Source organism: Modestobacter lapidis (assembly GCF_054780755.1).
This window is the reverse complement of sequence record NZ_BAAGVS010000015.1, coordinates 1-85,352: the sequence shown is the minus strand read 5'-3', so window position 1 is coordinate 85,352 and position 85,352 is coordinate 1. Positions and strand designations below refer to the sequence as shown.

Genomic DNA, 85,352 nt, shown 5'->3' with positions numbered 1-85,352 from the left:
GCCCGTCGCGCCGCCGCCGCGGCGGCTCCGGCCGGACCTGCGCCCGGTCGCCGTGCCGGCGGCCGGCCTGCTCGTGGTGGGCGCGGCCGTCCGGCTGGGGCTGCCCTGGTGGGCGCCCGCGGTGGCCGAGGTCCTGCTGCTGGCCGCGCTCTCGGCCGTCCTGGCGGCGAGCGCCTGGTCGGTCGTGGCGCACGCCGGTCGGCACCACTACGGGCTGGTGCCGGGGTCCGCGGCGCGGCAGGCCCGCGGGCCGTGGGGCCGGGTGGCCGGCGTGCCGGCACCCACGGTCGAGCGGCCGCTGGTGCCGTGGCTGTCCGGAACGCTGAGCGAACTGGCCGGCCTGCCGGCGACCACGGTGCTGCGTTTCGGCCACCTGTGGTGGGGCGTCGGCCGGTACGTGCCGGGACAGCCGCCCGGCGACGTGACGGACGTGGCCCGGGACCCCCGGCGGCGCCGGGTCGACCTCCAGCTGATGACGTCGGAGCTGGTGCAGCAGCGTGCGCACCGGTTCCCGCTGCTGCCCGCCGACCCCGCCGACCCCGGCGACGGCCCGTCCACCGGCCAGGAGCAGCTGTACCTGCGGCTGTCCGACCTGACCCGGCCCGGGCGGGAGGTGTTCCCCGCCGAGGTGGTGGCGGCGCTGGTCGGGGACCGCCGCACGATCGTCGGCCGGGACGTCGGCGCCCGGGGGGAGAGGGTCGAGCTCTGCCCGCTGCCACCACCGGACGAGCTCCCGGTCGTGTTCGCGACCCGGCTCAGCCTGTCCCTGCCCGGGCTGTTCGAGGCGGTCCGGCTGTACCGCCGGGTGCAGCCGGCCACGGCCCGGGACGAGTTCGGGCGGCCCCTGCTGCGCGACGGCGACCCGCTGGTGCACCCCGGGCCGGCGGCCGCGATGTGGGTGCAGGAGCTGTGGTTCACCGACGGCGGTGTGACGTCGAACTTCCCGATCCACTTCTTCGACTCGGTGCTGCCGCTGTGGCCCACCTTCGGCATCAACCTGCAGCCCCATCCGCCCGGCTCCGCGCACCAGGACGTCGAGCTGCCGCCGGACTGGCACGACCCGGGACGGGCGGGCGGCCCGCTCGGGCCGGGCCTCGTCGCGTTCCTCACCTCGATCGTCTCGACGGCCCGGGGCTGGCGGGACACCGCGCAGACCGCGATGCCCGGGTACCGCGGCCGGGTGGCCGCGGTACGGCAGCGTCCGGGCGAGGGCGGGGTCGACCTGTTCGTGCCGCCGGAGACGATCGCGGCCCTGGCGCTGCGCGGCGCGCTGGCCGGCGCCCGGCTGGCCCGCCGGTTCCGGGCCGACGAGTGGTGGCGCCGGCACCAGTGGCTCCGGCTCCGGACATCGCTGGAGGACCTCGAGCAGCTGCGGGGCACGGTGACCGCCGGAGCCCGGGAGCCGGCCTACCGGGCCCTGCTGGACGGCGACGGCGCGGCGGCGCTGCAGGCGCTGGCCGGAACCGACTTCCGGGGCGACGCGCGCACGCCGCCGGCCTGGTCCTGGTACGCCCCGCGCGACCCCGGCGGCTACTTCGCCGCCGCCGAGGACGTGCGGGAGGCGTTCACCGGCCTGGCCCCGGAGCCCGCCCTCGCCGACGGCGTGCCGCAGCCGGCGCCGGAGCTGCGGCAGGTGCCACCGGAGTGACCGGCCCGGCCGATCAGCCTCAGGCCCTGATCGTCATCCGCCGGATCAGCGGCCCGTCCAGCTCGACGGTGACCGTGGTCGGGCCGTTGTAGCGCTGCCCGCTGACGGTCAGCGCGACGGTGCACGTCGTTCCGTCGACGGTGACCTGCTGGACCAGGTAGTGGGCGCGGGCGCCGATGTTCTCCGCGTCGTTCCAGGCGGCGATCTTCGCCGTGCCGGTGAACGTGCGGCCCCAGTCGTCGACGACGCCGTCGGGGGTGAAGGCGGCCAGGAAGGCGGCGCGGTCGCTGTTGTTGGTGGCGTCGATCATCTGCCGGACGCCGTCGGGGAGCGGTGCCGAGGCGGTCATGGCGGTGATCTCAGCACCACGCCGGGCCCGGCGACAGGGTCCCGGCCCGGCGTCAGGCGTCGGCCCGGTGCGCCTGCCACTCGGCGGAGGCCCGCCCCAGCGCGACGGCGTGGGTGAACCGCAGGCTGCCCACCAGCCAGAGCAGCACGTCGTGCAGCCGCAGCCGGGTCAGCGGCGCGCGCCCGGCCGGGGTGCCGAGCAGCGCGGCGACCGTCGTCTCCAGGGGCGCGAAGCCCGCGGCGTTGGCGCGCAGCTCGCGGTGCACCACGGCCTCCACGCCGCTGTCGCCCTCGCGCAGGTGCGGCCACAGCTGGCGACGGGTGGTCGGGCTGACGTGCGGGAACAGCGCGGGGTGCCGGCGGTGCAGCGCCGCGGAGACGTGCTCGGGGCGCACCCCGTCGGTGTCGGCGCAGGACGTCCAGATCCGGCGCAGCGCGGCGCCGACCGTGCCGGGTTCGTCGAGCACGCAGAACTCGGCGTCCGGGAGCGTCCAGAACGCGCGCCCGGCGGCGCGGACCACCGCGGCGTCGGCGAGCGGGCGGACGTCGTCCAGGGCGCGGCGGACGGCGGACCACCCGGCCGGGTCGAGGCGGCCGTGCAGCCCCTCGGCGACGAGGACGTCGCCGTCCCCGGGGTCGCCGCTGGTGATCTGCTGGGCGTCGAACCGCTCGAAGCCGAACGCCAGCACCTGGTACCAGCGGCCCTCGGGGTGGTCGGGGGAGCGGAAGCGCAGCGGGCGCCGGCCACGGGCGTAGCCCAGCACCGCGGCCAGCGCGTCATTCCAGGGGAGGGCGTCGGGGCCGGCGCTGGGCAGGTCCAACGCCGGCCCGGCCGCCGTGCCGTCGGTCGCGCCCCGATCGAGCCGTGTCGCCGCCGCCTCGCCCATGACGTCCCCCATCGTGTGCCGGCCCCGTCGTCCGCAGCGGAGATGTTCCTCCGGTGCCCGCCCCGCCGTGCGGTGGAACGCCGCGGGCGGGACGGGCGGGGCGGGGCGGGCTCAGATCGCGACGGTGAGCGCCCCCCGCTGGAACGCCTGGGTGACCAGCTGCCCGGAGGTGGTGGCGCCTCCGGTCGGGTAACCCAGGCCCCACTCCCAGCCGCGCGCGGCCCACTGGTCGCGGAGGGCGCCGGAGACGGCGTGCGCGCCGGTCGCGGGGGACCAGTACACCGACCCGTACTGGAAGTGCTGGCCGCACCCGCCGTCGCGCAGGCCGCAGAAGGCGTCGGTGGTCGGGTAGCCCAGGCCCCACTCCCAGCCCTGCGCCGCCCACCGGGCCGCGATCGGGCCGGCGACCGTGCGGGCACCCGAGGCCGGTGACCAGTAGACCGATCCGCCGCGGAAGTGCTGGCCGCAGCCGCCGTCGCGCAGACCGCAGAAGGCGTCCGTGATCGGGTAGCCGAGCGCGCCGCCCTCCCAGCCCTGCGCCGCCCAGGCGTTGCGGAGGACGCCGGAGACGATCCGGGCCCCGCCGGCCGCACTGGTGTAGATCGAGCCACCGGCGAAGTGCTGGCCGCAGCCGCCGTCGCGCAGGCCGCAGAAGGCGTCCGTGGTCGGGTAGCCGAGCGCGCCGCCTTCCCAGCCCTGCGCGGCCCACCGGTCGCGGATCGTTCCGGTGACGGCACGGACGCCGGTGGCCGGGGAGGAGTAGATGCCGCCGCCGGCGAACGGCTGGAAGCAGCCGCCGGCCCGCAGGCCGCAGACCTCACTGCCGGTGGGGTAGCCCAGCGGGCTGCCCTCCCAGCCGCGGACGGCCCACGCGTTCCGCATCGCGCCGCGGACCACCTGGGCGCCGGTGGCCGGCGAGGAGTAGATCGAGCCACCGGCGAAGTGCTGGCCGCAGCCGCCGTCGCGCAGGCCGCAGAACGCCTCGCCGGCCGGATACCCCAGGCCCCACTCCCAGCCGGCCGCGCCCCAGCGGTCGCGGATCGTCGTCGGGATCGCGTACCCGACGCCGTAGCCGGCCGCGTAGACCGAGCCGCCCTGGAAGTGCTGGCCGCAGCCGCCATCGCGCAGGCCGCAGAAGGCGTCGGTCGTCGGGTAGCCGAGGAAGCCGCGCACGGCGTCGTTCTCCTGCCAGCTCCAGCTCAGCCGGTTGGCGACCTCGTGCACGCCGGTGGCCGGGGACCAGGCAACGGTCGAGCCACTGCCGAACCACTGCGTGCAGCCGCCGCCGGGCAGGTCGCAGTCGGGGTTGCTCATCGGGTAGCCCAGCGCGCCGTTCTCCCAGCCGCGGGCGGCCCAGAAGTCACGGATCGCGCCGTGCACGGCGCTGGCGCCGTACGGACCGTCGTAGACTGATCCGCCCTGGAAGTGCTGACCGCAGCCGCCGTCGCGCAGCCCGCAGAACGGCTGCCCGACGGGGTAGCCGAGCGGGCCGGCGGCATCGCCGGCGTCCTCCCACGCCCAGCGCGTCCCGGCGGCGAGCACGTGCGTGCCGGTCGCCGCGGACGTCACGACCAGCTGGTTGCCGGCGAAAGACTGGGTGCAGCCACCGCCCGGCAGGCCGCAGGTCGGGTCGCCCGCCGGGTAGCCCAGTGGCCCGTTCTCGAAGCCCGCGGCGGCCCAGTGCGCGCCGATGGCGTTGTCCAGCACCATCGCGGTGCCGGAGGAGGGGGTCCGGTAGAGCGCCCCGCGCTGGAACCGCTGGGTGCAGCCGCCGTCGCGCAGCCCGCAGACGACGTCGCCGGTCGGGTAACCCAGGGCGCCGGTCTCCGCGCCGTGGCCCTCCCACGAGAAGCGGAAGAACGTGTAGGCGCTCCCGGCCCGGTTGCTCACGGTGCGCACGCCGCCGGCCGCCGTCCAGTAGACGGGGTCACTCGCGGAGAAGGTCTGCCGGCAGGCGGTGCCGGCCGGGTCGCAGGCGACGTCGCTGGTGGGGTAGCCGAACGAGCTGCCCTCCGCTCCGGCGGCCAGCCAGGCGGTGGTGATCGGGCCCGGCGCCATGACGAACGCGCCGCTCCACTCGTACAGGGTGCCGCGCTGGAACGTCTGCTTGCAGCCGCCGTTGACCAGGCCGCAGACCGCATCCGCGGTCGGGTAGCCCAGGGTTCCGCCCTCGGCGCCGAGGGCGGTCCACCGGGTCGCGATCGGGTCGCCGGCGGCCACCATGTGCACGCCGGTCGCCGTCGTCGACCACAGGGTGCCGTGGGCGAAGGTCTGCTTGCAGCCGCCGCCGGCCAGGCCGCAGCTGGCATCGCCGGTCGGGGAGCCGAGCACGCCGGACTCCCCGCCCCGGTCGGCCCAGGCGGTGTCGAACGGCGCCGCGACGACGTAGGAGCCCGCGGTCGCGGTGTTGATGGACCCGCGCTCGAACGTCTGGGTGCACCGCTGCTGCCAGTCGCAGCTGGTGTCGGTGGTCGGGTAGCCCAGCGTGCCGGTGACGCCGCCGGTGGCGGTCCAGCGGGCGAGCACCGTCGGGTCGGAGATCAGGTGCGCGCCGGTGGCGGCGGACCAGTACATCGCGCCGCCGGCGAACGGCTGGGTGCAGCCGGCACCGGCGAGGCCGCAGGTCTCGGCGTCGGTGGCCAGGCCGAGCGGGCCGTTGATCGCGCCGGAGGCCTCGTAGGCCTGCTGGACGGCCGTCGCGGCCGGCGCCGCCGCGGTGGTCCGGGTGGCGATCCACAGGGTCGCCGCCGCGGCGGTGGTGTTCTGCACGGTGACGGTGAAGGCGCCGCCGCCGAAGCTGGTGCCCGTGCCGACGGGAAAGGCGTACTCGTAGTCGTAGGGCCAGTCCGGGTCCCGGGGCAGCGGAGTGGGATCGAGCAGGATCGAGGACGGCGAGGTGCCGGCCTTGCGCAACAGCACCCCGGACTGGGCGCCGTAGGGGGACTCGTTGTTCTCCGACCGGTCGGCCAGCCAGGAGTCGGCGCCGCCGGCGATGCGGTACTCCAGCCAGTAGACGGCGCCGGAGGCGTCGGTGAGCTTGATCCCGCGGATGCCGCTCGCCCCGGACACCGGGGCCAGCGTGTACGCGCCGCCGGTCGCCGACGAGGCGAGGGCCTGCTGCTGCGCGGGGGGCAGCAGGCCGATGCGCGCGGCCTGGACGACGTTGAGCGTGCCGTCGTGGTAGTTGCCCATGACGTCGTAGTCGTCGCCGTACTCGACGGTGGAGCAGGTGCCGGACTCGATGGCGTCGCCGCAATCGGTGCGCCCGGAATGCCAGAGGCCGAAGTTGTGCCCGAACTCGTGCTCGGTGGCCAGCGCGTGGATGCCCCGCACGTACGAGCGGCCACCCGACGCCGGGCCCGACCCGACGCTGCCCAGCCCCAGGCCGCCGCAGCCGGGGGTGTCCGCCGGCAGGTAGGTGAACAGGTGCTTGCCCGCGCCCGGCGTCCAGCCGATCCGCGAGGCGACCTCGGTCCACATGCTGGTCGCGTCGGCGCAGGTCGCGCTGGAGGTCATCCAGTCGTGGGTGGCGGTGACGGCGAGCCGGATGGTGCCGTTGCTCTGGGTCGACCACCAGGGGGCCACCGTGTCGGTGAACAGGTCCACGACGTCGGCCAGCGACGTGGCGTCCTGGGTGGCGCCGGCCGGGACGACCATCGCGATGGTCACCGCGTTGGTCGGGGTGGCGGCCGGGGTGGCGGGCGCCGCGGCCAGTACCTCGACCTGCTGGAGCTCGTGGACCGGCGGCGTCCCTGCCGGGAGCCCGGCCGGCTGCGCGACCGGCTCGCCGACGGTCGCCTGCACGGTCGCCTGCACCGCGATACCGGACAGCTCGGCGTCGGGTACGTGCACCGTCTCGCCGGCCGCGGTCTCGATCCAGGTCAGCAGGTGGGCGCCGTGGCGGTGGGCGGTGTCGAAGTCGTCGGCATAGGCCCGCTGCACGGTGCCGGTGACGGTGTCGCCCGCCTCGATCGGGTTCCCGGTCGGCTCGGGCGCCATGGCCGGATCACTGACGGCCGGGTCACTGACGGCCGGATCGGTGGTGGTCGGCGTCGGCTCGGTCGCGGGCGCCGGGTCGGTGGCCGGCGCCGGTTCGGGAGCGGGTGTGGTGGCCGGCTCACGGGGGGAGGGCTCGATCGGCGCGGCGTCGGGTGCGTCGCCGTTCGTCGCCGGCTCGGCGGTGGCGGTGGGGGCCGGCTCGGCGGTGGCGGTCGTCGGAGGCCCGACCGGGTCGGCCAGCGCCGTGGACGGGGCGCCGGCCAGGACGGCGACGGCGACGACGCAGGTCGCCAGGAGGCGCGACGCCAGTCGCGGCCGGGAGAACACGTGCACGGGGGGACCTCCGGATCGACGGACTTCTCCGTCTCCGTCGGCCCCCGGGCCTCCCGGCTGCAGCGTCAGGGCGCAGGGCCACCCGAAGGGGGGACGGGTCCTGCCCGCCCCGCGACCGGCGGACCGCGCTGGGCGCGTCGGTCCGCCGGTCGGTGGTCAGCCGGCCGCGCCACCACCGGGGCCGACGTCCTCGACGTCGAAGCTGGTCATCGTCGCTCCGCCGGTGGCGAAGGTGGCCACGTCGGCGCCCGCCGCGGCGCCGGCCGCGGAGCTCATGCCCGCGCCCATCGCCTCGGCGGACTCGAAGTCCAGTTCCGCGATCAGGTAGGCCGACGGCGTGCCGCCGCCCAGCGACCGGGCGTGCCCGATCGTGTACCGCTGCAGCCCGGGGATGGCCTGCGCCAACCCGATGTGGACGTCCCGGTAGTGCCGGTCGAACGCGGCCGGGTCGGTCGGCTGCCCGTACTCCACGACCAGTCTGTGCACCACTGCGTGCCTCCGTTCCGCCGCGGACTCCGCTGTCCGCGGCCGTCGACCGAGCCAACCAGCCCCCGGCCGGGTCCGCGCCCCCGCGGTCGGCCGGCCGGGGTTCAGCCCGCGGCGGCGTCCCGCGCCAGGGCCCGCGTGGCCAGCTCGGCGTGCAGCAGCACGCCGTCGGCCAGCACGTCGTCGCTGAACTGCGCCCGTGGGCTGTGGTTGTTGGGCGCGTCCGCGTAGTCCTCACCCGTCGCGGCGCCGAGGAACAGGTAGCAGCCCGGGACCTCCTCCAGCACCCGGGAGAAGTCCTCCGACCCCGACTGCGGGAACACCTTCGGTGCGTACCGCTCCGCGCCGAACACCTCCTCCGCCACCGCGGCGGCGAACGCCGCGTGCTCGGGGGTGTTGACGGTCACCGGGTACTCCTCGAGGTACAGCGCCTCGGCCGTCAGGCCGTAGCCGGCGGCGACCGACTCGCACAGCCGGACCGAGGCCTCCCGCATCCGGTCCCGGGCCTCGGCGGAGAACGTGCGGACGGTGGCCTGGAAGGTGGCCTCGTCCGGGATGATGTTGCGCTTGGTGCCGGCCTGGAACAGGCCCACGGTCAGGATCACCGGGTCGAAGACGTCGAAGGTGCGGGTCACCATCGTCTGCAGGTCGCCGACCAGCTGCGCGGCCACCGACACCGGGTCCTTCGCCAGGTGCGGCGCCGAGCCGTGGCCACCGGCACCGCGCACCGTCACCCGGAGCTCGTCGCTGGCGGCCATCAACGTGCCGGGCCGGGTGGTGAACTGCCCCCGCGGGTTCATCGACGACATGACGTGCATCCCGTAGGCCGACGACACCCGCTGGCCGGCCGCGTCCAGCACGCCCTCGGCGAGCATGTGGCCGGCGCCGTCCCAGCCCTCCTCGCCGGGCTGGAACATGAACACCACGTCCCCGGCGAGGCCGTCGCGGTGGGCGTGCAGCAGGCGCGCCGCTCCCACCAGCATCGCGGTGTGCAGGTCGTGCCCGCAGGCGTGCATCACGCCGTCGACCTCGCTGCTGAAGTCCAGCCCGGTCTCCTCCTGCACCGGCAGCGCGTCCATGTCCCCGCGCAGCAGCACGGCCGGACCCGGCCGCCCGCCGCGCAGCACCGCGGTCACCGACGTCGTCGAGGTGCCGGTCGACACCTCGAGCCCCAGGCCGTCCAGCGCCGCGAGCACCGTCTCCTGGGTGCGGGGCAGCTGCAGCCCCACCTCGGGACGACGGTGCAGCTGGTGCCGCAACTCCACCAGCTCACCCTGCAGCGCGCGTGCGTCCTCGCGCAGTGCCTCTGACCGGACCACGTGTCCTCCTCCTGCTCGACCGGCCCGGACGTTAGGAGGTGTCAACGTTCTTCGACAGGATTTGCAGGCATCCGTCATGGGAAGCTCCGTGGATGCCGCGATCGGTTGCCCTGGACGAGGATGACTTGGCGCTGGTCGAGGCCCTCCAGCGCGATCCCCGGGCGCCGTGGACCACGGTGGCCGACGTGGTGGGCACCAACGCCGTCACCGCCTCCCGGCGCTGGGAGCGGCTGCGGGCCACGGGGGCCGCCTGGGTCACCGGCACCCCCGGGCCGGGGTCGTACCACGCGCAGGTGCTCGCCTACGTCGAGGTCACCTGCCTGCCCAGTGAGAAGACCCGGGTCGCCCAGGAGCTGGCCGGCGACGCGCACGCGCTGTCGGTCGACATCACCGCCGGCGGCCGTGACCTGCTGCTGACCGTGGCCGCCGTCGACCTGCCCACCCTCGGTCAGTACCTGCTCGAGCGGCTGGACCGGGTGCCGGGCGTGACCGGGACGCGCGCCCGGATCGCCACCCGGCTCTACACCGAGGGCAGTCTCTGGCGGCTGGGCGTGCTGCCCGCGAGCGGGGGAACGGGAGGGCCGCTGCCGGTGACCCGCCCCGCCGTGCTGGACGAGGTGGACCGGGAGCTGATGTCGGCGCTGGGGGAGGACGGCCGGGCCTCCTACGCCGCGCTCGCCGCGGTGACCGGCATCAGCCAGCCCACCGCCCGCCGCCGGGTGGACCGGCTGATCAGCTCCGGGGCGGTGCTGCTGCGCACCGAGGTGGCCGCGCCGCTGGCCGGCCTGCCGGTGATGGTGGTGATCTCCGCCGACGCCCCGGCCGGCCGGCTGGACGACGTCGCGACGCGGTTGGGGCGGCTGCGTCAGGTCCGGCTGTCGGTGACGCTGGCCGGCACGCCCAGCCTGCTGATGGTCGCCTGGCTCCCGTCGCTGGAGGAGGTGCACCGCTTCGAGCAGGACCTGGTGCACCAGATCCCCGAGGTGGCCGTGGTCGACCGGCTGGTCGTGCTGCGCGCGGTGAAGCGGATGGGCCACCTGCTCGACCTCGAGGGGCGGTGCACGGCGACGGTCCGGATGGACGTCTGGCGCGACCCGGTGCCGTCCGGGGAGCCGCCGGCCGGCGCCCCGGTACGGGTCCAGATGCCCGTGGATGTGATCGGGCACACAGATGGTGAGCTAGGTTCGACTCAGCGTCAGGACTCACCGCCGTTATCCGGACGACACCCAGCGGGCGCCGATCTGTCCTAGTTTTCAGCAACGGATCGGTCAAGGAGTCGATGTTTGTGAGCAGTCCCGTTCTCTCCGTACGGGGGTTGACGACGGAATTCGTCACCCCGGCCGGAGTCGTGAAAGCCGTCAACGACGTCAGCTGGGATTTGCACCCCGGCGAGACGCTCGGCGTGGTCGGCGAGTCCGGGTCCGGGAAGAGCGTCACGGCCATGTCGATCCTCGGGCTCATCCAGAGCCCGCCGGGACGCATCGTGTCCGGCGAGATCCTCTTCGACGGCCGCGACCTGCTGACGATGTCGGCCAAGGAGCTGCGGCGGCTGCGCGGCAGCGAGATCGGCATGATCTTCCAGGACCCGATGACCAGCCTGAACCCGGTGCTGACGGTCGGGCAGCAGATCTCCGAGGCGCTCCGGCTGCACGACCGCAAGCTGAGCCGGGAGAAGGCGCGGGCCCGGGCCATCGAGCTCCTCACGATGGTCGGCGTCCCGAACCCGGAGGGGCGCTTCGACCAGTACCCGCACGAGCACTCCGGTGGCATGCGGCAGCGCGCGATGATCGCGATGGCCATCGCCAACGACCCGAAGGTGCTCATCGCCGACGAGCCGACCACCGCGCTGGACGTGACCATCCAGGCCCAGGTCCTCGACGTGCTGCGCACCGCGCAGGAACGGACCAACGCGGCCACCATCCTGATCACCCACGACCTGGGTCTGATCGCCGAGCACGCCGACCGGGTGGTCGTCATGTACGGCGGCAAGGTCGTGGAGGTCGCGGACGTCTTCTCGATCTTCGCCGCGCCGCGGCACCCCTACACGCTGGGCCTGATGAGCAGCCTGCCGCGGCTGGACCTCGACCTCCAGCGGCTCGACCCGATCCCCGGCTCGCCGCCGAACCTGATCGACCTGCCGACGGGCTGCTCGTTCCACCCCCGCTGCCGGGTCTCCAAGGGCCGGGAGCTCTGCCGGACCACCGTGCCACCGCTGTACGACGTCGGCGACGGCAAGCGCGCCGCCTGCCACTTCTCCGAGGAGGTCCCCGCCGAGATGGCCGTGGTGTCACGCGAGATGGGTGCTCGGCTCGGTGGGAGCGGCGCATGAGCTCCCTGGACGCATCCCCCACCGCCGCCCCGTCGCAGGACCTGCACCAGCGCGCCGCGCACGGCGAGGAGATCCTGCGGGTCGAGGACCTCAAGACGCACTTCCCCATCCGCGGTGGGGTCACCCGGCGCCAGGTCGGCACCGTCTACGCGGTCGACGGCGTGAGCTTCACGCTGACCGCCGGCGAGACCCTCGGTCTGGTGGGTGAGTCCGGCTGCGGCAAGACCACCACCGGCCGCACGCTGGTCAAGCTGCTGGAGCCCACCTCCGGCACGGTGGTCTTCAAGGGCCACGACATCACCGACTTCAACCGGAAACAGATGAAGGCGGTCCGCCGGGAGATGCAGTTCGTCTTCCAGGACCCCTACACCTCGCTGAACCCGCGGATGACGGTGCGCGGCATCGTCAGCGAGCCGTACCAGATCCACGGGCTGGTCTCCGGCAGCGAGCTGCGTGCCCGGGTCGACGACCTGCTGGAGTCCGTCGGGCTGAGCGTCGAGCAGGCCGACCGGTACCCGCACGAGTTCTCCGGCGGGCAGCGTCAGCGGATCGGCATCGCCCGCGCGCTGGCCCTGGATCCGCAGGTGCTGGTCCTCGACGAGCCGGTCTCGGCGCTGGACGTGTCGATCCAGGCGCAGGTGGTCAACCTGCTGCAGGAACTGCAGGCCCGCCTCGGCCTGGCGTTCGTGTTCATCGCCCACGACCTCTCGGTCGTGCGGCACATCTCCGCGCGGGTCGCGGTCATGTACCTGGGCAAGATCGTGGAGATCGGTGACCGGGCGGACATCTACGCCCGCCCCACGCACCCCTACACCCAGGCGCTGCTGTCGGCGGTCCCGATCCCCGACCCCACCAAGCGGGGCAGCCGGGAACGGATCATCCTGTCCGGCGACGTGCCGAGCCCGGCCAACCCGCCCTCGGGCTGCAACTTCCGCACCCGCTGCCCCAAGGCCCAGCAGATCTGCGCCGAGGAGGAGCCGGCCCTCGTCGACCGCTTCGGGCACGGCCATCCCAGCGCCTGCCACTTCGCCGAGGTCAAACCGGTGATCACCTGACCGGCCAGCCGTCCCCGTCCCCGTCGTCGCCGACGACGCCGTCCCACCGTCCCTGAACCGTCCAGTTCCATGTCACTCCGTCAGAGCGGGAGCCCATGAACACGACCACGACAGCACGCCGCCGCCCGTCCCGGACCAGGTCGCTCGCCGCCGCCGCGGCGCTCGCCCTGCTCCTGGGTGCCTGCAGCGTCAGCGACCCCGAGGCCCCCGCGGCAGAGGGTGGCGGCGACGGCGGGGGAACTTTCTCCATCGCCGTCGGCATCGACCCGGACACTTTCGACCCGGCCGGCCAGACCACGACCACCGTGCAGAACATGGTCGACTACGTGGTCGAGACCCTCGTCGTGTTCGACGAGGAGGGCGAGCTCGTCGGCAACCTCGCCGAGAGCTTCGAGACTTCCGAGGACGGGCTCACGGTCACCCTGGAGCTCAAGGAGGACGTGGTCTTCCACGACGGGGAGCCGTTCAACGCCGAGGCGGTCAAGTTCAACCTGGAACGGATCATCGACCCCGAGCTGACCGTTCCGCTGGGCTCGCCCTTCGAGGTCATCGAGTCGGTCACCGCCGTCGACGAGAACACCGTCGAGGTGGCGCTCAGCCGGCCCTCACCGGGCTTCGTCAGCGCGTTGTCGGTGACGACGGCGGGCATCATCTCGCCGGCGTCGGTCGACGCCGAGGGGAACACCAACCTCAACTACCAGCGGCCGGTCGGCACTGGGCCCTACACGTTCGGCGAGTACACCGCCGGTGAGAACTTCACCGTCAACAAGTTCGCCGACTACTGGGGCGAGGAGCCGTACTACGACACCGTCGTCTTCCGGGTCGTGCCCGAGGCGGCCACCCGGGAGAGCCTGCTGCTCTCCGACCAGGTCGACATGATCATCCTCCCGCCGGTGTCCGACATCGAGGCGCTGCAGGCCAACGAGGACGTCGAGGTGCTGCTGGCGGAGAGCGACCGGACGATCTTCATCGCGCTGGACACCAACGACCAGCTGCTGTCCAACCCCCAGGTCCGGCAGGCGCTGAACTACGCCGTCGACAAGCAGGCCATCGTCGAGAACGTGCTCTTCGGCGCGGCCGAGGTGCTGGACGCCCCGATGGCGCCCAGCCTGTTCGGCTACTGCGAGACCGGCGACTACAACTACGACCCCGAGCGGGCGCGGCAGATGCTGGAGGAGGCCGGCGCGGTCGGTGCCAGCCTGGACCTGCTCACCCCGAGCGGTCGCTACGTGCAGGACCAGCAGGCCGCCGAGGCCATCGCCGGCTACCTGCGCGAGGTGGGGCTGGACGTCGGCGTCACCACGAGCGACTTCCCGTCGTTCCTGGCCCGGGTGAACGCTCCGCCGTCGGCGGACACCGTGGACATGCACCTGCTGGGCTGGGCGCCGCCGTACCTGGACGCCGACTTCCAGATGCAGATGTTCCGGCAGGCGACCCACCCGCCGGCGGGCCTGGCGACGTCGTTCTACACCAACCCCGAGGTCGAGGAACTGCTCGCCCAGGCCGACGTCGAGACCGACCAGGACACCCGTGAGCAGCTCTACTGCGACGCCTCGCAGATCATCTGGGACGACGCGCCGTGGATCTTCCTGTGGACGCAGTCCTTCCCGATCGTCTGGTCCGACGACGTGACGGGCATCAGCTCCACGCCCACGGAGAAGTTCTCGGCCATCTACGCACGGCCGGCCAGCTGATCACCACCATCGAGCCGCCCCTGCCCCCGGGCAGGGGCGGCTCCCGGCCCCGGGGCTTGGGAGGCCGCTCGTGAAGGGCACCACCGCGCACATCGTGCGCACGCTCCTGCTGTCGCTGATCACCCTGTTCGGGGTGTCGGTCCTGATCTTCCTGATGCTCCGGGTGCTCCCCGGTGACCCGGCCCGTGTCCTGGCCGGGCTGAACGCCAGCGAGGAGCAGGTCAGCCGGCTCCGCGACCAGCTCGGGCTGGACGACTCGCTGCTGAGCCAGTACTGGTCGTTCATCACCAACCTGCTGCAGGGCGACCTCGGGCAGTCGGCCCGGACCTCGCGGCCGGTGGTCGACGAGATCGCCGTGCGGCTCCCGGCGACGCTGATCCTCGCGGTGGTCGCCACGGTCATCGGCTCGATCGTCGGGGTGGCGGCGGGGGTCATCGCCGCGGTGCGGCGCAACTCGATCCTCGACCACACGATCTCCAGCGTGGCGATGATGGGTGTGTCCATGCCGGTCTACTGGCTGGGCCTGCTGCTCATCCTGCTGTTCGCCGTGACGCTCGGCTGGCTGCCCGCCGCCGGCAGCGGTGAGCCGCTGAGCATCGTGCTGCCGGCGGTGACGCTGGCGGCCTTCTCCACGGCGCTGATCTCCCGGATGACCCGGGCCAGCATGCTCGAGGTGATGGGGCAGGACTACATCCGCACGGCGGAGGCCAAGGGCGCGCCGCCGAAGACGGTGATCATCCGGCACGGGCTGCGCAACGCGTTCATCCCGATCCTGACGGTCATCAGCCTGCAGTTCGGCGCCCTGCTGGGCGGTGCGGTGCTCACCGAGACCGTCTTCGGCTGGCCCGGCATCGGGCGGCTGCTCGTCGACTCGATCGGTGCCCGCGACTTCGCCGTCGTCCAGGGGATCGTGCTGGTCTACGCGGCGGCGTTCATCCTGCTCAACGTGATCGTCGACGTGCTCTACGTCGTGGTCGACCCGCGGATCCGGTACTGACATGACGCGTACTGACATGGTGAGGGGAACCCGATGAGGGCATGGCGGCGCTTCCGTCACCACCCGCCGGCGATGATCGGCCTGGGGATCATCGTGACGTTCGTGGCGCTGGCGATCCTGGCGCCGCTCATCTCGCCGTACGACCCGAATCAACAGAACCTGGTCGCGGCGATCCAGGGTCCCTCGGCGGAGCACTGGCTGGGCACCGACCAGCTGGGCCGCGACATCGCCACCCGGCTGATGTACGGGGCCCGGATCTCACTGATGATCGGCGTCCTCGCCGTGCTCATCGGCTTGGTGATCGGCGTGCCGCTGGGGATGATCGCCGGCTACTACGGCGGCTGGGCCGACCTGGCGATCTCCCGGTTCGCCGACATGATGTTCGCCTTCACGTCCATCCTGCTGGCCCTCACCCTGGTCGCGGTCCTCGGCGTGAACCTGCAGAACGTGATCATCGCGGTCGGGATCAGCGTGATCCCGGTGATCATCCGGCTGGTGCGCTCCTCGGTGCTGAGCCTGCGCGAGGAGCCCTACGTGGAGGCTGCGCGGGCCCTGGGCGCGAGCAACCTGCGGATCATCACCCGGCACGTCTTCCGCAACTCGCTGACCCCGGTGCTCGTGCACGGCACGCTGAGCATCGGGGTGAGCATCCTGCTCGCCGCTGGGCTCGGCTTCCTCGGCCTGGGCGTCCAGTCACCCACCGCCGAATGGGGCACGATGCTGGGGGAGGGCCGGCAGTTCATCTTCAGCGCCCCGCACCTGACGACGTTCCCCGGGATCGCGATCTTCCTGGCCATCCTCGCCTTCAACCTGCTCGGCGACGGTCTGCGGGACGCGCTGGACCCGCGGATGCGGACCGTCGACCAGCCGGCCGGATGACCGGCACCGGCACCGCCGCGGACGTGCGCGGCGACCTGGTCACGATCGACGACGTCCGCCGCGCCGCGGACCGGATCGCCGGGCGGGTGCACCGCACCCCCGTGCACCGCTCGACCAGCCTGGGCGAGCAGTGCGGCGTGCGGCTGGACCTCAAGGCGGAGGTCTTCCAGCGCACCGGCAGCTTCAAGGCGCGCGGGGCGCTGAACAAGGTGCTCTCGCTGTCGGCGGCCGACCGCGCCCGCGGGGTGATCACCGTGTCGGCCGGCAACGCCGGCGCCGCGGTCGCGTTCGCCGCCGCCAGCGTGGGCGTGCCCGGCACGGTGGTCATGCCCGCGACCGCGGTGCCGGGGAAGATCGCGGCCTGCCGGGCCTACGGCGCCGACGTCGTGCTCACCGACGGCGACCTGGTCCAGTGCTACCTCGACACCATGGCCGAGACCGGCCGGGTCGCCGTGCACCCCTTCGACGACCCGGCGGTGGTCGCCGGCACCGGAACAGTCGGGCTGGAGATCGCCGAGGACGTGCCCGACGCCGAGGTGGTCCTGGTGCCGGTCGGCGGCGGCGGGTTGATCTCCGGCGTGGCCACCGCGCTGGCGGCCCTCGCCCCCGGCGTCCGGGTGATCGGGGTCGAACCGGAGACCGCCGACGTGATGACCCGCAGCCTGCAGGCCGGGGAGCCGGTGCGGCTGCCGACGGCCCGCAGCGTCGCCGACGGGCTGGCCGCGCCGATGAGCGGCGAGGTGACCGTGGCCCACGTGCAGGCCTTCGTCGACCGGGTGGTCCGGGTCAGCGACGAGGACATCCTGCGCGCGCTGGCGCTCACCGTGCAGCGCACCAAGCTGCTGCTCGAACCGGCGGCCGCCGCGCCGCTGGCCGCGCTGATGACCGGCGTCCTGGACCTGCCCCCGGGCACCCGGGTGGTCTCCGTCGCCAGCGGCGGCAACGTCGACCTGGCCCTGTTCGGCCGCCTTCCCACTCCTTCCTGAGAGGTCCCATGAGCACCGCGAGCTTCCTGCTCCGCAATGTCACGGTCGTCGACGGCACGGGCGCCGAGCCCGTCCCCGGGCAGGCGGTGGTCGTCGAGGGGCGGCGGATCGCCTGGATCGGGCCGGACGGGCAGGCGCCCAGCACCGCGCCGGAGTCCGTCGTCGACGGCGGCGGGCGCACCGTGCTGCCCGGCCTGATCAACTGCCACGTGCACCTCACCGCCGACGGCGCGCCGGACCTGTTCGCCCAGGTGGCCGGTGACACCGTCCCGGTGGCCACCCTGCGGGCGGCGCGCAGCGCCGTGGTCACCCTCCAGTCGGGCGTGACCACCGTGCGCGACTGCGGCGCCGCCGACGACATCGTGGTCGAACTGGCCAAGGAGATCGCCCGGGGCGCGGTCCCCGGACCCCGGGTGCAGGCGGCCGGCCGGGTCATCACCATGACCGGCGGGCACGGGCACTTCATCGGCCGCGAGGCCGACGGCCCGGACGAGGTGCGCAAGGCCACCCGCGCGGAGATCAAGTCCGGTGCCGCGGTGATCAAGGTGATGGCCACCGGTGGGGTGCTGACACCCGGGGTCTCGCCCACCCAGACCGCGCTGCTGCCCGAGGAGCTCGCGGTCGTGGCCCAGGAGGCGCACAACTCCGGTCGCCGGGTGACCACCCACGCCATCGGCCGGGCCGGTATCGCCAACGCGCTGAGCGCCGGCATCGACTCGGTGGAGCACGGCTTCTACCTCGACGACGAACTGCTCGACCTGGCCGTCGACCAGGGCACCTTCCTGGTGCCGACCATGCTCGCCGTCGACGGGATCATCCGGAACGGCCTGGCGCGGGGCATCCCGGCGTGGGTCGTCGACAAGGCCGAGCGGGAGGCCCAGCAGCAGCGGACCAGCTTCGCCGCGGCGGTCGCCTCGGGCATGCGGATCGCCGCCGGCACCGACGCCGGAACGCCGTTCAACGCCCACGGCGACCTGGCCCAGGAGCTCGCCCTGATGGTCGAGCACGGGCTGACCGCGATGCAGGCCCTCGTCGCCGCCACGTCCAGTGCCGCGGAGAACCTGGGCATGGCCACCGAGATCGGCACCCTGGAGGTCGGCAAGCTCGCCGACCTCATCGTGGTCGACGGCGACCCGGTCACCGACATCACCGCGACCGGCCGCGTCGTGCTGGTGGTCAAGGACGGCGTCGTCCACCGGGACGGGCTGGCCGGCACGGGCGCCGCCGTCCCCACCGCCTGATCGACCCCGGGGGGCCAAAGTCGCGACTTTGGCCCCCCGGGGGTCAGGTGAAGGCGAGCCGGTGCAGCGCGGTGGCCAGCACGGAGGCGCCGCGGACGCAGTCCTCCGGCGAGGTGTACTCGGCGGGGGTGTGCGAGCGCCCCTCCACGCTGGGCACGAACACCATCGCCGTCGGCACCCGGGAGGCCATCAGCTGGCTGTCGTGGCCGGCTCCGCTGGGCATCCGCCGCCAGCTCGCGCCACACCGCTCGGCGGCTTCCCGGCAGACGTCGAGCAGCCCCCCGTCCATCGTCGCGGGCTCCTCGTCCTTGTCCCGCACCACGTCGACCTCGACGCCGTGCCGGGCGGCCACCGAGCTGCAGATCCGGTGCACCCCGTCGAGCAGCCGGTCGCGGACGGCGAGGTCGGGGTGCCGCAGGTCCAGCGAGAACCGGGCCAATCCGGGGACGACGCTGGGCTGCCCGGGCTCGACGGTCCAGCGCCCGGTGGTGGCCACCGCGGGCCGGCCCTCCTGCTCGACCAGCACGGTGATCTCCCGGGCCATCTGCGCGGCGGCCTGCAGGGCATCCTTCCGCAGGTCCATCGGGGTGGCGCCGGCGTGGTCCTGCCGGCCGTGCACGGTGATCGTCTCCCACGCGATGCCCGGGATGACCTCCACCAGGCCGACGTCCAGGCCCTCGTCGGCCAGCACCCGGCCCTGCTCGATGTGCAGCTCCAGGAACGCGCGCAGGTCGTGCCGCTCGGCGTCCGGCACCGCGGCCGGGTCCAGACCGGCCCGGCGCATGGCCTCGGCCAACGTCATGCCGTCCCGGTCCAGCAGCCGCTCGGGCTCGTCCGGGGCGACCAGCCCGAGCATGGCCCGGGTGCCGAGGAAGTTGGCCGGGAAGCGGCTGCTCTCCTCCTCGCACAGGGCCACGACCTCCAGGGTGGTGGTCGGGGTGCCGTGCGCGCGCAGCGCCGCCAGGGCGGCGAGGCCGCCGACCACGCCCAGCGCGCCGTCGTACTTGCCGCCGGAGGGCACGGTGTCCACGTGCGAGCCGGTGAGGATCACGCCGTCCCCGGAGCCCGGCAGCCGCCCGAACACGTTGCCCACGGCGTCGACCCGGCCCTCCAGGCCGGCCTCGTCGATCCATCCGAGCAGGGTGTCCCGGGCCCGCTGCCAGGCATCGTCATACACGAACCGGTACATGCCGTCCGGGGTCTCCCCGATGGCGCCGAGCTCGGTGACGTAGCTGCCGAGCAGCTCCTGGTCGACGGTGATCGGGTCGGTGGTCATGCGGTGCCTCCGGTGGTCGGGGTGGTGGTGGGCCGGTCCACCTGCCGGCCGGCGAGGACCACTGCCCGCACGTCGGTGAGCGCGGCCACGTCGTCGAGCGGGTTGCCCGCGGTGACGACGACGTGTCCCGGCGCGCCGACCGACAGGTGCCCGAGGTCCGGCCGCAGGAGGCACCGGGCAGCCGTGGCGGTGACCGCCCGCAGCGCCTGCGTCGTCGTCAGCCCGATGTCGGCCACCAGCAGCGCCGCCTCCTCGGCGACGCCGCCGTGCGGGTTGAACGGGGTTCCGGCGTCGGTGGCCCCGGCGATCGGGATGCCGGCCCGTGCCGCGCGCCGCAGCGACTCGACGGCCACGCCGTGGATCTCCTCGGCCCTGGCCACCACGGCCGGGTCGACCAGGTGGCGGTTGCGCAGCATCCGGGCCACCGCGACCTGGGTGGTCACCAGCACCGCTCCCGTCGTGGCCATCAGCCCGACGGTCTCGTCGTCGAGGAGGTAGCCGTGCTCGACGCTGGTCGCCCCGGCACGCAACGCCCGCCGGGTGCCCTCGTTTCCGATGGCGTGGGCGGCGACCCACCGGCCCTGGTCGCGGGCCGCGGCGGCCGCGGCGGCCAGCTCGTCCTCGGCGAAGGGCGCGTTGCCGAGGGCGGCCCCGGGGGTCAGCACGCCGCCGGTCGCGACCAGCTTGATCCCGCCGGCGCCGCGGGCGAGCTCCTCGCGGGCCGCCGCGGCCATCGCCTCCTCGCCCAGGACCTCGACGCCGAGGTAGGGGATGTGCCCGCCGGGCGCGGTGATCGCCCGGCCGGCCGCCGACACCCCGGCCCCCGGCAGGCGGCCGGCGGCGATCTCCCGGCCGACGTCGATCGCGATGCCTCCCGGCGCGCCCAGGTCGCGCACCGCGACCGTGCCGGCCTGCAGCGCGCGCAGCGCGTTGGCCGCCGAGACGGCGGCCAACGCCGCGGGCGTCGAGCCGACCACCGAGCCCATGAAGTCGGGAGCGCCGTCGGCGACCAGGTGCACGTGGGCGTCGATCATCCCGGGCAGGACCGTGCCCCCGCCGACGTCCACCTCGGTCGCGGTCGCGGCCACGTGCGGGCCGCGGCCGGCCGGGCCGACGTAGCTGATCCGGCCGTCCTCGACCACCACCAGGCCGTCGGCCAGCGGGGCGCCGGCGACGGGCAGCACGTGTCCGCGCAGCACGAGGATCCCGCCCACCGGTCAGACCCCCGTCCCGGGCAGGACCGACCAGGACGCGGGGTCCAGGTTGGCGCCGCAGACGACGGCACCCACCGCTGCCCCGGCGGGTGCGGCGTACGCACCGCACAGCAGGGCGGCGAGCGCCGTCGCCCCGCCGGGTTCGGCGAGCACCCGCAGCTCCTCCCACAGCACCCGCTGCGCCTGCCGGATCGCGTCGTCGGGCACCAGGACCGCCTCGTCCACGTACCGGCCGGTCAGGTCGGCGGCGATGGTGCCCAGCCGCCGGGCACCGAGGGCGTCGGCGGCGATGCCGCCGACCTCCACGTCGACCGGCTCGCCGGCCAGCCGCGCGGCCTGCAGCGTCGGTGCCCCCTCGGGCTCCACCGCGACCAGGGTGAGGCTGTCGGTGTACCAGGCGGCGCACCCGGCGATGAGCCCGCCGCCACCGACCGCGACGAGGACGACGTCCAGGTCGGGGCGCTGCTGGCCCAGCTCGACCGCGACCGTGCCCTGGCCGGCGACGACCGCGGGCTGGTCGTAGGCGTGCACCCGCAGCGCGCCGGAGCGGTCGGCGTGCTCGACGCTGGCCTGGTAGGCCTCGGCGTAGTCCGCGCCGACGGCGGTGACCTGGGCGCCGTACCGCCGGATCCGCTCCTGCTTGGCCGCCGGCGCGGTGGAGGGCACGAAGACCTCCGCCCGGTGCCCGAGCGCCGAGGCGGCGTAGGCCACCGCGGCGCCGTGGTTGCCGCCGGACGCCGCGATCACCCCGGCGGCCGGCACCTCCGCCGCGAGCAGGGCGTTGAAGGCGCCGCGCACCTTGAAGGACCCGGAGTGCTGCATCGTCTCGAGCTTGAGGGCGACGTCGTGCGGCAGGCCGACCCGGTCGCCGTCCAGGACGGCGACGGGGGTGCGCCGGGCGACGGGGGCGATCCGGACGGCGGCCCGCCGCACGTCCGCGCGGAGCACGGTCACCGGCCGGTCCCGCCGGCGCCGTGGCCTGCCGGCACCTCCTCCCCGGGGGCGACCGGCCCGGGCGGGGTGCCGTCGCCGAACGGGGAGCCGCCCAGCTCCTCGCGGCCGTGCGCGGTGAGCCAGTTCGACGTGTCCGGCCCCAGCGGGACGATCTGCGTCGGGTTGATGTCGGCGTGCACGACGTAGTAGTGCTGCTTGATCGACGGGAAGTCGGTGGTGTCGCCGAAGCCGGGGGTCTGGAAGAGGTCGCGCGCGTAGGCCCACAGCACCGGCATCTCGCTGAGCTTCTGGCGGTTGCACTTGAAGTGGCCGTGGTACACGGCGTCGAAGCGGGCGAGCGTGGTGAACAGCCGGACGTCGGCCTCGGTGATCGACCCACCCATCAGGTACCGGCGGCCGCGAAGCCGGTCGGAGAGCTGGTCGAGGGCGGTGAACAGCCGCTCGTAGGCCGTGTCGTAGGACCGTTGCGAGCCGGCGAAGCCGCACCGGTACACGCCGTTGTTGACCTCGGTGAAGACGTGCTCGATGACCTCGCTCATCTCGTCGCGCAGCGCCTCGGGCCACAGGTCGGGAGCGCCCTCGCGGTGGTGCGCCGTCCACTCGGTGGAGAGGTCCAGCGTGATCTGCTTGAAGTCGTTGGTCACGACGGCCCCGCTGGGGACGTCGACCATCGCCGGCACGGTGATGCCGCGGCTGTACGCGGGGTCGCGGGCCAGGAACGCCTCCTGCAGCCGCTCGTAGCCCAGCACCGGGTCGCGGCCGCCGGGGTCCTCGTCGAAGGTCCAGCTGCGCTCGTCGTGGGTCGGACCGCAGATGCCCATCGAGATCACCGGTTCCAGGCCCAGCAGCCGGCGGACGATCACGGCACGGTTGGCCCACGGGCACGCCCGGGCCACGACCAGCCGGTACCGGCCGGCCTCGACCGGCCAGCCGCCGGCCCCGTCGGCGGTGATCCGGTCGGTGATGTAGTTCTGGTCGCGCTGGTAGTCCTGGCCGGGGGCGACGTAGCCGGAGCCGCTGGTGTCGTTGCTCACCCGGCCAGCCTCCCCGACCCGGCGTCGGGGCGCACTCGCGGGGGGAGTGGTCAGCCGGCCTCGGCGAGCTCCTCGGGCACGGGCAGGCCGAGCAGGTCCAGCAGCCGGACGACGGTGTCCTCGACGACGTCGTCGTCGGGCTTGCCGCTGCCGTCCTCGGCGACCAGCGGGCGCAGCTCGTCGGGCTGCGGGGCGCGGCCCAGCGTCTGCGCCGCCCAGCCGAGGAAGGCATCGACCTCCGCCGGCACGTCGACGGGCTGGCTGGCGTCGGGGTCGGCGAAGAAGTCGCGCGGCTGGGCGCCGAGGTAGAAGCGGCCGAGCCCGGGCGGGGCCGGCCGGTAGTCGATGGTGGCGATGTCGCTGTCGTGCACGTCGACCACCAGCTCGGGGCCGGTGCCGCTGCGCTGCTGCCACTGTCCGTCGCGGAAGATGAAGGTGCCGAAGTAGCCCACCCGCCCAGCCTCCCCTGCGAACAACCGTCCGGGGGACAGGCGCGCGCGTGGTCAGACCATCTCGGGCACCCGCAGGTGGGCGACGACGAGGTCGAACTCGGCGACCTCGAGCACCCGCACCCCGGTCATCTGCGTGTACTCCTCGCGCATGGCCGCGATCTGCCCGGTCGAGCGGTCCATGGTGGATCGCCCGGCGTAGCAGACCGCCGTCGCGCTGCGTCCGGTGTGCCGGTCGACGAACTGGCTGACGCTGCAGAAGCCGGGGACGTCCTCGAGCTCGGGGACCATGCTGTAGGTGTAGACGTCCAGGTCGCGGTCGAGCTGCTCGGGCCGGCTCTGCCCCACGGTGAGCCGCACGCAAGCGCCGTCGCCGGCCGGCCGCACCCGGTGCAGCCGGGCGATCTCCCATTCAGCGATCTCGGGCTCGCCGCCGAGCACCCGGGCGGCATCGGTGCGCAGCGCGCCGGCGCTCTCGCCGTGGCGCCGCATCGCCTCCTCGCGGTCCCAGGCGGTGGTGACGATGCACCGGCCGGACCCGCGGTCGGCCAGCATGGACAGCCCGATGCAGCCCTCCAGGTCCTGCAGCGTGGGCCAGGCGTGGTCGCGGACGCGGGTGATGCCGTCGGCCACGGCGTGCGGGGCGCCCCGGACGGTGGTGCTCCTGGCGTGCATGCGCGCTCCTCCCCGGCAGGGCGACGCCCCGGCAGCGCCGCCGCGTCGGACCACTGTGCGCGTCGGGCCGGCCGGCAGCAACCCCTCGGGCCGGTGCCGCGGGTCAGCCGCGCTCGGCGGGCTCGGCCTGCTCCGCGGCCTCGTTCTCGCCGGGGTCGTCCTTGAGGAAGAGGTACCAGTAGGAGGTCGAGACGAAGACGACGGCGCCGACGAGGTTGCCGGCACCGGCGAGCAGCCAGTTCAGGAGTGTGTCGCCCCAGCCGAGATCCGGGACGCCGGCGAAGATCGCGGCCGGCAGGAAGAACATGTTGGCGACGACGTGGTCGAACCCCATCGCCACGAACGCCATGATCGGGAAGAAGATCGCCAGGACCTTCCCCGACACGGTGGTGGCGGCCAGCGACATCCAGACCGCGAGGCAGACCAGCCAGTTGCAGCCGACGCCGCGCAGGAACGTCTCCCAGGCGGTGTGCCCGGTCGCCTTGCCCTGGGCGATCTCGGTGAGCCGCTCGTAGGCCAGGCCCGCGCCGCTGTCGGCGGCGGACCCGGCGTCGCCGATGACGCCGGTCTGCACGGCGAGGAAGAACGCGACGACGAGTGCCCCGACCAGGTTGCCCAGCAGAACCAGGGTGAGGTTCTTGACCACGTCGCCGCCGGAGATCTTGCCGCGCATGGCGCTGAGCGGGACCAGCATCATGTTCCCCGTCGCAAGGTCGGAGCCCGCGATGAGGACGAGTACCAGCCCGAGGGTGAAGGCCGCGCCGGTGAAGAGCGTCGGCAGGGTGCCCCAGGTCCCCGGGTCCAGCCCGGCCGAGACGATGATGGCGACCAGCGCCCCGAACCCGATGTAGGCGCCGGCGAGGAACGCGCTGACCAGCACTCGGTCCCAGGTGCGGGTGGTCTTCTTGGCCCCGGTCGCGGCGGCGGCCTGGGCCATGTCCTTCGGTTCGCGAGCGGTCATGGGGGCTCCCGGTGCGTCACGGTGGGGGATGCGGGCAGTCTGCTCTCGACACGGTGGTGCCCGCAGCTCAGGACGGCGACCCGACCGTGGCTGGACGGCGGTCGACGGCACCGCATCGGCACCGCATCGGCGACGAGGAGGACCGGCATGGCGGACTACGACGTGATCGTGGTGGGGCTGGGCGGGATGGGCAGCGCGGCGGCGGCGCACCTGGCCGCCCGGGGGCAGCGGGTGCTCGGGCTGGAGCGCTACGGGCCGGCGCACGACCGGGGCTCGAGCCACGGGGGGTCGCGGATCATCCGGCAGTCCTACTTCGAGGACCCGGCGTACGTGCCGCTGCTGCTGCGCTCGTACGAGCTGTGGGAGCAGCTGCGCGTCGACTCGGGGGAGGACGTCATCCAGCTGACCGGGGGCCTGTACTTCGGGCCGCCGGACAGCGGCCTGGTGACCGGCAGCCTGCGGGCGGCGCGGGAGTGGGACCTGCCGCACGAGCTGCTGGACGCCGGGGAGGTGCACCGCCGTTTCCCGACGCTCACGGCGGGGCCGGACGAGGTGGGGCTGTACGAGGCGGCGGCCGGGTTCGTCCGCCCCGAGGTAACGGTGGCCGCGCACCTGGGCCTGGCCGAGGCGCGGGGAGCCGAGCTGCACTTCGACGAGCCGGTGCTCACGTGGATGGCGACGCCGGGCGGTGGGGTGTCGGTGACGACCGCGACCGGCTCGTACTCCGCCGGCCGGCTGGTGATTTGCCCGGGGGCGTGGGCGCCGGAGCTGCTGGCGCAGCTGGGGCTGCCGCTGACGGTGGAACGGCAGGTCATGTACTGGTTCCAGCCACTGCGCGGGGTGCTGCCCTACCTGCCGGCGCGGCAGCCGGTGTACATCCACGAGGACGCCACGGGAACCCAGCTCTACGGCTTCCCGGCGATCGACGGCCCCGAGGGCGGGGCGAAGGTGGCGTTCTTCCGCCGCGGGACCCCGTGCACCCCCGAGACGCTCGACCGGGAGGTGCACCCGCCCGAGGTCACCGTGATGGCCGAGCACCTCGCCGACGTGCTGCCCACGCTGCCGGGCCGCTTCCTGTCGGCGGCGGCGTGCATGTACACGACCACGCCCGACCAGCACTTCGTGATCGCGCCGCACCCGCAGGCCGACCAGGTGATCGTGGCGTGCGGATTCTCCGGGCACGGCTTCAAGTTCGTCCCGGTGGTGGGGGAGATCCTGGCCGACCTGGCCACCACCGGCACGACGGCGCACCCGATCGGGCTGTTCGACCCGAACCGGCCGGCACTCGGCCGCTGACCGACGCATCGGGGACGGCGGACGGGCGGGTCAGTCGCTGCCGCGCCCGTTCCCGTTGCCGTTGCCCCGGCCGTTGCCGTTCCCGTTGCCCCGGTCGTTCCCGTTGTCGCCGTCCTCCTCGTCGGACCAGTCGCGGTTCTCCCACCAGTCCCCGTCGTCCCGGTTCCTGTCCCCGTCGTCCTGATCGGGCTCCTCGGTGACGACGACGGTCTCCGTGGCGGGCGCCGGCGCCGGCGCCGGGGGCGGGGCGGGCTCGGGTGCCGGCGGCGGCGCGACCGCGTGCGTGACGGTGACCGGGCTGCCCGGGGTCAGCTCGCCGACCGGGTCGACCGCGATCACCGAGCCGTCGGCCACATCGGCGGTGGTCAGCGGGCGGAGCGTGACCACGAGCCCGAACAGCGCGAGCTCGGCCTCCACCTCGGCGACCGGCCGGCCGACGTAGTCGGCCGAGGCGACCAGCAGCCGCGGCGTCGTGGTCGTGGGCGCCGCGGTGGTCGTCGTCGCCGGGGCCGTGCCGGCCGCCTCGGAGGAGTCGGCGGCGCCGAAGGTCCGGGCGATGCCGAACGTGATCGCGGCGACCGCGAGCAGCGCGATCAGCGGTACGAGCAGCCGGCGGCGGCGCGCCGGCGGGGCGTCGCCGGGCTCGTCGCCGAGGAACTGCGCGGGCAGGACCTGGGTGTCGAACAACTGGGTGGGTGGCTGGGCCGTGGCCCCGGCGGCGGTGGCGCCCGGGTGGGCGGCTGCCGGGCCGGTGGACGGAGGGACGAGGGCGCGTCCGGCCCGGGTGTCCTCGACCGCGGCGCGGAAGGCGGCGCCGTCGGGGAATCGCTGGGCCGGGTCCTTGGCCAGGGCCCGATCGACCAGCTGCCGCACGCGCTCGGGGACGTCGTCGGGCAACGGCTGGGGGGTCTCGTGGATCTGCTTGAGCGCGATCTGCACCGAGCTCTCGCCGGTGAACGCGCGGCGGCCGGTCAGGCACTCGTAGGCGACGACGCCGAGGGAGTAGACGTCGCTGGCGGCCGTGGCCCGGATGCCCCGGGCCTGCTCGGGGGAGAGGTACTGCGCCGTCCCGATGACCTGGCCGACCTGGGTGAGCGGCACGCTGGACGCCGACGAGGCGGCGCCGAAGTCGGTGATCTTGACCTCGCCGGCCCGGGCCATCAGCAGGTTCCCCGGCTTGATGTCGCGGTGCACGATGCCGAGGGCGTGCGCGGCGGCGAGCCCGGCGGCGGCCTGCTCGAGCACGTCGAGCGTGCGGCCGGGGCTGAGCCGCTGCTCCCCGGCGAGCAACGTGGACAGTGGCTCGCCGTCCACCAGCTCCATCACCAGGTAGGCGAGGTGCTCGTCGGCGTCGGACCCGGGCGGGCCGGGGAGGACCTCGCCGTAGTCGAACAGCGTCGCGACGTTCGGGTGGTGCAGGCGTGCGGTGTGCTGCGCCTCGGCGCGGAAGCGCGCCAGGAAGTCGGCGTTGCCGGTGTACTCGCTGCGCAGCACCTTGACGGCGACGTCGCGGTCCAGCCGGGTGTCGCGCGCCCGCCAGACCTGGCCCATGCCGCCGGTGGCGATCAGGGACACCAGTTCGTAGCGGTCACCGAAGGTGCGGCCCCTCGGCGTCACGACATCCCCCTGACCTTCCGTCGGCGACCTCGCCGACCCGTTCCCCCACCATCCCATCAAGCGGACGGCGGTGCGGCCGGGGTGTCCTCCGGGCAGGGGTGGCCCGATCGGGTCAGGCAGCGACCTGGACGGGGATCTCGGCGGTGGCGGCCTCGGCGAACAGCACGCGCACCTGCAGCCCGTCCTCGTCCGGGGTGTCGATCAGCTCGGTGCGCGACTCGGCGGCGGGCAGTTCGACGGCGGGCAGTTCGACGGCGGGCAGTTCGACGGCGGGCAGTTCGACGGCGGTCTGGGCGTCGGCGGACACCTCGGCCGGGGCGTCGGCGGCCGCGGCCGGCATCGGCATCGGCAGCATCGCCGGCTCCTCGGCCAGCACGAACGGCTCGGCAGCGACGGCCGGCTCGGCCGTGCCGGCCGGCTCGGTCGTGCCGGCCGGCTCGGTCGTGCCGGCCGGCTCGGTCGTCAGCAGGGCCATCACCGGCGGGGCGGGCACGGACGGCGCCGGCGGCGCCTCCCATAGCCGGGCCAGGAAGGCGAGGTGGGCCATGCCCTCCTCGTAGGTCTGCGCGATGGCGGTGAGGCACTCGGCCGCCCGGTCCTGGACCGAGACGTCCCCGTCGACTCCGAGAATGGTCACGGCCCACTCATCGGCAGGTCGTCGCGAGCACGTGACCACGTGCGGCCGCCAATGTCGGGTCTTCTTTTCGGTGCCGCTCGGGTGCTCGGCGTGCGCGCTGCGGCCGAGGGTCACCAGCGGTGCCGACCCGCGTCCCCCGGCGTCGCAGCCGCCGGGCGGCAGATCAGGCCGGGCGGGCGCTGCGCCGTGCGGCGACGGCGCAACCCGCGGCCGCGGCGAACGCCAGGCCGCCGAGCGCGTAGGGCAGCGCGTCGCTGCCGCCGGTGCTGCCATCGCCGGCGGCCACGCTCCCGGCCGGCTGCTCGGCGACCTGGGGGGTGGTGCCCGCGGCCGCGCCGGCGAACGCGTGCTCCTCGCAGGCGGTGCCGTTGTCGTTGCCGTCGAGGCCGTTCGGGTCGCTGGGGTCGGCGACGAGCACGGCCTGCGCCTGCGCCTGCGTCGGGAAGTCGGCGCAGTCGACGTCCGCTGCCAGCGCCGTCCCGGTCATCGGCACGGACACGGCGGCGAACACGACGGCGACGGCGACGCTGGTGCGGAGACGCATGCTTGCTCCTTCGACGAACAGGTTGGTCGCGGCAAGTCAGCCAGATCAGCACTGTGCGTGACCAGGGGTCGACGGCGTGTCCCGGCTGGCGCGCCGAGCACTGTTATCGCAGCGTGATCAGCGCCCGAACGGAGCTCCGGCCGGCGCCGGCGGAGGCGCCGGCCGGAACCGGTTCAGGCCATCTCCGGCACGCGCAGGTGCGCCACGGCCACCTCGAATTCGGCGACGTCGGTGACCTGCGCACCCATGGCCGAGACGAACTGATCGCGCATCGCCGTGCCCATGGCGCGGGACTGCGCCAGGGCGTCCCGGCTCTCGTAGGTGATCGCCACCGAACCCTTCCCGGTGTTCCGGTCGGCCATCAGGCTCACGCTGCAGAAACCGGGGAGGTTCTCCAGGCGCGGCAGCAGGCCCGTCCGGAAGGCGTCGATCATCCCGTCGGCCCCGGCGGGCTCGACGGCGGTCCAGATGACCCGGGTGCACGCGCCGTCCCCGGCCGGATGCACCCGGTGGAGGGCGGCGATCTCCCATTCCTGGACGTCGACCGCGTCGGCCCGCAGCACCTCTGCGGCCCGGCTGCGGATCTCGTGCACACTCGCGGCACTGGCCTGCAGCGCCTCGTCGGTCGCCCAGGCGGCGGTCACGATGCACCGGCCTCCGGCGCGGTCGGCCAGCATCGACATCCCGACGCAGCCGCTCATGTCCTGGAGCCGCGGCCAGACCGTGTTCCGGACGTACTCGATGCCCTCGTCGACGGAGCGCGGGTCGCCGCGCACGGTGGTGGTTCTGGCGTACATGCCAGTTCTCCTCCCTGGCGGCGCCCCGGCGGCGTCGCCGCGAGGGCGACTGTCCTCGTCGGGTACGGGCCGGACGGCGCTGCTGATCGTCGTGCCCGGTGCGGCGGCGCGTTCGGACGGGGTGGAGGCGGCCGGCCACGCTGCGCCGCTCGGGTCGGCCCGGATCGTCGGTGAGCGGGGAGACGCGGGGCCACCCGCGGCGGGCTTCCGGTACAGAAGCCCGCTGCCGGCCGACCGGGCTCAGGCGGTGGCGACCAGGGTGGCGAAGACGATCACGTTTTCCCGGTAGTCGCCGGTGTCCTCGTCGAAGCTGCCGCCGCAGGTGATCAGCCGTAGCCCGGCGGTGTCGATGTCGCCGTAGACGGCGTCGCCGGGGAACTCGTCCTTGTCGTGCTCCTCGACCCGGTCGACCCGGAAGATCGCGAGGGTGCCGTCGGCGCGGTGCACGACCACCTCGTCGCCGGGGAGGAGCTCGCGCAGGCCGTAGAAGGCCCCGGGCTTCCCGTCCCAGTCGACGTGGCCGGCCAGCACGGCCGGGCCGAGCTGCCCGGGGGTCGGGCTGCGGTCGTACCAGCCGACCGGGTAGGCGCCGGGCGGCACCTCCATCGAGCCGTCGCGCGCCAGGCCGAGCGGCATCACGTCCGAGGTGACGCCGAGGGCCGGGAGCTGGACCCGGACCGGCTCGCTGGCCGGGAGCGGGAGCACCAGGGCCGGCGCGGTGGCAGCCGCGGCCACCGGTGTCGCCGCGGGAACGGTGGCCGGCGCGGCCACCACCACGACCGGGACGTCGAGGCGGCTGGGGCGCGGTGGGCCGGCGGGCAGCACGACGACGGCGGCCACCCCGGCGGCGGCGAGAACGACCGACGTCCCGGCCCACAGGCGCGCGGCGACCGGCCGGGGCGCCCGGTGCCGGGTGCGCCGCTGCGATGGATGCCGGGTGCGGTCGTAGCGGGTGATCCGCGGGGAGTCCGGGGACGGCACGCCGGGCGGCCGAGGTGGCGCCGACGGGAGCAACGGCGGGGGATAGGCGCCCCGGATGCGCACGGGATCACCCGCCGGGGTTCCGGGAACACCCGGGCGGGGCGCGCTGGGTGGGCGGTCGGGCACGGCCGGACGGTCAGGCCGCAGCGCGGGAGCTGCGCCGGGCGGCGACCGCGGCGCCGGCGGCCCCGGCGGCCCCGGCGAAGGCCAGCCCGCCGAGGGCGTAGCGGAGCGCGCCGCCCTCGACCTCGGTGCTGCCGTCGCCGGCGGCGACCGGGCCGGCCGGGCGGGTGGCCACTTGCGCCGTTCCGAACGCGGTGCTGTCCTCGGCGACCGCCGGCGCGCCGGCGGCGGCGGGGAGGGTCTCGCAGGCGGAGCCGTCGTCGTCGGTGTCCAGGCCGTTCGGGTCGTCCGGTGCGGCGATGAGCGCCGCCTGCGCCTCGGCCTGGGTGGCGAAGTCGCTGCAGTCGAGGTCGGCGGCGCCCGCCGTGCCGGGGAAGCCGAGGGACAGTGCCGCGGCGACGAGGACGCCGGCGGCTGCGGTGGTGCGACGACGCATGAGGGGCTCCTGGGACGGGGGTGGCGCGTGGGACCACTGTGACGCCGGCGCCGTCCGATCGCGGGGTGCGACGACCAGCGTGTCGTGCTCACCCGGCGGGCGGGCGGTTGGCAGGTTCTGTGCCGGCCACGGTCGGGCGCCGGCGGTGGTACCGATTCGGCGGCGGGCGACCGATAGCTGGGCTGACCGACCCAGCGAGAGGAAGTCCTTCATGAGCGCCCGCAAGCGTTCCTCCGGCGATCGGCTGGCGGTGCTCGCCGGTGCCAGGCTCGACCTCCTCGCGGTCGCCCCCGGCGCGCGCAGCAAGTTCGTCGCCCTCGGTGGCGTGCTGCTGAGCACCGGTGCCCTGGCCGCGCTGTCGGCCGCGTTCGCCGTCCACATGGCCCTGGGTGCGCCGTGGGCGGTGGCCGTGCTGATCGGCCTCGGCTGGGGCCTGGTGATCATCAACCTCGACCGGATGCTGCTGGTCGGCATGGGGCACGACTCGTCGTGGGTGCGGAACATCGGGCTGGCGGTGCCGCGGATCGCGCTGGCCGCCGTCCTCGGCACGGTCATCTCGACCCCGCTGACGCTGCAGGTCTTCGACAAGGAGATCGAGGCGACGATGGTGACCCTGCAGGCCGAGGCCGCGCAGGAGTTCACCACCGAGCTGAACGCCGACGCCCGGTACGCGCAGATCCCCACGCTGCAGCAGCGGGTCGCCGACGAGCAGGCCGTGATCGCCAGCGGCGGCATGACCGACCCGAACGCCGACCCCCGGGTCGGGACGGCGCAGGCCGAGCGGGACGCCCGGCAGGCCGCCTACGCGGCGGCCCAGGCGCGGGCGGCCGAACTGAACGCCAAGGCCCAGTGCGAGCTCGACGGCACCTGCGGCTCCGGCGAGGCCGGCACCGGGGACGCCTACCTCGCGGCCGCGGCGGCGGCATCGCAGCAGGCGACGGTCACGGCGGCCGCCAAGGCCGACCTGGACGCCGCCGACGCCGAGCTGCGCGCGGCCCGCACCGAGGCCGGCGCGGCCGCCGAGGCCGCCGACCGGCGCAGCGTCGCCCAGGCCGAGGCCGACATCGTCACCGACCAGGCCGAGCTCGCCCGGCTGACGGACGCGCGCAACGCCGAGCAGGCCGCCTTCGAGGCGGAGAACGGCGAGAGCAACGGCATCCTGGCCCGGCTGGAGGCGATGGACCGGCTGGCGGAGGACCGGCCGACGCTGGGCACCGCGCACCTGATGCTGTTCCTGCTGTTCCTGAGCATCGAGATCCTGCCGGTGCTGATGAAGGTGATGCTGAACTTCTCCCCGCCGACCGGCTACGACCGGATGGTCACCCTGCGGGAGGACGAGGAGGTCGAGGCCGAGGAGATCCGGCGCGAGGGCCGGCGGCGGGCGCAGCAGGCCCGGGCCGACCTCGTCGTCGCCGCCGAGACCGATCGGATGGCGCGGGAGATCCTGGACCGGGAGATGGCCGCCCGCGACGAGGCGGCGCGCATCGCGGCCCGCCGGGCGCAGGCCGGCCCGCTCAGCCGGATGGCCCGCGGGCTGCGGGCCTGGACGATGGACGCGCTGCGCCCGTCCCGGGGAACCGGGCCGGAGCAGCCGGCCGAGGAGCTGGACCTGCGGGTGGACACCGGCGAGCTGGAGCGCCTGATGGCCGACGACCTCGGCCGGTTCGACGCCGCGGTCCGGCGGTCGGGCCGCCCCGAGGTCCCGGCCCCGCGGTCGACGCGCGAGGACGTGCTCGTCGAGGGCTGACCTCTCCACCGCTGCAGACCCGCCCCCTCCCGCCTCGTGCGGGAGGGGGCGTTCTGCGTTCGGCGCCCGCCGTGGCGCCGCGGTCGGGTCAGGCCTGTGTGTCGACGACATCCAGCCCCTCGGCTCGCCAGGCGGCGAGCAGGGTGCGGTCGCCGCTCACCGCGACGGTTCCCGGGCCGGCGAAGCTCAGCGCCGCGGCGCAGTGCACGGCGTCGAACCCCCGTAGCCGAAGCCGGCGGGCCAGTCCTGCCGCTCGATGGACCAACTCCTCGCCGATCTCGACGACGTCGAACTGCGGCCAGATCTCGTCGAGACCGAGCGCGGCGCGGTCATGGGCTGCCTCCGTCAGGCGACCCATTCGCTCTGCTCTCGCCAGCGCGGCGGCTACCTCGACGTACAGGAGTCGGGAGGTCACGACGGCGTCTGCCAGCGACCACGCCCGCCGGCAGATCCCGACCCCTGGCTCATCGTCTACGAGCAGCGGGACCACCGCGGACGTGTCGAAGTAAGCGATCAACCACGTTGCTCGGCGATCAACTCGGTCACCGAGCCGGAAGCGCGTACCGGTTCGGGCAGCGTCCGCTTCGTGCGTGTCGCCGGTTGAACGACGCCTTCGGCGATGAGCCGTTCGAGCGGGCTGGGTTGGTCGATGGGAACGATCCGGGCCACCGGTCGACCGTGATCGGTGACGGTCACCGTTCGACCGGCGCGGACGGTGGCCAGGTAGCGGCTCAAGCCGTCGCGCAGTTCGCGGACTCCTACCGATTCCATTGCGGACGCTCCCTCATGTAGCCATGTTCGCTACAATCATCGTAGCCAGTTTACGGGGCCGTTGCTGCCGGGCTCGGGTGGTGCGCTTCCGGGCGCGACCTCCTAGTGTTGCGTGATGCGCAACGACGAGGGCGGCGTCCAGCCGGTGCAGTCGGTGGACCGGGCGGTCGGGATCCTGGAGTTCCTGGCCCGGCGCGGGGACGCCGGGGTCACCGAGATCGGCGTGGAACTGGGCGTGCACAAGTCCACCGCCTCGCGGCTGCTGGCGACGCTGGAGGCCCGGGGCCTGGTCGAGCAGTCGGGGGCGCGGGGCGCCTACCGGCTGGGCGCCGGGCTGATCCGGCTGGCCGGCGCCGGCGCCGCGCAGCTGGACGTCGCCCAGGCCGCCCGGGAGGTGTCCGCGGAACTGGCCGCCGAGCTGGGCGAGACGGTCAACATGGCCGTGCTGGACGAGGACGCGGCGATGAACGTGAGCCAGGCCCGGGGCAGCGCGGCGGTCGCCGTGCAGAACTGGGTCGGCCGGCGCACCCCGCTGCACGCCAGCTCCAGCGGCAAGGTGCTGCTGGCGTTCGCGCCGGACGCCGTCCGCCGGCGGGTCCTCGCGCGGCCGCTGGCGCGCTGCACCCCGGCCACGATCACCGACCGCCGGGTGCTCGACCGTGAGCTGGCCGAGGTCCGGGCACGCGGCTGGGCCGCGACGCAGGGCGAGCTGGAGGTCGGGCTGAACGGGGTGGCCGCTCCGGTGGTCACCGCGGGCGGGGAGCTGGTCGGCGCCATCAGCGTCTCCGGGCCGGCGTACCGGCTGGACGCCGCCCGCTTCGCCGCCGTGGCCGAGCGGGTGGTCGCCGCGGCCGGGAGCGCAGGCGCCGTGCTCGGCTGAACCGGGTGGCCGGTGAACACGGTCTTTAGACCCTTGTCCCCTGCTCCTTCCGAGTCCAGGCTGTTGCGTATACCGCTCAGCGTTGCGTTATCCGCAACAACGTCTGTTCTTCGGAGGAACGCCATGGGCCCTCGCGTGGTCGTCATCGGCGCCGGGATCGTCGGCTGCTCGCTGGCCGACGAGCTCACCGCACGCGGCTGGACCGATGTGACCGTCCTGGACCGGGGCCCGCTGTACGCCGCCGGCGGATCGAGCTCGCACGCGCCGGGGCTGGTCTTCCAGACCAACCCGTCGAAGACGCTGGCCGAGTTCGCGTCCTACACCGTCGGCAAGTTCGCCGACCTGACGCAGGACGGCGAACCGTGCTTCCGGCAGGTCGGCGGACTCGAGGTGGCGACGACGCCCGAGCGCTCCGCGGAACTCGCCCGCCGGCACGGCTTCGCCACCTCGTGGGGCATCGACGCCCGGCTCGTCGATCCGGCCGAGTGCGCCCGGCTGCACCCGTTGCTCGACCCCGACGTCGTCCTCGGCGGGCTGCACGTGCCCACCGACGGGCTGGCGCACGCGGTCCGGGCGGGGGAGGCGCAGGCCCGGCGGGCCATCGAGCGGGGCGCGAGGTTCCTCGCCCGGCACACCGTCACCGGGATCGCGCAGGCCGGCGGGCGGGTGAGCGGCGTGCACACCGACCAGGGGCTCGTTCCCGCCGACGTCGTGGTCTGCGCCGCCGGCTTCTGGGGCCCGGCGATCGGCGCGCTGGCCGGCCTGACCGTGCCGCTGCAGCCGCTGGCCCACCAGTACGCCACCACCGCGCCGGTGCCGGCGCTGGCCGGCGCGATCGCCGAGGCGACGCATCCGATCCTGCGGCACCAGGACCAGGACCTGTACTACCGCGAGCACGGCGACCGGCTGGGCATCGGGTCCTACGGCCACCGGCCGATGCCGGTGACGACCGCCGACGCCGAGGCGCACGAGAACAGCTGCCTGCCCTTCACGCCCGACGACTTCGCCGAGGCGTGGAAGCAGAGCCTCGCGCTGCTGCCCGGCCTCGCCGACACCACCGTGGACGCCGGCATCAACGGCGTCTTCTCCTTCACCCCCGACGGCATGCCGCTGCTGGGCGAGCACCGGGAGCTGCCGGGCTTCTGGCTGGCCGAGGCGGTCTGGGTGACCCACTCGGCCGGCGTGGCGAAGGCGATGGCGGAGTGGCTGGTGGAGGGGCAGCCGCGCACCGACGTGCACGAGTGCGACCTGCACCGGTTCGAGGAGTTCCAGCTCGCGCCCGACTACGTGGCCGAGCGGGGCGCGCAGCAGTTCATCGAGGTCTACGACATCGTCCACCCGCTGCAGCCGATGGAGCGGCCGCGGCCGCTGCGCACCAGCCCCTTCCACTCCCGGCAGCAGGAACTCGACGCGGTGTTCCTGGAGGCCGGCGGCTGGGAGCGGCCGCACTGGTTCGGGGCGAACGCCGCGCTGGCCGCGGCGGAGCAGCTGCCGGAACGGGACGCCTGGTCGGCGCGGTACTGGTCGCCGATCGCGGCCGCGGAGGCGCGGGCCACCCGCGAGCGGGTCGCGATGTACGACATGACGCCGCTGACCCGGATCGAGGTCAGCGGGCCGGGCGCCGGTGACTTCCTGCAGCGGCTGACCACCAACGACGTCGGCAGGCCGGTCGGGAAGGTGACCTACACGCTGCTGCTCGCCGCCGACGGCGGGATCCGCAGCGACCTCACCGTGGCCCGGCTGGGGGAGCAGCGGTTCCAGGTCGGCGCCAACGGGCCGCTGGACCTGGACTGGCTGCGGCAGCACGCGCCGGGCGACGGCTCGGTGCAGCTACGGGACACCACCGCGGGCACCTGCGGCATCGGGTTGTGGGGGCCGCGGGCACGCGAGGTGCTCGGCTCGCTGACCGGCACCGACGTCTCGCACGAGGCGTTCGGCTACTTCACCGCCCGCCGGCTGTTCGTCGGCGAGGTGCCGGTGACCGCGCTGCGGGTCAGCTACGTCGGCGAGCTCGGTTGGGAGTTCTACACCGACGCGGCCACCGGGCTGCGGCTCTGGGACCTGCTCTGGGACGCCGGTCAGCAGCACGGGGTGGTCGCGGCGGGGCGCAGCGCGTTCAACAGCCTGCGGCTGGAAAAGGGCTACCGGGCCTGGGGCGCGGACATGACGACCGAGCACGATCCGTTCGAGGCCGGCCTGGGCTTCGCCGTCCGGATGGGGAAGGGCGACTTCGTCGGCCGGGAGGCGCTGGAACGCCGTCCGCACGGCCGGAAGCTGACCTGCCTCACCCTCGACGACCCGGCCACGATGGTGCTGGGCCGGGAGCCGGTGCGGCTCGGCGGAACGCCGGTCGGCCACGTGACCAGCGCGGCCTTCGGCTACACGATCGGCCGGCCGATCGCCTACGCCTGGCTGCCGGCCGCGCTCGCCGTGCCGGGGACGGCGGTGACCATCGACTACTTCGCGCGGCCGGTGGCCGCCACCGTGGCCGAGGAACCGCTGGTCGACCCGGGCATGAGCCGGATCAGGCGCTGAGGGGGCACGGACATGACGACCTTCGCCTCCGCTGCGACGCCGGCGCCTGCGGCCAGCCTGATCCGCACGCTGCCGGGGCGGTACTACACCGACCCCGACGTCTTCGCCCGCGAGCAGACCCGGGTGTTCGAGGAGATGTGGTGCTGCGCCGTCCGCAGTGACGACGTCGCCGATCCCGGGGCCTTCCGCCGGGTGCAGGTGGGCCGGGAGAGCGTGCTGGTGGTGCGCGGCCGGGACGGGCAGCTGCGGGCCTTCCTCAACGTCTGCCGGCACCGCGGGGCGCTGCTGTGCACCGAGGAGTCCGGGCAGGCGAAGCGGACGCTGAGCTGCCCGTACCACGCGTGGTCCTACGGGCTGGACGGAACGCTGGCGGGGGCGCCGAACCTGCGCAACATGCCGGACGTCGACCGGGTGGCCAACGGGCTGGTGCCGGTGCACCTGCGGGAGTGGCTCGGCTACGCCTGGCTGTGCCTGGCCGACGTGCCGCCGTCCTTCGAGCGCGACGTGCAGGGCGCGGTGACCGAGCGGCTGGGCGACCCGGCGGCGATCGAGGGCTACGGCGTCGAGCGGCTCGCGCTGGGACGGCGGATCCGGTACGACGTGCACGCCAACTGGAAGCTCGTCGTCGAGAACTTCATGGAGTGCTACCACTGCGCGACGATCCACCCCGAGCTCACCGGCGTGGTGCCGGAGTTCGCCCGGGGGTACGCGGCGCAGTCGTTCGTCGGGCACGGGGCGGAGTTCGCCCCCGGCGCGCAGGGCTTCACCGTCGACGGGAGCGCGGGCTTCCCGGCGCTGCCGGGCGTGCGCGCCGATCAGGACCGCCGGTACTACGCGGCCACGATCAAGCCGACGGTGTTCCTCAACCTGGTGCCCGACCACGTGATCGTGTTGCGGATGACGCCGCAGGCCGTCGACCGCACGCAGGTGGAGTGCGACTGGCTGTACGCGCCGGAGGTGGTTCTCTCCGGTGCGGACGTCGCCCGCTCGGTCGAGCTGTTCCACCGGGTCAACCAGCAGGACTTCGCCGCCTGCGAGCGCACCCAGCCGGGGATGAGCTCACGGGCGTACGCGAACGGTGGCGTGCTGGTGCCGGCCGAGCACCACCTGGGCGCCTTCCACGGCTGGGTGCGGGAGCGGATCGACTGAGGAGGCGGGCTCACACGAGGAGAACGCGGAGGTCGCTGATCTCCGCCAGCGCGGTGTGGTCGGAATCCTGGCTCACCAGCGGAACGCCGTGCGCCAGCGCCGTGGCCGCAATCCAGGTGTCGTTGACGTTCACCCGTCGGCCGGCGCGCGCCAGCTCGAGACGGAGGTGCGCCCAGTGATCGGCGACGGCGGCATCGATCGGTAGGGGATTGAGGTCGACGACGGCTTGCAGCGTGGTCAGGCGACGGGAGCGCACCGCGATGTCGGATGCGGCGAGCACCCCCGCGCGGAGCTCGGCGTAGCTGATGATCGAGACCGCGACCTCGTCCGGGAGCGCGGCGGCATTGAGCCCGCGGCCCTCCCGGGCGATGAAGACGCTGGTGTCCAGCAGCCCACGGGTCACCGCAGTGGACCGAGCTCGGATGTGTCGCCGGCCAGCGCCCGCAGTTCGGCCGCCAGGGCCGTATCCGCCTGGATCTCTGGGAGCCGCGACAGCAGCACCGCCTTGGGTGTCCAGTGCGAGCGCCGCGTACGGAGTGGACCGAGCTCGGCGACCGCCTCTCCGTTCACCGTGATCTCCAGCGCCTCCCCGGCGGCCGCCCGGCGCAGCACGCCGGCGGTGTCGTTGCGCAGGTCCCTGGACGCCACTCTCATGACTACGACTGTAGCAATGTTGTAGCAGTCCGGGGTTCGCGCGACGGTCCGGTAACTCACGACCGGACGAACCGACAGGCGGGCGCGGTGCCCGGCGCGCGCGTCAGTGGCGCTGCGTGTCGTTTCCGTCGCGCACCTGACTTGTATATGAGAAGGCACTTTCCTTCATCGAATACATATCAGAGGAGGCGCTTTCCAGTATTGGACACACCGGCGGCGTCCCACCACGCTTCGGGGATGGACGTCTTCCAGAGGTGCGGCGTCGCCGGACGAGTGTCGGAGGTCTGGTGGCTGCCCTGACCGGAGCGCCCACCCGGGTCCGTGCCCGCCGTCGACGGGGGCCGGCGTGGGCCATCGCGGTCCTGTGCGCGGTCGCTGCAGCGCTGGCCTGCCTGCTGGTGGACGCGTCGCCGGCCCTGGCTGCCGGGGAGGTCGTCCAGGGCCGGCTCGTCGACGCCGAGGACCAGCCGGTCCCGGACGTGGAGGTCACGCTCAGCCAGGACGGCGACGAGGTCGCCTCCGTGACCAGCGGTGCGGACGGGCGCTGGGAGATCCCGGTGCCGGCTCCCGGCACCTACGAGGTGAGCCTCGACGAAGAGTCGCTGCCGGACGGGATCAGCCTCCGGGAGGGCGCCGAGGCCAGCCGGGAGGTGACCGTCGACCCGGGCGGCCTCCGCAACGTCCTGTTCCCACTGGGCCAGGTGGAGACCTCGGGATCCGGCCTCGGCGCCGCACTGGCCCAGGCGACGCTGGACGGCCTGCTGCTCGGTGCGCTCATCGGAATCACCGCGATCGGCCTCTCGCTCATCTTCGGCACGACCGGCTTGATCAACTTCGCGCACGGCGAGCTGGTCACCGTGGGGGCGGTGGTCGCCTTCGGGTTGAACGCCGCCGGGCTGCACATCGTGCTGGCCGCCCTGGTGGCCATCCCGGTCGTCGCCGCGCTGGCCGGCGGCAGCGAGTTGGTGCTGTGGCGCCCGATGCGGCGGCGGCGGGCCAGCCAGGTCTCGATGTTCATCGCGACGATCGGGCTCGCCCTGCTGCTGCGCCAGGTCGTCCTGGTCGTCTACGGGGGCAACCCGCGGTCCTACGAGCAGTACGGGCTGCAGCAGGTCTGGGAGTGGGGTCCGCTGAGCATCACCCCGCGGGACGCATCGATCCTGGGCATCGCGCTGCTGGTGCTGGTGCTGGTCGGGCTGACGCTCACCCGCAGCCGACTGGGCACGGCCGTCCGGTCGGTCTCGGACAACCGCGCGCTCGCGGGGTGCTCGGGGATCAACGTGGACCGCGTGGTGTTCCAGGTGTGGCTCGCCGGCGGTGGGCTGGCCGCGCTCGGCGGTGTGCTCTACGGCCTGAGCCAGGCGGTGACCTGGAACATGGGCTTCAACCTGCTGCTGCTGATGTTCGCCGGGGTCATCCTCGGCGGATTGGGCACCGCGTTCGGTGCCGTGGTGGGGAGCCTCGTCGTCGGCCTGCTCGCCCAGCTGAGCACCGTCTTCTTCGACAGCGAGCTGCAGACCGTGTGGGCGCTGCTGCTGCTGATCCTGGTCCTGCTCGTGCGGCCCCAGGGGCTGCTCGGTCTGCGCGAGAGGGTGGGCTGATGGACCTCATCGCCGTGCTGGCGGACGCCGTCCGGGCGGCCGTCGGACCTCAGGCGGCGGTCTTCGCGCTGGCCGCCGTGGGGCTCAACCTGCAGTTCGGCTACGCCGGCCTGATGAACTTCGGCCAGGCCGGGTTCATGCTCGTCGGCGGCTACGGCATGACCGTGAGCGTCACCCGCTACGGCGCCCCGCTGTGGCTGGGCGTGCTCGTCGGGCTGCTCATGGGGTTCCTGCTGGCCCTGCTGCTGGGGGTTCCGACCCTGCGGCTGCGCGGCGACTACCTCGCCATCGCCACGATCGCCGCCGCGGAGATCCTGCGCCTGCTGTTCCGATCGGAAGCCGCGGCTCCACTCACCTACGGCGTGTTCGGCGTCCAGCAGTTCGCCTCCGACTTCTACGACCTCAACCCCTTCGGCGGGGGCAGCTACGGGATCGGCCGGTTCTCCCTCTCCGGCGGGCAGCTGTGGATCGCCCTGGTCGGCTGGCTGCTGGTGGCAGCGGCGGTCGCCCTCACGGCGCTGCTGGTGAGCAGCCCCTGGGGGAGGGTCATCCGAGCGATCCGTAACGACGAGGAGGTGGTCCGGGCGCTGGGCAAGAACACCTACGCCTACAAGCTCCAGGCGCTCGCGCTCGGCGGGCTCATGGCCTCCGTTGCGGGGATGGTGCTGGCCCTGGCATCCCAGGCCATCACCCCGGACACCTACACCGCCGACCTGTCGTTCTACGCGTTCGCCGTTCTCCTGCTCGGCGGCGTCGGGCGCGTGCTGGGCCCGGTCGTCGGCGCCGTCCTGTTCTGGCTGCTGCTCGCGGCGAGCGATTCGCTGCTCCGGCAGGCCATCACCAGCGGCGTCATCAGCGACGAGGTGCTGTCCACGTCCGACGTCGGGCCGATCCGGCTGGCCCTCGTCGGCATCGCGCTCATCCTGTTCATGTACTTCCGCGCGGGCGGGCTGTTGTCCCGGCGGACGCCGAAGACCGCAGCAACGGCGAAGGCGGAGGTGGCGGCATGACGAGCAGTCCGAGCGGTCACGAGACGACCCGGCCGATCCTCAGTGCCCAGGGGGTGCAGCGCCGCTTCGGTGGCCTCACCGCCGTCGACGTCGACGAGTTCGCCGTGCGCGGCGGGACGATCACGGCCCTCATCGGACCCAACGGGGCCGGCAAGTCGACCTTCTTCAACGTCCTCACCGGGTTCGACCGGGCCGACGCCGGCGCCTGGCAGCTGGAGGGACGCGAGGTCACCGGGCTGCCGGCCTACCGGCTCGCCCGGCAGGGGATGGTGCGGACCTTCCAGCTCACCCGCAGCCTCGCGGACCTCACGCTGGAGGAGAACGTCCTGCTCGCGGCCCCGGGGCAGCGCGGTGAAGGCATCGGGGGAGCCCTGTTCGGCCGGCGGAGCTGGCGGCGTCAGGAGGCGGACAACACCGAACGGGCGCGGGAGCTGCTCGCCCGGTTCGGGCTCGAGCAGATGGCCGGCCAGCCTGCCGGCGTGCTCTCGGGTGGTCAGCGCAAGCTGCTGGAGATGGCCCGCGCCCTGATGAGCGAGCCGCGGTTGCTCCTTCTCGACGAGCCCATGGCCGGCGTCAACCCGCGGCTGGTCGAGACGCTGCTCGACCACATCCGGCAGGTACGCGCGGAGGGGACGACGATCCTCTTCGTCGAGCACGACATGGACGTCGTCGCCGACATCAGTGACGACGTGGTGTGCATGGCCTTCGGAAGGGTGCTGGCCACCGGGACCCCGGCCGAGGTCATGCGGGATCCCGAGGTCATCGACGCCTACCTGGGATCGGACGAGGCCGACGACGACGATCCCGCGCACCTCGCGGGGAAGGGCCGGCAGCCATGAGCACCGGAGCCCATCGGGCGACGAGCAGCCCTCCCGGGGCGGAGCTGCCCGCGGACACCGTCCTCGAGGTCAGCGGCGTCACCGCCGGCTACACGCCCGGCGTCCCGATCCTGCAGGACGTGTCCCTGCACGTCGGCGGCCGGGAGCTCGTGGGCATCTTCGGCCCCAACGGCGCCGGCAAGTCGACGCTGCTCAAGGCCGTCTTCGGGCTCGTCTCGGTGAGTGCGGGCACGGTGCGCTTCGACGGGACCGACATCACCGGCGCGCCGTCCCACGAGCTGGTGGGCCGGGGGGTGGGTTTCGTGCCGCAGCTGGACAACGTCTTCCCCCGGCTGACCGTGCGGGACAACCTGCGCATGGGCTCCTTCCTGCGGCCGAAGGAGTTCGCCGGCCGCTGGAAGGCGCTCGCCGAGCTCTTCCCCCGCCTGGTCGAACGGATGCAGGCGCGGGCCGGCTCACTCTCGGGTGGTGAGCGGCAGATGCTGGCCATGGCACGGGCGCTGATGCCGGCGCCACGGCTGCTCTGCCTGGACGAGCCGTCGGCGGGGCTCTCCCCGCGGGCCCAGACCGAGGTGTTCGCCCTGATCTCCCGGATCAACGAGACGGGCACCGCGGTGCTGATCGTCGAGCAGAACGCGCGGCGCTGCCTGGCCATCTGCGACCGGGGCTACATCCTCGACCAGGGGCACAACGCGGTCACCGGAACGGGGCGCGAGCTGCTCGACGACCCCGCCGTCGTGGAGCTCTATTTGGGCAGACTCGGTGCGGCGACGCGAGCGGACGCTAATCACCCGGAAACTGACGAGCGGCGCCCGCCGTCCGACGAGCCTGGACGGTGACGATCTCCAGCACGCGCTCGAGGGCGGGGAACGAACGGCGCGGGTCCCAGGCCAGCGCCAGGGGCAGGCGCGGCGTCGGCGCAGCGATCCGCTCGTAACGCACCCCCGTCAGATCGAGACGGCGGACCGCCTGCGGGACGAGGGACACCCCCATGCCCGAGGCCACCAGGCCGACCATGGTGTGCACGTGCTCGGCGTTGAACACGATGTTCGGCGAGAAGCCCGCCTGGCCGCAGGCCTGCACCACCACCTGCCAGAAGCCCTCCCCGTGCTCCCGGGTGAAGAGCACGAACGGCTCCTCCGCCAGGTCGGCGAGGGCGACCGGCCGCCCCACCGGGAGGGGATGGTCCTCCGGCAGCGCGGCGACGAGCTCCTCCTCCTCGATCACCTGCACCGCGAGCGACGGCGTGGAGGCCGGCGGCCTGAGCACGCCCAGGTCCAGCGTGTCCTCGATGAGCCCGGCCAGCTGCGGGCCGGACTCCAGCTCGACGGCGGACAGCGTGACCTGGGGGGCCTGCTGCCGCACCGCACGCAGCAGTGCGGGCAGCTGCCCGTAGAGCGACGAACCGACGAACCCCACGCGGACCCGGCCGAACCCACCCGTCCGCACGTCCGCTGCGACGTCGAGGAGCCGGTCGGCCTGCGCCAGGGTGCGTCGCGCCTCCACCTGCAGCACCTCCCCGGCGGGGGTGAGCCGCACGTGCCGCCGGTCCCGCTCGAACAGCTTGAGGCCCAGCTCCCGCTCCAGTCGCTGGATCTGCTGGCTCAACGGCGGCTGGGCGATGTGCAGGCGTGCGGCGGCACGCCCGAAGTGCAGCTCCTCGGCGACCGCGAGGAAGTAGCGCAGATGGCGGAGGTCCACAAGGCATTGATACAGCGCCCATATCACAAGGGCGTCACTCGGTATTGGACGGTTTCACACCGGCCGGTGAACGCTGGGCCCGGACCACTCCGGTCCCGCTGACGTTCCAGGAGGCCTCGTGAGGACTCGCACGTTCCCGATCACCGTGCTGGCGGGGGCGCTCGCCCTGAGCGTCACCGCGTGTTCCGGCGGCTCCGACCCCGCCGAGGACGAGGGCTCCGGCACCGCCGCTCCCAGCGCGTCGAGCGACGGCCCCGCCCCCGAGGTCGAGTCCTCCCGGCCTGGGGACGGTCAACTCGACCTGGGCTACGTCCTCGCCGAGACCGGCCCGCTCTCCGGCCTCGGCGTCGGGGTCATCGCGGCGACCCAGCTGGCCGTGGAGGACGTCAATGCGGCCGGCGGTGTCCTCGGCCAACCGGTGACGCTGTCCGGCGGCGACGAGGCCGGGGACCCGACCGTGGCCGGGCAGACCGTCGACCGGCTGCTCGGCGAGGGCGTCGACGCCATCATCGGCCCGGTCTCCTCCGCGATCTCGCTCTCGGTGCTCGACCGGATCACCGGCGCCGGAGCTGTGCAGTGCGCCGGGGCCAACACGAGCGCCACCTTCACCGGCTACCCGGACAAGGGCCTCTACTTCCGGACCATCCCGGCGAACACCCGGCAGGGCCCGGTGCTCGCCCAGGCCGTCATCGGCGAAGGTGCATCCCGGGTCGCAGTGGTCGTCCGCAACGACGACTACGGCCAGAGCCTCTCCCAGTCGGTGATCGAGCAGCTGGAGAACGAGGGGGCCGAGGTCGTGGCCAACGTGCCGTACGACCCGGCGGCCACCACGTTCTCCGCCGAGGTGGCCGAGGTGGCCGCCGCCGAACCCGACGCCGTCGTGGTGATCGCCTTCCAGGAGGGCACCACGCTGCTGCGCAGCCTCATCGAGAACGGCTTGGGGCCCGCCGACGTGCGGGTCTTCGGCACCGACGGCATGTCGCTGGGCTCCCTCGGCTCGGCGGTCAGCGAGTCCGACCCCGGGGTGCTGGAGGGCATGCAGGCCACCCAGGCCTCCTCGCAGAACGACCCCGCCTTCCTGGACCGGCTGGTGGCGAGCAAGCCGCAGGTGTCGATCACCAACTTCACGCCGTACCACTACGACTGCGTGATCACCATCGCCCTGTCCGCGCTGCAGGCCGGCAGCGACGCCCCGGGCGACATCGCCCGGGCGATGCAGTCGGTGACCCGGGACGGGGAGGAGTGCGGGACGTTCGCCGACTGCGCCGAGCTGATCGCCGCCGGCACCGACATCGACTACAACGGGGTCTCCGGACCACTGGACTTCACCGACGTCGGTGAGCCGGAGATCGGTCTGTTCGACGTCGTCCGGTTCGACGAGACCGGGACGCCGCAGATCGTCCGTACCGTGGAGTCGCGGTGACGGCGCGGCCCGGGGCGACCACCCCGGTGCGTGCGCAGATCCTCGACGACATCCGGCGCCGCTGCCACGAGCTGGGGGTGGACGCCTACCTCGCGTACACCCCGTCCAACGTGCACTACACGAGCGGCTTCCAGAGCTACTTCCTCTCCGAGTGGCCCTGGCGCATGCTCGGCACGGTGCTGGTCCTCGTGCCGGCCGACCCGGCGCTCGAGCCGGCGATGATCATCAGCGACTTCGAGGCCGAGCAGGCTCGGCGCGTCTCCGGTATCGCCGACGTCCGCCCGTTCCGGGTCTGGGTCGAGCTGCGCAGCGCGGCCGACCTGCAGGTGGGTGCGGGGCCGGACGCCGACGTCCCGCGGCCGGCGCAGTTCTCCGAGGACGAGCAGGACGCGATGCTGCGCAGCGCCCTCGCCGACCGGGGTCTGCTCGGTGCCCGCATCGGTACGGACATGCGGTACGTGCTGCAGGACACGGTGCGACGGATCGCCGGTTTCGCGCCCGACGTCGACCTGGTCGACATGACCGAGGACGTCTACGAGCTCCGGAGCATCAAGCACGACTTCGAGATCGAGGCGCTGCGCCGGGCGACGGAGCTCTCCGAGGCCGGTATGACGTTCGCCGCGAACGCCGCGCAGCCCGGCATGACGGCACTGGACATGCGGCACCGCTACGCCCTGGGGGTCACCCAGGCGGCCATGGGGACCGACCGGTACGCCGGCTTCACCGACCACTGGGTGCTGCCCGCGGTCGGTGCCACCACGGCCATCGGGGTGGACTCCGAGCAGGGCGTCGGGCTCGTCCCGGGCGACCTGATCAAGTTCGACTGCGGCACGACCGTGGACGGCTACCGGGGGGACGGCGGTCGCACGTTCAGCTTCCGGGAGATCCGGCCGGCCGCCCAGCGGCTCTACCGCGTGCTGCTCGAGGCACACGAGCTGGCCAGGGAGCGTCTCCGGCCGGGCGAGCCGGTGCGGGCGGTCTTCGAGGCCGCTCAGTCACACATCCGGCTCAACGGATTCCCGCGCTTCACCCGCGGGCACTACGGGCACTCGGTCGGCCTGGACACCTTCCACGAGGAGCCGCCGTTCCTGAGCCGGACCGAGGAGCGGCTCATCGAGCCGGGCATGGTCTTCGCGGTCGAGACCCCGGCGTACTCCTCCGACACCGGCGCGGTCATGATCGAGGACCTCGTGGTCATCACCGCGACGGGCCACGAGGTGCTGCACCGGCTGCCGCACGAGCTGGTGGTGGTGGGGTGAATGTCGCCGAGCAGTAGTGCTCGGGGGGTGCGTGCGGCCGCACAAGCACCGCCGTCCCGGTGCTACCGCAATAGCATCGCCGCGTGAGGCTGTGTATCAGCTTGCCCGACGAGGACGTGGCGGTGCTGGACGAGTACGCCCGGACCTCGGGGCTGACGAGCCGGTCGGCAGTAATCCGGCGCGCCCTTCAGCTGCTGCGGCAGCCAGAGCTGGAGCAGGACTACGCCGCGGCCCGGGACGAGTGGGAGACCTCGGGTGAGCAGACCGCGTGGGAGGGCACCGCTGCGGACGGGCTCAGCGATGCGCCGCAGTGAAGTCGGCTGATCGACCTGTCCGAGCGGCCGAGCCGCGAAGCCCGACGGCCACCAGGGCGCGACCCGTCGGGCGGCCGCGCACACGAGGGTGGCGTCCGGTGCGACGATTCCGCGCGTGACCGATCCCGTGCGCCCCGACGAGCTGCGGGTGTCCGACGCCGAGCGGGCCGCCGTGCAGGAGCGGTTGCGCCTGGCAGTGGGCGACGGGCAGCTGAACCTGCACGAGTTCGATGCCCGGGTGCAGTCGGTGTGGGCGTCGCGCACCCGCGGCGAGCTGGTCCGGGTCACCGCCGACCTTCCGGAACCGCCGCCTCCGCCGGGCCGCCGTCCGGTGTTCTCCGACGGGGACGCGGGAACGGCGATGCGCGTCCTGACGATCATCTGGGCCTGCGCCGTCGCCATCAACGTGGTGGTCTGGGGCACCGTCTCGCTCGCCACCGGCGACGTCCTGCACCCGTGGTGGCTCTACGTGGCCGGTCCACCCGGGGCCGTGCTGGCCGTGCTCTATGCCAGCGGGATCGGCCGGCCGCGGTCGTGACCTGCGCCCCGGTCGGGGAGGCGTCGTCGGCCGGCGGGCGCGCATCGGTTAGACAGGGCACATGACCGAGGCGACGACGGCGACCGACCATGGCTGGCTCTCCCGTGAGGAGATGGACGCCGCGCGCGAGCGGCTGCCGATCCTCTACGTCGACGCGGTGCCGGTGCGGGTGGACGAGCAGGGCACCGTCACCAAGGTCGGCCTGCTGCTGCGCATCGGTGAGGACGGGCAGGTGAAACGGTCCCTGGTGTCGGGGCGGGTGCGCTACCACGAGCGGGTTCGGTCGGCGCTGCTGCGGCACCTGGAGAAGGACCTCGGCCCGCTCGCGCTGCCCCGGGTTCCGCCCGCGCCGCAGCCGTTCACCATCGCCGAGTACTTCCCGACGCCGGGGGTGACGCCGTTCCACGACCCGCGGCAGCACGCGGTGTCGCTGGCTTACGTGGTGCCGGTCGAGGGGGACTGCGCTCCGCAGCAGGACGCGCTGCAGCTGACCTGGTTCACACCCGACGAGGCCCGGGAGCCCGCCGTGCTCGCCGAGCTGGCGAACGGGCAGAGCGCGCTGCTGCTGCAGGCGCTGGCGCACCTGGGGGTCTGACCGGCTCGGGGGAGCCCTGGGCGGGTTCGGGGATGATCAGCGCATGCCGCTGCCTGGGGAACCGCTGGAGAAGCTGGGCTTCCTGACCATCGGACTGTTCGACGAGGGCGACCCGCGCGCCGGGCACGAGGCGACGCTGCAGATCATCGAGCTGGGGGAGCGGCTGGGGTTCGCCAGCGCCTGGGTGCGCAACCGGCACCTGCAGTACGGGATCAGCTCGCCGGTGGCGGTGCTGGCGGCGGCGACGCAGCGGACGTCGCGGATCGAGCTGGGGACGGCGGTGATCCCGCTGGCGTGGGAGAACCCGCTGCGGCTGGCCGAGGACCTGGCGACGGTGGACGTGCTGAGCGGCGGGCGGCTGAACCCGGGGGTGTCGGTGGGGCCGCCGATGCACTGGGAGGACGTGCGGGCGGCGCTGTACCCGGACACGGCCGACGTCGAGGACTTCTCCTACGAGCGGGTGGCCCGGCTGCTGCGGCTGGTCGAGGGGGCGCCGGCGTCGACGTTCCGCGGGATGGAGGGCGTGGTGGAGGAGTGGTCGGACCGGGTGCAGCCGCACTCGCCCGGGCTGCGCTCGCGCATCTGGTACGGGGGCGGGTCGGAGCGCTCGGCGCGCTGGGCGGGGGAGCAGGGGATGAACCTGCTGACCTCCAGCGTGGTGAAGGCCGAGGGGAACTCGGTGGACTTCGCCGCGATCCAGGCGGCGCAGATCCGGGCGTTCCGGGTGGCGCACCCCGCGGGGGAGGCGGCCCGGGCGTCGCAGGGGCTGGTGGTGATCCCGACCGACTCGGCGTCGACCGAGCAGCGGGAGAGGTACGCGGCGTACGTCGATGCCCGCACGCCGCGGACGCGGTCGCCGCAGGGCCCGGCGCGGCTGCTGTTCGCCCGCGACCTGATCGGGACGTCGGAGGAGATCGCCGCGCAGCTGCACGCGGACGCCGCGTTCCGCGAGGTGCGCGAGGTGGTGTTCGCGCTGCCGTTCAGCTTCGCGGCCGACGACTACGAGCAGCTCCTCACCGACATCGCCACGAAACTCGGCCCGGCGCTGGGCTGGGCGCCGACGGCCTGACGGGTCGACGGACCGCTGAGCCGGCTCGGGGCCACCCGATGGAGGGAAACCGCGGCGGTTCCCGGTGGGTCCGCTGCAGTGCGGGCGCCCGGCGTTCGATGTCCTGGGTATGCGGATCAGCTGGACGGCGCCGGAGGTGGCCACCCCGCGGGTGATCGCCCGGACCGCCGGACTGCTCACCGCGCTGGGTGGCCTGGCGGCAGTGGTGCTGGTTCTCGGCTCGCCGGGTGGGCTGGCCGCCGTCCATCCGGGGGTGGTCGCGATCGCGCCGGTCACGATGGGGCTGGGCGTGGCGATCATGCGCTGGGGCGACCGTGTTCCGCGCGGCTTCTTCCACGCGCTGATCGCCTCCGGCCTGGTTGGTATCGGGTTGTTCGCCCTGATCGCGCCGACCATCGACGGCGCGGTGGCGGTGCTGGCGCTGACGGCGTTCGCCTCGATGAACTCCTTCCTCTTCTTCGCCCCGGTGTGGGCCGCGGGTTACCTGGTCGAGCTGCTGGTCATCGGCGCCGTCGTCGTGGTGCTGCGGGGTGACGTGGCGATCGGGCCGGCCGTCGTCCTCGGGATCCTGGTGCTGGGGGTGGCCGGCGTCGTGGGCGTCCTGGCCCGCCGGGCCGCCAGCGCCAGTGAGGACGCGCTCACCGGCCTGATGAACCGGCGCGGCTTCGACGAGGCGCTCGACGTCGCGGTGCGGACGGCAGTGCGCACCGGTGAACCGCTGTCGGCGGCGCTGGTCGACCTCGACCACTTCAAGATGGTCAACGACACCCGTGGGCACGCGGCGGGTGACGAGATGCTCCGCGCGGTGGCCCGCACCTGGACGCCGCTGCTGCCGCCCGGCGCGGTCCTCGCCCGGCACGGCGGCGACGAGTTCTCGCTGCTGCTGCCCGGGCTGGACGGCGGGCAGGCGCTGGCGTCGGTCGAGCAGCTGCGGGCGGCGCTGCCGGGAATCGGCACCTCGGTGGGCGTGGCCGAGCTGGAGTCCGGTGACTCGGCGGCGCAGCTGATGCGGCGGGCGGACTCGGCGCTGTACCGGGTCAAGTCGCTGGGGCGTGGCCGGAGCGAGCTTGATGCGGGGGGCTACAGCCCGCTGGCCCGCGACCTGGTCGCGGCGCTGGCGGGCGGGCCGGGGTCGGGCCTGGCCGTGCACTTCCAGCCGGTCGTCACCCTGGCGGACGGCGAGGTGGCCGGGGTCGAGGCCCTGGTGCGCTGGACTCATCCCGACCGGGGGCCGGTGCCGCCGGGAGAGTTCGTCGCGATCGCCGAGCAGGAGGGGCTGATCGGTGCGCTGGGCGCGTTCGTCTGGGCGGTGGCGTGCCGGGATGCCCGGTCGCTGTGCGAGGCGACCGGGCGGGAGCTGTTCCTGACGGTCAACGTGTCGGGGCTGGAGCTGGACGACGCCGACTTCCCGGAGCGGGTGCTCGCCGTCCTCGCCGAGACGGGCTGGCCGGCCGAGCGGACCGTGGTGGAGGTGACCGAGAGCCTCGTGGAGGCCGAGTCGACCCGCTCGGTGCGGGCGCTGCACGCGCTGCGGGAGCACGGCCTGCAGGTGGCGATCGACGACTTCGGCACCGGCTACTCGGCGCTGTCCCGGCTGGACACGCTGCCCACCGACTACCTGAAGCTGGACAACTCGTTCGTCTCGACGATCACCACGTCCAGCCGGCGGGCCCGGCTGCTGCGCAGCGTGATGGCGCTGGCCGACGCGCTGGACCTGACCCTGATCGCCGAGGGCGTGGAGACCGGGGAGCAGGCCCGCACGCTGACCGCGCTGGGCTGCCCGATGGCGCAGGGCTACCTGTTCGGCCGGCCGCAGCCGGTGGATGAGCTGGTGGCGTCGCTGACCGCGCTGCCGGCGGCCGCCGGTCTCTGACGAGTGCGCCCGGCGTGACTACGCGGTGCGCTGCACCGGCTGGTGGCCGGGGTGGTCGGCCGGCGAGGCGCAGCAGGCCGGGCGGACCTCGTTGGCCGGGATGCGCTCGGCGTCCAGCCGCTTGCGGAGCCGGCGCACGGTGGTCTCGCCGCCGGTCAGGTCGTGCAGCCAGCCCTCGAGGTCACCGGTGGCCGGTGGCACGTCGTCCTGGCTGGGGCGGCCCTTTCGCGTCCACATGATCCGGTTCTCGGCAGTCCGCCCGGGCAGCGTGACCGGCTTCCCGGTGGTGGCCCGTCAGCGGGCTCGGACGAGCAGCGGCTGGGACACCTCGCCGATCGATCCGCGGGCGTCGGCGAGCGTGCCGTGGCACAGGCCGATGCCGTCGGCGGCGATCTGGGTGCGGGCGGCCAGGTGCACCCATTCGCCGTCGGGCTCGCGGGTCAGGTGGGTGGTCATGCCCGGTGGGATGGACCACCAGCTGTCGATCGGGAGCTCGGCGGAGATGCCGTTGGCTGCGTCGGCGGCGATGAGGGTGCGGTCGAGTCCGGTGAGCGGCCGGCCGGCGATGAGCGGGACGCGGACGTGGGTCCACACGTCGGCCGCGCCGGGCTGGTGCGGGGAGCCGGCGGTGTAGCGCCAGTCGAGGGCCTGCCCGAAGCCCCAGTCGGTGAGGTCGGGCAGCACCTGGGCGGACTCCTCGGGGACCGGGGGCGGCGGCGTCAGCTCGGTGACGACCGGCGGCGTCGGCCCGACGGACAGCGACCAGACCCGGGCGACGGCGACGGTGCGGCCCTCGACGGTCATCACCGCCTCGGTGAGGTCGATCCGGCGACCCGGCCGGACGGGGGAGACCTCGACGGTGAGCTCGCGGCGGGGGATCGCGCCGAAGAAGTCGACGCTGATCCGCGCCGCGCGGTGGCCTGCACCGGTTGCCCGGGCGGCGTCGGCGGCGAGGTGGGCGAGCAGTGCCGACGGCGGTCCGCCGTGCTGGGCGCTGTGGTCCCAGGGGCTCTCGGTGGCCCGGGTCGGGGTGAAGCGGTTGTCGCCGAGCGGGAGGTAGAAGGCCTCGAGGTCCATGGTGGGCAGTCTGGCCGAGCGGCGTCGGCCGGCTGACCGCGGACCGGCTCAGGCGCCGATCGTGGCCTCGACGGTGCCCAGACCCTCGGCGCTCACCTCGAGGTGCGCACCCGGTCGTACCCGGATCAGCCCGAGCGGCGTGCCGGTGAGGATCAGCTGGCCGGGGCGCAGGGAGAGGCCGGAGTCGGCCAGCTGCCGCGCCAGCCAGCGCACCGACCCGGCCGGCCCGCCGGGGACGCCGTCCATCGGCCCCTCCTCGACGCGGGCCCCGTCGATCCGGACGGTCAGCCGCCCGGTCAACGGCTCGTCGTCGTGCCACGGCAGCTCTGCCGCCGGGGGTGGGAGCACCACGCCGGCATGGATGCCGTTGTTGGCCACCAGCTCCTGCAGCGTCGGCGGCTGACCGCGGAAGACGTAGTTGTGCAGCTCGATCACGGGGAGGACCCGGGCGATCCGGCCGTCGTCGCCCAGGCGCACGGCCAGCTCGCCCTCGATCGCCAGCCCGTCGTGGGCGGCGGAGGAGATCTCGCTGCCGGTGGGGTGCAGCTCGGTGTCGTACAGGAAACCGCGGATCGGTCCGTCCAGGCCGAACTGCGCGCGGGTGCCCGGCCCGGTGCACCCGACCTTGTAGCCGACCACCTGCTCCTCCGGAGCGCGCAGCGCCGCCACCTCGCCCTGCACCCGGTAGGCCTCGTCGAGGCTGAGCGGGGGCCGGCCGGGGTCGGCGAAGAACGTGCCCGGCGTGCCGGCCCGGTAGTCGGCGAGCTGCCGGGCGGCCAAGGCGTGGACGAAGTCGGTCATGCCCGCACCGTTCCCCGGACCGGGCACCTGGCAATCAGGTGTCCAGCCACTCCCGGACGGCGGCGCGCAGGAAGGCGAGGTCGGCCGGGTTGGTGCTGGGGTTGCCGGCGCGGTGCCCCCACACGCTGGGGATGGGGCGCAGCTCGGCCGCGGCCAGGTGCGGGAGCTCGGCGGCGTTGTCGGCGACCCGGAAGTACAGGTCGGTCTCGCTCGGGAGCAGCAGCACGCGGGCGCGGATGGCCTGCAGTGCGCCGGTCAGGTCGCCGCCGGCGCTGATGTCGGCGTGCAGCCACGTCTGCAGCTCGGCGTACAGATCGGCCGCGGCGAGGGTGAACCGCCCCTCCCAGTCGGTGCGCAGGAACGCCTCCAGGTCGGGGGCGCCCAGCGCGGTGCGGTAGAGGCCCTGCCGGTAGAAGTCCTGGCTCAGCCCCCAGCCGGCGTAGACGTGGGCGAAGGCGCGCAGGGTGGCCTGCGGCTCGGCGGAGAAGCGGCCGCCGCCCCGGTGCTCGGGGGCGGCCTCCAGGACGCGCAGCAGGCCGGACAGGAACACCTTGTTGTGGTCGGCGGTGCGGGCGCTGCCGCAGACGACGATCGCCCGCTGCACCTCCTCGGGGTAGAGCGCGGCCCAGTGGTAGGCCTGGATCCCGCCCATCGAGAAGCCGTAGACGGCGGCGACGGTGGAGGCACCGATGTGCTCGGTGACCAGCCGGTGCTGCGCGCGCACGTTGTCGGCCGGCGTCACGACCGCCGGGTAGTCGTCGTCCTGCGAGGCGCTGCTGGATCGGCCGTTGGAGAACAGATCCGGGACGACGACGAACCAGCGCGTCGGGTCGAGCACGCCGTCGGGGCCGATCAGCCAGGCGAGGTCGTCCGACGTCGCGCCGAAGCTGCACGGGTAGACGATCACGTTGTCCCGGGCGGCGTTGAGCGTTCCGTGGGCCTGCCAGGACAGCCGGGCGTCGCGGATCGTGCCGCCCCGCTCGACCGGCAGGTCGCCCAGTTCCAGCACGCCACGGTCCATCGGCCAGGAGGTCATGGCCGGACGCTATCGGCGTCCTGCGACGTTCGGGTCAGCGGCAGCGTTCCCGGGAGGCCCGCGGTCGTTACCGGCCGGTCCGGTACCCGGCCGGACGGATCGGGATCGGCCCGACCACTGCGCCCGCCGGGTCCAGCGCGGTGACCCGGGGCGGCCGCCGCGTCCAGACGACGACCGCGCAGCCGTGCGCGGCCACCGGCACCAGCCGGTCGTCGACGCGCAGGACGGCGGCCTCCTCGGCCACGCGCAGCTCCGCCCACCAGACCCAGCGGGCCGGGCGCCGGAGCCGGCCGGTCGAGGTCCGCGCGGTGCCACCGCCGCCGTAGCCCACCGCCGGGCTGCCCAGGTCGGCCAGCCGTGGACGGGCCTCGGTCGCCTGGTGGCCGGGGCCACCGCCGCCGCCGAGCGGCCGCCAGCCGCCGTCGGTCCGCTCCAGGCTGTGCGTCTCGAGCAGCGGGACGCCGCTGACACCCCGGCGCAGAAACATCGTGACGGCGACGTCGCCGTCCCGGTCCACGGCCAGCGGCAGGTGCCGGACCCGCCGGCTCAGCCTTGTGTGGCTGGCCGGCGGCGCGCCTCCGAGCAGCCGGACGCTCTCGGCCAGGGCGTCGTAGCTCACGGCGCCGACGCTACGGGCGCGGTTCCTCCTCGCGGAAGGCGTCGGGAGCGCGCTGCTTCCGCTCGTCCTGGGCGCGCCGCCAGCGCAGAGATTTCAGTGGCTCGGCGAGCAGGCCGGCCCGGTGGTGGTCAGTCGTCGGGGGAGGACACGGCGCGGGCCCAGTGGGCGGCGACCTCGTTCAGTGCCACGGCCGCACCGACTTCGATGCGTCCCTGATGAGCCAGGGCGGCGAGCCACTCGCCCTCCGTGGGAGGACGCGAGAACATCCACGGCCGGACGTCCCCCGCGCACGCGGATGTGGATCGAGTCCCCGACCACCAGCACGCTGGAATCGGCGCCCCGGGTGTCGGCGAGGGCGGGCGCCCAGGCCACGCTCCCGTGCGTGCGCCGCAGACCGGCGGCCACCGCGCTCTCGATGCTCCGGCCGACGTCCCTGCGCGGGGCGGACGTGATCAGGTCGATGTCCTCGCTGAGGCGCAGGTGCGGCAGGAAGGTGCGGGAGAGTGCGGTGCCGCCGATGAACACCAGGTCGTCGACGAGGTCCGCGCGGGACAGGGCCGCCAGCACATGGCTGACGGCGTGGTCGCGGAGCACCTGCTCGTCAGCGACGCCGAACTGCTCTCGGACGTGCCGTAGCTCGGCAGGATCGAGGCTTCGCCGGGCCGGACGGCCCCGGGTCATGGCTCCAGCTCCGGTTGCGGGTGGTCGGTGCGCAGCCGCTGCAACGTCCGCACCATGCGCTGGTTTCGCGCCAGTTGGTCCAGGCGCTCCGGTGCGCACCGCGGGAGCAGGGTGCGCACGGCGGCCTGGGCTTCGCCGGGCATGTCGCCGAGGGTGGGCCGCTTGGTCAGGTCCAGCACGGTCTGCTCCGGGGTGGTGACGAGCGCCGGGCCCAGATCGGTGCGCACGAGCGTCGCATCGAGAGCGTCGACGTCCCGGGTCACGAACGTAATCACGCCGGCCGGGCGGTCGAGCACCCGAAGCGGGCGGTGCTGGGCGGGGACGGCGACCATCGCCCGGGTGATCGCGCGGGGCAGGGCGCCGTGCAACCGGGCCGCGGTCAGGTGCATGAGGACGGGGACCCGCTCGCCGTACAGGGCGGTTGCTGTGCCCGCGGCCAGTGCTTCGAGGGTGGGCAGCCAGGCAGTGTCCTGGTCGTCGGGTAGGGCGTAGTAGATGCCGGGGGCGGCTCGGCGGACCCGTCCCTGTCGGGTCAGCCGGGCCAGCTGGACGTTGGGTTGCGTGTAGACGGTCGCGAGGTCCTGCGGCCGGACGGTGCGCAGCGGCGCGCGCGTCATCGCCTCGGGCAGCTCGGCCATGATTCCTCCAACGGTCTGCAGAAGCTTATCCGTCAGATAAGGTATCGGCTAGTGACGAGCTGGCCTTGAGTGCCGCTGGGCCGTGGGCGAGCGTCGGGACGCCTGGTCCCGGGATGTCGTCGTCAGGCGTCAGCCCAGGAACCCCAGTGGCTCGGTGACCGGGATGCCGGCGAGCGCCTGCAGGGTGAGCAGCGCCAGCAGGGCGGCGTAGCCCCCCGACACGACGGCGACGACGCGGAACCGGGTGCCCGGATCGGCCAGTGCGGGCAGCCGGCGGGCCAGCGCCTCCAGCGCGAGCGTCAGCAGTGGTAGGGCCTGCAGGGCGTGCATGCCGACGAAGTGCGGCACGCGCAGGTCGCCGCCGGTGGTGCTCCAGCCCAGCAGGGGCAGGCCCGGGCCGTCGTCCGGAACGCCGACGGCGTGTGCGCCGGCCACCCCGGCGAAGCCGTCGAGCTGCTCGGGCGTCGGCGTCGTCATGAGGAAGGCCACCGCCATGCCGGCCAGTCCGAGCACCAGACCGGCCCGGATGGCGAGCTGCCGGGCGGCGTCGTCCGGACTGCGCCACAGCAGCGCCGCGAGGACCAGGGTGACCAGCCACACGACCGCGATCGCCGTCCCCATGGTGGCCCACAGCGTGGTGGCCAGCGGGGAGGAGACGTTGAAGTGGCTGGTGGTGCCGGCGGCGACCGCGCCGGTGATGATCACGATCTCGACGACCAGTGCCGCGGTGATCACCCCGGCGACGATCCGGCCGGCCCGCTGGCGGCGCTCGGGCAGCCGGTCGAGCAGCCAGGCGATGGTGACGGCGTAGATGCCGATGGAGATGGCGAACTTCAGCGGTTTGAGCCAGCCGTTGCGCCCCACGATCTGCACCGGGTCGACGACCGCGAGGACGGCGGTGACCACGGCTGTGACGGCCATCAGCGCGGCGAGGGCCAGTAGGGGGCGGTTCGCCGGCCGGGTGAACGGCGCGGGGGTGGCGGTCGGTCGGTGGTCGAGGACGGTCACGACGGGCTCCCGGGGGTGGGTCCGAACCGGCGGTGGGACTCGCTGGCCTGGGCCATCCGGCGCAGTCCGGCGAGCAGTGCGTCACCGAGCACGGTGCCGACGACGACGGTCTGGGCCGCCGTCGCTGGGCCTGCGTCGATGTTCTTGGTGATGCAGTCCAGGTCGGCGGCGGCGACGAGTTCCGCGGACTGGAGGTAGCCCGGCAGTGCGGCGGTGAGGTCCTCGCGGCCCAGTGCGCGATAGCGGTCGAGCACGGCGGCGGCCGCCGGGAGGCCGGGGTTGTCGTCGAAGACCTCCCACCCCTGTGCCCAGGCGGCATCCTTCACCTGCTGCAGCGACTCCGCCGTCGGTGGGGTGGTCGAGCGGGGGAGCGAGGCCTGCGCGATGCCCAGGGTGTCGCCGAAGGGGTGGGCCGGGTCGTCGGCGGCGGACAGCACGTCGCGCGCGGCGGCGACGCTGAGCCCGCCCACCTCGATCAGTGACCGGATCAGCTGCAGGCGGGCCAGGTGCTCCTCGCCGTACTTGGTCTGGTTGTAGCCGGTGCGCTCGCCGGCCGGCAGTAGACCTTCGCGGGCGTACCACTTGATGGACGCCGCGCTGACGCCGCTGCGGGTGGCGAGCTCCGATATGCGCACGGCGATAGTTTCGCTATCGATAGTGGGGCTGTCAATAGCCGATGTCGTCAGCCCACCGATCGCCGCCCGGCCCGGGTGGCGAAGGCGTCCAGCGCGTCGAGCACCTCCCTTGCCTGCCACATCCGGTTCCGCTTCTGGCCGGTGAACTCGGTGAGGACGCCGGCCTCGATCAGCGGTGCCAGGACGCGCACGGCGTTCTGCGGTGGTGCGCCCAGCTCGCGGCCGACGAGCGGGGAATCGAGTACGGGTTGCCGCAGCAGGAGGTCGGCCACCCGCCAGGCGCCGGCGTCGGCCCGGGCCCGGACGGTGTCCTGCCACCCGGCCCGGATCGCGCGGAGCTCCTGGACCAGGGCGGCCGCATTGGTGAGGGCAGCGAGCGTGCCCCGGGTGAAGGCGGTGACGACGGCGTTCGGATCGCCGCCCCGGTAGGCGGTCAGGGCCGCGAAGTAGCCGTCGACGTCGGTCAGCAGCCCCGCCGAGACCGGCACGGTGACCGACCGGGTGATGCCGTGGTGCCGGAGCAGGGCGTGCACCAGGGCGCGGCCCACCCGGCCGTTGCCGTCCGGGAAGGGATGGATGGTCTCGAACTGGGCGTGCGCGATGGCGGCGAGCACCAGGCCGGGGACGTCCTCCCGGCGGGCGAAACGGGCGAGATCCTCGACCAGGTCGGGGACCTCGTCGGCGACCGGGGCGACGTACTCGGCGCCGTGTGGTCCGTGGGAGTCGCCCCCGACCCACACCTGCGCCGTACGCCATCGCCCGGCGATGTCGGGTGCGCTGTCGCGCAGCAGGGCGCCGTGCATGGCCAGGATCGCATCCGGGGTCGGTTCGGCGGCCAGGTCGAGGGCTGCCTGCATGGCATGCACGTTGCCGACGACGGCCTCGGCGTTGCGGGTGGACGGCCCGCCCAGCTCGGCGACCGCGATGGCCCTCGCGCCGGAGGTGAGCTGCTCGATCCGGGACGAGGAGGCGGACTCGGTGCGCAGCAGGACGGCCGCGAACGGGGTGCGGTCGGCACCCGTGCGCGCGTCGAAGCGGGCGATCTCGCTGACGGCCTCCTCGGCCGCCTTCTGCACGGACGGGTCGAGCACCGGGTGCCGGTCGGAGATCCGGGGCACGACGGCGGCGCGGTACGGGCCGACATGGCGCAGACGTACGGCGCGAGGGACGACGTCGTCGGGCAGGCTGGGCCGCCACCCCACCTCTCGCGCCCCGACCCGCGGCCAATCATCCGCGAACATGCCTGAACCTTATTCGCACTTGTAGGAAGATGTGCGAGCAAGGCGTTGTCGTCACTCGGATGAGCGTCCAGGTCCCGTGCGGCGTGGGACGGGTTCAGGCGGCGACCGGCTCCGGCTGCTCGACCCGTCGCGTCGACGCGACGTGGGCGAGGCCGGCGGCGACGACGAACGCGGCGGCGACGGCGGGCAGCGCGAGCGCGGTGCCCGCACCGAGCCGGTCGACGACGACGCCGGTTCCCGCGGACGAGACCGCCTGGCCGACGACGACCGCGGACCCGAGCATCGTCATGGTGGTCGCGGACCGGCCGGCCGGGCTGAGCTTCGCGGCGAGGCTGTACTGGGTGACCAGGGTCGGACCGATGCCGCAGCCGAGGACCGCGAGGGCGACGACGAGCGCGGGGACCGAGCGCGCGCACGCGTAGGCGACCGCGGCGGCGAGCAGCAGCGACCCGAACACGAGCCACCGCGCCGGCAGGCTGAAGCGCACCGGGAAGGCCGCCGTCCCGAGCGCCAACGCGGCCGACCCGATGCCCATGACGCCGTAGAGCAGGCCGGCGCTGTCGCCGCTGCCGTCGGCGGCGAGGAACCCGGTGAGCGAGGTGAGGATGGCGCCGAAGAAGAGGCCGATGCCGAGGGTGCCGGCGACCACGGTGAGCAGCGGGAAGCGGGCGAGCTCCCGGGCGGGCGCCTGTGCCGCCGTCCGCCCCGAGGCCGTGCCGGGGGAGACCCGGCCGGTGGGGTGCAGGGCGAACCAGGTGACGAACACGAGCGTGAGCACCGCTGCGCCGCCGATGGCCAACTCCGGGGCGAAGGCGGTGGCGAGCAGCCCGACGAGGAAGGGGCCGACGATGAACACCGTCTCGTCGGCGGCGGACTCGTAGGCCATGGTGCCGTTCAGCACCTTCTCCCGCCGGTTCCCCCCGACCGTGCGGCGGACGATGGCGACCAGCCGGGTGCGGGACATCGGGGCGATCTGCGGTGCCGTGGCACCGATCAGCACCGAGAGCGCGAGGACGACGAGGTTCGGGGCGGTGCTCGCGACCAGGAACGGGAAGGCACCGAGCAGGGCGGCGTTGGCCAGCCCCACGGGGACGAGGGCCCGGCGCTGGCCGAACCGGTCGGCGGCGGCGCCGAGCAGCGGCCCGGCGAGCGCGGTGCCGATGCCGGCGGCGGCGGAGTTGAGCCCGCCGAGGGTCACCGACCCGCGCTCCGCGACAACGAGGGTGAGTACCCCGACGGTCATCATCGCGAACGGCAGCCGGGCGATGAAGGCGATCGGGAAGTAGGAGAGCCCGGCGTGCCGGATGAGCTCGTAGCTCGATGAGCGCGTGTGGAACATGACCTCTGCTGGCGGATCAGGCGTGCCGCCTTGCTCTACCGGGGACGCCGGCCGCAGGTGTTACACACGAGTTACGGGAATGCACCGACGATAACGGACGGGCGCGGGAGCCGGGCCGGCGCCGCGGGTGTGACGGATCCGGCGCCGTCGCGGGGCGCTGTCCTCCGTTGGGCTGGCGCGGTGCGGCACCGGGTCACCGGCGTCGATCCACGTCCCATGCCAGCCGGTCCCGTTCCCGCCGAGAGGTCGCTCCGGTCGACAGCGCTGGGGTGGCTGTGCGGCAGCGCCGCGGATCAGCGTCGCCATGGGAACATGCACGAGCGCATGCCGATGGCCACCTGTTCGGATCGCGCTCGGCGGCAAGACCCTGCGGGCGTCGGTCTGGTACGGGCCGTGGCTGCTGCTCATGTTCGTGTTGACCGGGGTCGGCATGGTCCTGGGTGTTGCGGCGCCCGGCGTGGTCCGCCAGCCGAAGGTCGTCGGCGCCGTCACCTTCAGCTGCTGCAGTTGGCCATGACGGTGCAGGCGGTGCTGACCGGCGGGCTGGACAGTCCGCCGCTGATGCTGCTCGTCGTGCCGCTGTTTACGCAAGTGGTGCTGTTCCGGCCGCAGGTGCTGCTCGCCGCGGTGACCGGCTGGTGCTGGTGCTGGCCGCAAAGCTGCTGCCTCGCAACGAGGCCGTGCCGCGCTGCCGCCCCCGGCCGGACGCCACCGGGTACCCGGCGCGATGACCCCTGCGCACTACCGGCCTTAACTTCGGAGGCGAGAGCTAGAACCCGAAGGCTCCGAGAAACCACGCGAGGAAGAGAAGGAACAGGAGGATTCCGCTCACCTGAACCACCGTCTCGCGGACCATTCCTGCCCAGTCGCGTTTGGGTGGCTGACCGCCTTGACCCATCACCGGCGCAGTCTCACCACGTACACCGCGCATTCAAGGTCGCCACGCCCATCCGGGCTCGGGCTACACGCGGTGGCAGGGTGTTCGCCACGATCGATCAAGATCCCCGGAGGGCTCCCAGGGTGGGATGCATCTGCTCTGCTCAGGACGCGCCACCTGGGGGATTGACCCAGGTCGGGTGACTCCTTGACCTGCCCTAGGCCTAAGTTGCCTCGACAGGTCTGGGGATTCCGGCCTTGCTGCGGAGGGTCATGCCGTGCTGAAACCGTATCCATCTGAGTTCCGTGCCCGTGCCGTTGCCCTTTTCCGGACCGGTAGACGGATCAGCCGCGCCGCAGTCGAGCTCGGCGTCAGCGAGGCCGGACTGCACAACTGGGTCCGGCAAGACCGCATCGATTGGGGCGAGATCCCCGGCCCCACGACGAGCGAGAGCGCCGAGTGGCAGCGAGCGCGCAAGCGGATGCGCGAGCTGGACCTGCAGGTAGATCTCGACCATGAATCGGCGTTCCTGGCCGAGGAGCGACCGCTCCCAAAGGATCCACCCGGGTGATCGACAGGCTCGTCGGGTCGGGCGGTGCGGGGACGCGGTCGGACGCGGCGATGTCGTCGGCGCCGAACATCCGGACGCCAGAGTTGCTAACGGCGGCCGGCGCAGCAGGTCGACTGTCGCGGGCGCCGTCCCCGGCATCGCGACGAGGGGAGGTCAGGCTGGGAGTCGATGACCAACCGGAGCCTGGTCCCCGCCAGCTTCTGATCGTCGAAGAGGATTGGCCGAATTGGGTCGCCGGTCATCCGACGAGCTGCCGCAGCTGGGCGAAGTCAGTGACGACGTCATAGCTCACCTGGTCGGCGGACGCCTTCGCGTTGAGCGTCGCGAAAAACTTGCGGGCGCACTCGATCTTCGATTCTTCCACGCCTCGCAGCTGCAGCGTGGACAGCGAGCCCTTCGTCTCGGCGACGAAGTAGACGTGCTTGACGCTGCCCTCATGGAAGGCGACAGCCCAGTCCGGGTTGTAGTTGCCGACCGGGGTGGGGATGGCGAAGCCGCGGGGCAGCTTGGCGTAGACGACCACCTCGTCGCTTGTGTCGAGAGCCGTCACGAAGCTGCGCTCGACCTGCGAGTCGGCGACGACGTAGTCGTAGATGTGCCGCTGCGGGGTGGGAGTGGCGGTGTCGAGGCGCAGCTGGCCCTGGTTCTGGGTGAAGATGCTCCGGTCGTACCGGGTGTCGAGCACGTCGTAGGTCAGGTGCTCGATGATCGCGGTGGCCTTCTGCTCACTGATCAACCGGGCGCAGCGGGCGATGAACTGCTCGGGGTTCCTCGGGTACTTCGCGAACGTGTCCGGCCGGATGCCGGTCAGGATCGCACCGACGGTGCGCCGGGTCAGCTGGGTCTTCTTCGCGATCTCACCGATCAGGTCGTACTGCACCCCGGACGCCGCCGGATGGGTATCCAGCGTGCTGCTGGTGCGGGTCCGGGTGAACCCTTCCCCCGATGCGAGTGTCTCAGCGGACAGCTCGGCGTTCTGCGTGCCGTGTTCGACGACGTACTGCAGGGCGTCGACCGTCAGGTGCTCGTCGACGGCGCGCACCGCCTTCGCGACGAGCTCGGCGGAGTCGAACTCGACCTGGTAGATCGCCTTGTGGTTGATCTGGTTCCACAGCGCGAGGAACTCGGCCTTGTCAATGTTCTTGTTCGGCAGCAGCTGCTTGGTCGTGCGGCTGTTGTCGGGCCTGGGAACGTCGATGTACAGCGCGTCGACGACGGGCCAGACGGCGTCGATCACGGGTGGGGCGAGCGCCGGATCCTTGGGTGAGATCTCGGCGTGCTCGGCGCGGGCGACCTTGTAAGCCTCGGAGAGGGTGTCGTCGTCGTTGAGGTAGTCGTTCTGCAGCAGGTACCTGTAGATCGCCCGGGCCAGCGCCGGCTCGATGGTGCTGGCCCCGCTCGAGAGCTGGATGGTCTTGCCGGTGAAGTACTCCTGCGAGGCGACGCGGGGACGGCCCTTAAGCGAGTCGCTGATCTCCTTCTGCAGGCCGTCGACGAATGCTGTGTAGGACTCGTCGGTGACGACGGTGAGTTCGTTGACGTCGTGCACGATGGCAGCGTCGGTGATGCGCTCGCCTTGCTGGTTGACCGCCAGGCGCAGGCCCCGGCCGATCTCCTGGCGGCGGGAAACGGTGTTGTCGCTCTTCTTCAGCATGCCCATAACGAAGACATTGGGGTTGTCCCAGCCCTCACGCAGCGCCGAATGCGAGAAGATGAACCGGGTCTTCTCGGGGAAGGAGAGCAGTCGTTCCTTGTGCTTGAGGATCAGGTCGTAGGCGTCGACGTCCTTGGACTGCCCCTTCTCGTCGCCGGTTCTGTTGATCTCGCCGTCTACCTGGCGCTTGTTCTTGTCGATGGAGAAGTAGCCCTGGTGGGTGTCCCGTGCAGGGATCGAATCCAGGTAAGCGCGGTACGCCGGGTCGAGCGGCAGCTCGGCCAGGTGGTCCGCGACGGCGGTGGCGTACTCCGTTTCGAACGCGCGGGCGTACTCGCCCAGTGTGTCCGCGCGGGTGTAGTCCCGGTACTTTGCGACCTGGTCGATGAAGAACAGCGAGAGCACCTTGATGCCACGCCCGTGCAGCTCGCGCTCCTTGTCCAGGTGTGCGCGGATCACCTCGCGGATCTGGATCCGTCGCTTGGTCTCCTCGGTGGCGTCGGCGGTGAGCTGGCCGGCGGACAGGGTGTCGCCGCTGTTCAGCTCGACGACGTTCCGGACGGCGTCGATGTCGGTGACAATCAGCGGTTGACCACCGGGACGGTAGGCGGCGATGCCTCCGGAGAGCTCGAACAGGTTGTGGCCCAGTTCGAGGCGCTTGACCTGGCGCGTGATGGCGCCCGACGTGCTGCGTACCTCCAGCTCGACCCGGGCAGTGGGCTTGCTACCGGGCCTAACCTCGATCGTGTCCAGATAGAGGTAGGCCGTGCTGCCGGCCAGACCGCTGACGGTGATACCGCGGACGGCGATCTTCTTGACCAGCTTCTGCTGGTAGGCGTCGAGCGCGTCGAGCCGGTGCACCTTGTTGTGCTCGGTCTTGTGGGTGGCGGAGTAGCGCAGCAGGAGCAACGGGTCGAAATTGGCGAGTGACGCCAGCGAGGTGTCGCTGCTGATCTTCTGCGGCTCGTCGATGATCACGATCGGCCGGTTCGCCGCGACGACGTCGATGGGTTTGCGGCTGTGGAAGTCGTCGCGCTCGTCGTAGATCCGCCGGTTGTCCCGGCCCTTGGAGTTGAAGGCCTGGATGTTGATGATCATGACCTGGACGCCGGCGTCGGAGGAGTAGCTTTCGAGTTCGTGCAGCTGGCCGGAGTTGTAGACGAACGATCGCGGCTTGGTGCCGTAGGCCTGCTGGAAGTGCTCGGCGGTGATGTCAAACGTCTTCTTCACACCCTCGCGGATGGCGACGCTCGGCACCACGACAATGTACTTGGACCAGCCGTACCGCTGGTGCAATTCCAAGATCGTCTTGATGTAGACGTAGGTCTTGCCGGTACCAGTCTCCATCTCGATGTCGAGGTTGAGCGGGCCAGCCTTGCTCGGCACTAGGGCCGGTGACGGCGTGAGATTCTGTCGGCTCTGCACCTGCTGCACGTTGCTGAGCAGCTGCTGGTGGGACAGCTGCAACGCCGCGTTACGGAAGCCGTCGTCATCTCCCTGGATGGCCTGCTGGGCACGGGTACCCGGGTCGATGCGGTAGCGGACCGGGTCGACGCGCTGCTGCCCAGCGAAGCAGTCGACGACGGAGTTCACCGCATCCGTCTGGTACTGCTGGACCGTGAATTGGAGTTTCATGGCTCGTTGCTCTCCGTGATCCGCACGTCTTCGTTCACACCGTCCGCAGCTCGGTGTGCGGGGCGAGCTGGGCGAAGACCTGCTGGGCGTTGATTCGGTCGGCGTCGGTGGTGAAGGCGGAGTCGCGGAACACCGCGCGTTCTGGCTGGCGCTGGGCGATCGCGGTGATCACGTCGCGGGTCAGGGTTTCCGCGAAGCAGGCGATCAGGAGCCCCTCGTCGACGACGATCAGCTCGCTGTCGTCGACCGTCTCGCGGGCGATCGGTAGGCTCAGCTCCAACCCCCAGTCCAGTAGCACGTGGAACAGCAGATCCTCGCCGGTGCGCCCCCCGACGACACTGTCGGTCAGCATGGACAGCTGGTCCTGAGAGGTGTCGCCCGGTGGGCGCCCGACGTCGGCGGTGGTGGGCGTGTCCACCTTGAGCACCCGATAACCGACGTCCACGGCCATGTCATCGGTGTGAAGTTGCCCGATCTCACGGCCCGCCCGCCGAATGCGCTCCTTTGTTATGTCCGCGATCGATGCGTAGTCGCTAAGGGCCGCAGTCGAGTGGCGAGACGGCCTCTCGGGAATTTGAACGAGCACGAAGCGTCGTTCGCCGCCGCTTTTCTGATTGACAGACGCCACCGCGTGCGCAGTGGTGCCGGAGCCGGCGAAAAAGTCGAGGACGATCGAGTCGTCGGCGGTGGCGATGTTGATCAACGTCTCGATGAGTCGAAGCGGTTTTGGATTCTCGATGTAGTCTCCGCCCATTAAGGTGCGCAGCTCAGCACTGCCGGTGCGGGTGCGCCCAAAGCGCTCGTCAACAAATAGAGATCGAGGCTTAGTTCCTACTGTCGCATAGTTTTTGGTGTAGACGTTTCCATTTTGGAATACCAGGTCGCCCATCTGGCGTTGTACGCGTTCACGAGACCAGCGCCAGATAGCGTTCGGCCTTGTCGGGTCTTTGTGTGTAAGTCGATACGTAGTTCCGTCGGGTCCCGTCAAGTCGTAGTCCAGCGACGGAGAGTACTGCAAGTTCTGCTTGTCGAGGCGCTCAAGAGCGTACCGCCCGCCCTCGTCCAGCTGGCTGTAAGAGGTCGTTGCTACACCGTTCGGGTCAACGTTGAGATCAACCTTCGATAAGTTCCGCGCGAATGCGACTATATATTCATGGTCGACCGCAACACTGGAGCTGTCATTAGCTCCGCCGCTCTTACTCTTCCAAATGAACGTCGCCAAATGGTTGGCTTCTCCGAATACCGAACCGGCCAGTCGGACGAGATTTTGGACTTCGCTGTCGTCGATCGAGATAAAGATGGCCCCGTCCGTCCGGAGAAGGCTGCGGGCGAGCTTCAATCTCGGGTACATCATCGAGAGCCAGTCGGAGTGGAAGCGTCCGTTGCTCTCGGTATTGGCTACCAATCGGGTGCCGGTCTCGTCGACCTGGCCGGAGCGCGACAGGTACTCGGCGGTGGTCTCGGCGAAGTCGTCGTTGTAGATGAAGTCGTTGCCAGTGTTGTAGGGCGGGTCGATGTAGATCAGCTTGACCTTGCCCAGGTACGACTCCTGCAGCAGCTTCAGCGCTTCCAGGTTGTCACCCTCGATGAACAGGTTCTTGGTCGTATCGAAGTCCACTGACTCCTCGCGCACCGGGCGCAAAGTCTTGCGGATCGGCGCATTAGCAGCGAGCAGCGCCTTGCGTTTGCCTGGCCAGTCCATCCGGTAGCGCTCCTGCGGGCCCTCGACCACGTGGTCAGAGAGCTCCTGCCGCAGCAGGTCGAAGTCGATGCCCCGCCGGACTGTGCCGTCGGCGTCCCGGGTCTCGGTGACCACGGTCGGGAACAGCTCGGCCAGGGCCTCGATGTTGCGGACTGTGAGGTCCGGTGACTGCAGGTCCAGCTTCTCCACGTGGTGCCCCCGCTGCGCGTTACGTTCGGTATCAGCTTGCCTGCGTCAACGTAGTCAGTGCCGTGCCCGCGCCCGGTGACGGCTCGCTGGGCCGTCCCGTGCGCAGTCGCAGTCCTACTCGCCGAGTGGTCGGGTACCGACGAAGGCGGCCAGCTCGCGCGGATCGCGATGCCCGTCGTACTGGCGCAGCAGGTCGACGTAACGGCGCTTGTCGAGCTGCCAGTCGTAGAGGTCAGGGGGCTCGGAGTCCTGCGCTGCCACGAACACCAGGTCGGCGAGCAGGCGCGTCGTCCGGCCGTTGCCGTCGGTGAAGGGGTGGATCCTGACTGTCTCGGCATGCACGGCGATGCCGAGTTCGCGCGAGGTCCAGTCCCCGGTGTGCTGCCAGCGGTAGCGGATCGTCTCGACCGAGCCGCGCAGCTCGACGGCGATATGTTCCGGCGCGACACCGATGTTCAGCTCGCGCTGACGGAACGTGCCGGCCCACGCCCAGATGTCGTCGTAGAGGCGGCGATGCAGGTCCCGTAGGAAGTAGTCGGTCAGCAGCTCATCGAGCGCCAGTCCACCGTCGAGCACGACGGTCAACAGTTCCTCGGCGACGCCGTCCTGGATGGCCTGTTCGAGGTCGTAGACCGCCGCTTTGGTGGCGGAGGCGTCGAGGAGGTCCCGCGCGGTCGGCAGGAGAGCGCTCCACTCGTCGTCGGGCAGTGGTGTTTCGCCGTAGCCCGGCGTCAGCGGCATCAGCCGCGCTGGCGACGTTCGGCCAGGAATCGCTCGACACGCTCCGAGCGCACGAACCCGGTGGGCACAATGCGACGCTCGAGCTGCGCGGATGCCTTGGTCGATCGGATAACCGACCGCTGCACGGCCTTCTTGTTCACGACCCGACGTTCCACGTCTGCCACCTCCCGTCCCGGTTCCATAGCTACAGTCCTCAATGCTAGCGTCGCACGCTCCTGCCAGCCCCGCGTCAAGCTGACGGTGTCAGCCGGCGTTGGTCAACGTAGTCAGCTCTGCCCGGCGCGCCACCAACGCTCTCCGCAGGCCGGCCTTGCGGTTGAACTGCGGCTCGCTGTGCAGTTGCCTGCCCAGCGCGGCGATCTCACGTTCCAGCGTGCGGATCTGGGTCATCCGTTCGATCCCCTCGGCCAGCGGCTCGGCCGGCCGCAGTGGGTGGGGGAGCAATGCCCCGACCAGTTGCTCGTAGAGCCGCTGGATGTCCACGGCCACCGGTAATGGCACGCGATCGGCATCCGCCGGCACCCAGCCGGTGCGGAAGTACCCGCTCAGCCGCGGGTTCCGGGGCCCTGGCCGCTTGAAGCTGGCGGCCACCGCCTGTTCGGCCCACAATCCGTCGTCCCGACGAAGTTCGAAGACGATCGGCGACGGGATCGCTCTGTCGATCGCGGTCAACACGCTGGTGTGTACGTCAGCTCCCTTGAGATCGACCTCGAAGACCTGGATCTCGGCAACCGCTGCTGTCTCAGGCAGCCGCACGGACGCTTCGCCCAGCTTGTAGGCCCAGCGAACGTGGGCGACCTCGTCGACGAACCGCCGCCGGACCGCAGCGTCCGCGGACGTCTCCCGGTACAGCCGTTCCTTCGGCACCACCTGACCGATCCGGCCGGCCTCTGGCCAGCGGAACAGTGCGGTCATCCGGCGCTCTCGGGCTCGACCACCGCAAGGAAGGCGATCAGCTCGAAGTCGTCCAGCCCGGCGAAGCTCTGCTGCAGGGCCGTCGTCCGCGCGCTGCTGAAGAGGCTGTCGATGTCCCGTTCCTCGGTGACCTCCACCAGCGATCGGATGGCCTGGGTGAGCAGCTCCGAGTAGCCGGACATGTCCGCCCCCTCGGTGGTCGCCGTGTTGAAAACCCGGTAGGCCGCCGGCATCGGCTCCGACGTGCCGTGGCAGCTGCTGCGCACCAGGTCCAACAGGGTCTTGACCTGGGTGTGGTCGGTGACGACCTCACCCCGATCGTCCAGGTACACCAGGTAGTAGGGGTGCAACCGGTTGTGTCGGTTGACCGTCACCCGCTCGTCCACGCTGCGCAGCGCGAAGATCACGCCCGGGTGCAGGCCCTTCGCCGGCTGGGCGGGCACGACCGCGTGCAGCCCCTTCGGCGCCGAGCGGAGATCGCCGTACTGCTCGATGTAGCCCAGCAGGTCCATCCGGAAGTCGTTGAGCCCCAGGTCGGTCAGCGACACCCCCGTGCGCACATCTTCCAGCTCGATCACCTCGTCCTGCAGTTTGCGCAGCTGCTCCCGCCGAAATGCGGTGTCGCTGCCCTGCTGGGTGAGTAGGTTGTCGTCAGCGGTGGCCGAGAGGTCGGCGATCACCATCCGGTTCTCGACGCGTTCCTTGAGGTGGATGTACTCGTCGAGGGAGATGTCGGGCCAGAAGTTGACCATCTGGATGGTCGCGTTGGTCGAGCCCAGGCGGTCGATCCGGCCGAAGCGCTGGATTATCCGCACCGGGTTCCAATGGATGTCGTAGTTGACCAGGTAGTCGCAGTCCTGCAGGTTTTGGCCCTCGGAGATGCAGTCGGTCCCGATCAGGACCTCGATGCTCCGGTCGTCGTTGGGATAGATGAGCGCCTTGTCCTTCGACACCGGTGAGAAGTACGTCAGCACCTCCTGGAACTCGAACCCTTCGCCCAGGGTGGTCTTCGGGGTGCTCGAGCCGGTAACCAGGCCGAGCTCGATATCTGCGCCCGCGAGAGCGTCGCGCAGCTCCCGGTAGAGGTAGTTCGCGGTGTCGGCGAATGCAGAGAAGATCAAAACCTTGCGGTTGCCGGGGTTGAGCGGGTCGCGCAGCTTGCCGCGGATCTCCGTCTCCAGGCGACGCAGCTTGCGGTCGTGGGCGGGGGTGATGAGGTCCATGGCCTCGATCAGTTCGCGCAGCGTCTCCCGGTCGTGCCACAGGTCGCTGCGCCACGACACCGTGTCCATGTCGGCCAGCTCGATCGGGAAGCGCCCACCCACCGTGGTCGCCTGCCCGAGGTCGAAGTCGGCGTCCTCGGCGTCCAGTGCCTCGATGGCGCCGGCGAGGTCGTCGACGTTCCCGCTCGGGTCGTTGGCGCCGGAGGGGTCGCCGACGGCGGCCAGTGCCTGCTGGACGGCGCCTTCCACCTTGCGCAGCGTCAGCCGGAACGCCTCGACGGAGCTCTCCAGCCGCTTGAGCAGGTTCACCGTCATCAGCTGCTGCAGGCCCTGCTCCCGCCCAGCGATGCCCAGGTTGCCCCGTGCGGTCCCGCCCCGGACGTTGTAGAGGTCGGCGTACTTCTGTTGCTTGCTCGCGTGCACGTAGGACAACGGCGCGTACACCGCGAGGGTCAGTGCCTGTAGTTGCTCAAAGATCTCGGAGAAGGCCGGGGTTGTCGGGAGGTCGGTCAGCGGCTCCCGGATCGACACGGGTGGACGGCGAGTCGGGAAGGCGCCGATGTCGGCGGTGTCATAGAACGCCTGGATGTGCTTGCGGGACCGGGCGATGGTGACGGCGTCCAGCAATTCGAAGAAGTCGAAGTCCAGCATTCGCAGGATGCGCTCAGTGGTCCGTTCCTCGGCGGGCAGCTCTGACCAACGTGTGAAGGCGACCTGCGCCTCGCGGAACACCTGCTCCACCGAAGCAGAGATGTCCAGCTTGGCCGAGAGGTTCTCCGAGTCCCCCTCGTAGGCCAGAGCCAGCTGGTTCTTCAGGTCCAGGAATCGGTTGTTCACCGGTGTCGCCGAAAGCATGAGGACCTTCGTCTTCACCCCCTGTTGGATCACCTGCTGCATCAGCCGGCGGTAGCGGCTCTCGCTCTCCTCCGCGTAGTCCGCGTTGCGGAAGTTGTGCGACTCGTCGATGACGACGAGGTCGAAGTTGCCCCAGTTGACTTTTGCCAGGTCAAGGCTGCCGGACATCCCACGGCTCCGGGTCAGGTCCGTGTGGGCGAGCACCTTGTAGTTGAGCCGGTCCCGCTCGAGGATGTTTGTGGCGTACGGGCTGTTGTACGTCGTCCAGTTGTCAGCCAGCTTCTTCGGGGCCAACACCAGCACCGACTTGTTGCGCAGCTCGTAGTACTTGATCACGGCCAGTGCGGTGAACGTCTTCCCGAGGCCGACGCTGTCGGCCAGGATGCAACCGTTGTACGTCTCGAGCTTGTTGATGATCCCGCTGGCCGCGTCCCGCTGGAAGTTGTACAACCGGCTCCAGATCTCGGAGTCCTTGTAGCCGGTGCGGTCGTTAGGCAGCACGTCCTCGTTCACCTCGTCGAGGAACTCGGCAAAGAGGTTGTAGAGGATCAGGAAGTAGATCCGTTCCGGGCTGTTCTCTGCGTACACCGAGGCGATGTGCTCGTGCACCAGCGTCGTCACGTCCTGGACCCGCTCGGGGTCCTGCCAGACCTGCTCGAACATCTGCAGGTAGGCGGCGGCGTGCGGAGCCTCGTCCAACTTGTTGACGAAGTTCGAGACCGCGTCCCCGCGCTCGTAACCGAGATCGGCGGAGGTGAACCCCTGTAGCGATGTGTAAGCCAGGTCGCCGTCCACCACCGCAAACTGCTGCATCGGCGCGCCGGTCGTGTTCGACCGGAACCGGACCTTCGTCTTGATCCACTCGGCGCACTCGCGGGCGATGGCCCGTTGGGTCAGCTGGTTGCGGAGCCGGATCTCGAACTCGGTCCCGTACAGACTGGACTCGCGACGAGCTTGTGGGATGAAGAACTCGCGCCGTTCCTTGCGCACTCGATCGGTGGACTCTCCCGCCACAAAGGTCGGCGCGGTGAAGATGAACTCGAGAGCATCGATGCCCTCGAGTTCCTTCCGCAGCGCCTCGAAGGCGTAGATGGAGAACGTCGAGGCAGCGATCCGGACGGTCGAACCGTGACCGATCGAGGCCTTGAGGTCGTCGCCGAGCAGCCGGTTGACGTTGTCGATGATCTCCATCAAATAGCCCATCGAATGCTGTGTGGCGTGGCCGCGGTCAGACTGGGGGCGACGGCCAGCGCCACGGTTCGACTCATGTCACTGAAACTACTGACCATCACGTCTGTCGACGTTGATTGGCTGAGTCCGTGGCGGAAAGGGGTTAGCCTTACGAAGCTGCGCCCGACGACCAGTGCCGGAACGAGGGTAGACGGGCAGTGAGCACCGGTGACCGCGCCAGCGTCGGTGGACATCGCTGACGTACAACGCGTACCAGCCCAGGGCGATGAGGAATCGTCCGCAGGCGTCATAGCCCCGTTCGGATGGCCGTCTTCGACGCCGTGCGCGAGGACGCGTCGGGCGGCGGTGCCGACGATGTTGGGCACCAGGACGGTGACCGGTGCCATCGAGTCGCCGTTCCTCGCCTCGCGGACGGCGTCCAGAAGCTCCTCGAGCGCGGCGCGCCCGTATGCGGTCATGCGTTCCCCCGTTATCGGACTGCCGCGGACCGTAACAGCGACGGGTGGTCGTCTACATGCGTTTCGTCACACTCGCACCTACAGTCACCCTGGTTGGGGATCCGGGTGTCGCTGTTCCTGAATGGTCGGTGCCGGCTGGCAGTCTCCGCGGTCGAGCGGTGTCCCTCCGCCTCGCGAGGATCAGGAGTGCATGTCTTGTCTGCGAAGCTCGTCTTCCTGCACGGCGTCGGCGACGGCGACCCGCGTGGTCAGTGGCTGACCGGCGTCAACCGAGGCCTGGAGGCCGCGGGCTATCAGGGCTTGGCCAAGGCAGACGTCATCGCGCCGAGGTACAGCGACATCCTGTGCACCGACGGCGTGAGCGCCTCCGTACCGCCACGCACGTACGTGACGGCCGACGAGGAAGCGCGGCGGCGAGACTACGAGCGGCGTCAGGCGCGGGTGAGCCGCCTCATCGGGCACGATCCCGACGCCGGCCCGCTCGGATATGACGCCCTGCCACCTGCGCTGGTCAACCCACTCCAGGACCTCGCGGTGGGCTGGCCGGTCGGACAACTCGACCAGGTCAATCGGTACATGAGCAGTGATGGTCTCCGCGGGGCCGTCCTTCGCCGAGTCCTCGAACACCTGCCATCCGAGGGCGAGATCGTGCTGGTGGGCCACAGCCTCGGATCAGTCGTGGCCATCGACCTCTTGGATCACCTTTCCGTGGACCTCAAGGTGAAGCGGTTCATCACCATCGGGAGCCCGGCCGGATCGTTGTTCATCCACGAGAAGACCGAGCGGCTCCTCAAGCGATTCCCCTATGGCACCGTCGAGGACTGGTCCAACCTCCTCGGGCGCGCTGACCCGGTGACGGCAGGCCGTGGCCTGGGCGGCACCTTTCCGGCGGCACAGGACTTCTTCGTCGGCATCGGACACCAGCACGCAGCATGCGCGTACTTCGAGCACGCGTCGGTGGCAACGCTGCTGGGCGAGGCGCTGCAAGGATCGCTGGGGCAGGAGCTCGCCCCGATCGAGCGCTCGATCGAGCACGTTGGGTCGGTCCCCGAGCAACTCGCGATCTTCGCGCTGGCCTTTGCTCATCACGTACGACGATTGATCGACGACAAGAACATCGGCGAGCGTTATGCGGCAGCGCTCGAGCAGGTGCAGGAGGAGATGGGCAATCGCCTCCGCGTGATGCTCGCCAGCGAAGGGCGCACCTTGTCGCCGTCCGTTCGAAACCTCGCCGACGGCAAGCCACCGCGGGTGCACCGGTCATGGGACATCGACGAGGCCATCGAACCGCTCGTGTTGTGCGCTCTCTCGAATCTCGTCCAGCCGTACGACATCGACGCCGGGAAGGCGCCCGTGGCCGCGCTCCGCGACATGGCGATCGAGATCGGCATCGGGCCGGAGAGCGGTGTTGCGATCGGCAAGGCCATCGCTGAGGTCCGCGACGTGCTGGTCGCCAGTTCCGGCATTCCGTGGACCCGCATTTTGGTCGGTGCGGCCGGCGTCGCCCTCATCGCCACCGGCCCGCTGGGCATCGCCTTCGCCGCGCCCGTCGGGGCCTATGGAGGGGCTGCCATCGTCGGCGCACTGGCGGCGTTCGGACCAGGCGGCATGATCGGCGGGATGGCCCTCCTGGGTGGACTCGCCTCGACCGGGGCTGCAGTGGCCACCGGCGCCGCGACGGTGAGCGCGGCCGAGGCGCCCATCGATCAGATCGTCACCGACCTGCTCGTGCGGGTCTCGTCAGCCCGGGCGCGGCAGATGCTGGACGTCGCCCCGGACGAGGTGGTGTGGTTCCACGTCGTCGCCATCGAGGCGGAGGTGGCAGCCGAGCTCAACCGGTTGTCTCCTCTCAGCGATCCCAAGTCACCGCGGATCGCGGATCTCCGTCGCAAGTTGACGGTGGTCCGGAAGCTACTGACTTACATGGGTCAGGCGGGCATGCAGCCGCGGCAGTTGCAGGCCGGCTCCGACGAGAAGCCTGCGGCCTGATGGCGTCCGCCCTGTCCTGGCTGGACTTCTCGGCCGATGAGCAACGCCGGACCCGCGAGATGCTGCGACTGTTCGAGGAGAAGGAGAGCCGGGACGAGCTCGGCATCGGTCAGGTCCGGGACGCCTTCTCGGACCTCCTCTTCCCCGGCACCTCGGTCCTGCTGACCCGCGCACGGTACTTCCTCATCGTCCCGTGGTGCGGCCAGTACGCCGACAGCACCGCCCACTACAAACGCGGACGACAGACGCTCGACATGGTCGAGCGCAAGGCGCTCGTGGCGCTCAAGCAGGCTGCTCCGGACGCGACGGGGATCATCGGCGCCCGGGCCGGCACTGCGGTGAAGAACCTGCCGTCGGTCCTCTACAACCAGGCGCTCGAGCGCTACGGCATCTCTCGCACTGCCGTCGAGAGCGGCGTCCGTGACGAGGAAGAGGTCGGCGAGCACGTCACCCGCGAAGCGCGGGGTCACTGGACCTCGTCCCTACCGGCCGCGCCTGCTGGCTTCCCGGACCTGATCGACGACGGACTGCGGCTGTCGCCCGAGGAGGCGAACTGGCTGCAGGAGCAGATCACCGCCGCGTGCCCGGACACGTACCTCACCCACGTCCTGCTCTCGGATTGGTACGTCGACGGCGTGGACTGGCCCTGGAGTCACCCCGCTGCGCAGACCGCGCCTGCGGAGATCGTCTCGATCCTCGACGACGCGGAGCTCTTCTCCCTCGCCATGCACGGGGCCGCGCTGCTCTACAACCTGCTCATCGCCGAGTGGTACGAAGCCAAGGAACTGAGCAACGTCTCGGACCCAGTGGAGTCCTACCGGGAGGCACTGGACGAGTGGACCGAACAAGCTCTGGCGCATCCCAAGCGGAGCTCCTGGGACACCACCGCGATGTGGCGTCGGGTGATGGGCCAGAACCCGCGGATCGAAGCCAACATCCTCGCCCGCCGGTTCCTCGGAGAGTGGCTCGACGTCTTCGTCGGCGGTGACCTACAGGGCGTCCCCGACGACGTGGCGCTCCGCCAGCTGATCAAACAGCGTGAGCGTTCCATCAAGGGTGCGCAGTCGCGCTTGACCAACGAGAAGCTCCTGCGCAGCTGGGCCGGGGCATCCGGTAGCCGGCGGCTGACCTACCGGTGGGGGAACGTGGCCACGCTCATCGCGGACATCCACGAGGGACTGGAGCCGTCCGATGCTCGAGCCTGACGGTCGCTCGCTGCTCCTCGACGCCTTGCGCCCGCCGGAGGGCTACCGCCTCGACTACGGCGTGGCTACGACGTTCACCTTGCACCTGGACACGGCGCTGTCCGTCCCGCTGTCCTTCTTGTCCCGTCGACTGGCCGACTCAGGTGACCCGATCGCGCTGATGGAGGCGGTCCGGGCGGCGGCCGACCGGCTCGACGTCTTCCATCAAGCCGGCATGATCGCGATGCCCCCGTCACGCTCGCCGATCTTCTCGTTCCTGGAGCCGGTCCTCCACGCGGTCCGCCGTCCGAAACCGGGGCACCTCTTCCACCCCAAGCTGTGGGCGCTCCGGTACGTGAGTGACGACTCGGGCGACGTCCGCATGCGGCTGGTGGTGCCCAGTCGGAATCTCACTGCAGACCGCAGCTGGGACCTCTGTCTTCAGCTCGACGGACAGCTCATGCCTGAGCCGATCGAGAACAACAGGCCGATCGCGGACCTGTTGGGCGACCTCCCCGGCATGTGCCTGCAGCCGCTCGCTGGGGACCGCGCAGCCCGCCTCGACGTTCTGGCCAACGAGCTCCTGCGGACGGAGTGGGACCTGCCTGAGCACGTCGAGGAGCTCTTCTTCGACGTCCTGGGGCCCGGCCATGACCTCGCCGACGACTTCTTCGTCGGCGACGAGCACCTCGTCATCTCGCCCTTCTGCACCTCCGGCGGACTCACCACCGTCACCGGTGGCGCTCCGGCAACCGTCGTCAGCCGTCAGGACAGCCTTGACGCACTCCCCGCGGCTGTTCTCGAGCAGCACAAGGCGCTTGTCCTGGATCCGCTCACCAGCGAGATGGAGCACCAGGAGGACGGCGCCGAACTGAGCGCCATCGGGCTGACCGGCCTCCATGCGAAGTGCTTCATCCTCCGAGACGACAAGGACGCTTGGATCCGGGTGGGCTCGGCCAACGCCACGGAAGCAGCCTTCAACGGGAACGTCGAGCTCCTGGTCTCACTGGTCGGGTCGGCGGCGAAGTTGGGGGTCATCGACCTCTTCAAGCCGGAGAGCCAGCTCCGCACCATCCTGACGGAACACTCACCGCAGCCCGCCAGTGATGAGGACGACGTTGCCGGTCGACTGGGAAATCTGCTCGTCCACCTGGCCAGCGGTGAGTTCACCGCGGTCGTCCAGTCAGCGGACGACGGCCATCGGATCCGGCTGCAGGGACCTGCCCTCCCGCCGGCACCGGACGGTGCACGCATCACCGTCCATCCCGTCACGCTGCCCGAGTACGCCGCCGAGGTGCCGCCGGAGCAGCTGATCGACGCGACGTTCGGGCCGATGGAGACCGACCAGATCTCGGCCTTCATGGTGATCACGGCGAGGGCTCAGGACGGGATGACGGTGAGCGCCGTCGTCCTCGCTGACCTCGTGGGCGCGCCGGAGAACCGTCTCGACGAGATCATCGCCCGCCAGGTCGACACCCCCGAGAAGTTCCTTCGTTTCCTGGCGCTGTTGCTCGGCATGGGCCAGCCCGCGTGGGCAGCAGGGCTGGGCCCGGCGGGAAGCGCCGGCGCATCCGCCGGCAGCGCTTTCGAGGCACCAGGGTTGTTGGAGCTGCTGATGCGCGCGCTGGTCGAGCACCCGAACCGACTGGACGACCTCGCCCGCCTGGTCGACAGGCTCAGTGCCCATCCAGACCGCGGGGGCGTCCTGCCAGCCGGGTTCGCGGAGATCTGGGCGGTCGTGGACGCCGTCCGACAGAACAGGGAGATCGCCGCGTGACGCGCTTTGATGCCGGTCCGGTGCTCGCCGGACTGAAGGACTTCCAGCGCGCCACCGTCGAGCATGTAGCTCGCCGGTTCTTCACCGATCCCCAGCCGACGAGGCGATTCCTCGTGGCCGACGAAACGGGACTGGGGAAGAGCGTCGTGGCCCGCGGCGTCATCGCCAAGACCCTCGAACACCTCCAGGATGACGACCGGGTCGACCGCATCGACGTCGTCTACATCTGCTCGAACGCCGACATCGCGCGGCAGAACCTGGCTCGGCTGGAGGTCACCGGCAATCGGGCGACGCACATGTCCACCCGGTTGACGATGCTGGCCAAGCACACGGCCACGCTGAACGGCGCCGCGTCGGAGATGATCGACAAGCCGGTCAACCTCGTCGCCTTCACGCCCGGGACCAGCTTCGAGCAGGGCTGGCGAACGGGGCAAGCCGAAGAGCGAGCACTGATCTACCTGCTCCTGGAAGAGCAGCTGAGGCTCTCCGGCTGGGCCCGCCGCAGCGCGCTCCAGACCCTCCGCGCCACCACCAGGTCCTACGACCGTTTCGAGACCGTCGTCGAGAACCTCCGCTGGACGCTGGACGGTGGTGCTGACCCCGTCATCGCTGCGGCCTTCGGCCGGGCGATCAAGGAGGACGACCTGGCGGCGCGCGCCGAGGAGCTGTTCGACGACGTCGGTCGCCGGCACGAGCTCTCGGGTGAGCTGAGGCACCGAGCCACGTCGCTCATCGGGGAACTGCGCGGCCGGCTAGCGCGGGCCTCCATCGAGTCCCTGGAACCCGACCTCGTCATCCTCGATGAGTTCCAGCGGTTCCGGAACCTGCTCTCGGTCGAGGAGGGCGGCGAGAGCGCCGAGCTGGCCCAGGAGCTGTTCGACTACGGCCAGTCGAAGGTCCTACTGCTTTCGGCGACTCCGTACAAGCCCTTCACCTTGGAACAGGAACGGCTCGCCACGGGGGAGAGTCACCACAAGGACTTCCTGGAGACGCTCCGCTTCCTCAACGGCGACTCGAACTGGCTGCACCAGGTGGAGGACGCGCTCGCGGACTACCGCGATGCGCTGGCCCGCGGGTCGGCTGCGGGCGCGGCCGCGGGGCGCGTCAGGGAACTCCTGACCGCTGTCATGACGCGGTCCGAGCGTCCCCGGCTGAGCACGGGGGAGATGGTGCAGGAGAGGCGCATCGACCTCGCTGAGCTGACCGAGGACGACGTCCGGGGGTACGTGCGACTCCGGGAGCTCGCGTCTTCCGTCGACGCCCACGCGACGCTCGAGTACTGGAAGTCGGCGCCCTACTTCATCAACTTCGTCGAGGGCTACCAACTCGGCGACAGGGTGAAGAAGGCGCTGGCGGACGGCGCCTTACCGGCTGTCCGCGAATTGGTGTCCCGGACCCAGCAGCTCGATGCCGGGGCACTGTCGGCGTTCAGGCAGATGGACCTGGGCAACGCCCGGCTGCGCGTTCTCGCCGGCGGCACGGTGGAGCAGGGCTGGGCTGAGCTGCTGTGGCTGCCGCCGTCGATGCCCTACTTCACACTGGGACAGCCCTTCGCGCAGCACGCGGACGCCGGGATCACCAAGCGGCTGGTCTTCTCCTCGTGGTCAGCGACCCCAACGGCCATTGCCGGGCTGCTCAGCTACGAAGCCGAACGGCGCATCGCCGACGGGGTGCTGACCGAGAACTCCGCGCAGGCGCGCGCCTCGGTCGCAAGCCGGCTGGACTACCGCCTCGACGACCAGCGCCCGGCGGCCATGAGCGCCCTGGCTCTCTTCTGGCCGCACCCGGAGCTGGCACGGCTAGGCGACCCACTCACAGTCGCCCGCTCCCGCCCAGGTGAGCTGCTGACTCGCGCCCAGTTCGAGACAGCGGTGCGAGACGGCTTGGAGAGACCCGAGGAGGGCGAGGACGGGCTGGAGCCAAACGGCGACACAGCGGCGTGGAGCCGCTTCTTCGGCTGGCCGGGGGCGTTGCCCGACGGTGTCGGTGGCGGTCTGCTGTCCCTGCTGGCGGGCGGCCCGGGGGAGTCTGCTCCCGATGCCCCTCAGGACGAAGCGGACGTTCGCGCCGGCCTGAGTGCTCACGTCGAGCAGGCCCTTCGGGTGATCACCAGCGGGGGCCCTGGACGCCTCCATCGCAGGAACAGCCTCGCCCGGGATGTCGTCCGGCTGGCCGCGCACGCGCCAGGCAACATCGCTTGGCGGGCGCTGTCCCGCGTGCTCGGTGAGCAGGACGCCGTGACGAGCGGTGAGCACTGGCGCGCCGCGGCCCACCTGGCGGCCGGCCTGCGATCGCTGTTCAACCGTCTCGAGAGCACGCTCGTCATCGACCGGGGCGACGATGGTCCGGTCTACTGGCGTGCGGTCCTGGACTACTGCGCTGCCGGCAATCTGCAGGCTGTCATGGACGAGTACGTGCACCACCTACGGAGCTCACTGTCCGACACGCTTCTGACCGGCGAGTCTCTGTTCGACCTGGCCGATGGCATCGTCCGGGCGGTCACCCTGCGCGTGGCGAACTACGCGCCCTACTACCCGTTGGGCGAGGACGGGCCGCGCCTGCGGAGCAGCTTCGCGCTCCGCTACGGTTCGGCGCGGGGTACGGCGACCGACGGTGCCGAGGGGGTTCAGCTTCGGCAGCAGGACGTGCGGTCGGCGTTCAACAGTCCGTTCTGGCCGTTCGTGCTCACCACGACGTCAGCCGGCCAGGAGGGCATCGACTTCCACTGGTGGTGCTCGGCGATCGTCCACTGGAACACCCCGGCGAACCCGGTCGACTTCGAGCAGCGCGAGGGGCGGGTGCACCGTTTCGGTGGGCACGCGGTCCGGCGCAACGTGGCCGCCGCGCACCGCGCGGACGCGCTCAGCTCGACGGCAAACGACCCGTGGGAGGCGGCCTACGACGCCGCCAACGAGGCGACGAGAGACCGGGGCGACTTCGTGCCGTACTGGGTCTACGAGGGCGACGCGAAGATCGAACGGTACGTCTACCCGTACGCACTGAGCCTCGACGGTCCGCGCTACGACCGGCTGAAGCGCGACTTGGCGCTCTATCGCCTCGCCTTCGGGCAGCCGCGCCAGGAGGACCTGCTGAAGTTGCTCGATCGGCGGAGTGACGAGGAGATCGACGCGACGGAGGTGATCGACCTGCGGGCTCCGACGACCTAAGGATCCAGAACTTCTCCTGCCGCAGCCGGAGATGACTCAGCGTGCGGTGGCAACCGGGGGGCTGACGCCATACGGCCGGAGTGCCGAGTCGCGTCGGCCGGACCGCTGAGGCTGTGCGGTCGGCGGTCGAGATATCCCTCGGCGCGGTAGGTACGGATGGGAGCTGGCCAGGCAATCTCAGGTGAGTGGACGACCGGTGCTGGCCAGAGATGACTGCAGGACGCGAACGCGGAGTCATCTGAGCCAATCCTTCCAAGCGGATCAATCGATGACCACACTCCGTGGCGTGCCGCACGGCATCGCGGCAGGCCAAGCCGCTGGGGGGTTAGTCCTGGTCATTGTCATTCTTTGGATGCCTCATGCCGATCGCATCGGCATCGTTTGCCCCGTGTGCCACAACTGAGTGATTTGGGCCTGAATTGGACCGAAACATATAGTGTCGTGGTTAGGGTGATGCTCCACCTCGGATGGGAGTTCTCGTGCTTTCGGTTGGCACTGCCGTTCGGCGCCGCGGCTCAGGGGATGTCGGCGTGATCGTCGGGGCCGCGGCGGAGCACTGGAAGGTCGCCTTCGGTGGCGCCGTCGTCATGCTGGACGGATCGGAGCTTGAACCCGCACCCCGCAATCCAGCAGAGCTGCTGAGTGACGGCAAGCCGGGAAATCCGGAGAGCCACGTACTACGCATTCAGGCACATTACCTCCAGCATGCGTACCGGCATGACCCACTGGCCAGCCTGACCAACGCTCGCATCGAACCGCAGATGCACCAGGTCTTCGTGGCTCATCGCGTCACCAACAAGCTCCGACCGCGGATGATTCTGGCCGACGAGGTCGGACTAGGTAAGACGATCGAAGCGGGCCTGATCCTGAAAGAGTTGCGTGCCCGCGAGCAAATCTCGCGAGTACTCATCGTCAGCCCTGCCAGCCTGACGCGACAGTGGCAGACGGAGTTGGCCTCGAAATTCAACGAGCAGTTCGAGATCTTGGACGGCGCCGCGGCGAAGTACCTCGGCCGCGACGGAGCGAATCCCTTCACTCTGCGAGACAACGTCATCTGCTCCTTGCCTTTTGCCAGCAATGACAAGCGGATGGTGCAGGTGCTGGACGCGGAATGGGACCTTGTCGTGTTCGACGAAGCGCATCGTGTGCGCCGAACCAGGCAGAAGGAGACAGCCGCGTATCGGCTGGCTGACGAGCTCAAAGAAAATGTTAATGGATTGCTCCTGCTCACCGCAACTCCCGTGCAGCTTGATCAGTACGAGCTCTATTCCTTGATTCAGCTGGTCGAGCCAGGAACTTTCCGCAACGAGAAGTCTTTCGAAAAGCAGCGCCTTGAGATTCCGAGGCTGAATGATCTGATGAGGCAACTGGACGCTTGGGACACCCTCGACCAAGGCGAGCGAGAGCTACTTTTCCAGCACGAGAAGGGAAGGCTCCGGCGCGCAGGCGTCACCTCGGCTGCTCAGCTTGAGGACCACGACGTCCTGACGCAGGCCCTCGACCGCGTCATAGGGCAGCACCCATTGGCCAACGTCATGGTGCGTAACCGAAAGGCCGAGCTCGGCTTGGCCGGCAGGCGCCGAGCGAGGACCGAGCTCGTCGAACTGACGGACCTAGAGCGGGAGTTGTACTCCGATGTCACCGAGTACATCCGGGAGGGATACAATCGCGCGCGATCCAGCAGGAACACCGCAGTCGGCTTCCTCATGGTCACTTATCAGAAGATGCTGACCAGCAGCTCGCACGCTCTGCGGAGGAGCTTCCGTCGCCGAATCGAAGCCCTGCATGGTGAGCGCCAGAAGGTCATCGCAGGAGCGAATGCGGCGGCGAGGCTCATTGATGAACTAGGCGAAGACCCCGAAGAGTTGGGCCTGCTGAGCGACCAGGCCGCAGGGGTGCTTGTTGACGCGGCCTACATCGATGTCGAGATCAGGCAACTGACTGATCTGGCAGCGCGGCTGGACCACGTCAGGGACAGCAAAATGGCAAAGGCTGTGGCCGTCTGTCAAGGAGTACTCGAGGACCCTGACGCGAAAATCGTCGTCTTCACGCAATTCGTGGAGACGCAGACATTCCTTGCTCAGGTACTTCGCGCGAACGGCATAGACGTCGCGCTGTTCAATGGCGCCCTCAATCCGGACGAAAAGGAGCGTGCGGTCCGTCAGTTCCGTGAGTCGGCATCCGTGCTCATCAGCACCGAAGCTGGCGGTGAGGGACGGAACCTCCAGTTCGCGAGCCATCTGATCAACTACGACCTGCCGTGGAACCCGATGAAGGTCGAGCAGCGCATCGGTCGCCTCGATCGCATCGGCCAGAAGCGGCCCGTGAACATCTACAACTTGGTCGCGAGTGGGACCTTGGAAGAGCGCGTACTGGAGGTGCTAGCAGACCGCATTCGGCTGTTCGAAGAGTCGATCGGTGCTCTGGACCCGATCCTCGGGAGCGTTGAGAAAGACATCGCGAGGTTTGCGCTGTCCGATGAGGTGGATGTATCCCGCGACTTCTCGGCCTACTCCAACGAACTGGAGAAGCAGGTGCGGCAAGCCCAGGCTGTCGAGAAGCGGCTCGGGGACTTCGTACTCGACCGGGCTAGTTTTCGCCGTGACCAGCTGAATGAGCTGCAACAGCACTCCGCGATGGCAACGCAGGCAGATGTGGCCGCCTACTGCCGCGAGGTTCTTGACCAGCACGGGGGTTTCGTCAGTGAGCACGACGAGGGTGGCGACTCGGTCGTCCTCTCGCCCCGAGCCATGAACAGGCTCGGCCTGCAGCAGACCAGCTTTCGGGGTGTCTTCGACACAGCGGAGGCGCTGCTCCGGGATGACCTTGACTTCTTCGCCTTTGGGCATCCCTTGGTCGACAGGTTGGTCGCGTTCGGTGCCTCTCTCGAGGACGGAACCGTAGGGTGCAGACGCTCGACGTCTGTGCCACCCGGCACGTGGGTCGAGGTGGTCTACGAGGTCCGCGTGCGCGGGCTCACCAACCGAGGTGCCCTCATACGCCACGTCGTCGGTGAGGATCTCCAAGTTCTTAGCCGGCTTTTGACGGACCGTCCGGCTGACGTTCCTGTCGAGGTCGACGTACCGATCTGGACGCACGCTGCGCTGGAGGCGAGTCAACGCCTCTGGGATGCCGAGTTCGGTGAGCAACGCCAGCAGCGAGTCGTGGAGTTCGAGGCAGTGAGGCTGCAGCTACTCGAGCGTGAGGAGCGCCTGTTCGCCTACAGGCGGGATCGGCTGCAGCTCCAGGTCACGCAAGACAGCGAGTGGCTGGACGCGCGGAGCGGACCGAACATCAGCGCCAGCGACCGGCGGGTACTTCCCGCCCGGAAGGGCAAGCTGGCCAAGAATCTCGAGCGTCTCGCAGAACTGCAAGACCGCTACCTCATCGAGTGTGAGGAGATTGGGCGGCGTGAACTGCAGATGGACGCGACCGTTGCCTGGGCAGCCGTTGTGGTGGGCCCGTGAAGGGAGGCGTGGCATACGGTATCGACTTCGGGACCAGCAACAGCTCCATCGCAGTCGCATTCGCCGACGGCTCCACCCACGTCATTGGCACGGAAAACCGTGCACCCGCTCTGCGGTCCTTGGTCTACCTCAACCGCGACGGGAACCGGCTCACAGGCGAAGACTCTGTTCGTGCCTACCTGACCACAGCTACGGCGCAGACGGCCTGCAGTCGATGCTCATTGGTGGACCACACGCGGTACGGCACCTACACGACGTGCGTTCAGCACCGTAGCGGGGGCAGCTGCAGAGACAGCCGCCTACTCGCACAGGTGAAGCGCGACCTGTCGTCGGATCATCTAGACAGGACGAACAGCTGGACTCGTGACTACCGGTTCACGGAACTGGTTGCCGTCATTCTCAAGCGTCTGAAGAAGACGGCCGATCGTTCGACCGGTCAAGACATCCGGCGCGTGGCCATCGGGCGGCCCGTTCGGTTCCCCGGTGTCGAAGCTGACCCTCTACGCCTTCAAGCGCTCGCCGAAGAGCGCCTGCGCGAAGCGGCGGGGATAGCCGGCTTCTCGCACGTCCAGCTAGTGCCTGAACCACAGGCCGCGGTTACGGTCGAGGGAATCAGCGACGGCCTCGTCGTTTGCACGGACTTCGGCGGTGGCACCTTTGATGTGGCCGTGCTGTCGAAGAAGAACAACCGGGGCACGGTCCTTGCCCTTGGAGGTGCAGTCATAGGCGGGGAATCTTTCGATAGCCGACTTTTCGATCTCAAGGTGCGTCCGGCCTTGGGAGTCGACGGTCAAGCGGGGGCCGCCAAGCAGCTTGGGGTGCCGGGGTGGCTGCGTGCCGGTCTCAACTCGCTGACCGGATGCCAGCAGTTGCTCCGTGATGAACGAGTCGGGCCGGTGTTGCGTGACCTGTCCGCGCATGGTGGGCGCGGTGTCGCGGAAGCACTCAGGGAGTTGTTGTACGGAGGTCAGGCATGGGCCTGCCACCAGGCCGTTGAACAGGCCAAAATTCGTTTGTCGACCGAACGCCAAGCCCGGATCACCCTACGACGGCTACCTCACCTTGACCTCGACATCCTTGTGCAGCGGTCAGAGTTTGAGCAGTCGATCCGCTCCGAGCTGTCCAAGGTGGAGGCATGCATCCACGAGACTCTGGCAAGAGCCGGCGTGGATCCGGATCAAATCGCCTACGTGACGCGAACCGGAGGCTCTTCTCGGATTCCGGCGTTTGAGGCGATGCTGCACTCGACTTTTGGAGCTAGCAGGGTCGTCGATCGCGATGCGTTCACGACGGTAGTCACGGGCTTGGCTCGGTTTGCGTATGCCGAGTGGGCATCGTCGAGGCCCGTGTGACAGCGCCCTTCGTTCCGACTGGCCGAGAGTTCGATGAGGGGGACCTGCCTCGGACCGAGACGGCCCGTTTGCCACGCCCCCCGGAGTTGGCCGGTGCGGAAGCGGATGCTTTTCGCGTGCACGACTTCGTCCTCGAGGTCAGCCCCGAAGTCGATGAACCACGTCCTGGGAGATCTG

The 85,352-nt window shown here is 71.6% G+C and carries 73 protein-coding genes; 33 read left to right on the top strand and 40 right to left on the bottom strand.

Annotated features, from left to right (window positions below; translation table 11 throughout):
- A partial coding sequence (locus ACYVG5_RS15015; protein WP_460683301.1) for a hypothetical protein occupies positions 1–1,648 on the top strand: 1,648 nt, incomplete at its 5' end.
- Between the two features lie 19 nt (positions 1,649–1,667).
- Here the strand turns inward: ACYVG5_RS15015 and ACYVG5_RS15010 are convergent.
- The 5 genes from ACYVG5_RS15010 to ACYVG5_RS14990 all read right to left on the bottom strand — a co-directional run bounded on the left by ACYVG5_RS15010 (position 1,668) and on the right by ACYVG5_RS14990 (position 9,020).
- Entirely contained in the window at positions 1,668–1,997 is a 330-nt protein-coding gene (locus ACYVG5_RS15010) for a nuclear transport factor 2 family protein (RefSeq protein ID WP_222049971.1), read from the bottom strand.
- Between the two features lie 52 nt (positions 1,998–2,049).
- The gene (locus ACYVG5_RS15005; RefSeq protein WP_222050041.1) at positions 2,050–2,883 is read right to left on the bottom strand and encodes a hypothetical protein; all 834 of its coding nucleotides are present in this window, start codon (positions 2,881–2,883) and stop codon (positions 2,050–2,052) included.
- Positions 2,884–2,994: 111 nt separating this feature from the next.
- Positions 2,995–7,215 carry a hypothetical protein gene (locus ACYVG5_RS15000; protein ID WP_222049972.1) on the bottom strand — a complete coding sequence of 1,407 codons (4,221 nt, stop codon included), beginning with the start codon at positions 7,213–7,215 and terminating at the stop codon, positions 2,995–2,997.
- A 156-nt stretch (positions 7,216–7,371) separates the two neighbouring features.
- Positions 7,372–7,704, bottom strand: coding sequence for an EthD family reductase (locus ACYVG5_RS14995; RefSeq protein ID WP_222049973.1), 333 nt, complete (start codon positions 7,702–7,704; stop codon positions 7,372–7,374).
- A 101-nt stretch (positions 7,705–7,805) separates the two neighbouring features.
- Positions 7,806–9,020, bottom strand: coding sequence for a M20 metallopeptidase family protein (locus tag ACYVG5_RS14990; protein ID WP_460683300.1), 1,215 nt, complete (start codon positions 9,018–9,020; stop codon positions 7,806–7,808).
- A 92-nt stretch (positions 9,021–9,112) separates the two neighbouring features.
- Here ACYVG5_RS14990 and ACYVG5_RS14985 point away from each other — a divergent pair, with 92 nt between their 5' ends.
- From ACYVG5_RS14985 to ACYVG5_RS14950, 8 genes are all read left to right on the top strand, one after another.
- Positions 9,113–10,270, top strand: a complete 1,158-nt coding sequence (locus tag ACYVG5_RS14985; RefSeq protein ID WP_222049975.1) for an Lrp/AsnC family transcriptional regulator — start codon at positions 9,113–9,115, stop codon at positions 10,268–10,270.
- Between the two features lie 35 nt (positions 10,271–10,305).
- Positions 10,306–11,349, top strand: coding sequence for an ABC transporter ATP-binding protein (locus ACYVG5_RS14980; RefSeq protein ID WP_460683299.1), 1,044 nt, complete (start codon positions 10,306–10,308; stop codon positions 11,347–11,349).
- Positions 11,346–12,404, top strand: a complete 1,059-nt coding sequence (locus ACYVG5_RS14975; RefSeq protein WP_222049977.1) for an ABC transporter ATP-binding protein — start codon at positions 11,346–11,348, stop codon at positions 12,402–12,404. Before ACYVG5_RS14980 ends, ACYVG5_RS14975 begins: the two co-directional genes overlap by 4 nt.
- Positions 12,405–12,499: 95 nt before the next feature.
- Entirely contained in the window at positions 12,500–14,098 is a 1,599-nt protein-coding gene (locus tag ACYVG5_RS14970; protein ID WP_222049978.1) for an ABC transporter substrate-binding protein, read from the top strand.
- A gap of 70 nt (positions 14,099–14,168) precedes the next feature.
- Positions 14,169–15,095 (top strand): ABC transporter permease, encoded by a 927-nt coding sequence (locus ACYVG5_RS14965; protein ID WP_222049979.1) that lies wholly within the window; start codon positions 14,169–14,171, stop codon positions 15,093–15,095.
- Positions 15,096–15,128: 33 nt separating this feature from the next.
- A complete protein-coding gene (locus tag ACYVG5_RS14960; protein WP_222049980.1) occupies positions 15,129–15,974 on the top strand; it encodes an ABC transporter permease in 846 nt (281 codons plus the stop codon).
- A complete protein-coding gene (locus ACYVG5_RS14955) occupies positions 15,971–16,960 on the top strand; it encodes a pyridoxal-phosphate dependent enzyme (RefSeq protein WP_222049981.1) in 990 nt (329 codons plus the stop codon). The genes ACYVG5_RS14960 and ACYVG5_RS14955 overlap by 4 nt, the downstream gene beginning before the upstream one ends.
- An 8-nt stretch (positions 16,961–16,968) precedes the next feature.
- Positions 16,969–18,201, top strand: a complete 1,233-nt coding sequence (locus ACYVG5_RS14950) for a metal-dependent hydrolase family protein (protein ID WP_222049982.1) — start codon at positions 16,969–16,971, stop codon at positions 18,199–18,201.
- 43 nt (positions 18,202–18,244) lie between these two features.
- On the opposite strand, the gene ACYVG5_RS14945 is transcribed toward ACYVG5_RS14950, so the two are convergent.
- From ACYVG5_RS14945 to ACYVG5_RS14915, 7 genes are all read right to left on the bottom strand, one after another.
- On the bottom strand, positions 18,245–19,477 hold the full coding sequence (locus ACYVG5_RS14945; RefSeq protein WP_222049983.1) for a M20 family metallo-hydrolase: 1,233 nt from the start codon (positions 19,475–19,477) through the stop codon (positions 18,245–18,247).
- Positions 19,474–20,691 carry an amidohydrolase family protein gene (locus ACYVG5_RS14940; protein WP_222049984.1) on the bottom strand — a complete coding sequence of 406 codons (1,218 nt, stop codon included), beginning with the start codon at positions 20,689–20,691 and terminating at the stop codon, positions 19,474–19,476. The genes ACYVG5_RS14945 and ACYVG5_RS14940 overlap by 4 nt, the downstream gene beginning before the upstream one ends.
- Before the next feature lie 3 nt (positions 20,692–20,694).
- Entirely contained in the window at positions 20,695–21,645 is a 951-nt protein-coding gene (locus tag ACYVG5_RS14935) for a serine/threonine dehydratase (protein WP_222049985.1), read from the bottom strand.
- The gene (locus ACYVG5_RS14930) at positions 21,642–22,679 is read right to left on the bottom strand and encodes a glutathione S-transferase family protein (protein WP_222049986.1); all 1,038 of its coding nucleotides are present in this window, start codon (positions 22,677–22,679) and stop codon (positions 21,642–21,644) included. Before ACYVG5_RS14930 ends, ACYVG5_RS14935 begins: the two co-directional genes overlap by 4 nt.
- A gap of 50 nt (positions 22,680–22,729) precedes the next feature.
- On the bottom strand, positions 22,730–23,131 hold the full coding sequence (locus ACYVG5_RS14925) for a hypothetical protein (RefSeq protein ID WP_222049987.1): 402 nt from the start codon (positions 23,129–23,131) through the stop codon (positions 22,730–22,732).
- A gap of 51 nt (positions 23,132–23,182) precedes the next feature.
- Complete coding sequence (locus tag ACYVG5_RS14920; RefSeq protein ID WP_222049988.1) at positions 23,183–23,803, bottom strand: antibiotic biosynthesis monooxygenase; 621 nt, start codon at positions 23,801–23,803, stop codon at positions 23,183–23,185.
- Positions 23,804–23,906: 103 nt separating this feature from the next.
- Positions 23,907–24,764, bottom strand: a complete 858-nt coding sequence (locus ACYVG5_RS14915) for a formate/nitrite transporter family protein (protein ID WP_222049989.1) — start codon at positions 24,762–24,764, stop codon at positions 23,907–23,909.
- A gap of 147 nt (positions 24,765–24,911) precedes the next feature.
- Here ACYVG5_RS14915 and solA point away from each other — a divergent pair, with 147 nt between their 5' ends.
- Positions 24,912–26,060 carry an N-methyl-L-tryptophan oxidase gene (gene solA, locus ACYVG5_RS14910; protein ID WP_222049990.1) on the top strand — a complete coding sequence of 383 codons (1,149 nt, stop codon included), beginning with the start codon at positions 24,912–24,914 and terminating at the stop codon, positions 26,058–26,060.
- A 30-nt stretch (positions 26,061–26,090) separates the two neighbouring features.
- Here solA and ACYVG5_RS14905 read toward each other — a convergent pair whose 3' ends face one another.
- The 6 genes from ACYVG5_RS14905 to ACYVG5_RS14880 form a co-directional block, all read right to left on the bottom strand.
- Positions 26,091–27,677 carry a protein kinase domain-containing protein gene (locus ACYVG5_RS14905; RefSeq protein ID WP_460683298.1) on the bottom strand — a complete coding sequence of 529 codons (1,587 nt, stop codon included), beginning with the start codon at positions 27,675–27,677 and terminating at the stop codon, positions 26,091–26,093.
- A gap of 112 nt (positions 27,678–27,789) precedes the next feature.
- Complete coding sequence (locus ACYVG5_RS14900) at positions 27,790–28,314, bottom strand: hypothetical protein (RefSeq protein WP_222049992.1); 525 nt, start codon at positions 28,312–28,314, stop codon at positions 27,790–27,792.
- Positions 28,315–28,477: 163 nt separating this feature from the next.
- Positions 28,478–28,858 carry a hypothetical protein gene (locus ACYVG5_RS14895; RefSeq protein ID WP_222049993.1) on the bottom strand — a complete coding sequence of 127 codons (381 nt, stop codon included), beginning with the start codon at positions 28,856–28,858 and terminating at the stop codon, positions 28,478–28,480.
- 173 nt (positions 28,859–29,031) lie between these two features.
- Positions 29,032–29,655 (bottom strand): hypothetical protein, encoded by a 624-nt coding sequence (locus tag ACYVG5_RS14890; RefSeq protein ID WP_222049994.1) that lies wholly within the window; start codon positions 29,653–29,655, stop codon positions 29,032–29,034.
- 240 nt (positions 29,656–29,895) lie between these two features.
- Entirely contained in the window at positions 29,896–30,699 is an 804-nt protein-coding gene (locus ACYVG5_RS14885; RefSeq protein ID WP_222050042.1) for a class F sortase, read from the bottom strand.
- 73 nt (positions 30,700–30,772) lie between these two features.
- Complete coding sequence (locus tag ACYVG5_RS14880) at positions 30,773–31,195, bottom strand: hypothetical protein (RefSeq protein WP_222049996.1); 423 nt, start codon at positions 31,193–31,195, stop codon at positions 30,773–30,775.
- A 211-nt stretch (positions 31,196–31,406) separates the two neighbouring features.
- Here ACYVG5_RS14880 and ACYVG5_RS14875 point away from each other — a divergent pair, with 211 nt between their 5' ends.
- Positions 31,407–32,942: a DUF4407 domain-containing protein gene (locus ACYVG5_RS14875; RefSeq protein ID WP_222049997.1), complete on the top strand. Its 1,536-nt coding sequence runs from the start codon at positions 31,407–31,409 to the stop codon at positions 32,940–32,942.
- Between the two features lie 88 nt (positions 32,943–33,030).
- Here the strand turns inward: ACYVG5_RS14875 and ACYVG5_RS14870 are convergent, their stop codons facing one another.
- Complete coding sequence (locus ACYVG5_RS14870) at positions 33,031–33,459, bottom strand: type II toxin-antitoxin system VapC family toxin (RefSeq protein ID WP_222049998.1); 429 nt, start codon at positions 33,457–33,459, stop codon at positions 33,031–33,033.
- Positions 33,456–33,713: a type II toxin-antitoxin system Phd/YefM family antitoxin gene (locus ACYVG5_RS14865; RefSeq protein WP_222049999.1), complete on the bottom strand. Its 258-nt coding sequence runs from the start codon at positions 33,711–33,713 to the stop codon at positions 33,456–33,458. Before ACYVG5_RS14865 ends, ACYVG5_RS14870 begins: the two co-directional genes overlap by 4 nt.
- Positions 33,714–33,828: 115 nt before the next feature.
- On the opposite strand from ACYVG5_RS14865, the gene ACYVG5_RS14860 reads away from it, so the two are divergent.
- The 3 genes from ACYVG5_RS14860 (at position 33,829) to ACYVG5_RS14850 (ending at position 38,277) form a co-directional block, all read left to right on the top strand.
- Positions 33,829–34,593 carry an IclR family transcriptional regulator gene (locus ACYVG5_RS14860; protein ID WP_222050000.1) on the top strand — a complete coding sequence of 255 codons (765 nt, stop codon included), beginning with the start codon at positions 33,829–33,831 and terminating at the stop codon, positions 34,591–34,593.
- A gap of 123 nt (positions 34,594–34,716) precedes the next feature.
- Positions 34,717–37,128 carry a GcvT family protein gene (locus tag ACYVG5_RS14855; RefSeq protein ID WP_222050001.1) on the top strand — a complete coding sequence of 804 codons (2,412 nt, stop codon included), beginning with the start codon at positions 34,717–34,719 and terminating at the stop codon, positions 37,126–37,128.
- A 12-nt stretch (positions 37,129–37,140) separates the two neighbouring features.
- A complete protein-coding gene (locus tag ACYVG5_RS14850; RefSeq protein ID WP_222050002.1) occupies positions 37,141–38,277 on the top strand; it encodes an aromatic ring-hydroxylating oxygenase subunit alpha in 1,137 nt (378 codons plus the stop codon).
- Positions 38,278–38,287: 10 nt separating this feature from the next.
- Here the strand turns inward: ACYVG5_RS14850 and ACYVG5_RS14845 are convergent, their stop codons facing one another.
- Both ACYVG5_RS14845 and ACYVG5_RS14840 read right to left on the bottom strand, forming a co-directional pair.
- Complete coding sequence (locus ACYVG5_RS14845; protein ID WP_460683297.1) at positions 38,288–38,680, bottom strand: PIN domain-containing protein; 393 nt, start codon at positions 38,678–38,680, stop codon at positions 38,288–38,290.
- Complete coding sequence (locus ACYVG5_RS14840; protein ID WP_222050003.1) at positions 38,677–38,931, bottom strand: type II toxin-antitoxin system prevent-host-death family antitoxin; 255 nt, start codon at positions 38,929–38,931, stop codon at positions 38,677–38,679. The genes ACYVG5_RS14845 and ACYVG5_RS14840 overlap by 4 nt, the downstream gene beginning before the upstream one ends.
- A 287-nt stretch (positions 38,932–39,218) precedes the next feature.
- Here ACYVG5_RS14840 and ACYVG5_RS14835 point away from each other — a divergent pair, with 287 nt between their 5' ends.
- The 4 genes from ACYVG5_RS14835 to ACYVG5_RS14820 are packed head-to-tail and all read left to right on the top strand — an operon-like array spanning position 39,219 to position 43,220.
- The gene (locus ACYVG5_RS14835) at positions 39,219–40,532 is read left to right on the top strand and encodes a branched-chain amino acid ABC transporter permease (protein WP_222050004.1); all 1,314 of its coding nucleotides are present in this window, start codon (positions 39,219–39,221) and stop codon (positions 40,530–40,532) included.
- Entirely contained in the window at positions 40,532–41,542 is a 1,011-nt protein-coding gene (locus ACYVG5_RS14830) for a branched-chain amino acid ABC transporter permease (protein WP_246630858.1), read from the top strand. The genes ACYVG5_RS14835 and ACYVG5_RS14830 overlap by 1 nt, the downstream gene beginning before the upstream one ends.
- Positions 41,539–42,381: an ABC transporter ATP-binding protein gene (locus ACYVG5_RS14825; protein WP_222050005.1), complete on the top strand. Its 843-nt coding sequence runs from the start codon at positions 41,539–41,541 to the stop codon at positions 42,379–42,381. Before ACYVG5_RS14830 ends, ACYVG5_RS14825 begins: the two co-directional genes overlap by 4 nt.
- The gene (locus tag ACYVG5_RS14820; RefSeq protein WP_222050006.1) at positions 42,378–43,220 is read left to right on the top strand and encodes an ABC transporter ATP-binding protein; all 843 of its coding nucleotides are present in this window, start codon (positions 42,378–42,380) and stop codon (positions 43,218–43,220) included. Before ACYVG5_RS14825 ends, ACYVG5_RS14820 begins: the two co-directional genes overlap by 4 nt.
- Here ACYVG5_RS14820 and ACYVG5_RS14815 read toward each other — a convergent pair.
- Positions 43,165–44,082, bottom strand: coding sequence for a LysR substrate-binding domain-containing protein (locus ACYVG5_RS14815; protein WP_222050007.1), 918 nt, complete (start codon positions 44,080–44,082; stop codon positions 43,165–43,167). The genes ACYVG5_RS14820 and ACYVG5_RS14815 overlap by 56 nt on opposite strands.
- A gap of 118 nt (positions 44,083–44,200) precedes the next feature.
- Between ACYVG5_RS14815 and ACYVG5_RS14810 the strand changes: the two genes are divergently transcribed.
- From ACYVG5_RS14810 to ACYVG5_RS14780, 7 genes are all read left to right on the top strand, one after another.
- On the top strand, positions 44,201–45,505 hold the full coding sequence (locus ACYVG5_RS14810; RefSeq protein WP_222050008.1) for an ABC transporter substrate-binding protein: 1,305 nt from the start codon (positions 44,201–44,203) through the stop codon (positions 45,503–45,505).
- Positions 45,502–46,764, top strand: a complete 1,263-nt coding sequence (locus tag ACYVG5_RS14805; protein ID WP_222050009.1) for a M24 family metallopeptidase — start codon at positions 45,502–45,504, stop codon at positions 46,762–46,764. The genes ACYVG5_RS14810 and ACYVG5_RS14805 overlap by 4 nt, the downstream gene beginning before the upstream one ends.
- A gap of 83 nt (positions 46,765–46,847) precedes the next feature.
- On the top strand, positions 46,848–47,078 hold the full coding sequence (locus tag ACYVG5_RS14800; protein WP_222050010.1) for a ribbon-helix-helix domain-containing protein: 231 nt from the start codon (positions 46,848–46,850) through the stop codon (positions 47,076–47,078).
- Positions 47,079–47,193: 115 nt separating this feature from the next.
- Positions 47,194–47,616: a DUF1707 SHOCT-like domain-containing protein gene (locus tag ACYVG5_RS14795; protein ID WP_222050011.1), complete on the top strand. Its 423-nt coding sequence runs from the start codon at positions 47,194–47,196 to the stop codon at positions 47,614–47,616.
- A gap of 61 nt (positions 47,617–47,677) precedes the next feature.
- A complete protein-coding gene (locus tag ACYVG5_RS14790) occupies positions 47,678–48,211 on the top strand; it encodes an NUDIX hydrolase family protein (RefSeq protein WP_222050012.1) in 534 nt (177 codons plus the stop codon).
- Between the two features lie 43 nt (positions 48,212–48,254).
- Positions 48,255–49,280, top strand: a complete 1,026-nt coding sequence (locus tag ACYVG5_RS14785; RefSeq protein WP_222050013.1) for an LLM class flavin-dependent oxidoreductase — start codon at positions 48,255–48,257, stop codon at positions 49,278–49,280.
- Positions 49,281–49,344: 64 nt separating this feature from the next.
- A complete protein-coding gene (locus ACYVG5_RS14780; protein ID WP_222050014.1) occupies positions 49,345–51,153 on the top strand; it encodes a putative bifunctional diguanylate cyclase/phosphodiesterase in 1,809 nt (602 codons plus the stop codon).
- A gap of 18 nt (positions 51,154–51,171) precedes the next feature.
- On the opposite strand, the gene ACYVG5_RS14775 is transcribed toward ACYVG5_RS14780, so the two are convergent.
- The 6 genes from ACYVG5_RS14775 to ACYVG5_RS14750 all read right to left on the bottom strand — a co-directional run bounded on the left by ACYVG5_RS14775 (position 51,172) and on the right by ACYVG5_RS14750 (position 55,211).
- On the bottom strand, positions 51,172–51,390 hold the full coding sequence (locus ACYVG5_RS14775) for a hypothetical protein (RefSeq protein WP_222050015.1): 219 nt from the start codon (positions 51,388–51,390) through the stop codon (positions 51,172–51,174).
- Between the two features lie 57 nt (positions 51,391–51,447).
- Positions 51,448–52,230, bottom strand: coding sequence for a thioesterase family protein (locus ACYVG5_RS14770; protein ID WP_222050016.1), 783 nt, complete (start codon positions 52,228–52,230; stop codon positions 51,448–51,450).
- Positions 52,231–52,278: 48 nt separating this feature from the next.
- Positions 52,279–53,031 carry a fumarylacetoacetate hydrolase family protein gene (locus ACYVG5_RS14765; RefSeq protein ID WP_222050017.1) on the bottom strand — a complete coding sequence of 251 codons (753 nt, stop codon included), beginning with the start codon at positions 53,029–53,031 and terminating at the stop codon, positions 52,279–52,281.
- Between the two features lie 34 nt (positions 53,032–53,065).
- Positions 53,066–54,067, bottom strand: a complete 1,002-nt coding sequence (locus ACYVG5_RS14760) for an alpha/beta fold hydrolase (RefSeq protein ID WP_222050018.1) — start codon at positions 54,065–54,067, stop codon at positions 53,066–53,068.
- A gap of 67 nt (positions 54,068–54,134) precedes the next feature.
- Positions 54,135–54,686 carry a hypothetical protein gene (locus ACYVG5_RS14755; RefSeq protein ID WP_222050019.1) on the bottom strand — a complete coding sequence of 184 codons (552 nt, stop codon included), beginning with the start codon at positions 54,684–54,686 and terminating at the stop codon, positions 54,135–54,137.
- 93 nt (positions 54,687–54,779) lie between these two features.
- Positions 54,780–55,211: a nucleotidyl transferase AbiEii/AbiGii toxin family protein gene (locus ACYVG5_RS14750; RefSeq protein ID WP_460683302.1), complete on the bottom strand. Its 432-nt coding sequence runs from the start codon at positions 55,209–55,211 to the stop codon at positions 54,780–54,782.
- On the opposite strand from ACYVG5_RS14750, the gene ACYVG5_RS14745 reads away from it, so the two are divergent.
- A complete protein-coding gene (locus ACYVG5_RS14745) occupies positions 55,167–55,322 on the top strand; it encodes a hypothetical protein (protein ID WP_460683303.1) in 156 nt (51 codons plus the stop codon). The two genes, ACYVG5_RS14750 and ACYVG5_RS14745, sit on opposite strands and share 45 nt — an antisense overlap.
- Positions 55,323–55,363: 41 nt before the next feature.
- On the opposite strand, the gene ACYVG5_RS14740 is transcribed toward ACYVG5_RS14745, so the two are convergent.
- The 5 genes from ACYVG5_RS14740 to ACYVG5_RS14720 form a co-directional block, all read right to left on the bottom strand.
- On the bottom strand, positions 55,364–56,005 hold the full coding sequence (locus ACYVG5_RS14740) for a type IV toxin-antitoxin system AbiEi family antitoxin domain-containing protein (RefSeq protein ID WP_222050021.1): 642 nt from the start codon (positions 56,003–56,005) through the stop codon (positions 55,364–55,366).
- Between the two features lie 129 nt (positions 56,006–56,134).
- The gene (locus tag ACYVG5_RS14735) at positions 56,135–57,013 is read right to left on the bottom strand and encodes a hypothetical protein (RefSeq protein WP_222050022.1); all 879 of its coding nucleotides are present in this window, start codon (positions 57,011–57,013) and stop codon (positions 56,135–56,137) included.
- The gene (locus ACYVG5_RS14730) at positions 57,010–57,648 is read right to left on the bottom strand and encodes a MerR family transcriptional regulator (RefSeq protein WP_222050023.1); all 639 of its coding nucleotides are present in this window, start codon (positions 57,646–57,648) and stop codon (positions 57,010–57,012) included. The genes ACYVG5_RS14735 and ACYVG5_RS14730 overlap by 4 nt, the downstream gene beginning before the upstream one ends.
- Before the next feature lie 47 nt (positions 57,649–57,695).
- Complete coding sequence (locus tag ACYVG5_RS14725) at positions 57,696–58,889, bottom strand: Fic family protein (RefSeq protein WP_222050024.1); 1,194 nt, start codon at positions 58,887–58,889, stop codon at positions 57,696–57,698.
- Between the two features lie 94 nt (positions 58,890–58,983).
- On the bottom strand, positions 58,984–60,228 hold the full coding sequence (locus tag ACYVG5_RS14720) for an MFS transporter (protein WP_222050025.1): 1,245 nt from the start codon (positions 60,226–60,228) through the stop codon (positions 58,984–58,986).
- A 1,154-nt stretch (positions 60,229–61,382) separates the two neighbouring features.
- Here ACYVG5_RS14720 and ACYVG5_RS14715 point away from each other — a divergent pair.
- A complete protein-coding gene (locus tag ACYVG5_RS14715; protein ID WP_222050027.1) occupies positions 61,383–61,676 on the top strand; it encodes a transposase in 294 nt (97 codons plus the stop codon).
- Between the two features lie 238 nt (positions 61,677–61,914).
- Here ACYVG5_RS14715 and ACYVG5_RS14710 read toward each other — a convergent pair whose 3' ends face one another.
- The 6 genes from ACYVG5_RS14710 to ACYVG5_RS14685 form a co-directional block, all read right to left on the bottom strand.
- Positions 61,915–64,965, bottom strand: a complete 3,051-nt coding sequence (locus ACYVG5_RS14710; protein ID WP_222050028.1) for a type III restriction-modification system endonuclease — start codon at positions 64,963–64,965, stop codon at positions 61,915–61,917.
- Between the two features lie 34 nt (positions 64,966–64,999).
- Positions 65,000–66,856 (bottom strand): site-specific DNA-methyltransferase, encoded by a 1,857-nt coding sequence (locus ACYVG5_RS14705; RefSeq protein WP_222050029.1) that lies wholly within the window; start codon positions 66,854–66,856, stop codon positions 65,000–65,002.
- Positions 66,857–66,970: 114 nt separating this feature from the next.
- The gene (locus ACYVG5_RS14700; protein WP_222050030.1) at positions 66,971–67,597 is read right to left on the bottom strand and encodes a Fic family protein; all 627 of its coding nucleotides are present in this window, start codon (positions 67,595–67,597) and stop codon (positions 66,971–66,973) included.
- Complete coding sequence (locus tag ACYVG5_RS14695; RefSeq protein ID WP_460683296.1) at positions 67,597–67,737, bottom strand: hypothetical protein; 141 nt, start codon at positions 67,735–67,737, stop codon at positions 67,597–67,599. The genes ACYVG5_RS14700 and ACYVG5_RS14695 overlap by 1 nt, the downstream gene beginning before the upstream one ends.
- Before the next feature lie 103 nt (positions 67,738–67,840).
- The gene (locus ACYVG5_RS14690; protein ID WP_222050032.1) at positions 67,841–68,512 is read right to left on the bottom strand and encodes a DUF4391 domain-containing protein; all 672 of its coding nucleotides are present in this window, start codon (positions 68,510–68,512) and stop codon (positions 67,841–67,843) included.
- Positions 68,509–71,793 carry a helicase-related protein gene (locus tag ACYVG5_RS14685; RefSeq protein ID WP_460683295.1) on the bottom strand — a complete coding sequence of 1,095 codons (3,285 nt, stop codon included), beginning with the start codon at positions 71,791–71,793 and terminating at the stop codon, positions 68,509–68,511. Before ACYVG5_RS14685 ends, ACYVG5_RS14690 begins: the two co-directional genes overlap by 4 nt.
- 641 nt (positions 71,794–72,434) lie before the next feature.
- On the opposite strand from ACYVG5_RS14685, the gene ACYVG5_RS14680 reads away from it, so the two are divergent.
- The 6 genes from ACYVG5_RS14680 to ACYVG5_RS14655 all read left to right on the top strand — a co-directional run bounded on the left by ACYVG5_RS14680 (position 72,435) and on the right by ACYVG5_RS14655 (position 85,175).
- On the top strand, positions 72,435–74,228 hold the full coding sequence (locus tag ACYVG5_RS14680) for a lipase family protein (RefSeq protein ID WP_222050035.1): 1,794 nt from the start codon (positions 72,435–72,437) through the stop codon (positions 74,226–74,228).
- Positions 74,228–75,433, top strand: coding sequence for a DUF6361 family protein (locus tag ACYVG5_RS14675; protein ID WP_222050036.1), 1,206 nt, complete (start codon positions 74,228–74,230; stop codon positions 75,431–75,433). The genes ACYVG5_RS14680 and ACYVG5_RS14675 overlap by 1 nt, the downstream gene beginning before the upstream one ends.
- Before the next feature lie 160 nt (positions 75,434–75,593).
- Positions 75,594–77,189, top strand: coding sequence for a phospholipase D family protein (locus ACYVG5_RS14670; protein ID WP_460683294.1), 1,596 nt, complete (start codon positions 75,594–75,596; stop codon positions 77,187–77,189).
- 20 nt (positions 77,190–77,209) lie between these two features.
- Positions 77,210–80,356, top strand: a complete 3,147-nt coding sequence (locus tag ACYVG5_RS14665) for a helicase-related protein (RefSeq protein ID WP_460683293.1) — start codon at positions 77,210–77,212, stop codon at positions 80,354–80,356.
- 530 nt (positions 80,357–80,886) lie between these two features.
- The gene (locus ACYVG5_RS14660; RefSeq protein ID WP_222050039.1) at positions 80,887–83,823 is read left to right on the top strand and encodes an SNF2-related protein; all 2,937 of its coding nucleotides are present in this window, start codon (positions 80,887–80,889) and stop codon (positions 83,821–83,823) included.
- Positions 83,820–85,175, top strand: coding sequence for an Hsp70 family protein (locus tag ACYVG5_RS14655; RefSeq protein ID WP_222050040.1), 1,356 nt, complete (start codon positions 83,820–83,822; stop codon positions 85,173–85,175). Before ACYVG5_RS14660 ends, ACYVG5_RS14655 begins: the two co-directional genes overlap by 4 nt.
- The last annotated feature ends 177 nt before the right edge of the window (positions 85,176–85,352 follow it).

Coding starts and splice junctions, on each gene's coding strand:
- ACYVG5_RS14945 (WP_222049983.1), bottom strand. CDS start 19,477: ATGACCACCGACCCGATCACCGTCGACCAGGAGCTGCTCGGCAGCTAC.
- ACYVG5_RS14855 (WP_222050001.1), top strand. CDS start 34,717: ATGGGCCCTCGCGTGGTCGTCATCGGCGCCGGGATCGTCGGCTGCTCG.
- ACYVG5_RS14880 (WP_222049996.1), bottom strand. CDS start 31,195: ATGCGTCGTCGCACCACCGCAGCCGCCGGCGTCCTCGTCGCCGCGGCA.
- ACYVG5_RS14895 (WP_222049993.1), bottom strand. CDS start 28,858: ATGCGTCTCCGCACCAGCGTCGCCGTCGCCGTCGTGTTCGCCGCCGTG.
- ACYVG5_RS14675 (WP_222050036.1), top strand. CDS start 74,228: ATGGCGTCCGCCCTGTCCTGGCTGGACTTCTCGGCCGATGAGCAACGC.
- ACYVG5_RS14725 (WP_222050024.1), bottom strand. CDS start 58,889: ATGTTCGCGGATGATTGGCCGCGGGTCGGGGCGCGAGAGGTGGGGTGG.
- ACYVG5_RS14770 (WP_222050016.1), bottom strand. CDS start 52,230: ATGGACCTCGAGGCCTTCTACCTCCCGCTCGGCGACAACCGCTTCACC.
- ACYVG5_RS14825 (WP_222050005.1), top strand. CDS start 41,539: ATGACGAGCAGTCCGAGCGGTCACGAGACGACCCGGCCGATCCTCAGT.
- ACYVG5_RS15005 (WP_222050041.1), bottom strand. CDS start 2,883: ATGGGCGAGGCGGCGGCGACACGGCTCGATCGGGGCGCGACCGACGGC.
- ACYVG5_RS14710 (WP_222050028.1), bottom strand. CDS start 64,965: ATGAAACTCCAATTCACGGTCCAGCAGTACCAGACGGATGCGGTGAAC.
- ACYVG5_RS14740 (WP_222050021.1), bottom strand. CDS start 56,005: ATGGCCGAGCTGCCCGAGGCGATGACGCGCGCGCCGCTGCGCACCGTC.
- ACYVG5_RS14960 (WP_222049980.1), top strand. CDS start 15,129: ATGAGGGCATGGCGGCGCTTCCGTCACCACCCGCCGGCGATGATCGGC.
- ACYVG5_RS14785 (WP_222050013.1), top strand. CDS start 48,255: ATGCCGCTGCCTGGGGAACCGCTGGAGAAGCTGGGCTTCCTGACCATC.
- ACYVG5_RS14975 (WP_222049977.1), top strand. CDS start 11,346: ATGAGCTCCCTGGACGCATCCCCCACCGCCGCCCCGTCGCAGGACCTG.
- ACYVG5_RS14915 (WP_222049989.1), bottom strand. CDS start 24,764: ATGACCGCTCGCGAACCGAAGGACATGGCCCAGGCCGCCGCCGCGACC.
- solA (WP_222049990.1), top strand. CDS start 24,912: ATGGCGGACTACGACGTGATCGTGGTGGGGCTGGGCGGGATGGGCAGC.
- ACYVG5_RS14765 (WP_222050017.1), bottom strand. CDS start 53,031: ATGACCGACTTCGTCCACGCCTTGGCCGCCCGGCAGCTCGCCGACTAC.
- ACYVG5_RS14850 (WP_222050002.1), top strand. CDS start 37,141: ATGACGACCTTCGCCTCCGCTGCGACGCCGGCGCCTGCGGCCAGCCTG.
- ACYVG5_RS14955 (WP_222049981.1), top strand. CDS start 15,971: ATGACCGGCACCGGCACCGCCGCGGACGTGCGCGGCGACCTGGTCACG.
- ACYVG5_RS14865 (WP_222049999.1), bottom strand. CDS start 33,713: ATGGAATCGGTAGGAGTCCGCGAACTGCGCGACGGCTTGAGCCGCTAC.
- ACYVG5_RS14970 (WP_222049978.1), top strand. CDS start 12,500: ATGAACACGACCACGACAGCACGCCGCCGCCCGTCCCGGACCAGGTCG.
- ACYVG5_RS14920 (WP_222049988.1), bottom strand. CDS start 23,803: ATGCACGCCAGGAGCACCACCGTCCGGGGCGCCCCGCACGCCGTGGCC.
- ACYVG5_RS14690 (WP_222050032.1), bottom strand. CDS start 68,512: ATGACCGCACTGTTCCGCTGGCCAGAGGCCGGCCGGATCGGTCAGGTG.
- ACYVG5_RS14950 (WP_222049982.1), top strand. CDS start 16,969: ATGAGCACCGCGAGCTTCCTGCTCCGCAATGTCACGGTCGTCGACGGC.
- ACYVG5_RS14820 (WP_222050006.1), top strand. CDS start 42,378: ATGAGCACCGGAGCCCATCGGGCGACGAGCAGCCCTCCCGGGGCGGAG.
- ACYVG5_RS14875 (WP_222049997.1), top strand. CDS start 31,407: ATGAGCGCCCGCAAGCGTTCCTCCGGCGATCGGCTGGCGGTGCTCGCC.
- ACYVG5_RS14775 (WP_222050015.1), bottom strand. CDS start 51,390: ATGTGGACGCGAAAGGGCCGCCCCAGCCAGGACGACGTGCCACCGGCC.
- ACYVG5_RS14760 (WP_222050018.1), bottom strand. CDS start 54,067: ATGACCTCCTGGCCGATGGACCGTGGCGTGCTGGAACTGGGCGACCTG.
- ACYVG5_RS14670 (WP_460683294.1), top strand. CDS start 75,594: ATGGAGGCGGTCCGGGCGGCGGCCGACCGGCTCGACGTCTTCCATCAA.
- ACYVG5_RS15010 (WP_222049971.1), bottom strand. CDS start 1,997: ATGACCGCCTCGGCACCGCTCCCCGACGGCGTCCGGCAGATGATCGAC.
- ACYVG5_RS14985 (WP_222049975.1), top strand. CDS start 9,113: ATGCCGCGATCGGTTGCCCTGGACGAGGATGACTTGGCGCTGGTCGAG.
- ACYVG5_RS14685 (WP_460683295.1), bottom strand. CDS start 71,793: ATGGGCTATTTGATGGAGATCATCGACAACGTCAACCGGCTGCTCGGC.
- ACYVG5_RS14790 (WP_222050012.1), top strand. CDS start 47,678: ATGACCGAGGCGACGACGGCGACCGACCATGGCTGGCTCTCCCGTGAG.
- ACYVG5_RS14840 (WP_222050003.1), bottom strand. CDS start 38,931: ATGAGAGTGGCGTCCAGGGACCTGCGCAACGACACCGCCGGCGTGCTG.
- ACYVG5_RS14860 (WP_222050000.1), top strand. CDS start 33,829: ATGCGCAACGACGAGGGCGGCGTCCAGCCGGTGCAGTCGGTGGACCGG.
- ACYVG5_RS14830 (WP_246630858.1), top strand. CDS start 40,532: ATGGACCTCATCGCCGTGCTGGCGGACGCCGTCCGGGCGGCCGTCGGA.
- ACYVG5_RS14890 (WP_222049994.1), bottom strand. CDS start 29,655: ATGTACGCCAGAACCACCACCGTGCGCGGCGACCCGCGCTCCGTCGAC.
- ACYVG5_RS14700 (WP_222050030.1), bottom strand. CDS start 67,597: ATGCCGCTGACGCCGGGCTACGGCGAAACACCACTGCCCGACGACGAG.
- ACYVG5_RS14720 (WP_222050025.1), bottom strand. CDS start 60,228: ATGTTCCACACGCGCTCATCGAGCTACGAGCTCATCCGGCACGCCGGG.